We start from the raw sequence: 110,429 nt of genomic DNA on the forward strand, positions 1-110,429 counted from the left end.
CTATGGCGACAACGCTAACGCCCTCCCCTATCTTCCAAGCCCTCACGTCCAGCAAAGTCATGTTGCCCTCCTTTGTTGCTTGCACCGCTATCTGCTTTAGCTTCTCAGAATCCTTGAGTATCTCAGTGTCGCAGTCATAAAGGTTACCAAAGACTTCCTTGCCCACAACTCTTGGTGTACCCCTTAATTCAACCCCCATCATGTTTTGACCCCCCATTTATATACCCCCTATACGTTATTATATTTAAACTTAACCAACTCTACCCGGGGGGTTAATAAACTCTTCACGTTCATTTAGTAATGAAGACTTTTAAACCCTGTTTATCGGTAACATTGAAATAGTCAGAAATTTAACGGGGAGAGCAATAAAGTGAGGTATTGATGTAATTTGACTATAAGAAGAATTGTCCTAGATGTCCTCAAACCCATAAGGGGTTCGTCCATTGTGGATTTGGCCGAGAGACTGGACAACTTGGAGGGAGTAGATGGAGTTAACATAAGCGTTTCGGACATGGACGTTGAAACCATGGGGCTTATGGTAGTGGTCGAGGGCGAGGATGTGGACTTTAAGGAGGTTCAAAACATTCTAGAGGAGGAGGGCTGTGCAATTCACAGTATAGACGAGGTTGCCAGTGGTAAAAGGCTTGTGGAAGGGAGACGTGGTAAATGAAATGCGATAACTGTGGAGTAAGGGAGGCAGAGGTATTCCAGCCCCACACGGGGAAAAGGCTTTGCAGGGATTGTTTCCTGTCTGATGTGCAGGAGAGAGTAGCGAGGGAAGCAAAGAAACTGGGAGTAACCTCGGTCTCAAGGGTTCTCATAGCTGTCTCAGGTGGAAAGGACAGCCTTGTGCTGGCTGATACGCTATCGAAGGTGATGGACCCAAGTAAGTTAATAGCCTTCAACATAGTTGAGGGCATCCAGGGGTATAACAGGGAGGATCAGGTCAAGGAACTTTATCATTACTTGAGGGACCTAGGAATAGAGTTAATATCAACCTCATTCAAGACCTCGGTTGGCTACTCCCTTGATGAGATGGTTAGCTCCTCAAGGGCTAGGGGGTTGAACATAGCTGCCTGCACGTTCTGTGGCGGGTTTAGGAGGAAATTAATAAATCAGGCTGGGAGGGATGTGAAGGCCGACCTTGTGGCTACAGGCCACAACCTAGATGACGAGGCCCAGACTATTATCATTAACCTACTTCGCGGAGATGTTAGGAAACTAATGAGGGTTGGGGAAAGCCCCCTCAAGTTAAGCGATAAATTTGTCATGAGGGTAAAACCCCTCAGGAAAATATACGAATGGGAGACCACGATGTACGCGTTCTTGAAGGGTTTTAAGTTTCAGGAAGTGGAGTGCCCTTACATCTCGGCGAGACCTACCATGAGAGCTAAGGTGAGGGACCTCATGTACGCCTTGGAGGAGAAATCACCGGGTTTCCTCCTCAGGTTGGTGGAGAACTTCGACAGAATTGGAGAAGAGGTAAGAAGGGAGAGCAAACTTACCACCCTTCCCACATGTAAGATGTGCGGTGAACCAACGAGCTTCGGAAGAGAATACTGTAAGAACTGCGAACTTCTCATCTCTGCGGGACTTAGACCAGTTAGCTCATGACTAGAAATACTTTCCAATATCGTAGTATCTCTCCCTTACGCCCTTTCTGAGGTTTGCCACAATGGCCATAGCGAAAAGCATCGAGGATAACCTGTTGAGATACACGATGGTGGTCTTGTTCGCGATCTCGAGCTCCTTCGAGTACTTTACGGCGTTTCTCTCAAGCCTTCTCACTACGGCCCTAGCCACGTGAAGTGATGACGCTTCCTCCGATCCCCCAGGAACCACGAAAAGCTTCACTGGACCGCTCTCCTTTCTATATGCTACGGTTCTCTCCTCAAGCCATTTCACTTTCTCCATGGTGATTTTCTCAGAACCGGTGCTCCAGTCCTCTCCCAGGGCAAACAGGTCAAGCTGAACTTTCTCCAGATCAGCCCTCATGTCATCCCAAGGAAGGCGTGAAATTGCTAACCCAATGAAGGAGTTAGCCTCATCAACATCTCCAAGGAAATTAACTAGTGGAGAATCCTTCCCGATTCTACCCTTGGGTACAGAAGTCTCTCCCTTATCTCCAGTCCTTGTGAACATTTAATAAACTTAAAAAAGTTGTTCTTAAATAGGTTTTGGTGATTACGATTCCATCGCACGAATTCACAGATTTATTGAATGAAATCTCAAAGAAATGGCAAGAGGAGTGGAGCAAGAACAGGATATTTGAGGCTGATCCCAAGGATCAGAAGAAGTTCTTCACCACTGTCGCGTTTCCCTATCCTAACTCTCCATTTCACCTGGGACACGGTAGAACATACGTAACGGGTGACGTTTACGCTAGATTCATGAGGATGAAGGGATATAACGTCCTCTTCCCAATGGGCTTTCACTTTACTGGTACCCCGATCATAACCATGGCAGATGACGTGGCGAAGGGTGATAAGGACCTACTCGACATATTTCAGAACATTTACGAGATACCAGCTGACGTTATACCCAAGTTGTCCGACCCGCTCTTCATGGCGAATTACTTTAAGGAAGATATCAAGGCAGCCATGAGGGAAATAGGTTTATCCATAGATTGGAGGAGGGAGTTCACCACAATAGACCCACAATTCTCAGCTTTCATAGTGTGGCAATTCTCCAAGCTACAGAAGAAAGGTTACGTGGTAAAGGATACCCATCCCGTGGGTTGGTGTCCCGTTCACAACCTCCCCGTTGGAATGCATGATACCAAGGGAGACATGGAACCTGAGATTGGAGAGTACGTTGTGATATTCTTCGAGAGTAAGATGGGAGCACTTGCCGCTGCGACCCTAAGGCCTGAAACCATTTTTGGGGCAGTAGCAGTTTGGGTAAACCCTAAGGCAACGTACACGGTTGCGGAGATTTGGGGTAAGAAGGTAATAGTCTCGGAGAAGGCCGCCGAGAAGTTGAAGTTCCAGACTGACGTGAAGGTGCTCGAAAAGGTCAGCGGATCGGACCTTCTGAAGATCGTGGCGATAAACCCCATTACGGGGAAGGAGATTCCAATCCTTCCTGCAGATTTCGTGGACCCCACAACTGCCACGGGCGTCGTTATGAGTGTTCCAGCACATGCTCCCTTTGACTACTTCTACCTGAAGAAGGCCAAGGTTGGCATAGAACCCATACCCGTGGTCGCAGTTGAGGGACAGGGAGATGCTCCAGCAAAGGATCTAGTTGAGTCGTCCCATCCCAAGAACGACGCTGATCTCAAGAAGCTCACTGAACAGCTGTACAGGTTGGAGTTTAACAAGGGGCTTATGAGGAGCGACATACTCAGGTTAGTGAAAGACGAGCTCAGGGCTGAGCTTTCAGTGGTAGCGGGAAAACAGGTACCTGAGGCCAGGAAGATGGTCACGGATATCTTGATTCAGAGGAAGGCTGGCACGAAGATGCTGGAGATAATGAACAAGCCCGTGTACTGCAGGTGCGGTAACGAAGTGGTTGTTAAGATTCTTCAGGACCAGTGGTTCTTGGATTACGGCAACCCCGAGTGGAAGGCTAAGGCTAAAAAGCTCTTGGACAGCATGAGGGTAATCCCCGAGGAGACCAGGAAGGACTTCGAATACGCCCTCGATTGGTTGCAAAAGAGAGCCTGTGCAAGGACAAGGGGACTAGGTACCCCTCTCCCCTGGGACAAGAAATGGATCATCGAGAGCCTATCCGATTCCACTATCTACATGGCTTACTATACCCTCTCCCACAAGATAAAGGAGTTCGGACTTCATCCCTCTCAACTCACTGAGGAGACCTGGGATTACATAATGCTGGGAGAAGGCGACGTCAAGGCCATATCGGAGAGAAACAAGATAGGAGTAGATGCCTTACAAGAGTTGAGGAGACACTTCACCTACTGGTATCCGCTTGATCTAAGGCATAGCGGTCCTGATCTGATCCCCAACCACCTGAGCTTCTTCATATTCAATCACGCTGGGATATTTCCTGAAAACCTCTGGCCAAGGGGCGTTGCCGTAAACGGCTTCATCCTCTACGAGGGGAAGAAGATGAGCAAGTCCCTGAGGAACATAGTTCCGCTGAGGAAGGCCATAAGAACGTATGGAGCAGACGTGATAAGGATAGCCCTTTCCTCTCTGGTTGATATGAGCTCTGACGCTAACTTCACCGAGGCAGGGGCCAGGGCAATCGCAGACAACCTGAAGAGGTTTTACGAACTGATGCAGATGCAGGATGGCTCCACGATTGATGGAACTCCTGAGAAGTGGCTGAGATCGAAGTTACACAGGCTAGTAAGAGACGTCACTCCGCTCATGGAGTCCATGAGGTTCAGGGAGGTGATAAACGAGCTGCTCTTCAACCTATCATCTTACATCAACGAATACCTAGAAATGGTGAGGTCGGAGTCCAGGGAGTACAATAGGGATGTGATCAGGGAGGTTGTGGAGACCTGGACAAAGTTAATGGCCCCCTTCGCCCCTCACCTTACCGAGGAGATGTGGCATCAACTGGGGCATAACACCTTCCTGTCCTTAGAGAGTTGGCCAACCCCAGACAATAGCAAGATCAATGACCAGATAGAGTTGGAACATGAGTATCATAAGCTGTTAATAGAGGACATAAGGGCAATACTCAACGTGTACAAGGGTAAGCCTTCCTCCGTCCTATTATACGTTCACGACGGGAGTCTGAATCAGGTCGTGAAGAGCGCTCTGGACGTGCTGAACAGTGGAGGGACAATGAAGGACTTCATGCAGAAGAACACGCCAAAGAGCAAGGAGGAGGCAAGGGTACTTCAGAGGATCATGCAATACGTGACGGAGATGCCGGAGACCGTGAAGAAACTAATCTACTCTAACGTCAATGAAATGGAAGTAACGAGAAAGGGAGTGCCACTTCTGAGGTATAAGCTGAACCTAGAGATTGAGGTTTTGGCCTACACTCAGGAAGTGAAGCAGAAATTAAACAAAGACGCTTTGCCCTACAGGCCAGCAATACTCGTGAAGTAATTAATAAAACGATTGCTTAACAATTTCAATCAAATTTCTTCTCGCCCTCAACTTGCCTATCCTGATTAGAAAGGCTATTTCTTCCCTTACCTGTTCCTTGGGCATGTTCAGCTTCCGTGAGGCTGCCTCCACAAGCTCACCCATCAGTGCTGTCCCGCCGAAATCCTCAAGAACCGAGAGGACACTTGATTTCTCGTAGTTCACGTCCTCCACTCCAGTGTTGGTTACCTTGAAGAGAAACTTACTACCTTCACCAACCGCCATGAAGATCCCGTCGTTTATCCTTGTCACCTTTAACTCCCTGGCCCCTGGCAGTCTGAGATGCCTACTCGAGGTAACAAGGAGGTAATTGGGGGGAACTTCAGCCTCAGACATGGCGTCGAATACCAGGTTAACTGACTTGGGAGTGCACCTCAGTTCCACGGAGAAGGGGGCAATATTCCATTTTACCCTATCCTCGTTCACTATACATACTTCCTCCCCCCTCTGTGTAAGGAGCCTTGCTAACGACAGCGTTACCGTAAGGCTAGCGGTGTAATAATATGAGACAAGAAGGTGCTTTCCTGAAGCTAACTCCTCGAGAAACATGTGATGGAAAAAGCTTAAAACAGGTTAAAAACTATTCCTCCCGAGGGATTCTTATTGCACCAACCGATGTAAAGGACATTATATACCCATGGTTAAAGGAGGCAAAGGAGTACGATTTCTCGGATATCAAGGATGGGATCAGGCTACACCTGAATGAGTCCCCCTATCCGCCTCCCGATTTCGTCCTAGATGCGGTAAAGAAGTATTTAATTCAAGGGAACAGGTATCAGCATCCAGATCTAACCAAGAGGTTTAAGGAGCTCGCTGCCGAGTATAATAAGGTTGAACCTGGGGAGATCTTTCCAACACCTGGTGGAGACGGAGCCATAAGGTCAGTGTTCCTTAATCTCTCCATGCCTGGGGACAGGGTCGTGTTGAACTATCCCAGCTACAGCATGTACTCGGTCTACTCTTCCTTTAGGGGGTTGAACCAGGTTAGGGTTCCCCTTAGGGAGGAGGGAGAGTGGTGGAAGGAGGACTGGGAGAAGTTAGTTACTGAGGCCAGAGACGCTAGATTGGTGGCAATAGACGACCCCAATAATCCAACTGGCTCCCCCATGATCATGGGGGACGAGCAAAGATTGAGGGAACTGGTGGAGTCGACCAAGGGGATAGTCCTTCTTGACGAGGCATATTACGAGTTTTCGGGATACACTGCCTCAAGGCTGGTGTCTAAGTATCCGAACCTCATGATTGTGAGGACCATGAGTAAGGCCTTCTCTCTTGCCTCCTTTAGGGTGGGTTATCTCATAGCTAACAGGGATGTGGTAAAGGCCCTCGAGAAGGGATCCACGCCCTTTGACGTTGCTCTTCCTTCTCTCATAGCTGGCATAACCGCATTGGAAAATCCAGGTTACGCACACAGGATTGCTCAGGAGATCTCGGAGAACAGGGAAGGATTATACCAGGGATTAATTTCCCTCGGCGTGAAGGCTTACAGGTCAATTACCAACTTCCTCTTGTTTAAACATTCAGCGGAGCTGGTCGAGCCCTTGATGAGGAAAGGGATAGCCATAAGGAACCCAGTAAAGGGATTTTATAGGGTATCAGTTGGGACAAAAGAGCAGTGTAATTTGTTCCTAAATAAACTGGGTGAAGTACTTGAAAATAGCGATACCAAACAAAGGTAGGTTACAGGGTCCGGCCCTCCAGTTCCTGAACTCCGTGGGAATCAAGCCAATGGCCAATGACGACAGGGCCCTTATGGTACCCACCAGCTGGGAAGGAGTCCAGTTGGTAACCATAAGGACGGAGGATATACCCAACATCGTGGAGACCGGAGCGGTAGACCTTGGAATAACTGGGTTAGATTACGTGATGGAGTCCGGGGCGGACGTTGAGGAACTGGTTAAGCTGGATTTTGGGAAATCTAGACTAGTTTTAGCCGTTCCCATGTCCTGGAACATAGAGGATCCAAGGGATATGCCCAAGAACGTGAGAATAGCCACAAAGTATCACAACATAGCCAGAGCTTACCTGGAGAGAAAGGGAATTGAGGCGAGGTTGGTGAAGATTAGCGGGGCTGCCGAGATAATGCCGTCCCTAGGAGCAGCAGACGCCATCATTGACGTGACCAGCACTGGAACTACCCTGAAGCTTCACGGCCTCAAACCCATTGACGTAGTGAGCGAGAGTTATGCAATGGTTATCGGAAACAAGAACTGGATGAAATCTGAGGAGGCTGACAGAATAAACCTAGTACTAACCATGATGAAAGGTGCCCTCAGTGCTAGGGGGAAGAAAATGATTTTCATGAACGTGGATGACGTTAACCTTGAGGCAGTGGTCTCCTCGCTTCCCGCGATGCTAGCTCCAGCGGTCTCTAAGTTGAGTAACTCGAACGCCTGGGAAGTTGTCACTGTGACTGACGAGGAAATGTTGCCTGAAGTCATAGCCAAGGCCAAGACGGCCGGTGCAAGGGATATTGTAGTGGTTAACATAGAGAAGGTGATAAAATGAAGGTGGTCCCAAGCATCGACATCAGTAAGGGAATGGCAGTGAAGAGGGTAAGGGGAAGGGAGGGAACTGGACTAGTTCTAGGTGATCCCCTTAAGATAGCAGAGGAACTAAGGAACATGGGTTACACCTCTGTCCACCTAGTGGACCTGGACGCAGCGGAGGGAAAGGGTGATAACGTGGAGGTTATAGAGAGAGTTATGAAGGATTTCTCAGAGATCTCCGTTGGTGGAGGTATCAGGGACAGATCTAGATTGGAGAGATTCCTTTCGTCCGGAGCAACCAAGGTTGTCATGTCCACCCTTGCCTTTACTAAACCTGACACTTTCAGGAGGGTCGTGGCAGGGTACGAGAACAGGGTACTGGTGTCTGTGGATTACTGCGAAAGAAAGGTTCTAATCAAGGGCTGGAACGAGTCTGCCATGTCCTTTGAGGAGGCAATCTCTCACGTAAATTCCCTAGGGGTGAGGGGTGTGATCTTCACATACGTTTGCAACGAGGGAACCCGAAACGGAATAGATCCTGAAATAGGGAGGTACGTCAACCTTGTTCAAGGGGAGAAGGGATACGCCGGTGGAATAGGCTCAATTCAGGACCTTCAGGAACTAGATAAGATGGGGTTCCATTTTGCCATAGTGGGTATGTCGCTCTATGCAGGAGTTCTTAGGGGTGTAACCAGTGTCTAGGTATGTTGAGAAAGTCAGGGAAACCAAGGAGACTAAGGTCCAAGTGAAGCTGGAGCTAGACGGAGAGGGAAAGGTGGAGATCAGAACCCCAGTTCCCTTCTTTGACCACATGCTTCACTCCATGCTCTTTTACATGAAGGTCAACGCCACTATCCTAGGAGAGGATAAGCAGGGTTACGACGATCATCACATAGTGGAGGACGTTGGAATAACCCTAGGTCAGGCCATCAAGGATGCGTTGGGAGACAGGAGAGGGATTAAGAGGTTCTCCAGTGCTGTGATTCCCATGGATGAGGCACTGGTTCTGGTGGCAGTGGACGTTTCAGGAAGGGGATACGCATCTACTAACCTGGACTTGAAGAGAGAGAAGATAGGAGATCTATCCACCGAGAACGTGGCTCACTTCTTCTGGTCGCTTGCAACCAACGCTGGGATCACGCTACACGTGAGGAAACTTGATGGGGTAAACGAGCACCACATAGTTGAGGCAGCCTTCAAGGGAGTGGGACTTGCCCTGGGAGAGGCATGCTCCATTCAGGGAGAGGGGATCAGGAGCACGAAGGGATCACTATGACCACAAGGAGAATAATAGCCTGTCTTGACGTTAAGGACGGAAAGGTGGTCAAGGGAGTCAGATTTCTCGACCTGAAGCTGAAGGGTGATCCCGCTGAGCTTGCCTCTAGGTATGAGGAGGAAGGTGCGGACGAAATAGTGTTCCTCGATATATCAGCCACGGTGGAGGGAAGGAAGACCCTTCTAGAGAAGGTGAGGGAGACAGCAAGCGTTCTATCCATTCCCTTGACTGTGGGAGGAGGAGTGAGGACTGTTGAAGATGTGTCCAACCTGTTGTCTAACGGAGCAGATAAGGTTAGTCTCAACACGGTCGCGGCGGAGAACCCCTCAGTGGTTTCAATGGCTTCGCGGGAATTTGGAGCTCAGGCCGTGGTAGTGGCCATAGACGCCAAGAGGGTTGGAAATGGCTGGAGAGTCTTCGTGAGATCTGGGACCAAGGACACAGGCTTAGACGCGGTGGACTGGGCTAAACGCGTTGAGGAAATGGGAGCCGGAGAGATCCTTCTCACTAGCATTGACAGAGATGGAACCAGGGATGGCTACGACCTAGAGCTCACCAAGGCCGTGGTTAGGGCCACCAAGGTTCCTGTAATAGCCAGCGGAGGAGCTGGAAAACCCGATCATTTCCTTTCCGTGTTTAGGCAAGCTGGAGCAGATGCAGCCCTGGCAGCGGGTATATTTCATGATGGGGTAATCAGGATACGTGAATTGAAGGATTATTTAAAAGATGCAGGAATAGAGGTGAGAACGTGATAAAGAGGGAACTTCCAACAAGGAGAGTACAGTCTTTCTCTCAAGTTCTAGATAAGGTAAATGAGATAGTAGAGAAGGTAAGGAAGGAAGGAGATAGGGCATTGAGGGAATTTGCCCTACAGTTTGACAACGTTAAACTTGAGGAGCTCGTCCTAAGCGAGGAGCAAGTGGCCAACGCAGCTTCCAAGATTAAGCCTGAGGTGAAGGGAGCCATAGATGAGATCTGGGACCAACTGGTTTCGTTCCACGAATTGATAAAGCCTCCCAGTCTAGGCGGCGGGAGCAAGAACGTTGAATACGGAGTCCTTTGGAGACCGCTCGAAAGGGTCGGGATTTACGTCCCTGGAGGGAAAAAGTCCTATCCGTCTACCCTTATGATGGCCGGTATACCTGCTAGGATAGCGGGAGTGGAGGAAATTCATGTGGCCACCCCTGTGAAGGGAGAAATAGATCCTGCCATAGCTTACATTGCCTTCAAGTTAAGGGTTAAGAGAGTTTACCCTGTGGGCGGAGCTCAAGCCATAGCCGCTTTGGCCTTTGGAACAGAGAGCGTGACCAAGGTGGATAAGATTGTGGGACCCGGGAACGTGTACGTCCAGGCCGCTAAGTTCATTGTGAGTCAAGAAATTGGAATAGACGGTATTGAGGGACCAACTGAACTCGTGGTAATCGCTGATCAAACCTCAGATCCAAGGAGTATTGCCCTAGATCTTATGGCCCAGGGGGAGCATGGCTCCTCATCTCTTCTAGTGCTCATGTCCAATTCCGAGGAACTCCTAAACAAGGTTGCCGAGCTTCTTAACGACGAAAACGAGTACTACCTTGTGAAGACGGAGAACTTGGAGACAGCGATAGAACTCGCAAACAAAATAGCGCCAGAACATCTATCCCTTTACACTTCAAGGTCTAGGGAGCTTCTTCACCTGGTTAAGAACGCTGGTGCTATTACCCTTGGAAACACGCCTCCTGCACTCATTGATTACTCTGCTGGACCCGACCACATACTCCCGACCAACGGTTGGGCTAGATTCAGGGGAGGGGTTACGGTTTACGACTTCCTAAAGCCCGTTTCCTATGTGAATGCCGAGAAGGTCGACAAAAAACTAGTCAAGGCAGCAGAGATACTCGCAGAGTATGAAGGGTTTAAGCATCACGCCAAAAGTATAGGTGTTAGGTATGACTGACGTTCTCGAGGAGTTATCAGGTATTATAGCTCAAAGGCTTAGGGAGATGCCGGAGGGAAGCTATACGGCCTCCCTTGCTAAGAAGGGAAAGGGGTATGTGGCCAGGAAAGTGGGGGAAGAGGCCGTTGAGGTAGTCGTGGCATCGCTCTCCGAGGGAAGAGAAAGGGTAGTAAGCGAGACGGCAGACCTCATCTATCACCTTCTAGTCCTCCTTGCCATGGAGGGGATATCCTTGGATGAGGTAAGAGATGAGTTGAGGAGGAGAATGAAATGAGGGCTATCGTTCTCAACTACGGTGTGGGAAACCTGTTCAGCATCTCCGCAGGCCTAAGGAGGGCCGACTTTGAGGTGGAGATCTCGCAGGAACCTAAGGAGGCTGATCTCATTGTTCTTCCTGGAGTTGGGGCCTTCTCAGCTGTGGGAAACTTCATGAGAAAATGGGAAGCTACCCTGAACGACCTTCGACGAAGAGGAGTTAGATTTCTGGGGGTTTGTCTGGGCATGCAAATCATGTTTGAGGAGGGAAATGAGGGCGGTAAAACCAGAGGTCTGGGTTGGTTACCTGGCCAAGTTGACCTGATTAGGGAAGCTCCGAAGCTACCCCACATAGGATGGGATAGCCTCAAGGAACGGAGCCCCTGTATACTGTCGGAGGGACTTGATGGGAAATATGCTTACTTCGTTCACAGCTACGTGGCCTATACGCCTCATCCTCCAGCCATGACTAGCCGTTATGGGGTAGAATTTCCAGCGCTAGTGTGCGATGACGGAGTGGCGGGAACTCAGTTCCATCCAGAAAAAAGTGGAGAAACTGGAAAGATCTTTTTCAATAACCTGAGAAGGTGGCTAAAAGCATGAAGATGGATAGGGAAACTGCGGAGGCCATTGCGTCGAAGTTGAACTATAGACATGAAATGAACACCGTGATTGCTGTTCTACAAGACGTGGAATCCAAGGAAGTACTCATGGTGGGCAACATGAATAGGGAGGCAGTGGTTCTAACCCTGACCACTGGCCTAGTTCATTTCTGGTCCCTTTCCAGGAATAGGTTATGGCTAAAGGGGGAGACATCGGGGAACTTCCAGTACCTCCAAGACTTCAAAATAGACTGCGACGGTGACGCTATTGTAGCTATGGTTAAGTCAGGAGGGCCCGTATGCCACACCGGCAACAGGACCTGCTTTTATAGGGATTCCTCCAATTTTCTGAAGGAGTAGGAATTTTATTCTCTTCAAACATTTAGAAATAGATGGTTTTTAGGAAAAAAAGAATAAAACCTTCGCTAACAATGTATTGTGATTGACATGAGTACACAAACAGTTAACAAAGAAGAGTGGACTAAGAAACTGATGGAAGCCTTGAAAGAGGTTTATGACCCAGAAATTCCAGTGGACATAGTAAACCTGGGTCTGATTTATGACCTAAAGATTTCAGATGAGGGAGATGTCTACCTGAAGCTTGGTTTAACTGCGCCTGGTTGCCCGGTGGTTGACGATCTCGTTTACACCGTGCAGGAAGTGGTAAAGGAGACCGTTCCGGCCAGGAATGTGGATGTAGACATAGACATGGAAACCCAATGGAGCCCCTTGAAGATGAGCTCTGAGGGAAGGGAGAAGTTCAAGAAGCTTTACGGTTACGATATAGTGGAAATGTGGATACAGACCTATGGCCTTCCAGAGGAGCAGAACGCGTCGCAGAATCAGGGATCCTGAACTTCTTTTAATTTCCCGTTAGTTTAGGTGGATAACCTTCACCCAACCGCCATAGAAGATAAAACCTCTTACCTTTTTATTGTGTTGTGTCCTGGAGTTTACTTGAGCTAATACGGAACAACCCAGATTCGTTAATGGAAAGCTTGAGAAAGAGGAATGTTAACCCTCAACTGGCAGAAAAGGCTGTGGAGCTTGACAAGAAATGGAGGGCCATACTCCAAGAGGTCGAGAAGCTTAGGCATGAACATAACGTGGTCAGTTCACAGATTCCGAGACTCTCGCCAGAGGAGAGGAAAAAGAAAATTGAGGAGGCGAGAAACCTACTCTCGATAATAGAGGCCAAGGAAAAGGAACTGAAGACGATAGAGGAGGAGAGAGATAACATCCTGAGGACTTTACCCAACGTGGTTCATGAGAGTGTGCCTGTCGGTCCAGATGATTCGTATAACGTTCCTATAAAGGTATGGGGTAAGTTCAGGGTATACGAAAAGGACGTCAACGAGTTCCTATCACAGGTTAAGGGTCTTAACCCGGATTACGAGATAATCAAGTTTAAGCCTGTGGGTCACGCTGATGAACTTGAGGCAGTACTCAAACTGGGTAATACAGCAAAGGCAGGGGAAGTTGCTGGATCCAGGTTCTACTATCTTTTTGAGGACGTTGCGTGGTTAGAACAGGCATTGATAGCTTACGCCTTGGACGTGATAACCTCGAAGGGTTATTCCCTGGTAATTCCTCCATACATGCTAAGGGGAGAGGTAATACAGTCAGTGATTGACCTAGACACTTTCAAGGACGCAATTTACAAGATCGAGGGAGAAGACCTTTACCTAATAGCCACCGCGGAACATCCCATAGCTGCGCTGTATTTTAAGGAGGAAATAGAGGCAGAGAGGCTCCCCCTCAGATATGTCGGCTTAAGTCCCGCTTTCAGGAAAGAGGCTGGGGCTGCTAACAAGGACCTTAAGGGGATATTCAGGGTTCATCAGTTCAATAAGGTGGAACAATTCATTTTCTCCTTACCTGAGGACAGTTGGAAATTCCATGAGGAACTGCTAGGCAACGCTGAACAGATATTTCAAGGTCTTGAGCTACCATATAGGGTGGTGAATATTGCCTCCGGTGATCTAGGAGCATGTGCAGCAAAGAAATATGATTTGGAGGTGTGGATGCCAGCACAGGCCAAGTTTAGGGAAATGGTGAGCTGCAGTAACTGTACGGATTGGCAGGCATTTAGAATGAAAATAAGGTTTGTGGACAGGAAGAAGAATAGAAAGGGATTCGTGCATACCCTGAATAGCACTGCAGTTGCTACAACTAGGGCAATAACTGCAATCCTTGAGAACAACCAGCTCGAAGATGGTTCAGTGGTTATTCCCAAGGTTTTAAGGCCTTATCTTGAGAGGTTCCAGAGAGCTCCTAAAGACTACATAACACCTAGAAAAAAGAGTTAGGCCTTCATCTGGCTCTCTAGCCAGGCCTCGACTTGCTTCATTCTTCTTTTTGCTACTCTCAGGAACAGCTTCAGCACCATTCTGACCGGGAAGTAGACTGGTCCCTTCATGTAGAAGCTATTCAATATATTTTCAGCCCAATATACGTCGTGCCAGAACACTCTCTTATACAGCTCAATGTGAGAGGGACTTAGCTGAATCCTTGTGAACCAGTCCTTGTTCTTGAAGTATCCCATGGGAACGAAGAACATAGGTACCAGAATGCTCCTGAAAGGCTTGAGATTATCCACGAGCTCTATTGTTCTTATGACGTCATCTTCCTTTTCCTCTGGCAAGCCAACTATCATGGTACCGGCTGGAATTATATTGTGCTCATGCATTATCTTGAAAGCTTCTGCTACTGTCTCAGGGTAGCTCTCGGGCTTGTATGGAGCTGACTTTGCTGGCATTATTTCCTTCGCTAGCCTCGGGGATCCAGTCTCAATCCCAACCTCTACTCCCAGGTAGTTCTGGGATCCGTTCTCATAAATTATCTCAGACAACTTCGAAATAAGGCCGTATTTCTCCTCAGAGAACCTTATGGCAGCTAAGCTTGCGTGGCTCCAAGCAATGGTCTTGTAGTACTTCTTAACCATCTTGTGAAGCTTTATCAATGGCTCAGGCCTGGGCAAGATACCCACTGCCCCGTAAAACAGGACATCATCGCTGTGAATAACCCCATGCCTAACCCCAGCCCTAACGTTCACCTGTAACTCCCTTTCTATCTTTTCCAGCGGATAGTACCTGGTGGGTCTTAGTGTCACTGAACAGAATCTACAGGACCTGGCACATCCTCTCATGATCTCTATGAGTCCATTAACGCTAGCCCCCTTAATGTCAGGGATGTCCTCTATCCCTGGGACGTCTTCTCCACTCACATACATGTACCTGGGGAGGTCCTCATTATCTAGGATCATCTGAGCCAGTTTTCCAATGACCCTTTCCGCCTCACCATCAACTAGGGTATCAATGCCTACCTTTTCTATCATGTCTTCCCTCCAAAGCCATTGCCACACTGACGGACCTCCAGCGATCATCTTCACGCCTCTTTTCTTGGCCTCCTGAACTTCGGGCTTGTTAATTAGCTCCTGGAAGCTCTTGTAATTCACCGGCTCTTGCTTGGTTATTCCCCACCATGTGGATGATGGTGGACCAAACGCGAAATAGTCGTGGTGCGAGAACATGAGAGCCTTGGCGTTTTTGAGATGGGGAGCTAGGTGATCTGGATCAATTATTGCTGCCTTAAACCCCTCATCTATGAGTTTCGCCTCAACCTTTCTCATCCCATAGGGGGCTTCCCACGGTCTGCCAATGTCATCTGTTTTCATTTTGGGACAGGCTAGCCACTTCCACGCAGATTCAGGGACACCCACTGCGGGCCCTGTTCCCAGAAATCCCAGGAACTCCTTACCGTGATGGTTCGTCATCAAACAGCGATCTGTGGTTAAGATGAAGTCGAAGTTCTCCATTTCCTCCCCCTCCTTACTCTAGGCTTTGGAGGAGCTTCTTCAGATCTGCGTCAATGTTGTTCCTATCTATCGTCTTGTAACCGCTTTCGTCAAGGGTCCATTCGTCTCCATTTGCTGTTTTACTTCTTCTAATCATAGTTACGGAAAAAAATCTCTCACCCTTCTCGTTCTTCACCTCTTCAATGAAAAGCTCCTTATTGCCCTTCCTCAGCAAATATTTGTTCGTAGTTTCCGAAATTCTCATAAGTCAATGAATAATGAGATTGCTAATATAATGTTTACGGTGTTAAAGTAGGATATCAAGGGTCATCGAAGAAGCTAAATATTTTATAACATTTAATATTACATAATAAAAGTATTATTCCAAAAGCATGGTATAATTCATATCTCCGTAGAGTGGCCTGTGAAGATAACATGTTGATGATGGAAGAAGGTTGGAGACTGCCCCTATTCCTCTTCGTGCTCTTCCGAACCCTCTAATTCATCCCTCAACAAATCCAGGCCAATTTCCTTATAGTACTCCTCCCTCTCCTGCTCCCATTCATCGTCTTCTCTCCTTCTACCTTCCTTCTCGCTTACGATGGACGTAGTTAACACTTTCCCGGACTTGGACTTATCCTCCTTTATCTGATATGCTTTCCTCGTCTTTTTATCCAATGGTTCCTCATATCCGCACTTCTTACATCTCAGGATTTCCTTGTCACCCTTCTTCGCAGGTAGCATTATACCTCCATCCTTTGGACAGAACTTCAATCAAAACACCATATATTAGGTAAGCCCTAGGATTCCTATTTAAGGATTTTGGGGATACGTGATTTTCATAGAATTTAGATTAATATAAAGAAAAGAATAAAATAGTACAACATTAGTCTAAATCTTAACCCTTGGATCCTCCTTAACCGCATTGAGCACAATACTTGTGTAGGTCCTTTCCACTTTGTTGTTCTTTAGAAGCTGTTTCAGGAAGACGTCAAGATCCTCTACGCTTCTGAACTTTGCAATTAATACCACGTCATATTCGCCAACAACATCATAGACTGCGACAATGTTATCTGTGTTAGCGATCTCCTTTTCAAATTCCACGAGATACTTTCCGTTCACCTTCACCATGATAATTGCGGAAAGCGAATACCCAAGCTTTGTGTAGTCCACGAGGGCAGTGAATCCCTTGATTACTCCCTCCTGGACAAGTCTGGTAAGCCTGTTATGGAGTGTAGCGGGGGATACACTCATCTCCTCGGACAGCCTCCTAAGGCTGACTCGAGAATCCCTTAACAGCTCAATAAGAAGCCTCCTGTCAACTGTATCCAGCTCAACTTTCTTTCTTCCACCGTTTGACATGAAACCCTCCGCTCTTTATGATTTCTAATTAAAAAATTTTTATTCTCCGAAGGAATTGTCATGCAACCTTTGCCTGTGATATACCCTGTATAATTAACTGTACTCCAAAGGCAGCTATGATGATAGCAGTAAACCTACCAGCGGCCACGGTTCCAGTCCTTCCAAGGATCTTTATGAGAAGCGGTCCTATCATGAGCACTAGGTACGTTAGAAGCGCAGCTATCAAACTCCCTATGGCCAGTTCAATGATGCTGTTCTGCACAGATAGCGAGACTAATGCAGTCATGGTACCTGGACCTACGATTAGGGGCGTGGCAATGGGCGTAACGACTGCTTCCTCCAATCTCTTGGACAGGAACTTGAGTTGTTGGAATCCACCAAGAGTATCTATTCCCAGGTATACGAGTAGAATACCTCCTCCTATCTCCAGGGAGTAGGGTTGTATTCCCAAGAATTCTAGAATGAATCTACCTATAACGGAAAAGAGCAAAAGTAATACCACAACCGCAACTTCCACCTTGTTGACAAGGTAGGACCACTTCATGTTTTCTCCGCCCTGAGTGGCCTCCTCAAAGATCGAGAGGATGTAGGGTATAATCGAGAAAGGATCCATCACCGCAAAAACTTTGATTGCAATCACGAGGACGTTATCTATTATCATTGTTTAGTACAGAAAGGATCTCACTTAAAGCATTGCGCTTTTCTTTCTCATTGTTAGTGGATAAGGCAATTACCACGTGAGAAAGAATTCTATACAGTGTAGAAATTTCCTTTCTAAGTCTCGCGTTCTCCTCCTCTAGCTCCTTGGCCTTAGAGTCTAAGCTCTGATAATTCATGTATAGTTCTCCCAATATTGACTCCAGGTCCGATTCCTCGTGATGATGCTCATGCTCATGCTCGTGGTGATGGGTGCTTTCAACTTCCCTTTGTATCTCCTCTATATCCTCGTCTGTTTTAGGTAACTTATCAATTCTGAGTTTCATCCTCATCTCCTCCCTCCGTATCCACGTTTCCAGTAATCTCTCCTTCCTTAATTATATAATTTCCCACACCGAGCCTGAGATAATGTTTCATCACGGTTGAGATCTTGCCCGCAGCCCTAATGGGAATGCACTCTGTCTCTACCTCTTCGCTCGTATCCAGGGTGGCTACAACTTTGGCCATGGTTTTGCTATCGTTACAAAACTCTACGTTCACAGTCTTGACCCTGCCCAGGAACACTAGGTTCTCCATATCCCTGCCTTTCATGTTTATCCTTGTCATTTTTTCACTGCAGATCCTATTACTTCGGTTAGATTTATTCCCATCTCTTGAACCAACCTGTGAAAGTCACGCCTCAAGGTCTCGAACGCCTCAAGTCCCTGGTCAATGATCAGCGTTCCAACTCCCACAACCTTAGCTCCTACCTCCATGAGCTCCAATGCGTCCTCTGCAGAGAAAACTCCCCCTATCCCTATTATCTCTGGTGAGTATTCCTTATATACGTCATGGATCACCCTAACTGCAAGGGGGTGTATACACCTCCCAGAGATTCCACCAGTTCCATAACTGAGTATCGGCTTGGCACTTATCACGTCGACCTTCATTCCCTTCAGTGTATTTATGAGGGTAAGACCATCTGCCCCTCCCTCAAGTGCCTTTCCTGCTAAGTCCTGAACGTTATCCCAGGGTCCTAATTTGACGAAAACTGGTTTCGTGGTTACCCCCTTCACGTCTTTCACTATTTCCTTAACCTGCTGAGCCATATCAGCACCGTAGCTCCTTCTGTTTGGGCTACTCACGTTGATTTCGATGATCTCCGCTAGATCGTTGGCCAAGGACGCGGTCTTCACTATCTCGTCCTTAGAGGATCCGCCGACGCTCACGAAGAGTTTACATCCCACCGGTTTGAGCTCACTAATTCCTGGATTTCCAAGACCTATGGCATTCATGTAACATCCGTCTCCGACTCTGATCAGGGTAGGCGGTCCATGGGGCTCGAGGGGGTGAAGGGTGAAGGTCTTTGTGGTAATGGCAGATGGTTTATACTGTTTACACACGCGTGACATGTACTCCGGAACGTCGGGAATTATCCCTGAGGCGATAATGAGCGGGTCCTCTAGTTCAACTCCTGCCAGTCTCGTCGAATACATTGGATCCCCTCACAGGATAGGAATGTCCCTCTAGATAAGCTACCTTTCCTTCTACAATTGTTCCATACACGGTTGCGTCTAGGGCGAAACCGTCCAGCGGAGTGTGTATGGCCTTACTATACCTGGTGGAGTATCTCCACCTATCCTTTCTAAGGATGACGAAGTTGGCCAGGTAACCCTCCCTTATCTCACCGGCCTTGATCCCCAAGATTTTGCTTGGCCCAGTTGCCGTTAACTCCACGGCCCTTGAGATGGGAAGCACTCCCCTAAACGCGAGGGTGTAAATGAAGGGGAGAGTGAAGGACATTGCCGGGATACCAGGCGGACATACCTCAAATGGTAAACCCTTTTCCCAGCTCGAGTGTGGAGCATGATCGCTTGCGACTGCATCTGCTTCGAATAGGGCTGAGAGCAATTTCCTTCTCTCTGTGATATCCCTGATGGGTGGGTTAACCTTCGAAAGGCAATTCCTCTCCCCGTCAACGAGAAGGTGATGCATGGTTAGGTCTGTTGTGTAGCCCAAGCTCCTTGCAATCCTCAGGGTCTCAAGGTTACTCACATGTGTTATGTGAAACTTTCCCCTGATGAGGAAGAGGGAGGCTATCTCTTGCCAAAGACGCCTGTTACCCCTACCTGGACGTAGTGACATTGGGATTTCGGGATGAAGAATCTTGAGCTTGGGTGAAGAGAATACCCTTTCCACCTCTTCCCTCTCGAGATCCTCAGGGAATACCTTGTACCCTGCTATGGGCATGTTATCCACGTTCTCCTTGGTTACCCCCGAGTAAATACCGTAATCGCACCTCGAATGATTCGCCAGTTCAGCGAGCCTTAGCTTGATAGTTTCCTCGCTGTTGATCACCGGAGAGGTGTTGGGCATATCTACCACAACCCCTATGCCACCGTACACTGCCTCAGAGGTGGCAGAGGCCACGGTTTCCTTGTAAGAAAGCTGAAGTCCCCTAAGGTGAACGTGCATGTCAACTCCAGCAGGAAATATGAGGGAGTCCTCAGGTAGCTTCAGGTCAGGCTTACATTCCCTTCTGGTCTCCCTTATCCTCCTATCAAATCCCACGCAACCCTCCACTATCTCTCCTAGGAAAAGCTTTCCCTTAATCCACAATCCTCTCTACCTCCAGAAAGGGTCCCTCAAAGCACGCGAGGTTTCCCCTTATCTGACATACACCGCAAACCCCTCTCATGCAGTTCATCTTCACCCACCTAACGTAAACTAGTGTACCTTGAGGTAGATCCCTTATCCTCTCCTTGGGCACGGAGGCAATCGTGATATCCCATGCTCTCTTTTTAGAGGGGAAGTTGACATTGCACTGATCAATGCACTCTAAGGTAACGTCAAATCCCTTCCTTCTCGCCTCCCTGAGAGGGAAAAGAACATCGTGATAGAGCTCAGCTGTGGATATCGCCCTAATGTTTCCCAGTTTCAGAGGCCTACCGAAGGGTCCATCCACCAGTACCATCCTGCTACCCATTAGCTTCTGGGCCAATGTCTTGGAATCCACATAAACCTCTATCTCCCCCTCCCTGTAGTCCGAAACCCCCAGCGGAATCTCCCTCTCGCCAATGAACACAGTTACGAATTGTCCCGGTTTCGGTGGGATACCGTGATACTCCAGGGTAAACCTAGTGGAATTAGCCTCCACGTGATACTCAAGGACTCTGGAGATCATCCTAAAATCTGCCTCACGACCTCGTCCTCTGTAAGCCTTGTCTCGCAGTACTCACACGCCAGCTGAAGTGGTCTCCTCTTGAGGGTTCTAAATCTAGTTATTGCCTCTACGTCATTGTTAGTAATGCAGGAAGGATTGGTACACCTTAACAGGCCAACTACCTCTTGCGGTATTTCCTGCTTCCTTTTCCCCACTACTTCATAGTCCTTGATGATATTTATTGTGGCCTCGGGAGCTATTAGGGTAATAAGCTCTGCCTCCTTCTCCTCTATCTCCCTATCCTCTATCTTCAGGATATCCTTCCTCCCCATCTTGGAGCTCTCAGCGTTCATGACTAGGGCAATCCTATACCCTTCTATCCCCTTTATTCCGAGAATCTTGAGAACAGCTAAGGCCCTTCCTGCAGGTATGTGGTCTATAACTGTTCCGTTCCTTATCTTGCTCACTAGAAGACCGCTTTTCAACTCAATCACCGGCCATTACCTCGTGAAGTAACACCGATCTTAGGGGAACCGCGTAGGATGCCTCTAAGAAGTACTTGGCTTGAGGCATAGAGTCGATCCTCCTGTCTATTTCTGAAACCCTTGGGAGGGGATGTAGAATTGCCGACTCCTTTCTCATCCTCTCAACAGTTCTATAGTCGAGACGATAACTTTCCTTTACCTTTTCGTACTCATCCTCGTCTAGAAACCTCTCCCTCTGAATTCTCGTCACGTAGAGCACGTCAAGCTCGCCCACGACATCCTTAACGTCAGTGAGCTCCTTTACAGGGTAGTTTAATTCCTCTAGGATCTCGGCTCTAGCCCTGAGTTGTGGGGGAGAGATCAGGTACACAATCTTGGGTTTAAACAGGGTCAGGATTCTCAACATGCTGTTCACTGTCCTAGCGTATCTAAGATCTCCTAAGAAACCAAAGGTTAGGCCTTCCAGAGTCCCAAAGAGTTTCCTCACGGTGTACATGTCTATTAGTGCCTGTGTGGGATGCTCCCTTTTCCCATCCCCAGCGTTTATCACTGGTTTCTTGGCAACCTCAGCAGCAAACTTCGCTGAGCCATCCAACTTGTGGCGCATGACGATACAGTCAGCGTAGTTCTCCAGCATTCTTATGGTATCGGCTAGGTTCTCACCCTTGGACACTGATGTGGCCTCATCCGAGGAGAATCCTAGGACCTTTGCTCCTGCAGATAGAGCAGCACTTGTGAAGCTTAACGCAGTCCTTGTGCTCGGCTCAAAGAACGCAGTAGCTACTATTTTACCCTCAAGGCTTGGCCTAAACCCGCCTGAAAGAAACTTATCCGTGAGTTCGAAAAGTTGGAGAATCTCATCCCTTGAAAAATCGAGGACCGAAATTACATCTCTCACGTAATGCCCTTCAAACTATTGACTCGAACTATATTTAAACTCTTTTCCTAGTATCTAGACTGGGTTACAATGGATATAGGAGAAGTTCTAGTGAAAAGGAAACTTTTGCTTATTGGCAACTTCGTGTTAACGTCCGGGAAAACCAGTCCCTACTACATTGATCTCAGGAGGTTTCCCAGCTATCCCGAATTTCGCCAGGTAGTGGATGAGGCAATCAAGAAGGTTGAGAAAGTGGATTTCGATTTCATCATGGGCGTAGCAACAGGTGGCGTGCCCCTTGCATCCTTTCTGGCGTGTAGGATGGGCATCCCCATGGGTTACGTCAGGGTAGAGAGGAAGGGATATGGGACCGACAAACTGGTGGAGGGAGAGGTCACTGGAAGGAAGGTTCTAGTGGTTGACGACGTGGCGACGACTGGAGGGTCCCTTGAAAGGGCGTCTGCGGAGATAGTCAGGAGCGGAGGCAAAGTAGTGGGAGCGCTGGTTATCGTGGATAGGGAAGAAGGTGCGTCTGAGAAGTTGAGAAGTCTTGGGATAGATTTCATCTCTGTGTTCAAGATAAGCGATATCCTGAGGTCGCTCTCCAGTACCTTGAGCGAGAACGAAAGAAAGCTCATAGAGGAATACTTGGGTGGAACTAAGTGAACAGGGTGATACTCTCCCTCGACTCGCCCATCCCTGAAGAGACGTTAAGGAAACTTAATGGGAAAGTGGCTGGAATTAAGGTGGGATGGCCTCTCCTACTTAACCTGGGTAAGGAGAAAGTTAAGGAACTTGTGGGCCTCGTTGATGGGATCAAAATCCTCGATCTGAAACTTGCAGACATAGATAACACCATGATATTAATAGTGGACGAGCTAAAGGACATCACGAACTCCTTTATAGCGCATGCCTTTGTGGGAGTGGAGGGAAGTCTTGCCTCCCTTAGCCAGAGGGTCGACCTCTTCTTGGTCCTGTCCATGTCCCACCCAGGGTGGAACGACGCCTTCTATCCGTACCTCAGGGAAGTGGCAAGAAGGGTTAATCCAAAGGGGTTTGTGGCACCTGCAACTAGACCTTCCATGATCTCGAGGGTTAAGGGAGATTTCCCGGACAAACTGGTGATATCTCCAGGTGTAGGCACACAGGGGGCGAAACCTGGAATTGCCCTATGCCATGGGGCAGACTACGAGATAGTGGGAAGGAGCGTGTATCAGTCAGCCGATCCCGTTCGGAAGCTGGAGGAGATAGTGAGGTCCCAGGAGGAGGTTCTGAGTTCCTGTGAAGGAGCAAAAGATCGGGGTTCATGAGACGTCAGTAAGGCTCGCCAAGCTTTCTAATCTCGTGAATAAGGCAGAGGAGATTTATGAGGAGAATGATATAACATGTACCACAGATCTGGAGGAGCTTTTTTCCGAGATCCCGCTTGAGGGAGTCAGATCAGGAAAAGGCCCATATCCCTACACTGTGCTCTATCGTGAGATCTTCTTGACGCACTTGAATTTCCTAAAAGAGGTTTTCATGGATTACTCCAAGAGAACAATGGGGAATGGTGTGGAGTTCATCTCCTTCACTCTGGATACAGGGGAGTACGTGATCTTCGAGGGGGAGGAGAACAGGGTGAGTTTGCCCATGCCCCACGGTATCACGTCGGCCCATACCCACCCAGGTATTTGCCTTTTCTCACACCCCGATCTGGAGACTGCCGATAACTTGTTCATAAAGGGGTACTTCAGTATAGGCGTTATGAATCCAGAATGTGCCCTAATTGTGTACAGGAACGGACCTTACACCATTGAAGATAGAGATGCGTTGATTTCACTGGCAAACAAGGTGAAGAAGGCTAAAAGACTCGAGGATCTAACGACTGCCTATAACTCGTTTAGGGCTCCCAACCTGGTCATGTCATTGAATAGGTTCTAGGATTCAATAGTCTTAGTTTTTGCCAGCAGGTTTATGGTAGTCTCAGCAAGGTCCAAAGAATACCTGCTAATCCTCCTGAAGGAGTCCGTGATAAGTAAGAGTGAGGGTTTCATGGCCTCACTTGACCTAAAGATTGTCTCCGTGACCTTCTTATGCTCTATGGCTAGCTCGTAATCTTGATCGATGATCTTGTTAGCTATCTCCCTCTTGCCGTTTAGAAATGCCCTAGTGGATTCCTTGTAAACCTCAAGAACCTTGTTCCCAAATTCCAGTATTGGCTGAGGCGTTTGTGGACCAACTTCTAGTGTCAAACCGGAGATCCTACTTGCGTGATCTGCTATCCTCTCAATGGATTTTACCGCGGAGTAAATGTCCACGATCTGGGTGGCATTGTAACCTTCCTCTTCAAGTATCTCAAATGAACTTATGCTTAGAGTGAGTTGTCTAGCTACGTAAAAGTAGAACCTATCCACCTCGTCGTCTCTCTCCTGGACCTCCTTGGCCATCTCCGCGTCGTTATTCCTCAGGGCGTCAAGAGTATCCTTTAACATGTTCTGGGTGATCACGGCTGCCCTGTTTATGGCCCTCGAGATTGGCAGATCCTTTTCGTTAACCAGGAACTGAACAGTCAGGTTTGAGTTGTCCTCCTCTATAACCTCAGCCCCAAGCAATCTTTTCCTTACGCTGTCCTTTACCATGGCCCTATCCTCAGCCTTCATCTTGGGGCATATCAGTGAGACTATTGTGAAACCAGCCATGTAATACGCGATGAACTCCCTAACTGCGAAGGTTGGCCTCAAATTTTCACATGTAATGGTTGCCCTGTTCTGCTTGGTGTCCTGTGGAATCCCCTTAGGGACTAGGAGAAGCCTAAAGTTGTTGTCCTGAATTACCTCAACTTCATCCCCTGGGTTTAAAGATAGCTGTCTTACCCAGGACTTAGGTAAGGAGATGATATAAGTGGATCCCCCTGTTAATTGGATCCTTCTTGACGATCTGCTCTGCATATCATATATAGAACTATATATATTTAAGCTTGTGCACCGACTTTAGTCTTGTTTCTACTGTTAACTATATTTTCACTTTCCTTAAGGATCGTCTTGGCTTCCTCCCTAGCCCTTATTCTCATGGGTTCGGGCACCTCCACAGAGGCATAGAAGCCGGAATAGAGTTCGTCCAAGAGCATGCTTAGTTCTGTGCTTAGGAGTGGAGTAACTCGTCTGAACTCCCTCAACGCCTCTATTAGGTTGACCATGTCCTGGGATACATAGTCTATATAGACAAGGGTCTCAAGTTTGAGCTCAACCATCTCAAGTAGAACATCCAACCTATCCATGTAGTTCAGTATATTTTCTAGCTGTTCCGATTCCTTAGCGTACTGTTCTGCCAAGGTAGCGAATTTAGTCGCGTTGTTGGCAGAAAGTCTCTTGAACTGTTCTGCCCTAGCACTGAGCCTGTTCTGCCATAGCCTTATCTTCCCCCTGGCAATCTTAACGTCAACTAACAGTCTCTGGAGGTCCCTTTTCATGCCATTAGTATTGTGGCATAACGCTTAAGAGAGTTTAGGGTTGTTTCCTAGTAGTCTTAGGCATCTTTATATCGGAAATTAGCTCGTTGAAGACGTCTATGTACATCATGAACGACTTACTTGGTTTATATAGTGCACCGTAACCTGAACCCTCTCTGGTTATGATCATGTTCTCCATGAGAACGTCCAAGTGATGCTGGACCGTCTTGTAATCTAGAGAGAGGAGATTGCTCAGCTGGTTTGCGTTTAGGGGAGACTTGAGGAGCGCATTGACAATCCTAATCCTAGTATTACCTCCCCTTGACGCTAAAAATAGAAAGATGAAAAGCTTCTTTACCTGTCTCCTCTCTCTATCGTCACCCATTTACATGTTTACTAACGATTCAATACTTAATATATCTCTCCATGAGTTAGTCTCTGTATTGCTTCGCCAATCACTTCGCTCACAGTGGGATGGGAGAAGGTAACCGAGTACAATTGGGTGGTGGTGATCCCAAGTTCCATGGCCAACGCCATAGTGTTGATGACCTCAGTAGCTCCCTCTCCTATCATGTGCGCTCCCTCAATCTTGTTTCCTGCAACTACCAGCTTAAGGAACCCATCGGTCTCATTGAGGGTCCAGGCCCTAGGTATGTCTCTCATCTCGACCATTATTTCCCTGGCCTCTATTCCCGCCTTCTTCAGGTCGTCGAGGGTCTTTCCCACTGTTCCTATTTCCATGTCTGCGAAAATTGAAGACGGGATATACTTCGGCATCTTGCTTTCCTTCCCTCCTATGTTATCCCCCGCAACAATTCCCTGCCTCCAGGCCTTAGTAGCGGATAGGGGAACACCAGCCACGTCACCTGCAGCAAAGACCTTGGGATTGGTGGTCCTTCCCCTTTCATCAACCTTCACGTACCCCCTCTGATCCGTCTCAACGCCAATCTCCTTCAGGTTCAGGTTCTCAGTGCTGGCTTTCCTTCCTATGGTGACAACTGCTAGGTCACCCTCCACCTCCTCAGAGGCATTGGGCAAGTTAACGGAGAACTTCACTGTACCCTCAGAGTTCACAATCTTCGACTTGGCGTTGAGGTATATCCTGATACCCTTTTCCTCTAACCTCTTCTTAGTAGCTGAGGCCAGATCCCTATCAAATCCAGGGAGTAACTGGGGCATCAACTCTAGGATTGTTACCTCCTTGTTCAGGGCCCTGAACAAGGTCGCAAGCTCAACCCCTGCAACCCCTCCACCTACGATCACTATCCTGTTCTTTATCTCCTTCAAGTTCATAGCAGTCCATGGATCCAAAACGTTCCTCCCATTGAGGGGAAAATCGGGTAAGGAAAGAGGAACCGACCCCGTAGACAAAACAAGATGGTCACCTGTTATAGTCCTTCCGTCTACCTCCACCTCTCCCTGGGCCTTTATCTTGGCGTTGCCCTTGATCACCTTCACATTCCTGGCGTTAAGGTTGTGCTCCATTCTATCCTTAATTGCAGTTATTATCCTTGCCTTGTTCTCGTTGAGTTTAGCATAGTCCAAGGTTGCCGAGGACACTATCCACGGAGAGGAGGAGACCCTGTTTACCGTTTTCACTGCGTCGATGAGGGTTTTAGATGGTATGCATGCCCTATTTATGCATTCCCCTCCCACCTGATCCCTCTCAACTAAAGCCACTGACTTGCCGAGTTCTGAAGCCCTTAGAGCAGCAGATACACCTGCCACTCCTCCGCCTATTACTATTACATCAAAGTCCATGGTCACTACTCTTACGAGAGAGTATAAAGGCTTTTAACTTCCTGAGGGCATGTGAGGCATCCTCGTCCTTCACGAGGTGAAGGCAGTGGAGTGCCACGTATTCGAGTTCCGTGTAAACTCCGTGCTTCTCGTATATATCCTCAAGGGAGAGATTAAGATCTAGGTAATCCCTAGCAAAGTCTGGATTACAGTCGTAAGCTAGCTTCAGGAAAGCAAGGAACACAAGTCTCTTCCTTTCTCCTCTCTCCAACACCACCTGAACCTCTAGGGGAATTTCACCTAGCTCAGCCAGGCTATCTGGATCAATGGACTCAACTTTAACCCTGTACTCCTCTCTCTCACGGTAGAGTTCCACAACTTCCCTAGCTTTCATGTGTTACTTAGGGAGGGTGGGAATTTAGCCTTTACAGACTAGATGTAGGGGATGAACCTGCCCCCCAAGAACTCTTATTTTGTTAAACAAGTAAAGTTGCTATGGTTAATGATTCCGAATGGATAAGGTTCAAGGAGGAAGCTAGGGCCAGACTGCTTAGGGATAGGGAGATAGGGTATCTGGACCCTGATATCTGGGATCTTCTAGAGGCCTTCATGGGGAGGGAGAAGACGTTTACCTACAGTAGTTGCAGTGGGAGAATAACCGTCATAGATTCCTTCTACCCATGGAGCAGGAAAGACTCCTCGGTCATATACAAGAACCATCTCATGCTTCCAAGCGACGAGTTGCTTAGGATAATTGAGAGGAAACACATGAGAAGGTTGTGGCTCATTGTCCAAGGTCCTATTCTTCACGCTTACACAAAGGACTACGAGGAGGCATGGACTATTCTGAAAACCGCTAGAGAAGTTGGCTTCAAGCACAGCGGAATCCTAGTGGAGAATCGCAAGGGAGTCCTGGTGGAACTCAGAACTGGGATAAGGATGGTCCACCTCCTAAAGGACAAGGTTCCCCCAACCCTGGAGGAAATGGAGGAAATTGTTAAGGTAGCAAACGAGATCCTTGCCAAGGGGAAGGAGAAGAAGGATCAGTTAAGGGAGGCAATTCTATCTATAGGAAATAATTCTGTGAAGTTGGGGGAGAACCCTGAAGGGGAGTCCCAGCTCCATAACAGCGTCTGACAGTTCCTTGAGAGCTTGAATGTAGTCCTGTCTATTACCGTCTGGTTGAACAATGACCTTCTCGGGATCTATCCTGTGCTCCTCAACGAAGTTCTTCACCTCCCTGAGGTCCCTATTGGGTTCTACTATGACGAACTTATAATATGTGGCCCAATCCTCGGAGAAGTCATACCTTAACTTATGCCCCGAGTTAGATAGTTTGGGGGACACGGAGAACACGTCCACAATCTTCCTCAGCTCCTGTTTTGGCTTTATCGTTCCGTTCGTCTCCACAGCGACGTTGTAACCCAGGTTCTTCAGGGTTGAGGCTAAGGGCAAGATGTCCTGCAGAAGAGGTTCTCCGCCAGTGATTGTGGTCCACTTAACGGACCTGCTCAACTTGCCAGTTATTTCCTCAAGTTCCATGGGTACGCCGTCCTCCCTTATCCACGAGAACTTGGTGTCGCACCAAACGCAACGGAGATTACATCCAGCTAACCTCACGAAGTTTGAGGGCTTTCCTATGACTAGTCCTTCCCCCTGTATCGACGTGAATATCTCAACAATCCAGTACCGCACTTGGATCTTGTGAAATTGACTTAAGCCAGTTAAAAATCTCCCTCTTTAGCTCAGGGATTCCCGTTCCCTGTTCTGAACTAATCTCCAGGACCTTGTCCCCCACCCGCGATAGTATCTCTCTCCTCATGTTTTCGTCAACAGCATCTATCTTGTTCATGGCAAGGATTACAGGTTTGCCCAGTGACTTCACTTCCCTCATGATGTTGAGTTGCTCGTCAGCCCCATAAATTGAGGAAGTTGATACGTCAAAGAGGAAGACGATGAGACCGTTCAGGTTCCTCAGCGCGTTCACTGCCTTCCTCTCTATAACGTTCCTTTCAGCGTCAGGCCTATCCAGAATTCCAGGAGTATCTATCACCTGAACCTTGACACCGCAGTCCATGTGACCAACGTGAATCTCCTTGGTAGTGAAGGGATAGTTAGCTATCTCAGGCCTGGCAGAGGATATCTTAGAAACTAACGTGGATTTCCCAACGTTTGGAGGTCCAGCAACCATTACCGTGGGAAGCTCAGGGTCTATTGCCTTTCCCTTGGATACTACTGTAACGACCCCAGAGATCCACTCAACGCACTCGTTCATCCTCCTCAAGATGGAACTAGCCCTGCCAAATCCAGCCCTCATCAAAGAGTTCGCTTTCTCCTCAGGTTCTCTCTTGATCATTACCATGTATTTCTCAAGCATGCGTTGAGCCATGTTCGCGTGTCTGGATATTGCGGAGAGGCACATCTTCACCCTATCAAGGGATCCAGAGGCTATCTCCAATGACGTTTTATAGAAGGGGTGAAGTTCGTCAACTCTTGGGAAGGCCCTCACGAAATTCACGTAAACCTCTATTCTGTCCCTATAGTCCTTTAACCTCCTTATCTCCCTCTCCTTGACGGTCTTCCCTCCTATGGAGCCGAGCCTCTTTGCCTCAGACTCCACGAAGCTGTCCACGCTGGGTAAGGGTCTAAGCCTCTCAAAGGGATTTAACATATCCTAGTACCTGGGGGCACGTCCCCATCAGGCGCGAGAAGAACTGGCTTCACGCCCTTTTGCTCATCTTCTTTACATCCTGCTGCCAGGATCATTCCCTGACTTTCATATCCCCTTATCACCCTGGGCTTCAGGTTGGTGAGCACTATCACCCTCCTGTTCACCATTTGCTCCGGCGTATAATATTCAGCAATTCCAGATATTATCTGTCTTGTCTCCCCTCCAAGATCTATCTTGAGCTTTAGAAGCCTGGTCCCCTCTATCCTTTCTGCCTCCACAACAACCCCAACTTTCATCTCGACCTTTTGAAAATCCTCTATTGTGATTTCCATGCGTGAACCAGTACTCCTATCGTTTAATAGCTGAGTTTACTTGTTCAAGTAAATGTTCAACAGGGTTAGAGACGAATTTTTAAGCTAACTACGTAAATGTTGTTATGGAGAAAATTTCAGAGGGAAAGACAAAGGAGGTCTTTTCCCTTGATAACGAGCACGTTCTCCTTAGGTTCAAGGATTCTGTAACGGCTGGGGATGGGGCGAAGGCGGATATAATAGATGGAAAGGGCATCCTAAACGCCCAGACCTCAGCTCTACTCTTCAGGTTACTGGAGAGAGATGGGATTGAAACACATTACGTGGGAATGAAGGATGAGAGAACCATGATTGTCAAGAGGCTGGCCATGATACCAGTCGAGGTCGTATTGAGGAACTACGCCACGGGGAGCATCGTAAAGAGGTTACCCATAAAAGAGGGGGAGGCCTTTAACCCTCCCATTGTCGAGTTCTTTCTCAAGGACGACGCGCGTCACGATCCCCTTCTCAACTATCACCACATGAGACACCTGAAGCTCATGAACGAGGAAGAGGCCAGACTTGTGGAGGAGGTCATGGTGAGGGTTAATCAAACGCTGTCGAAGGTGATCTCCAAGATGGGTCTAATCCTATACGACTTCAAGTTGGAGTTCGGGAGAGTCAACGGTAGACTAGTGGTGGGAGACGAAATCTCCCTGGATTCCATGAGGGTGAGGGATCCCACAGGAAGGATCCTGGATAAGGACCTCTACAGAAAGGGGTACCCCCTGGATCAAGTGAAGGCATCCTACGTGGAATTTCTAGATAGGCTGAGGTCTGTAGCATGATGTACAAGGTTGAGTTGATAATACTTAACAAGGATGGAGTGAGGGACCCAGAGGGGGAGACACTTAAGCGCTACGTAATCGACTCCACAATGCCCGGGAAGGTTGCTGATGTAAGGGTGGGTAAAATCGTTGTTGTAACCATGGAAGCCTCATCTAGAGAAGAGGCAGAGGATTTGACGAGGAGACTTGCTGAGAGTAAGAGGTTGTACAATCCCATAGTTCACAAGATTGTGGTGAGGGCTGAGCGCGTTGAGGACGGCAGTAATTAAGTTTCCAGGCACAACGTGCGAGCTTGACGTCGTGAAGGCCCTGAAACAGGTGGGCGCGGAAGCAGAGGTAGTCAAATTCAACTCCCTTGACCCAGATAGGTATGACGGCGTAGTCATCCCTGGGGGTTTCAGTTTCGGCGATTATCTAAGGGCTGGAACCATTGCCGCCAACAGTGAAGCCATGAAGGGAATAAGGGAGATGGCCGATCAAGGAAAGCTTGTCTTGGGTATATGCAACGGATTCCAGATTCTAGTGGAATCGGGACTGCTCAAGGGAGCTCTTCTCCCCAACCTTAACCTTAGGTTCATTACCAAATGGGTTAGGATAAGGGTCAGGAGAAAGGATACCCCATTCACCAAGGATAGCAAGGACGTACTTTTCATGCCCATAGCGCACGCTGAGGGGAGATACTACTTGGACGATGAGGAGCTAGCGTCTAGGCTATCGGTTTTCCAGTACGTTGATGAAAGGGGAATGCCCTCTCCCCAGGCGAACCCCAACGGTTCCATCCTAAACATAGCTGGGGTGACAAATGAGGCAGGGAACGTCCTTGGGTTGATGCCACACCCAGAAAGGGCTTCCTTTCCCTCTATTTCCCCAGACGGGTCAAGGGACGGACTCGAGATACTGAGGGTGTTTGGGAAATGATCCTCACGTTATCCAAGACTGAGATGGAGGTAGTGAGGAGGGTTCTCGGGAGGGAACCCAAGGAAGCTGAGTGGAAGCTTGTGGATGCACTTTGGTCGGAGCATTGTTCCTACAAGAGCTCGAAGGTATTCCTTAGGAGCTTGCCCAGTACAGGTCCCAACGTGATAATGAGCGTTGAGGACTGGCAGGACGCCGGTGCCGTGGACGTGGGTGATGGTCTAGCCCTGGTCCTCAAGGTTGAGAGCCACAACCATCCCTCAGCCATAGATCCCTTCAACGGTGCAGCTACGGGAGTTGGGGGAATCCTAAGGGATATCATAAGTAAGGGAGCGAAACCCATAGCCCTCCTCGACATGATAAGGGTTGGCAAACTGGATGACAAGGGGAAGTGGCTACTCAAGAACATAATCTCAGGGATAGGCTTTTACGGGAACAGCGTCGGGGTACCTGTAGTCGGAGGAGAGCTGTCCTTCGACGAAACGTATAACGATAATCCGCTCGTGGACGTGGCCTGCGCAGGTATAGTGAGCAAAGACTCCATAGTCCCCAGCGTGGTTCGGGAGCCAGGTCTCAGGCTCGTGTTGGCAGGCTTCACTGGACTTGACGGTCTAGGGGGAGCCTCGTTTGCCTCTAGGAAATTGAGCGGAATGGATGAGATAGGGGCAGTTCAGATAGCTGATCCCTTTGCGGGGAAGATAATCATTGACGTAACCCTTGAGATCGCCAAGGAGGTTGAGGCAATAAAGGACCTCGGTGGTGGGGGACTAGCAGTTGCCGTTACTGAGATGGCCAACGGATTGGGGGCAGTGGTTAACCTGGAGAGGGTACCACTGAGGTTTGAGTACCTCTCGCCAGAGGACATCATAATATCCGAGACCCAGGAGAGAATGCTCTTTGCGGTGAAGCCCGAGAAAGTGGAGTCCGTGTGCGCCAAGTTCAGGGAGTACAACTACCCCTGTGAGGACATAGGCGAGATCACGGCCGAACCCAAGGTGAGGTTCCTGTATAATGGTGAGCCTGTGGCGGAGCTACCCTCAGACCTTCTCCTATCTCCCCCACTCAATGTCTGGCCAGCTGAGAGGAAGCCGAGGAAAAGAGAGCCTGAAAGGGAAGTCGCCCTAGGCGAGGCACTGAGGGCAGTCCTCACACATCCTGACCTTGTGAGCAAGGAGTGGGCCTACTCCCAGTTCGATTACGAGGTGGGGACGTCCACCGTGGTGAAGCCTGGACAGGGTGACAGCGCGGTTGTGGAGTTGCCCAATGGGAAATACCTGGCGCTTAAGGGGGATGCAAATCAGGACCTATGTGCCGAGGACGCTTACGAGTGCGGTAAAGCCATAGTAGCAGAGGCCTACAGGAATCTGGCAACAGTTGGGGCGAGAGGAATAGCCCTTGTGGACCATCTGCAGTTTGGCGATCCAAGGAAGCCTCACGTCTATCAGGACTTCATTGACGCTGTGAGGGGAATATCGGAGGCTTCCAAGTTCTTCTCGATACCCGTTGTGGGCGGAAAGGTCTCGTTCCACAACGAGGATAAGAACGGTAATCCCATAAAGCCTACACCCCTGGTGGTGATGGCTGGGCTAGTTGAGGGCAAGCTGGCCAGAAATAGGGTAGAGGAAGGAGATCTAGTGCTAATTGGGGAGACTAGGAACGAGCTGGCTGGAACCCTTTTCTCCAGGATATTTGGAGGAGGAGGCGAGGTGGCCAAAACCAGATTAATGGAGGACCTAATAGCGTCGAACCTGGTAATAAAGGGAATAAACGAGGGTAAGATAACTTGGAACAAGGATGTCTCCAAGGGCGGTCTAGCCGGAGCACTTCTCCCAATCCTAGCTAAGGGATTCTCCGTGAGGATCTCCTCCTCCCAGGTAATCGGTACCTCAAATCTCCTGGGCAAGATGTTCTCGGAGAGCGGTGGAAGGTTTCTAGTCCTCACCAGTGATCCGCAGTGGTTCATGTACCAGGCTGGCAGGATGGGAATACAGGCGTTGGCCATAGGGAAGGTGACCAAGGATGGGAGCAAGCTCGTTCTAGATTACGAGACCTTTCCCATGGACTCTATCGTGGAGAACTACTACTCCTTTCTGGAGGGATCGCTATGAACGCAAGGGAACACTGTGGAGTTTTCGGGGTTGTCGGGCCTGACTCCACGAAGCTTACCTTTGAAGGACTAAAGCTCCTCCAACATAGGGGTCAGGAATCCGCAGGGATTTCCTGGATAGATGGGGACAGGATACAAACTAGGAAGGGCCTTGGTCTTGTGGGTGAGGCCCTAGATCCCAAGGAGATAGGGGAGTCGCTCTTTTCCATAGGCCACGTGAGGTACTCAACCACAGGCTCCACTACCCTACAGGAGGCTCAGCCCCTCGACGACGGCTTCATTGCTGTTTCCTTTAACGGTACCATAACCAACCACTTCCAGAACGGAGACTTTTCCACTGACACCGAGTTTATCTTGTCCTTCCTTAGGAACCAGCTGTCTCAAGGGAGAAGCCTGGAGAGCTCCGCGAGGGCATTCATGGATGTGGCCGATGGAGCCTTCTCCCTCCTGGTTCTCTCCTCCAAGGGCGAAATTTTGGCAATGCGGGATCCGCGTGGCTTCAGACCTCTCGTTATAGGCGAAATAGGGGATAACAAGGTGGTCTCCTCTGAGGACTCAGCAATCAAGCAGTTGGGTGGAAGGGTCATCGGTTTCGTTCACCCAGGGGAGATAATTAAGATAACCAGGGATACAGTGGTCAGGGAGAGGGTCTCCTCCCTTCCGACGACTACGTGCGCCTTTGAATACATTTATTTCTCTAGAGCCGATTCAGAGATAGACGGAATCTCGGTCTATGCATCCAGAATTAAGTTAGGGGAGTTGCTGGCTAGAAATCACCCAGCCAACGGAGATGTGGTAGTGCCTGTGCCAGACTCGTCCAGGCCCATAGCCCTGGGCTTCTCTAGGACCAGCGGTATACCCCTAGAGGAGGCACTGGTAAGGACCATCTCTTCAAAGAGGTCCTTCATCATGCCTTCCGACGAGAAAAGGAACGAGGTGCTTAAGGAGAAGTTCGGCATTGTGGAGTGGGCCGTCAGGGGAAAGAGGGTTGTACTCGTTGACGATTCCATAGTCCGCGGGAATACCATGAAGAGGATAGTGAACTCGCTTAGAAGCGCGGGAGCGAGGGAGGTTCACATTAGAATTGGATCCCCCATGATTAGGTTTCCCTGTTACATGGGAATCGACTTCCCTAGAAGATCTGAGCTTGTGGCAAACATAGGAGATGAGAGGGCCATAGCCCGTGAGCTTAACGCGGATAGCGTCGAGTACCTTTCTGTGGAGGAAATGGTTCAGGCCATAGGCAGAACTACCCTATGTAAGGCCTGTTTCACAGGGGAGTATCCCCTCAAGGGGAAATATGACCTCTCCGCTCTGGAGAGCGTTTTCGCAAGGTGATAAAATGGCAGGAATAGTAGGTCTCCTAGCCTTCGATAAGGTATGGAACGTGTCCAAGTTCCTATACTACTCCATGGTTGGGCTCCAACACAGGGGCTACGCCTCAAGCGGAGTGGTAATGCTAAATCAAGACATGAGATCAGTGGTGAAGGATGTATCCCCAGAGGACCTAGAGTTTCAGCTGGAAGGATGGGCAGGGATAGGATATACGGGGTCAAGGAGGGGTTACCCCATTCACAACGACGAGGTTGCCATCGCAGTGGACGGAGTTCTGAGGGACCCAGAGAGCTTCCTTAAGGCTTTCACGAAGGACAGGGAGAAGGCACTTGAGGAGGCAAGGGGGGCGTTCTCCCTTGTTGCCATGACCAGAGACGGTGAGATCGTGGGATATAGGGATGAGACCGGTGTTAGACCACTGAGCCTGGGAGGTTTCGGGTTCGATATGGGCATAATTGCGTCGGAGCCAGTGGCAATGTCGGTGATAGGGGGCGATTTCAGGCGAGAAATACAGCCTGGTGAGATGGTAACCATTTCGAGCCTCAACGTTAAATCAAGGCAGATCAAGGAACCGAGGAAGGCTTACTGCTCCATTGAATACGTTTACCAAGCGAGGATAGATAGCCAAGTTAACGAGAATAGCGTGTATGAGACAAGGGTGAGAATCGGGGAACAACTGGCAGAGGAGAAACCCATCAAGGCCGACACTGTAATAGGGGTTCCAGACACTGCACTCCCCTTTGCCGTGGGATACTCCAGGAAACTTGGTCTTCAACTAGACCTGGGCTTCACAAGGACTGGTAGCCCCATAAGGACCATGTTGGCCTCGGATAGTTTCCTCAAGATAGTGGGAGTACAACTGAAGCTGAACCCGATCAAGGGGGCGGTCTTTGGGAAGAGGGTCGTCCTCATAGATGACTCTATGGTCACGGGCACCACGCTGAAAAACACCATAATGAGCCTCAGAAGGCTTGGAGCCAAGGAGGTCCACGTTCTCATAGGCAGTCCCAAGCTCATCTCGGCTTGCCCCTACGGTATAGAGGTCCCAGAGGACAAGGAGCTTATAGCAGCAAATCTCTCAGAGGAGGAGATAGCAAAGGTTTTAGGGGCTGACTCGATTCACTGGTTATCCCTTGAGGGGCTATTTAAGGCAATATCTAGATCCACCCTGTGTACTGGGTGCATGACAAAGAAGTATCCGAAGGTGATCTGAATGAAGGTTCTACTTGTGGGAGACGGAGCCAGGGAACACGCGATGGCAGAGGCCCTAGCCAACTCTCCGCAGGGGTATAGGGTGTACGCCCTATCCTCCTACGTGAACCCAGGGATCAGGGAGGCCGTGAACAGGACTGGTGGAAAGTACGTTCAAGGCAACATAAACTCAAGGGAGGACGTAGCTAAGGCCATTCGCGAGTTCAACCCTGACTTTGGAGTGGTCGGGCCAGAGGATCCACTCTTCCACGGAATAGCTGACGAGTTTAGGAGGAATGGAATACCAGTTGTAGGCCCCAACAGGGCAGGGGCTGAGATAGAGCGGTCCAAGGTGTGGATGAGACAACTCATGTGGAAGTACAAGATAGATGGTAGGTTGAGGTTTAGGAGCTTCACCAGTCTCGAGGAGGCCTCACGGTTCATTGTGGAATACGGTGGATCAGTTGCCGTAAAGCCTGCAGAACAGGTTGGAGGAAAGGGAGTTAAAGTAGTTGCGGATATTCAGGCTTATCTCTCTAACGAGAAGAGGAGGGCATTAAGCAAGAGTGTGGATGAGATAGGCTCCCTCGTTAAGAACGAGGTTAAGATTATTATTGAAGAGAAAGTGGACGGACCAGAGTACACCCTCCACGTTCTCACTGACGGACATACCTTTCTACCGCTCCCGCTGGCACAGGATTACAAACACGCGTACCAAGACGGAATAGGCCCCGAGACTGGCGGTATGGGATCAGTGTCAGGTCCAGGGAGACTCCTTCCCTTCATTACCGAGGAAGAGTACGAGAAAACGCTCAAGATAGTTCAGGACACGGCAAGGGCCATTCGCGAGGAGACTGGGGAGCCCTACAGGGGATTCATCTCCGGGCAGATGATGCTCACAGAGTTATGGGGACCAACCGTGATAGAGTTCTACTCCAGGATGGGAGATCCAGAGACCTCTGCGATCATACCCAGGATATCCTCAGACTTCGGTTACTTACTACAGTTAACTGCTGAGGAAAAGCTGTCCCAGGCTAAGCTTGAGGTGAGGGAGGACCCCACGGTGGTGAGAGCTATCGCCCCCCTTGGCTATCCACTGAGAAGGGAAATGGCCACTGGGAAGGAGATTTTCCTCGACGTTAACTCCATGAGGGAGAAGGGATGTCTAGTGTACTTCGGCTCCGTGTCATATGAAGGTGGGAAACTGATCACGAGGGGATCTAGGGCACTGGAGCTCGTGGCCTTCGGGGACTTTGAGGAGGCCTCCAGGAAGCTGGACACATGCACCAAGATGATTTCAGCCAACACCGAGCTGGTGTATAGAACTGATATTGGCAGAACCCTTGGGGAGCAGGCCGAGAAGGCGGAGATCGTGAGATACTCCTACCAGAACAGGATTAGGAGGAACTCCCTGGGCGTATCAGCGGACTGGGCACCAAATGGTGGTTTATGGTGAGTGAGTACAAGGATGCCGGGGTTGACCTAAATAAGTTGAAGGAGATACACAGGGATATAGCTTCCGCGATCTCCTCAACGTACAGGAGAACTGTGCTGGGGGCAGGGCACTACTCTGGTGTTGTGGAGATAAACGGGTTGAAACTCGCAATTCACGTGGATGGGGTTGGCACCAAGGTTATCCTTGCCAAAAGGGCCAGAAAATATCGGAGCGTCGGGATAGATTGTGTTGCCATGAACGTGAACGATCTCATTAGCATAGGTGCTAAGCCCATTGCCCTAGTGGACTACATTGCCATGGACCAGCCATCCGAAGAGGTGATATCAGAGATAGTCCAGGGACTGGTGCAGGGAGCCAAGGAGTCTGACACTGAGATAGTGGGAGGAGAGACGGCAGCGATGAAGGATGTGGTGAACGGCTTCGATCTGTCCTGTACCGCGCTGGGCGTTGTGGATAAACTGAAGACTGGGGAAGAGGTTTCTCCCGGGGACGTGATTATTGGGCTAGCTAGTAACGGAGTTCACGCCAATGGCTACTCCTTGGTCAGGAAGCTCCTTGATGAGGGGAAGCTATCGTGGAAGGATTGGGAGGAGGAGCTCCTGAAACCCACCAGGATCTACGTTAAGCCTGTCCTCGAGGTTCTGGAACTCATCAAGGCAGCTGGACACATCACGGGGGGTTCCTTCAGTAAGCTCAGGAGGATAACCAACTACTCACTGGAGTTGACCCTCCCAGATCCACCCCTGATCTTCAAGACCATTGAACAAGCTGGTATTTCGCACGAGGAAATGCACAGGGTCTTCAACATGGGTATTGGCATGGTAGTCTTTGTGGATAGAACCAACGCCGAGGATGTTCTTAGGAAATTAAACCCCTATGTCCCATCACAGATTATTGGCGAGGTTAAGGACAACGTTGGTCAGATCAAAATTACCACGTATAAGTCCCAGGTTCTTTATTTATAGAATTTTATCAATCCCTTTTAAACTCTGAATGTTAAAGCAGTTTCTAGTGGCTAAGTATGAAGCCAGTTGATATAAAATCTCTCGTAAATTATGTCTCTTTGAAGATACTAGGAGGAGGCGACTATCTACTAAACGCCTTAGAGGAATATCTAGTGAAAGGTGAAGGGCCGGCCATCGTTGCCCACAAGTACAACATCTCAAAGCATCAGCTTAGAGGATACGCTCAACGCATCATTGAGAAGAGCGGTAGTGAGATCAGGGCGAAGAAGGTTATTCCGATCCTCCAGTATCTTGCTGAGGGTATTGAGCCCATTGTGGAAAGAAACGACAATGGGGTCTACACTTGCAAACTCTGCAACACCGTGGTTGCAAGGGAGGACACGGAGGAACACGTCAGGAAGTACCACAAGGACCAGCTTTCATTGGCTATCAAGAAAATGATGGAGAGACTAGAGGAATATAAGGCAAAGAGGGAGAAGGCCCTCGTGGTCACCGCCTCATAAAGTTAATGTTTCTCGAGTTTACTCCACGATTTAGGTAGGCAAAGTTTTTATGTAAAGCCTGCTAGTATTACCTTGCCATGGACAAAAAAACTGTAAGTTTCAGGATCAAGTATGAAATACTAGATGAGATAACTAGACTAATGCCAGAGACCGGTGCTAAAAACATGTCCGAGTTCGTGATCAATGCGCTGATGGAATGCCTCAACGACGAAGAATGCATGAAAAGTTTCGATGAGAAAATGCTGAAACAAGGATTCTCGCAATTCTAATTGAAGGAATCCTTCAACTTTATCTTTATAAAGAATTACGTTATTTTCATTATCCCCATAGCTTATAACTCAGAGATCTTCGTAAGAGTGAAAATGAAAATAGTCCTAGCCTATTCAGGAGGTTTAGATACAACTGTTGCGATAAAGTGGTTAAGTGAGACCTTTCACGCCGAAGTGATAAGCGTAAGCGTCGATGTAGGACAGAAGGACGACTTTAAGAAAATTGAGGAAAGAGCGTACAAGGCTGGAAGTGCTAAGCATTACCTAGTGGATGCCAAGAGGGAGTTTGCTGAAAACTTCGCTCTGAAGGACATTAAGATGAACGGCCTTTATGAGGAGGTGTACCCGCTTGCCACTGCGCTCGCGAGACCACTCATAGCCGAGAAGGTCGCTGAGGTTGCGAAAAAGGAAGGCACAGAATATGTTGCGCACGGGTCTACATCCAAGGGGAATGACCAGGTTAGGTTTGACCTGGCCCTTAAGACAGCGTTAGATAACGTCAAGATAATAGCTCCAGCCAGGATCTGGAAGATGACAAGGGAGGATGAAATAGCCTACGCCAGGGAAAGGGGAATTCCCATAAAGACCGAGAGCAGTAAGTACAGTATTGATGAAAACCTTTGGGGGAGAAGCATAGAGGGGGACATAATCTCGGATCCCGCGTCAGAGGTTCCAGAGGACGCATTTGAGTGGACTGCTGTGAGGAAACAAGACAAACTGAAGTTGAGCGTGGAGTTCGAGAAAGGAGTTCCCGTTAGAGTTAACGGCGAGAAGCTTGATCCGGTTAAGCTCATTTCCCTGTTGAACGAGGAGGTAGGATCCAGGGGATTCGGAAGGGTAGAACACCTTGAGAACAGGGTAGTTGGTTTCAAGTCAAGGGAGGTGTATGAGGCACCCGCAGCTCTAGCCCTCATAGCGGCGCATAAGGATCTGGAAAAAACTGTCCTCACTCCCTTGGAGCTCAGGTTCAAGAGACACCTTGACTCCTTGTGGTCTGATCTAGTGTACCAGGGACTCTGGTATGAACCGCTGAGGAATACCCTTGAGCTCGCAGGAGATGAGATAAACAAGTGGGTCTCCGGAGAGGTTAAGCTAGAAGTGGACCTGAAGAGTCTCAGGGTAGTGGGTAGGACCTCTCCTTACTCGCCATACTCAGAAAAAATATCCTCCTACAACAAGGGATGGTATCCCTCGGATGAGGAGGCCAGAGGGTTCATTGAGATCTGGGGAATGCACTCCCTACTAACAAGGAAGGCGAGGTATGGCTAATGCTATACAGGAAGTGGGGTTCAAAGGAGGACAAGGTAGTTACTTACACTTCCTCATCGAGGGAGGATGTTAGGATACTGGATAAGGTAAAGGAAGTCATGAAGGCACATGTAATAGAGCTTTTCCTTTCAGGTAATCTTTCCAAGGAGGATGCGAGGAAGTTACTCCAAGGTATAAACTCCTTCACCAAGGTGGATCCCTCCTATGAGGACGTACATGAGGCACTCGAGGATCACCTAATTAAGACGGCGGGTGAGGCTGGAGGCTCAATTGGCCTAGGGAGGAGCAGGAACGATCATGTGGCCGCTGCCCTGAGGCTGGAGATCAGGGAAGAACTAATGGACCTTCTGGAACAACTCCTAGACTTCAGGAAGATGATCCTTAAGAGAGCCGAGGAGAACGTCAATACGCCCTTTGTAGTTTACACTCACTTTCAACCTGCTCAGCCAACTACCTTTGGACACTACCTACTTTACGTGGAGGAGGAAGTTGCCTCCAGATGGAGCTCGATCTTCAGAACTCTGGACCTTGTTAATCGGTCTCCCCTTGGGAGCGGGGCCATAGTGGGCACTTCAGTTAAACTCAATAGGGACAGGGAATCCAACCTTCTAGGTTTCAGGGAGGTTCTGGTTAACACGATTTCAGCCACGTCCTCCAGGGCAGACCTGATCTCTGCCGTTATGGAGGTTGTTAACCTTATGCTCGCCCTAAGCAGGGTGGTTGAGGACATGATCCTGTTGTCCTCCAAGTTTGTGGGAATACTGGAATTACCGGACACCCACGTGAGCACGAGCTCGCTTATGCCACAGAAGAGGAACGCAGTAACCATGGAGGTGCTCAGGGCAAGGGTCTCAAGGGTACTGGGTTACTTGACCTCGATTGCCTCGACTTACAAATCACTTCCATCGGGATATAACCTAGATCTTCAGGAGATCAACCCACTCTTCTGGGAGATAATTGACGAGACTAGAACGGGAATAGAGGTACTTCATGACCTCCTCTCCAAGGTGAAGGTGAACGAATTCAAGATAGATAAGGAGGTACTCTCCACCGATGAGGCAGAGATACTTGCCGAGAAGGGAATGAGGTACAGGGATGCCTACTTCGCCGTGGCCAAGGCGGTGAGGGAGGGCAAGTTCTCCCCCACGATTACGCCTGAACAGTCAATTTATAGAAAAGCAGTCAAGGGAAGTCCTAGCCCAGAGAGGGTCAGGGAAAGTATTTCCCTCGCTAGGGAAAGGTTAAATGGTGACGAGAATTTGTTAAGAGAATATAAAAACTGGACTCTCAAAGGAGAAGGGGAATTGAGGTTGATGGAAAATGACATACTGCAAGAGGGGAACTGAAGGGTTAATCTACCTAGAGGACGGAACCCTGTTGAGGGGTTGTGGCTTCGGCGCTAAGGGAGTGAGGTACGGGGAAGTGGTTTTCACTACGGCCATGAACGGGTATCCAGAGTCCATGACCGATCCGTCTTACAGGGGTCAGATACTTATCATAACGCATCCCCTCGTGGGAAATTACGGTGTCCCAAACCCCATTGTGAGAAATGGGATTCTCCAGAACTTTGAGTCAGAGCAGATCCAGATCGAGGGGCTCGTGGTTACGGAGGAGACTGATCCCTCAAAGTGGAACTCTTCCAAGAGCCTTCACCAGTGGATGGCTGAACAGGGTATTCCAGGAGTCTCCTCCGTGGACACTAGACTCCTGGTTAAGAAAGTAAGAACCCTGGGCTCCATGATGGGGGTAATTGCCTCCGGGGAACATGTGGAGGATCCTAGGAAATACATAGAGATGAGGTATGACGAGATAGACTTCACTAAGTTTACCTCCCCCAAGTCCCCTATCATCCACCAGAACAACTCCCCAGATATTATTGTGTTAGTGGACTGCGGAATAAAGCACGGCATACTAGAGGAGCTATACAAGACTGGCTTCACCATAGTGAGGGTTCCGTGCAAGTCCAGTGCCGATGAGATCATGAACTATTCTCCAAAGGGCATAGTCTTTGGAAACGGACCTGGAAATCCTAACATCCTGAAGGATCTAGTGAAGAACTTCTCCGCAGTCATGGAGTATAAATTGCCCACCCTTGGAATATGCCTTGGGCATCAAGTGGCAACTCTAGCCTTGGGTGGCAATGTAAGAAAGATGAAGTTTGGACATAGGGCAATAAATAAGCCCGTGACGGATATCTCAAATAACAAGTGCTACATATCTACACACAATCACGGTTATGGAGTATACAAGGAGGACATTCCGCCTGACACGCAGATCTGGTTCGTGAATCCAGATGACGGGGTAGTCGAGGGGTTAATACACAAGAGACTTCCCCTGATCACAACTCAATTTCACCCGGAAGCTAGGCCGGGACCCAATGATACGACTTGGGTTTTCCAGAAGTTTAAGAAGATGGTGATAAAGGATGAAGGGAATTAAGAAGGTTCTTGTCGTTGGTTCAGGACCCATAAAGATAGCCGAGGCTGCGGAATTCGACTACAGCGGATCCCAATCGCTTAAGGCCTACAAGGAGGAAGGTATCGAGACAGTACTGGTTAACTCCAACGTTGCCACGGTTCAGACCAGTTACGGAATGGCAGATAAGCTCTACATGATTCCTGTAACATGGTGGTCCGTAGAGAAGGTCATTGAGCAGGAGAGACCAGATGCCATTGCCATCGGATTTGGAGGACAGACTGCACTAAACGTGGGAGTTGACCTCTACAAGAGGGGAATTCTCCAGAAGTATGGGATTAAGGTACTCGGAACTCCCATCGAGGGTATAGAGAAGGCATTGAGCAGGGAGAAGTTCAGGGAGACAATGATAGACGTTAAGATCCCAGTTCCTCCCAGCTTTTCCGCTAAGAGCTCTGAGGAAGCCCTAGAGAAGGCAGAGGAGATTGGCTACCCCGTAATGGTCAGGGTAAGCTTTAACTTGGGAGGCAGAGGTTCTACGGTGGCCTGGGATAGGGAATCCCTTAGGAAGAGTATAGACAGGGCATTCTCGCAGAGCTACATTGGAGAAGTCCTAGTGGAAAAGTACCTGCACCATTGGAAGGAGTTAGAGTACGAGGTTGTGAGAGACTCTAAGGGGAACTCCGCAGTTATAGCATGCGTGGAAAACCTGGATCCCATGGGGGTTCACACGGGAGAATCCATAGTTATCACCCCATGCCAGACGCTGGATAACAAGGAATTCCAAGAGATGAGGACTTTGTCCATGAAAGTGGCAGAATCCATCAGTCTAGTGGGTGAGTGTAACGTACAGTTCGCACTGGATCCCAACAGCTACACCTATTACGTTATAGAAACCAACCCTAGGATGTCTAGATCCAGTGCCCTCGCGAGTAAGGCAACAGGTTATCCCCTTGCCTACGTTTCCGCAAAACTTTCCCTAGGCTACACGCTGGAGGAGATCCTGAACAAGGTATCAGGGGCGACGTGCGCCTGTTTCGAGCCCAGCTTAGATTACGTTGTCATGAAAATACCAAGGTGGGACCTGCAGAAGTTTGAGGAAGTAGATACTAGCCTAAGCACGGAGATGAAGAGCGTTGGAGAAATCATGAGCATAGGGAGGTCCTTTGAGGAGGCCCTTCAAAAGGGATTGAGAATGCTAGATATTGGGGAACCAGGGGTGGTTGGAGGAAGATACTACATGTCCACTGCCCCCAAGGAGGATGCACTCAAGAAACTTGGCAAGAGAATTCCCTACTGGCCAATATGGGCAGCTAAGGCATTCAAGGAGGGAGCGTCAGTTGAGGAGGTGTACAAGGCCACAGGGGTAGACAGGTTCTTCCTAAGGAAGATAGAGAACCTTGTGAAAACTTTTGAAGAGATCAAGGGATCTAAACTCGACCTAGAGAAGCTGAAATACCTTAAGACACTTGGTTTCAGCGACGAACAGGTTGCCATGGCCACCAACTCCAGCGAAGATGAGGTGTGGAAGGTCAGGTCCTCCAATCGCATCCTTCCAAACATAAAGCTAATTGATACTCTAGCTGGAGAATGGCCAGCCGTCACCAACTACCTTTACCTAACATACGTTGGCTCTGAGGATGATATTGAGCTGAACTCCACTGGGAACAACCTTCTCATAGTGGGGGCAGGAGGTTTCAGAATTGGAGTTTCAGTCGAGTTTGATTGGGGAGTGGTGGAGTTGATGAAGGCTTCTCTGAAGTACTTTGACCAGGTAGCCGTGCTGAACTATAACCCCGAAACAGTTTCCACGGACTGGGACGTGACCAGGAAGCTCTACTTTGACGAGATATCAGCCGAGAGAGTTCTAGACATAATAAACAAGGAGAAATACACTTACGTTGCCACATTCGCGGGTGGACAATTGGGTAATAACATTGCAAAGAAGCTGGAGGAGAGAGGGGTGAAGCTTTTCGGAACCTCTGGATCCTCGGTAGACATGGCAGAGGACAGGGAGAAGTTTTCCAAGCTCCTAGATATGCTAGGAATTAAGCAACCTGAGTGGATCTCAGCTAAGGATCCCCAAGAGATAAGGAAATTTGTGGAACACGTTGGTTTCCCAGTATTGGTCAGGCCGAGTTATGTGCTGAGTGGATCGTCCATGAGCATTGTCTGGACCGAGCAGGAGCTCGATGAGGTCATTCAGAGGGCCAGATTATCCACAAAGTATCCTGTGGTGATAAGCAAGTTCTTGGATAACGCGTTTGAGGCTGAAGTTGATGCGGTGAGCGATGGTAAGGGCGTCCTTGGAGTCGTGATGGAACATGTGGAAGAGGCTGGAGTCCACAGCGGTGACAGCACCATGTCCATACCCACAAGGAAAATCACTCCCGTTGTCGAAGATCTCAAGAAGATTTCCCTTACCCTTGCCAGGGAGATTGGAGTTAGGGGTCCATTCAACTTGCAGTTCGTGATAAAGGACAACGTGCCCTACGTTATAGAGATGAATCTCAGGGCAAGTAGATCAATGCCTTTCTCCAGCAAGGCCAAGGGAGTCAACCTAATGGAGATGGCTGTTAAGGGCATCTTGCAGGGTCTCAACCTGGATGAGTTCATGGAGCCTGAGAGCAAATCATGGGCAGTAAAGTCAGCCCAATTCTCGTGGACTCAACTTAAGGACTCCTATCCATTCCTAGGCCCCGAGATGAGAAGCACGGGAGAGGCTGCGTCCCTTGGTACAAGCTTCTACGATGCGTTGCTCAAGAGTTGGTTATCATGCTCTCCCAACAGACTGCCAAGGCAAGGCAAGGTTGCCCTAGTTTACGGTAAGGGGAATGGAGAGTACTTAATGGAGGCTGGGAAAAACCTAGAAAGATATGGTCTAGTCGTAAAATCGTTGGATTTCGGTGAGGTACCAGGGTTTGAAACGCTTAAACAGGAGGAGGCACTATCCCTGATTAGAAAGGGACAGGTTGATCTTGTGGTGACTAACGGTTACATGAAAAGCCTAGACTACAGCATCAGGAGAACTGCCGTTGACCTGAACATTCCAATCATCCTCAACGGAAGGTTGGGGAAGGAGGTCTCCCAGGCAATGTTACTCAACGAGATGACCTTTTATGAGATGAGGAGGTATGGAGGTGGAATCTAATGAAGGTAGCCCTGATTGTAGACATAGTTAGGCAAGAGGAAAAGCTTCTAGTTAAGGCGCTCAACGATAAGCAGGTTAGTTACGACGTAATTAACGTGGCTCAAGAGCCATTGCCGTTTAACAGGGCGTTGGGTCGATACGACGTAGCCATAATTAGGGCAGTTAGCATGTATAGGTCACTATACGCCGCTGCCGTCCTGGAGGGAACCGGGGTTCATACGATTAACTCCACAGACGTGATAAGCGTAGCTGGAGACAAGATATTGACATACTCCAAGCTCTTCAGGGCAGGAATACCCGTTCCACAGTCCATCATAGCCATGTCACCGGACTCGGTGATGAAGGCATATGAACAGATTGGATTCCCCCTCATTGACAAACCACCAATTGGTAGCTGGGGAAGGATGGTCTCCCTCATCAGGGATATCATCGAGGGGAAGACCATAATAGAACACAGGGAAATGATGGGGAATTCCGCACTGAAGGTTCACATAGTCCAAGAATACATTACAGGGAAAAACAGGGACATAAGATGTATAGTGATGGGGAATGAGCTCCTAGGATGCTACGCCAGGAACATACCCTCTAACGAATGGAGGGCTAACGTTGCCCTTGGAGGAACTCCAACTCCTCTGGAGGTTGACGACGCGCTTAAGGAAACAGTGTTGAAGGCAGTTAAGGTGATAAATGGCGAGTTTGTCTCAATTGACGTGTTGGAACATCAGTCTAGGGGATACGTTATTAACGAGCTTAATGACGTTCCTGAGTTCAAGGGGTTCATGCTTGCCACAGGGATAGATGTGCCCAACAGGCTGGTAGATTACATAAAGGAAAAGTTTTCCTAATCCTGATCCACCTTTCCCACAACTTCCGCAAGGAACACGTCGTGTCTGGTATCTTCCAGGATTTTTCTCATGGCATCGACTTTCTGCCTGAGCCCGGGAACCAGGGATTTTGGGTACTCCAGTTTCCAGAGTATGTCGTAGAGGTTCTCCATTTCCTCTAGAATTTCTCTTCCCCTTGCCTTATCTCCCTTTCTAAGGCTCTCCAGCGCTGCCCTCCTCATTTCGCCTAGTGCGTCAGCCAACCCGGTGATGTAGTAGATGTCCGGTATTCCAAGGTCCCTGGGCAAGTTCAAAGGTAGGTTGAAATAGAAGGAGAGCACTACGCTCGCTTCGCTGATCTCCTGAAAGGCAACTCCAACGTCCCCAAACAGGAGTTCGGGGAAGTTCTGTACAATGTTCTTAATCTCCTCAACTCTCTTCCTAGCTTGACCATACTTCTCCAGAGCCTCATCTCTCCTGCCCCTATGACTTAGGGATATGGTCTCTCCAGAATACCTGATCACCTCCCTAGATATCTGGAGCAGGCGTTCCCTGTTCTCGAATCTCGACATCAACTTCTCTTCCACAGAGGAAATATACTCGTTTATTTTGTCGGTTATCATGGTGATCATACACTAGGTCTGAATTAAAGGCTTTCTAGACCTTGGCCTGCTTAGAAACTACAAAATTTAAATTACTTATACAATATAAGCACCCATGACTGAAAAGGTATCTGTAGTTGGAGCAGGAGTTATAGGCGTAGGTTGGGCGACCCTTTTTGCGTCTAAGGGATACAGCGTCTCTCTCTACACCGAAAAGAAGGAAACCCTAGACAAGGGAATAGAGAAGCTAAGGAACTACGTTCAGGTGATGAAGAACAACTCCCAGATAACCGAGGACGTCAATACCGTGATCTCGAGGGTTTCTCCCACCACGAATCTGGATGAGGCCGTTAGGGGAGCCAACTTCGTCATTGAGGCAGTTATTGAGGATTATGACGCAAAAAAGAAAATCTTTGGATACTTGGACAGCGTCCTTGACAAGGAGGTTATACTAGCTAGCAGTACTTCAGGTCTCCTCATAACAGAGGTTCAGAAGGCAATGTCCAAGCACCCTGAGAGGGCGGTGATAGCCCATCCCTGGAATCCACCCCACCTTCTACCGCTTGTCGAGATAGTTCCAGGAGAGAAGACCAGTATGGAAGTGGTGGAGAGGACGAAGTCCCTCATGGAGAAGCTGGACAGAATAGTAGTGGTGCTCAAGAAGGAGATTCCGGGTTTCATAGGGAACAGGCTCGCCTTTGCTCTTTTCCGAGAGGCCGTATACCTTGTAGACGAGGGTGTGGCCACTGTGGAGGACATCGACAAGGTAATGACAGCGGCAATTGGACTCAGATGGGCCTTCATGGGTCCGTTCCTCACATACCATCTAGGTGGTGGAGAAGGAGGGCTTGAGTACTTCTTTAATAGGGGTTTTGGGTACGGTGCTAACGAATGGATGCATACCCTGGCAAAATACGACAAGTTCCCCTACACTGGGGTTACGAAAGCGATACAGCAAATGAAGGAATACTCCTTCATAAAGGGTAAGACTTTCCAGGAAATTTCGAAGTGGAGGGACGAAAAGCTCCTGAAGGTATACAAACTAGTTTGGGAAAAATAATCACTCTTTTTCCTTGAACTCGAGGATACCCATGTTCTCTAGGAGGCCTGAGTCCGTAACATCGAAGAGGATGGCCTCTGTCTCCCCTGTGTTTGTGTGGCTGTGAACAGCGTTGGCTGGAACCACGAACACATCTCCCTCATTCCAGTGAAATATTTCTCCGTCTATCTCCGAGTAACCCCTTCCCCTTACTACCAGGTATATCGAGGCCATGTTGTGGGAGTGGGGCTTGGTGCTGACCCCAGGCTTGATGTACTGAAAACCGGCCATCATGTTAGGTGTGAGACCCCTTGACCTCCCGGTGCTGGGCGAGAAAAACATGACCTTAGCAACCCCAGGTTCTACCTGACCCCTTTCTGCCAGCTTCTCTAGAAGGGTAAGGGTGGGACCAAACCTTATGACCTTGGGCTTTACCTTAGGAGCAGGTTCCGTATTCTCCATGAAGACGACTACCTTTAAATCGTCTCCCTCTATCTCCTTAACTATGTCACTCACATCCCTTTTTAGTTCGGATTGTAGATCCTTTCTAACGAGAAGTTTGGACATTGGATTTAAAGAGTATAAACAGTATAAAAAGGTGTCTTACAATGAAGAAGGATTGTATTATAAAATCCGGGTATGAGACCTGTGTGGAGATTTGTGGTAGGTTAATCTGTGATGAAGTCACGGTAAAGGAATACGCCGAGATATGTGAGAAGTGCAATAATGGGGATAAAAGAGCTTGTCTAACGCTTTACTCCAGGTATGGTTGCTGGAGTTCCTCGGGATGGTGGCTATAACCCACGCAGTTCTACCTGCTAAGATAGTAGGAGATAACTAGCATTAAGGCTCCACCCACCGCTATTATGATTCCTGATCTGATCTTTTCCTTCCAGGATCCCTCGTAAGCCAAGCCTAGGAGGAAGAGCTCTCCCAGCGACGTCACAATACCGTAAGCTAAAGCCCTGGTCAATAGGGTGACGTAAAGGGAAATGAGACCTAGGAAGGGGGATAGACCATGGGCCAGAACTGAAAGTACAATGGTGACCTTCATTCCGTAGTCGTATGTTGACCCCTTCAAACTCCTCATCATCTGTCTCTCTAGCCTGTCAAACTCCAGTTTTCTCTCTTTAACCTCAACTATGAGGGAGTTCCACGCCGAGGATATGGAAACGGCAATTATCCCAGACACCACGGTAAGCTCTATTACTCGAGATGGGGCATTTGCTAGAATAGAGGACACAAGTATGCCCAAAGAGAGGAGAACACCATCAAATGCCCCTAGTACTAGGTAACGCCTCAACATGGGCCTCTCATTACGTAGAGAATACCTTAAACCCTCGATGAATCGATCAAACACGTCGATATCTATTGATTCAACTTAAATATTAGTCTTCTCTACACCCATAACCATGAATAAAACAGTACTGTTAGCGTTAGCCTTCGTGGTCCTGATCCTGACGGTCGCTGGGGTAGTCGCTGCGTCCTCCTACAAGACCAGGCTAACCATTACGCCTTTGGGTTCTAGCTCCAACGGCGAGTACACTCTTCAGGTTAAGGTGATCATGAATTACGGCCCGTTTGGAGGCGAGCAACCCCTAAACGACGCGGTAGTTCAGGTAACGGGACAGAACGGAAGCTTTTACAGGAATTTCACGCTCTCTAATGGAATTGCAACCTTCACACTACCTGAGGGAGTATACACGGTCAACGTCGCTAGCCTGCACTACACCTTCAAGGTTGATCTGACCCAGAACGAAATGGCCACCCTCACTTATGCATATCTAGTGAGCTAAATTTTAATACGTTTATTTTCCAAGTTGAATTATGATTAAGCTAGATGTTGTTAAGATAGATATTCCGGAGGGAACGAACGTAATCATTGGACATTCTCATTTCATAAAGACCGTGGAAGACCTTTACGAAACCCTAGCGTCATCCTCTCCAAGTTTGAAGTTCGGAATTGCGTTCAGTGAGGCGAGCGGAAAGAGGCTAATCAGATATGACGGAAACGATGAGGAGCTAACCAAGCTGGCCATAGAGAACTGCAGAAGGATATCGGCAGGACATACCTTCGTGATCTACATTAGGAACGGATACCCAATTAATGTGTTGAATAGAATTAAGGCTGTGGAGGAGGTTGTTAGGATACACGCAGCAACGGCTAACCCGCTTCAGGTCGTAGTCGCAGAGACAGAACAGGGAAGGGGAGTCTTAGGTGTTATTGACGGCATGACCCCATTGGGAGTTGAGTCCGAGTCTGACATAAAGGAGAGGAAGGAGATCCTGAGGAAGTTCGGATATAAGAGATAGTGCCCTTTCCATGAGTTCGTCTGAGACCCCTCTATTCTTTCTATATTTTATCATGGATGCGCACAGGAGAATCAGGGCCTGTAGATATTTCCTTTCTGCACCGTTGGATCCTCTCCAGATACCCTCAAGTAACTCGTGTGCCTCCCAGAAGCGACAATCATTGAGGAGATCCCATAGCTCTGTCTTGGCTTCGCCCACTTTGACGAAGAAGAGAGGCTGGCCCAGATCCCTGATTACCTCGTCAAGGTTACCCAACACATCAACTTCCCTGTATTTACATTCCCTGATCTCGATCACCCTATAGCCTTCCCCCTCTCTCCTCACCATGTGATCAATGGGGTAGAACAAGATGTACCTTTCCATTATGTTTTTATTTTACAGAAAGAACTATTTAGTTTGATGCAGAAGGAAGCTATACTATACACCAAGTTAGATGGCAGGATCAGATGTGACGCCTGTGCCAGGAAATGCCTCATTGGTGAGGGACAGGTTGGGTTCTGCGGAGTCAGGTCTGTCTCCACGGGGAAATTATACTTGAATGTATACGGTAAGGTCGCAGCTGCTCACATAGACCCCATAGAGAAGAAGCCCCTTGTTCACTTCTATCCAGGTTCAAGGGTACTTTCGTTCTCCACATTTGGATGTAATTGGATGTGCATGTACTGTCAGAACTACGACATAAGTCAGAGGAGAGTGGTGGATGGAGCAGATCTAATGCCTGAGGATATAGTGGATATGGCCAGGGCATATGAGGTTGAAGGGATTACCTACACATATAACGAACCGGCAATCTTTGCTGAGTTCGCCCACGACACGGGTGTTCTGGCTAGGAAATTTGGGTTATTAAACACCATGGTTACCAACGGGTACTGGAGCGAAGAACTTGTGGATTACGTTAAGGACTTTCTGGACGCAGTTACTGTGGATTTCAAGGGAAACGGGGAACCTAAGTTCATGAGAAGATACACAGGAGCCTCTGGGCCAGATCCAATCTTTAACACTATCTCAGAACTGATTAAAAGAAAGATTCACGTGGAGATTACGGACCTAATCATTCCAGAAATAGGGGATAACCTGGAATTCGCTAAGGGATTTCTCAAGAGACTATATGACGTGGTTGGACCTGATGTTCCAATACATTTCCTCAGGTTCCACCCAGACTACAAGCTGAACAACCTACCCTTGACTCCAGTGGAGACTCTTGAGGCACATTACAAGATAGCAAAGCAGGTGGGATTCAGATTCGCCTACGTGGGAAATGTTCCAGGTCATCCCCTCGAGAACACTTACTGCCCACAGTGCGGTAACGTAGCCATAAGGAGATACGGCTTCAGAATACTGGAATGGAATCTAACTGAGGATATGAGGTGCACAAGATGCGGTTATAAGCTTCCCATAGAGGGAAGAAGATCCAAACACTACCGTGAGGATAGATTCGAATCAATCTACATCTAGCTATTCATGAAGAGATAAGAGCTCTACTTGAGGCGTTTATCCGCTAGTAAGAAATTGAAAGTTTCATGTCGGCAGTGTCATTATTTGAAATGATAACCTCCACAATTATGTCGCCACATCTCCTCCTCATGGTTATCTTGTTCTCTGATAGAGACACCTTGAGGTTGGAGCAGTTGTTGAGGGATTTCAGCTTGAAATTATAGTAGGGATTCCTCACTCTCCTAACAGCCTTATTTACGACCCTCTCAAAAAGGGAGTTGGGGTCTATAACCTGGTCACTCAGTAGGGGGACCTTCAACTTAACCTCAATGTAGTACTCGTTAACATTAATCTGCATGGAATCAAATTTCTTCGAGAAAGCGTAGGTTAAGAGAAGTGGTGAGACTAGGGAGTAAATTGCTGCGATCAGTAGAAAATGCTTCATGTACTCAAAGGTAAAAAGCACAGTAGAGGCGAAGGAGAGAGGGGTTATATAGAGTAGATAGGGAGCAGAATTCCAAAAGTCCCTCATTCTCCTCGCTACGAGTAAGGTTGAAACCGCAGGCCCTGCCCACGGTATTATTACAGAAAAGGACTGCAGTAAAGTACCCCTCTCGTAACTAACCATATTAGATATTACTTAACTCGGGAATTAAAGCATTAATACTACTCCATTTAATAACTCTACTCGTATCAACCATGGAATTTGAAACAATAGAAACTAAAAAAGAAGGAAACTTGTTCTGGATTACGTTAAATAGACCCGATAAACTAAACGCACTAAACGCTAAATTACTTGAGGAGTTAGATAGGGCAGTCTCTCAGGCAGAGTCTGACCCAGAGATTAGGGTTATCATCATTACAGGGAAAGGAAAGGCCTTCTGCGCAGGGGCTGACATAACCCAGTTTAACCAGTTAACCCCAGCAGAAGCCTGGAAATTCTCTAAGAAAGGAAGAGAGATCATGGACAAGATAGAGGCACTGAGCAAACCCACCATTGCCATGATCAATGGATATGCCCTTGGGGGTGGACTAGAGCTAGCCTTAGCCTGTGATATAAGGATCGCAGCGGAGGAGGCCCAACTAGGCCTTCCAGAGATAAACCTAGGGATATATCCGGGGTATGGGGGGACTCAGAGGTTAACCAGAGTTATAGGAAAGGGAAGAGCCCTGGAGATGATGATGACGGGCGATCGTATTCCTGGTAAGGATGCTGAGAAATATGGTCTCGTGAATAGGGTTGTCCCCCTAGCTAACTTGGAGCAAGAGACAAGGAAGCTGGCAGAAAAGATAGCCAAGAAGTCTCCTATCTCTCTCGCCTTAATCAAGGAAGTTGTAAACAGGGGACTAGACTCTCCCCTACTGTCAGGTCTAGCGTTGGAAAGCGTAGGATGGGGAGTCGTGTTTTCTACGGAGGACAAGAAGGAGGGGGTAAGTGCCTTCCTGGAGAAGAGAGAGCCTACGTTTAAGGGAAAATAGTTTTTAGATTAATCTGGTTAGAATAATAAGAATCAATAGAATAGCTAGATATGGGGAAGAGAACTTAAACGATCTCCACGCCTCTTCTCCAGTTGGATTTCTCATCAACCTAACACTGAAGTACATCTGCACAGCGGAGAGAATTCCTGCCACTATCCCGTAAATTACTCCTGCATAAAGGTAAAGGGCCAAGGCGAAGGGTATCATCAATGCGTTGGATAGAGCTATCATCTTAGCGGAAAAGTTCTCAGGCATTATCACGGGCAACATGGGAATTCCAGCCCTAGAATAGTCCTCCTTAAACTTCAGGGCCAAGGCCCAAAAGTGGCCCGGAGTCCACATGAAAATTAGAAGTCCGAGCAGAATAGAGGGGATAGTAAAGGAGGACGTAGTAGATGCGTAGCCTGCCCAAGCAGCAGCGCTTCCCGCTAGGCCACCTATCACTATGTTCAATGGGCTCCTAGGTTTCAACCACACTGTATAAACTAGAACGTAAACTAAGCCCCCCAGGAGAATGAAGAACGAAGTGAGGGGATTATCCAGCAGACCCACTAGCGTGCCAAGGGTTAGGAGCGCGATTCCCACGTAGATTGCCTCCTTCTGTGAAACGTAACCCATCACCGTTGGTCTCTTTGAGGTCCTCTTCATTACCTTGTCTTTATCTATCTCTATTCCCTCGTTAATTATCATGGAGCCAGCCGAGGCAAAAGTTCCTCCCACTAAAACAGCTAGAATGCTCAAGGGCATCAGCTTACCTGAGAGAAAGGCGCCAGACAGGGCAGCTAAGTCCAGTAACCAGATTATTCTGGGTTTACTCAGCTTTGCGTAATATATCAGCCTAGCTGAAATGGAAGTAGCCAAATTAATCCCGTTTTTTATTGTAGTATTCGTCATTTATAAATGTAAATCTAGAATGGTGGAATCAAATCAAACCATTGCTCATTAGTACTATATCCGAGAACACACCAAAGGCCGCGTTCTGTGGACCAGCCCCAGGTCCTGTAATAACTACTTCCTGTATGTCAGAGTGAATGTCTAGCGTGTTGATTACTCCGTCCACATGATACAGCGGATCCTCAGGAGATACCTCGGTCAGGCTAACCTTACTTGTTTTACCCTCCGAGACAGCAACTAACTTGAGCTTTCTTGATCTACGTTTAGCCTCTTCAATCCTTGAGAGTGTAACGTTAGCTATTCCGGAAAAGTCGACATCCCTGATCGAGATATTTCTACCCATTGCGAAATTGGTTAAGATAGTTAGTTTAGCTGCAGCGTCAAATCCATTCACGTCGTGCTCCGGGTTTGCCTCAGCGTATCCCTTTTCCTGAGCTTCCCTTAAGGCCTGAAAGTACTCAAGTCCCTGATCCATTCTAGTGAGGATATAATTCGTGGTACCGTTCAGGATACCCCTTATCTTCAGGATGGTTGAACCCCTCAACAGGCGAAGAAGGTTTATGGAGGGGGTCCCGCTCATCACTGTTGCCTGAAACCCAAGGAAGGCGCCATGTTTTTTAGCTTGAGCCACGATCTCCGCGTACTTAAGGGCAAGGGGAGCCTTGTTCGCCGTGATCACCGCAATACCCCTTGATAAAGCCTCCATGTAAAGGGAGAAGGAGGGCTCTCCTGTCTCGTAATTGGCGGAACTTACGTCAATCACTAGGTCAGGGCTCACCTCATTTAGGGCGTCAATGGGAGTTCCATCCTTGGTTTTTCTAAACTCCTCCGAGTCTCCTAGCATAATGCCTCTCCTGGTGACAATTCCCTCTATCCTTACGTTCAAACCCAGTGAGGGTGCCCTCTCCCTGACCATCTTCCTGAGGGCCTTACCCACATTACCATATCCTACCAGGAGGACCCGTAAGCTATTGGACTTCATGGACTATCTTACCACCGATCCTACTTAATAGCTTAGCAGTAAGTCTCACTGCCTCCTCGACCAGGGATGGGTCTATCCCAGTAACTCCGGCCCCCACTATTAACACGTTTTTAGTGGATAGACCCACGCTGGTGAGCACCGAGTCCCTGTGAGGAAAGATGTGCATAACCTTACCCTCGCCGTCGACCATGATCGGAATACCAGGTGACAAAACCTCGACCTTGTTCCCAATCCCCTCAAACTTCTCTCCGCCTGAGCTGAGAACTAGATTAGGCTCGCCCTTGATCTTGTCCAAGTCATATATTCCGATGGAGACAAGGGTCTCCGCGCTAACCACGTTTCCAGCATCCACAATATCATTGATTCTGGGAAGCTTACCGGTCCTGACAATTCTCCTTCTAAGAGCTTCACCGCTTGGCCTAGTCTTTGTGGGGTCTATCCCCAGCTTCCAGTAAAAATCTCTATACGCCCTAATAACAGGAATATCCTTGAGCGACTCTGGATTGTCAGATCGAAATTTGCTCTCTACGGCTGAGAGTTCCCCCTCAAATCTTCCCTGACCATTCACGAGATCAAGGACTTCGGTGTGTTTCACGAAGATTCCCATGGATGCGCAATTTTCCTGTATGCTGATCCTCATGGTCACACCTCAAGGGATACTAGAAGTTTAGCCTTTTTCACCTTGTTTATGGCACTTAGTCTCCTAGCTAGCCTCTCTAGCTCACGTCTTTTTCCCTTCACGGCAATGGCCTCCATACACAGCTTCTCGTTAACGTGAACGTGTAGGGTAGAGATTATGCTCGCCTCGTGCTGATGTTCAACGGAGGTTATCTCGTCGCTACCATCCTCCTCATACACCAGGTTAAGTATGCCAAAAACCTCCTCGTCCTCTCCTGTGAACTCAGCTAGGTACTCCGAGACCGCCATCTGAATTAGTCTCGACCTACTCACTCCCTCATCCTCGGCCCTCCTCTGAAGCCTCCTTAAGGTCTCCTTATCTAGGGCCACGCTAATCTTTTCAACGTTCATGGATGAAATTTAGGGAGGAGGTTTATATCTTGCATGAACTTTTGAAGAAGAGCGAGGAGCTTGGGGCTACCTTTTCCGACCTGAGACTTTACGACGTGGATGAGCTGAGCTTGTTCGCCAGCGAAACCACGAGGCAAGTAACCTCGATGGGTAAGGACAAGGGAGGTTCCCTCAGGGTGTTGGTATCGGGCAACTGGGGTTACGCTCACTTCACGAAGATTGACCAAGAAACCGTTAAGACTGCTGTAGAGTCTGCCTACGGAGATGAAAAGGTCAACATAGTCATGCTTCCTCCCCTGCATGACAAGGTTGTGATAAAGCCTAAGAAACCCTTGACCAAGTCGCCTGAGGAAATAATGGGCGACATGATTAAGCTAAGGGATGACATCATGAGAGCTGACCCAAGGATAAGGAGCATCAACGTTAGGTTCACCGCCTCAAGAATACACAAGGAGTACTACAGCTCGGAGGACAGGGAAATCGTCCTGGAATACGAGTTAAGCAACATTTCCGTGAGGGCAATAGCCAGGGAGGGAGACGTTGTGGCTTCTGCCAGCACCTCCATGGCGACTTACCTAGGTTATCCCTTGGAGGTCTTCGACCCCAACGAGATAGTGGAGACCATCAAAAGGAGAATAGGAAATCAGCTCAGGGGTAAGGTTCCGAGGGGAGGCGACGCTGAAGTTGTGCTGGCCCCCGATGTTGTTGGGGTATTCTCCCATGAGGCCCTGGGACATCTCTCGGAGGCAGACCTAGCAATAAACGGTATTCTCGGCAACTTGAGAGGGAAAAAGATAGCGGAGGAATTCGTCACCGTTGTGGACTCGGGCAAGTCAGAGTATCCAATGGCCCATGGCGTGGTGCCCTACGACGACGAGGGTGTGGAATCGAGGGATGTGAAGATCGTGGATAGGGGAATTGTATCGGAGTTTCTGGTGGACAGGTACTACTCCGCATATCTGGGAGAGAGGCCCACTGGCAACGCCAGGGCTGAGGACTTCAGGAGTCCCATGCTAATAAGGATGAGAAACACATACATGATGCCCGGAGATTGGAACAAGGAGGAATTGATACGCGAGATCAAGGATGGGTATCTCCTGGTTTCACCGTTGGGTGGACAAACTAGCCCAGACGGAACTTTCCAGTTCGGAATTCAGGAAGGCTATAGGATAGAGAAAGGAGAGGTCACGGAACCTCTTAGGAATGTTGGGATCTCTGGCTACACACTTGAGACGTTAGGTAGAATAAGTGCAGTCTCAAAGGACTTTGGGATGTGGCCTGGCTACTGTGGTAAAGGTGGACAAAGCGTTCCTGTAGGGACTGGAGGTCCCTACATCAAGGTTAAGGTTAAGGTGGGAGGAAATGAGTGACCCATTCAAGTTAGTTGAAAAGGCTAAGAGCCTAGGTTACGCATGCGAGGTATACTACGTAGAGAGGTGGGAGTACAACCTGGCCAAGGAGAAGCAGTACCACTCCAGTAACGTGAAGGAGAGAGGTTATGGCGTTAGGGTCTTCAAGGATGGAAAAGTTGGTTTCGCGTTCAGCACTGAGTTGAGTGACGAAATCCTTGATAGGGCTGTGTCAGTGCTTAAGGTATCAGAGACGGATCAGAATAATGAAATACCTCCTACCAGCAAACCGTCGTTACTTCAGCTTAATCGCAGGGAGGATCTAGTGGAACCAGCAAAGGAGACTTTGAAGTCGCTGGAGGAATTGCAGGAAAAGGTTAACGTCGTGGGAATCTACGCCTCAGCTACCAGGGTGAAGGTTGGAGTCGTCAACACCGAAGGTTTAGATGTGAGCGAGATTAGGTCATCTGCCTATGCGGGGGTCACCGCAAACTACAAGGATAAGGTTCTAGTCACCCCTGAGATTTACGAGTCTAGGTCAGGGAGATCCTTCAAGGAAATACAACTTGAAGAACTCAAGGACACTGTCGTGGAAAAGGTTAACATCACCAAGTCCAGGGTAAAACTTCAGGAGAAACCCAAGAGGGTTATCCTAGATACTAAGGCCATCTCAGAGTTATTCCACCCGCTCCTGTCCTACTCGGTGAACGGGGAGAACGTGTTCAGGAAAAGATCTCCTCTCGACCTTGGACAGACGTACGGAAAAATAACGGTGGTGGACAACCCAAGGGACGAAAGATCGGAGTTGAGCAGGTCCTTTGATGGGGAGGGTCAAGCAACGTCGCAGAAGGTACTAATGGAGAGGGGTGTCTTCCGAGGGGTACTTACGAACTGGTACTGGTCGAAGAAAATGGGAGTTACCAACTCAGCTTCTGCCGTTAGATCCTACATGTCTGTGCCAAGCATTGGAACTTCCCTAGTTCAAATATTCTGTGACGAGAAACAGGACGTAGAGGACAATGATCTAGTTGTGGATCAGGTACAGGGAGTGCATACTAGCAACTGGGACACAGGGGAATTTGGAGTTGTGGCTCCCGTGGCTTGGATCTCAAGGAAGGGAGAGAAGGTTGGTGTTAGGGAAGTGGTTCTATCTGGAGACTTCAGGACACTACTGAAGGGAATAAGGGGAGAGACGGGCTCTCGTAAGCGAGTCTGGTCAGTTGAGTCCGCGGACCTTGTCATCGAGGGACTAACCGTTGTCACTTAACACTGTTAACAGGTGGACAGGTACCGAAAATCGCGAAGATTTAAAAGATACCTTTCCTATTTTTAGCTGAGAATATGTTTAAACATATTTTAGTTGCATTTGATGGGTCCGAGAACGCCAAGAGGGCCCTAAATGTAGCGGTAGATCTTTCAAAGAAGTACGAAGCAAAACTGGACGTGGTGGAAGTGGTAGATACTTCGGTGCTCCTTGGTGCGGGCATAGGTCCAGTGCCACCTGATGTAATAGAGTCCCTCTATAACAAGGCTAGGGCTGATATAGAGTCGGCAAAGAAGATAGCGGATCAGGCAGGAGTTAAGGCTGAAGGCGTAATAGTTGAGGGAGATCCTGCCACAGCGATCATGGATTATGCCTCCAAGAACGGAGTTGATCTCATAGTTACTGGTAGCAGGGGTTTATCCACGATCAAGAGGATGTTCCTAGGTAGTGTGTCCTCTAGGATAATCCACGAGGCTAAGATGCCTGTACTCGTGGTAAAGTAAACCTTTATTTGCGTTTTTGTTCAATTCTATCATGAAGTTAACCGTAGTTGGTTCTGGTCCCGCTGGACTTTACTCAGCTTTAACTGCCTCAGAGCAAGGGGCTAAGGTCACCCTGGTAGATAGGTCAGAGAAGCTCGGTGGTACATGTGTGCTTTTTGGTTGTATACCTTCTAAGGCAATGATGTCACCACTCTTCCTGAGCTACGCCTCTCAGAAATACGGTAAGTCCGTGGAATTCTCCTACTCAGAACTGGAGGAATTTGCAAGGTCGGTTGTCCAAAGGGTTAGTAAGGGTGTAGAGTACATGTTAGAGTCTGCAGGAGTAGAGGTTGTGAAAGGAGAGGCGAAATTAAACTCAGGGAAAATAGAGGTGAGTGGACAAATCCTAGAGTCAGACTCTGTAATTGTGGCCACAGGGACTGAGAAACCACAGATTCCTGGAACCATAGCCTCTGATGACCTTCACTTCCTGGACAGGGAATTCAACACTGTTCTCTTGGTTGGTGGGGGGGTCGGAGGGGTAGAGTACGGATGGTTGCTCCACCTAGCTAAAAAGAAGGTAACCATAGTTGAGAGGGAGGACCTTCTTCTTCCAGGCCATGACAGGGATCTAAGGGCAAGTGTGACTTCCCATTTCAAGAGACTAGGGATAGACGTCAGGACTAACTCTGTCGCTGAGATCTCAGACAAGGTGAAAATAAATGGAGGCCTTGAAGACTTTGACCTGGTTGTATTCACCTTCGGTCGCAAGCCTGCAGTGAAGGGATTCGAGAACCTGGTTGGGAACAAGTGGATAGGCGTAAACGAGTACATGGAAACCAAGATCAACCACGTTTATGCTGCAGGAGACGTTACGGGAACATTCACAGCACATGAGGCAATACACAAGGGCATAATTGCTGGATTAAATGCTACTGGGACTAGGAGGAGCTACAGGGGTGAGGGTGTACCCAAGGTGCTTTACACCCATCCAGAGATAGCTTACGTTGGAAATACTGACGGAAAATGCGTCAAGCTTTCCATGGCGGAAGTGGTGAGGGCTGTAGCCGAGAGGTCCACAGAGGGTTTTATCAAGGTCTGCGTTAATGAAGACGGAACGTTGAGAGGTGGAGTGGCCTTTGGCGAGAGGGCGGAGGACATAGTTTCGACACTTTCCCTTCTAATACAACTCCACGTGAAGGTTCAGGACGCTAAAGAGTTAATGTTTCCACATCCATCCTATCTGGAGGGCCTATGGGAAGCTTTACGTCGTCTCAAGCCTTAGTACCTCTTCTACCTCAAAAATTCCGCACTCTGTAACAAGTCTTCCAAATTTGTCCACGAAGAGCGCCTTACACCTCTTTTCCCAGTCTCTTCCCTTCAGGTTCACTTCCTTATCCATGATCGATAAATTCTCATTTAGCTCCCTCATAACGTCGTCCTGGGCCTTGCCTAAATACTCCGCTATCTTGTCAAGGATCTCCATGAGAAGAGAGTCGTTATCCACATCCCTGCCCAACTCCAGCTTCAGTGAGGTGGCACTTATTCCCTGGGGAAAGGAGACGACGTTCGTGTTAACCCCAAATCCAATGAAACCTGTACTCCTCTCCCCAACAGTTATGGCTTCAAGCAAAACTCCTGAAACCTTTTTGTGATTAATCACGATATCGTTGGGCCACCTGATCTTGGCGTCAACCATCTTTGAGAGGATGCTCCTTATGGCGAGAGCCACCTTGAGGGTTGAGATTCCTATCTCCTCAACGTTAAAGTTCTTGACAACGTAGGTTACCCAGAGCCCTCCCCTCGGGGAGTACCATTCCCTGCCATATCTCCCCCTTGCCTTGGTCTGCTCCTTTGCAACTACCACAAAGTCACCATCGATCATTTCGCTGACCGCTTCAGCGAAATCCTGTGTCGAGGTAACTCTGTCCAGTTTAACTATCTGCAAGCTTGTCAGCCTCCTCCACGGAATGTATTATCATGTGAGCTGAGGCCTTTTTTGCCCTATTCATGATGGCCAACCCAATCCCCCTTTCAGGAAACGGCTCCATGACACCTAGATCCACGTCTAGGGTATCAAGTTGCCTAAAGGACTTAAACAGGTTCTTTGCAACAGTGTACAGGTTCTCGCTAGTTCCCAGGATTATCTTGGGCTCATCCACGTCAGCGCAAGTTTCCTGGGAGCAGAGAGCAGCTACCTTTTTCTTTTGCCTTAGCCTTTTTACAACTTCCTTGAAGATTGACTTTTTCTCCACTAGGTAGAGGGGTTTACTCGGCGCATAATGCTTGTATTTCATTCCGGGAGCTAAAGCTACGTTGAATTGCCCACCCTCTGCAACCTCCTTTGGAACGACGACCTCACCTAGAAGAGAGTTGAGTTCCTCTACAGTGAAGGGTCCAGGTCTTAGGAGAACAGGAGGGGATACGGTAAGGTTTATGATAGTGGATTCGACCCCGAAAAAGGTCTCTCCCCCGTCAATAACAACATCCACTGAACCGTCAAGGTCCTGGATGACGTGCTCCGCAAGGGTTGGACTAGGTTTTGTGGCCAGGTTGGCGCTTGGGGCGGCAATGGGCACACCGCTCTCTCTGATTAGTTGAAGGGCGATTGGGTGTGCTGGCATCCTAACGGCGACGGTATCGAGGCCCCCCGTAGTTTCTAGAGGTACCCTTGGGTTCCTTTTGAGAATGAAGGTGAGCGGACCCGGCCAGACCCGCTGGGCTAAATCTAAAACCTCTGGAGGAACGTCCACACTAACCTCTTCCAGTTGACTTAGGTCAGCTATATGAACTATGAGAGGATTGTCCATTGGCCTCCTCTTAGCCTTAAACACTTTCTCGGCCGCCTTCGGATCTAGGGCATTACCACCTAGGCCGTACACTGTTTCGGTGGGAAAAGCAACTAGACCCCCAGACCTAATAACTTCAGCGGCCTTCCTTATCAACTCTATTTCTGGATTAAGTGGATCTATCTTCAGCACAATCATTTAGACTTTTATGGATGGGTTTCGTTTTTATGTTTGAGTGATGAGGAACCTCCGAGGCTAATTGATGGCATAGGCGCTCTTTACTGAACCCTTGATCGATGATAGATGAGGTGATCTCTGAAAAGTGATGAGAGAAATATAATCGTATTTCCAAGACATAAGATAGGTCTAAAGAAATTTAAAAACTAAGAATTAAATTTGGTCACTATTTTCAACTTCTAAAATAGAATACTTATTAGGACCCAACACCACATCTATCGTGATCAACAATGAGCGATCAATTACTTCTTACCGGAAACTTAGAGGAATCGGCTCGAAAGGCCGCGCAGTGGTTACTCAACAGAAAGCCAGTTAAGACCCTAAGGGATTGGGGAATAGCATTCTCGCTGTGGCCTCCACACTTCACCACCAGTTGTTGTGGAACCGAATTTGGAGCGTTTGCAGCTGCGAGGTTCGACGCTGAAAGATTTGGAATGCTTCCCTTCGCTTCCTCCCGTCAATCCAATATCCTTACCATAGAGGGAACACTAACCAGAAAGATGGCCAGGGCAGCAAGGATAGTTTACGATCAAATGCCCGAGCCCAAGTACGTAATTGCGCTAGGTGCCTGTATATTGGAAGGAGGAATATTCTGGAACTCCTACAACACGGTCCTTCCCTCTGATGTGGGTATACCCGTTGATCTATACTTACCTGGATGTCCCACAAGGCCCGAGGCAATAGCTAGGGGCCTTCTAATGCTTCAAAAGAAGATTAGGACTCAAGGAGCTATAAGGACATAAACGTTGTTTACGTTAGTCCCCGTGGGGCCCGTTTTAATTACTGCCCCAATTCTCTCAAGCAACTCGTAGGAAGAGTGAGTTTCTAAGGCTTTCCTTATCTCCCTCTTTGGTACGTCCATTCCTCCCGAAACCACACATCCAGCGTATTCGCTGTTACCATCAATACCGTCAGTAGCTACGGCGTACAGGGTAACGTTGGTGACCTTCACCCACTCCAGGAAGGACAGGCAAACCTCACCGTTTCTTCCGCCCTTGCCTGCAGGACCCCTTACCGTAACCTCAGGTTCACCACCAAGAAGAATTGTGAAGGGTCTCCTAAAGCTCAATTCCCTTGTGTTCACGATGGAGGCTAGTAGGCTTCCCAGGGACCTAGCCTCTCCCCTAACCTCACTGGAGAGGATTACCGCCCCTGGCATATCAGTGAGATCCTTGAGAACGTCGCTCACGCTCTGAATGAGAAACACCCAGGAGTTGCTTAGTTGCTTTGGCGTCTCTTCTAGGTACTGCACTAAATCTAGATTTAGCTGTTCCAAGATCTGCCTAGCCTCGTCCACCGTTGAGGGATCTTGAATTGTGGGTCCGCTCCCCACAACGGATAAATCGTTTCCAGGGACATCACTTACCACCAGGGTAACTACTTGAGATCTCGCCAAACTAGCTAGTCTGCCTCCCTTAACCCTGGAAAGATGCTTCCTGACAGTGTTAATCTCATCTATCCCTAGCCCTGAGGTCACCAGTTTCTTCATGGTCTCCACATAGAGTTGAGCAGGAGGTATTGGATCCTCCATCAATGATGAGGCTCCCCCTGACAGGAGAAATATAACTAGGTCGTAGTCCCACGTCATGAGGGCTTCCCTTACCAATTTTCCAGCCCTGAAGCTCTCATCGTCTGGATACGGATGAGACGAATGTATTATCTGGGCGTGGCCCTCAACCGTAAGATTGTCCCCCTTTGGTTTAACAACTATTGCCTCGTAGTTGCTTAGCTTCTCCAGGAAGAAGTTGGCCATCTTTACGGAGGCCTTCCCTACGGAAATAACAAGGGGTTTTGAAAACTGAAACCTTGAGCCCTCCACGACCAGCTCGTTATTTCTTACCTGAACTTTCCTCTCTAACGCCTGCCTCGGATCCGAGAGCCTTAGTATCCTGTCTATTACTTGGTCCACGGTACACCATGAGAATCCCCAAGGTTAAAAGGGATAGTCCCAACACAAGGACAGGGAACCTGGTCCCGGTTACACTGACGATGAACGAATAAGAAAGCGCAACGACAGACGCCACAAAGGAAGATATGGTGGTGATCAATCCCCACGTTCTCCCCATCAGATTATTGGACACCCTAAGCCTGAGATCTGATCTGATTGAAATGGACTGAATAGAGCTCAGGATTCCCCTTAGAACTAGGAGGACATAAACTAAGTATAATGGGGAAAGACTAATCGCCACCAGGACCAACCCAAGTAGCAGGGAACCTGTCCTAGCCCATATTCCGATAGAGTTCTCCCTTATCCTCTCACCAGTTAGGATTGCCCCCATTCCGTTACCCAGCGTAGTGAGCAGGCTCACCAATGCAAGGGAAGGCTCCACAGAGGACACCACAAAAACTAAGCTATTCATCATTACTGGGATTACGTCCAGGAACGAGAAAACTAGGATCGGATAAATTATCAGGCTAACGGGAATCCTCCCCTTAGGTTCGTCTTTCCTGGCCTTTACCCTCACATTCCCTATAAAGAACACAGTGAACAGTCTCATGACTGACGCAATCGAGAGGAAAGCCGTGATGCCCAGAACTGGGTAGGATAGACTGACAAGTCCTCCCACAACGGAGGATATTGAGATCGTGAGTGAATTAAGTGAGGTACCCCCAAGAACTTGCCTTTTCTCCATCACTGACTGCACAAGACCTGCAGAGAGTGGGCCGTTGAGCGACGTAAGCAAGTTGAAACCTACGTAAGAAAAGGGGGTCAGCTTCAAACTGAGAATGGGCAAGAGTATGAGCACAGCCTGGGACAACCTGGTTAGCATTAGGGCCTTCCTTCTGTCAAGCGAGTCGCTCAAGTACCCTGACGGAAGGCGAATTAAGGCCCCAACTAACATGGTCACTCCGACCACGAGAGAATAGAAGGAAGGGGACACAAGCAAAAGGATGTAGGCTGATATTACGTTGAACATTATTCCAGAGATGTGTGAAAGGGAGATTGAGGCCCAATAGAACCTGAAACTTCTGTTCTCACCTAGTATCTTGCCTAGCCTCAACCCTTCTTCAACTCCTTATAGAGCTGAGAAGCTACTCTCCTTCCCTCCTTGCTAAGGTCGTAATATATCCCCTTTGGCTTGGTCCCCATCTCCTTTGCTTTAACCTTCAACCACGGCTTCACTGAGGACGTGACTGACCTCTTTAGAGAACCCTGAAACCTCACCAGATAACCCAGTTTCTCAAGTTCCATGCACTCTTTCTCCAGTACGTCTGGATCATATTTGGGAGCCCATCCGCTCTCTCCCATTAGGCGTCTAGCCATATACCAAGGGTTATCGGGCCCGAACTTGTAAATATGTGCCAGGATAAGCTTCTGAAGCTCACTGAGCTCCACGGACTATCACCTGCTCTGCAAGAGATCGGGGAACCTTATTTTCCTTGTTATTTATCTGGACTTTCACTTCCCCATTGAGGTTATCCAGTACCACGATGTTCCTCCCTGGTAGAAGGCCTAGGGAGTCAGCCATTCTCAATATCCACTCTTTCTCCTTAACTATCATGATCACGGTGTATTCTCCAGGTTTTGTCTCGGTAAGTGGAACGCCCTCCACTCGATCTTCCCTCCCAGGGATAGGGTGCCCGTGGGGACAGGTCTTGGGATGACCCACCACCTCATCTATCTTGTCAAGAACATCCTCAGGCCATATGTGTTCTAGCCTATGTGCCAGTTCGTGCGCCCTAATCCAGTCCAGGCCCACTATATCTGTGAGGAGCCTCTCGGAGAGGCGGTGTGACCTTATTAACCTAATTGCGAGTCTCTTTCCGTCCTCGGTAAGCTTTATCCTCCTTGATTTCCTGTCTATGAAACCAAGGGACTCCAGCCTGTCCAATGCCTTACTAATTGTGCCTGGGGAAATCGAGAATGCGTCGATCAGGTCAACAACCTTAGCGTGACCCTTTGTTTCCTCCAGCTCATAGATCTCCTTTAGGTAATTTTCCAGTGGCTCCGATAATTCAGACATACGATCTATTTTTCACGCCTTAATTTTAGTCTTTATACTTTCGATAAGTCTCGTAACAGACTCTTCCTTTGCGAAGACCTCAATATGGGCATTAAACTTTCCCATAATTCCCTGGTCCTTGAGGTAGGCCTTCACGTTATTTATGACCTCGTCTACCGCAGAAGAAATATGATCGTGGAGGCCCGTCTTGGATACGCCATCAGGAACCTCCACGTTATCAACTTTCACAATAGCATAGAATTTCTTACTATCTCCCGTCAATGGGATCGCCAAAATAAATAGAGTAGTACGTTGGTAAAAAGATTGAGGTACGAAATTCGAATCAACAAAAATATTTAAGCGTGAGGACTAACAATTCTTTGATGTTCAAGGTAATTTTTAGAGTTACAAGCGAGAGAAGGGATACTGCGGGACTAGCCGGAATAAAAAGGGCTGGATTCATACCCTGCATGTCCAAGAGAAACGGAAATGAGGAGATATATGCAACGGTTTATAGAACGAACGACATGGAGGAGTTGAGGGAGGCGATCACTGAGGCTGCCTTTTTCCTGGAGAAAGCGGGAAGGAAGGGAGGACAAAACTTCGCCACCGTTTTCAAGGTTAACGACAGTTACCTGGGCAAGGGTATAGGCGGAGTTCTAGGTGCATCACTGGGACTTAAACTAGGCGGAATTCCCGGTCTCTTTATTGGGGCGCTGGGAGGTCTCCTCCTAGGGGAGGTTTTTGACATAGAGTTAAATGAGACCTACGCAGGTGTATACACATGGCCAATGTCGATAGGACAGTAACCAAGAGAATAGTGAGCATCCTAATAGGTTCAATGATGTTTTTCTCCTCGGTTTACCTTGTGGATAAGGTACCGTTCAACCTCTTTGAAATGATCGCGACCTTCAATCCATACATCCTCTATTATGTAGGTCTGATACTGGGAGCAGAGAGAATAATCTTTGGTATAACTAACAACAAGAGACTATATTACCTGCTCATGGGAGAGGGTGATCTAGCTGCCTACGTGGTGTTTAGCATGTTCTTCTTTGGCATATTCATGGGTCTATACATAGGGATATACGCGCTTTTCCTTCAAGGATTACTTGTAAAAATTGCTGAAGTCGTTAATGGGATATCTTACGTGCTTTTCGCGATCGCACTGTGGTCCTTGCCCTAAACTAGCTTTTTACACAATTTATGAGAGACCAAGGTCCCATCTGTCTAACGCTTGTTGTCTTGAGGTTAAACCTCTCTGAAATAGATACGTAATACGTTTCAGGCCTCAACTCTAGTTTCCACCATCTCGAGAGAACATTAGCTATCATCCCTCTCTTAGTGAGAACGCCCATGGAACATCTTCCGCCCCTTTTGAGGACCCTGGAGATCTCTGAAATTGGCTTCGATGGATCAGGAAACATGTGAACCACAAACATAGATGTAGCCCCATCAAAGGATTCGTCGGCAAAGGGGAGAGACATTGCATCACCTCTCACCGCAGTCACCCTAGATCTTTTCCGCTTGAGTATAGCTAGAAATCTCATGGAAATGTCAAGTCCGTAACACTGCTCACACTTTACGTAATCAAAGATCTTACCAGGACCTGTGCCCACGTCCAAAAATTCCTTTCCAGAGGAGTGGGAGGCCGCATCCTTAAGCACAGACGAGTAACTTGTTCTACCCGTTATCAAGAATCCTAGGGGAGCCCAGATATCTTCATATAGCGGTGCAACTTTCTCTAGAATATCGTTGCTCTTGGGCTCCTCTTGAAGAAAGTCGTAAACGCCATTAATCAACCTATAAATGTGACCCCTGGGGCATCTAAGATCATCTGACAACGGAAGTCTATCCAGTGGGCAAACAAAGGAAACCATGTTAAACCTTCATTGAGTACACATAAATATGCTTGATAAGATCCTTAAGTGTAACAATATATAAACTGTGATCCACGGAAAAGACCAGACTTCCAACTCCCTTTTGCATCATGAGCTCCACACCTTCCCTTAAACTAAGATTAGAGTCACCCTTAACCAGGTAGGGAACCATAACCTGCTTCACCTCTTCCTGTAAGGTCAGCTTATCAGAAAATCTGTAAACCACATCCCTTGCAGATATCATTCCCAATGGCTGATCCTCAACAACTGGCAGATGTCTGATGGAGTTCCTAACCATGATCTCAGCAGCAGTTGAGAGCCTTGTGAATCCCTCTACGGTGATAGCTCTCACTGCTAGGTCGAAAATCTTCTCCTCCTCGCCCCATTCGTAACCTCTGACCAAGTCCTTTTCTGTCACTATCTTACCATCAGTTATTACCGCGTCCACAGAGTTCTGCATCATGGCTCTAGCTATCTCAATGGCGTCCGCATTGTTCACTTGAACTATCCTCTTCAACTTCACATTGCTCAGCTTGTCTTCAACCGATCTCTCCAGTATCTGCCTCATTGCCTCATCCACGGTGAATAATCCAACCATCTTGCCATCGCAGGTAACCACTATCCTTCTGATTCTATTAGTTTTCATGAAGAATATTGTGTCGAGAACAGTCGAAGAACAGTCCAATGAAATTATTTCTGAACCCTCAATCAAGAAGTTTTACCTCTTTGATCCCCCATTTTTTCATTAACTTATATAGCGTCATGTACACCATTTTATCTTTTTGTTTAGGAAATACCTCGACTGAGGCTTCGAGCTTACATTGAGACGCCTCCTCTACAATCTCCTTCACTATCCTATCAGCATCAGAGGGGTCGTTCACAACGATTTTTTTGCCCAAATCCCTATTAGCGAATCCCTCCACGAGTACAACGTCTGCCGGGATAAGATCCAAGTAATCTGGGGTTGAACACCTCCAGAGCAACGCACAGTCATTACTGTGTAGTATAGTCACATCTGATCCAGCATTCATGAAGCGTGCAGTATCCTTTCTACTGGGGTTTATCTCGTGATGGGTATGTTTCACTGTAGCCACAGTTAAGCCCCTTCGCTTCAGAGCCGAGACAGCCCTCTCAATTACCAGCGTTTTCCCACTATCCTTCCTTCCCACTATCTGAAAGATGCAATCCATATTAACTAGGAATATCGATGGATTATGAATGCTCATTCCAATCGACGAAGCCAGATCAATCATCAAGAAGATGCCTGTCCTACCTGCCAAGAAGGTGAGGCTAGATCCCATGTCCGCAGTGAGGAAAATCCTCGCGGAGGACGTGTTTGCAGTTAAGGACACGCCGGATAGGGACGTTTCTGCAATGGACGGATTCGCGTTCAGGTTCAGTGATCTCGAGGAGTTGAAGGAACTTAGGATAGCTGGAAAACTTTTCCCTTCCACAAGGGAATTGCCCAAACTCGGAAGAGGAGAGGCCTACTATATCACCACGGGAGCCCCCTTGCCCCTTGGTGCAGATACTGTCGCGAGAGCTGAGATTACCAGGGTTGTGGGCGATACGATTACAGTGAATGGACCAATATTCAAGGGAAAGGACATCCGCCAACGGGGAGAAGACGTGAGGGTGGGAGACCTTTTAATCCCGCGGGGAACTTACCTAACTCCCTACCATTTGCCTATCCTCCTGCAACAGGGTATAGGCGAGGTTGAAGTCTTGGATATTTCCTTCTGTATTTTCGGCAATGGTGACGAAATAGTTCCATGGGGATCTCAGGGAGAGGGAATACCTGACTCCATTGGGCCAACTTTTATGAAACTGCTCGAAAGGTTCGGGCAAACCCACTATCAAGGTATAGCTAGGGACAACCTCGATGATGTAAAAAAGACGCTGTCCAAATGTGTAGCGGGTTTCGACTTCGTCATATCAATAGGCGGATCCTCGGTTGGTGAGCGTGATTTCGTGAAAAGGGCCATCTCCGAGATGGGAAGACTACTCTTTGAGGGGGTCTCAACTAACGTCATAAAGAGGGGAGCCGTGGGGCTTATCTCGGGGAAACCTGTCCTAGTGTTACCTGGTCAGATAGTGTCAGCCATTACAACATTTCACGAGCATGGTCTCCACATACTTACAAGAATGACAGAGACAGAGCTAAGGGAATTTGTGAAGTGTAAGCTAGGGAGTGAGGTTAAGGTAGATCACAAGATGGATTCAACCTACCTAGTTAGGATTGACGGGGACAGGGCTTTCCCCCTCAGGTGGGGTGTGGGATTATACAGCGAGCTCGGAAGGGCTTCAGGCTTCACAATTCTAAAGAGAGGAGTAACGTACAAGGAGGGCGAGGAAGTAATTGTACAGAGATTCCTTTGACGCTGTAATTCTCGCTGGCGGGAATTCCATCAGGTTTGGTACTGACAAGTGTGAGTTTGAAATCGACGGAAAATCCATGTTGAAGAGGGTAGCCGAACTTTTCGAATTACCCATAATAGTCACGGACAAACCGAGGGACATTAAGGGCAAAATTGTACAAGATAACTGGAAAGATGGTCCCCTGAAGGCACTTAAACTTGCTCTGAAGCTGGTTTCCAAGGAGAAGGTTTTCGTGACTGGATGTGATTTTCCCTTCCTATCCAGAGGACTCGTGGAAATTCTCTGCTCGAAGCAGGAACATGTGGCTACCACTCTCACGTGCGGTAAAATTCAACCTCTACTATCATGCTATTCTCTTGACTACCTTAAGACCCATATTGATAATTTCAAATCCATGACTGATCTACTAATAAACTCCCCGTCCGTCTACATAGCAGGACTCAGGGAAATCACAATGATAGACCCGCATCTTAGGACTCTCCTCAACGTCAACAGAGTAAGTGATCTCTGGAAAACCCAAAGGGGCTTCTGGAACACTAGAATATGGAATAATACCACGAGATTATTTGTTCTATAGCTAAAGAACAAGGTGAGATGATGAAAACCTCCGTAAGATTTGATAATGCTCTAGCTAGAGAAAATTAAAGAGAATTTCATCAAATATGATGATAAATAGTAGAGATGAGCATAGAAATCCCTATCTTGACTAAACATATATCAGAATAATCCTTTCGAGTTTACGTTAGTTTTTAGAATGGCGTATATGAATAATCTTTAAAATACTTTACAAGACACTATTAAATCAGATCCCTAATGGCAAAGGGAAAGGAGAAGAAGGGACAGACCCAAGGCCAGCCACAGCAGTCTGGCGAAAAGAAGAAATAATGACTTAAACCTACGCTTAATAAATTAAAAGTTAACTCTTTTTTGTGATGAAGCTTTGTTCCCTTTTTTCGGGCGGTAAGGATAGCACCTTTGCCCTGCACTGGGCAGTATTGAAGGGATTTGAAGTAGAGTGTCTCGTAACTATAATACCCAGGAGGAAGGACTCCTGGATGTTCCAATATAATAACGTGGAACTCACAAGATATCAAGCGGAAGTCTTGGGACTACCCCTTCTTTCGATTAACTCGTCGGGGGAGAAGGACGTGGAACTCACTGACCTTAGAAAGGCCTTGGAAATGGTGAAGTCGCAAGAGGCCACGGGGATAGTCACCGGTGCCTTATTGTCTGATTATCAAAGAATGAACATTAACATTTTATCAAGTGAGCTGGGCCTGAAGGTGTATTCCCCCCTATGGAGAAAGGACCAAGAGAGGTACATGAGAGAGCTTGTGGAGTACGGATTCGAGTTCATTATCACGTCTGCCACAGCATATGGATTCCCCTTTGACCTCGTAGGAAAGGTAATCAATAGGGAAGATGTTGAAAGGATTCTGGAAAGGGCGAGAAAATTTGGTTTCAACCCGGCATTTGAAGGCGGTGAGGCTGAGACCTTCGTGGTTAACGCGCCATTGTTCAAAAGAAAATTAATTGTGGAAGGCAAGCCTGTTAAACTAGGCGAATTCGAGTGGGAGTATCAAATAGAACGTATACACTGAGGAATTGCGCCTTTGCCGTTGATTACAGTCACGTCGAGGGGCCAACGAACATAGTCGTCGAAGACGGTTTCATTAAGCACGTTGGTAAGGAGGTTGAAGGAGACGAGTTGGAGTGCAGTGAGTACGTGGTAATGCCTGGTTTGGTGAATGCCCATACTCACTCAGCCATGACAGTCCTGAGGGGTGTATTTGACGACGGGGAACTTCACGAGTGGTTAGCTCGAATGTGGGACGAAGAAAGGAAGTTAACCAGGGAGATTATGGCTGTAGGTTCAGAAATCGCAGTGATTGAGATGATCTCCTCTGGGACAACGGCCTTCGTTGATATGTACTTCAACCCTGACCAGATAAGGGATATCTCCACTCAGTATGGGATTAGGGCGAGAGCGGGCCCAACTCTCATGAAAGACAAGAGTGTCGATGAAACCGTAAGGGAACTACGTGCACTGGGGGAAAGTGAGTTCTTTAGGCCCATCGTTAACGTCCACAGTCTCTATGCCACGGACCTTCAGAAGCTTAGGGAGCTAAGAGATAACCTGAACCGAGGGTATCATCTCCACATTCATCTTTCAGAAACAAGGGAAGAGGTCTTCCAGATAAAGAGAAGATATGGGATGTTCCCGGTGGAGCTCATTCACAGGGAAGGTCTAACGGAACGTGTGCATGGTGTACATCTAGGCTGGATAACCTCATGGGAACTCAACTATCTGAGAAGTTCCATTGCGGTCACTCATTGTCCAACGTCTAACATGAAGCTTGCCACCGGAGGGGCTTTTCCCATGAAGGAGGCGTTGACTCAAGGACTTAATGTAACCATTGGGACAGATGGTGCAGCGAGCAATAACTCCCTCAACATGTTTCAAGAGATGAAAATGGCAGTCTTGCTACAGAGACATAATTACTGGTCCACAGGAATAACTGCAGTTGACGTGTTTAGGGCATCATCAGTTAACGGGTATAAGATGCTGGGCATACGCGGAGGGGAGATTAGGCCCGGATACGTGGCTGATCTAGTCCTGCTAAGTAAGTATGAGGTTTATCCATTAACCAAGGAGAGACTTCTATCTCATCTAGTTTACAATCCGCCAAAGGAAGTTGAGAAGGTTATAATCCAAGGAAAGATTGTTTATCAAAAGAATGACTTTAGGGATAGGTTGAAGAAACTTTTAGAGAAGTTAAGCCTTTACCTCTAAGGGCTTGAACTCCTGATTAACAAGCTCAGCCATCTTCTCGGAGCAATCTCTTATATCGCTCAACATTTTTCCCTTAAGATCATTGTACTCCTTCGCCTTGTAAAGATATCTAGGTCTTCCAGCCTTATTTCCTGGCTCCTTTATCCTCATTACCAGGTTCATTTCAAGCAACTTGTTAAGGCTCCTATTAATTGAAGCCTTGGATAGCTTTAGTTCCTTTTCTAGCTCCTCAGTACCTCTAGCTCCTCCCCTCATTAATCCCATCAGAACCTGGACGTCAGTCTCGGATAGACCATAACAAAAGGACAGTATATCTACTAAACCAGCATCTTTCCCTGAAGGTAGTTTTATTCTAGCTCCACTTATCTGACTTTGAGACATTATAACCACAAATAAAGAATGTAATCACGAGCTATATATATTTTTTCCTAACCACTTATGGATATCATTTGAACTACCCCTTGAGGAAAAAGCCTTATACAAAATCAGAGATAATAGGAGTAAATATAATTATGTGAATTCTTCCACTAGAGACCATATTCTCACTTAAAGACCTAGAACATTTAATTACACATTTAGAAAAGATTTATATACCTCTTTCAATAGATAGGTATCATAGTGATCTAAATGGAAGTTGAAGAGATAGTAAAGGTCAGCAGGAATTATCAAGTAACAATTCCTGCAAAGATTAGGCAGAAGTTTCAGATAAAGGAAGGAGATCTAGTTAAGGTAATTTACGACGAGAAGGAAAACGCTGTAAAGATTTCCATAATGGGCGAGCCCTGGAAGTAATTTTTAATCTTCAAAATTTTTAGTCTTTTTTAATGCTTCTCGATGCTCACGCTCACGTTGATGTAAGGGAATTTGATTCCGATAGGGATTTGGTTCTTTCAAGGTGTGATATCCTTGTTGTGAATGCAGGGGTCGACCTTGCAACCGACTTGGCAACACTTGAGTTGGCGAGACGGTATAGAAACGTTGTTCCCGCTATAGGTTTTCACCCCGAATTCATTGAGAAGGTTGATCAGGAACTGGAACAGGTAAGGAAGCTGGTGGAGCTCGCCCCCATAATAAGTGAAGTGGGACTAGACTACTTTTGGATTAAGGATGAAGAGTTAAGGAAAAAGCAGAAACAGGTACTAGAGGTCTTCATGGAACTGGGGCAGGCCCAGGATAAACCCTTGATAATTCACTCCAGGGGTGGGTTAAGGGAGATCCTGGACTTGGTCTCCAGTTATAGGGTAAGGTTTGCCATTCACGGGTACGAGGGTAGCATGAGGGATGCATCTAGGATTGTGGAATTGGGCGGATTCCTCTCATTTCCACCCATCATTGTAAGAGATAAGGGAAGGAGAGAGATAGCTAGAGTTGTGCATGAGGATCACATTCTCACCGAGACGGACTCCCCTTTCATGGGGCCAGATAGGAGCAGAAATGAGCCTTGCAACGTGAGAATCACGGTTGACGCGCTTGTGGAAATAAGGAAAATGAGAAAAGATGAACTTGAGGAAAAAATAATGAATAACTTTAGGAGATTACTAGGTCCTCACTTTTCCTCGCTGGGAGCGAATCTAACGAAGAGATAAAACGCTATGAATCCCAGGAACGCCATGGCTGTGAATAGGCCTGTGTAGGGCGCAGCGGCCGAGTGCAAGGTTATATCCACGAGCTCCCATACGAGGAGGAGTATGGCCAAGACGTAACCTATACCCAATAGTTTGAAGAAGCTAACCATTTAGCTCCCCTCCACAACGATTGTTCCCCAGGCTCCCATCACGTAACCCTTGTCCTGTCCTATGAAATTGTTTGACATTCCCTGTGGGTTATACACATTGTAAACTGGCGTAACAATTCCGTACAAGTAGGCTGGAGCAGTGGCGTTGAAGGTGAAGGTAATTGGAGTGCCGTAGGTTATGGGCTTCTGAGCAACTGGGGTAATCGTGCCATTCCACCACACAGCGTAAATCCCCACAAGTACGTTAGAGACTGGGCTAGCAACTCCGTTGGATGAGTAGTTATACAGGTAGTTATGATCGCTTGCCGGGGTGGTGAATATCAAGTTGAGGGTGACTTGATTGTTAGCCTGCGCCACGAGAGTTGGTCCTGGAACAGAGCTGTTAAATAGACCATACTTGTCCGTAACTAAGGTAGTTGGTCCACTAACCGAGATGATGGGTGAGTTGTAGGGATCTCCGACCAGCCCATTGGTCTGTGCCCTAGTGTCTTGAACCTGGAGTTGTGAAATTGAGGAGGCAGTGAAGTAACCGCTGGTTGGAATTACCAATAGCTCACCCTCCTGGTAGCTGAACCACGGTCCATTATACTCTCCGTTAAGGAAGACAAAGGGCCCTGTAATATTTGGCACCTTGAGTGCGTCGTAAGTTACCAGACCAGGAACTATCTGGTCATCAACGACCTGATCAGCGTAGTCTGGGAAGTAGAAGTTTCCTGTAACGTCAGCAGAGGTAATGGTTAGGTTTAGCCAATCACCTGGATGGGCTACAATGAGATTGTAAAGAACTGGGGATCCCATCTCCTGAGCGTTTACTGCTCCGCTTTCCTGAGTCTTGAAGACGTACTGTTCTGCCACTATCCTAGTATTGATTATGTCCTGAGGCGGATCCTTATTAAGAGCTGAGAGAGTATTGGGAACTCCACCCACTGTGAAGTCCTGGGGAAGAGTCCCAATTATCACAACAGCGAACAAAATGATTACGAATAACGCCCACGCCAATTCATATTTGTCCTTTTTATCCATTTTTATCACCTCAACTAAAAACACGCGAAATTAAAAAATCATAAACTTTTAGCCCCCTTTAATACGGGATACGAGATCAGCACTATCCCTATGGACAGCAGGACTATCCAGATCCATGGCATTGCGTTGTAAGTGTTACCAGAGAAGGCCAGTGGGAACATGCTAATCACTATCACAAGTGCACCCAATATTCCCAGAGTCCACAGGCCACTTAATCCTTTCTTTATCATGTTTTTACTGAATAAACTTGGAATATTAATGTTTTCTCCATTCCACTCTAGTGCAGCTCCCACGGTGCCAATGAGCTGGCCAAGCCCTACTCCCTCTAGGTTCATATTTCTACCCTTAACTAGGGTAAGGACCAGGTTCAGGAACCAAACTAGGGTAGCAAGCTCTGCTATTACTGCACCCACAGTGGAGATAACCTCTGCCGTAATTAGAGTCGGTACTCTAGGATAGATCTCAGCCCTTCTCACCAAGCCCTCGAATCCCTGCAATTCATAGCCCACTATGAAGAGAATGGATCCAAACACGTAACCAATCCAATGAACCCACGCCATCTTGGATGAGAACCACTGCTTCCCAGTCATCATGGGTATCATGAAGTAAAGCACTGCCATTGCTGCTGGAACTATGGACAGCAGTATCATTGCATGGAAGTGGGACACTACCCAATCGGTGTTGTGAATTATTGCGTCGAAGGCTATGGTTGCGTTAGATATACCGGTAACTCCTGCAGCTATGGCCCCAGAGAAGGATGTCACAGTGAAAGCAGTTATCACGTTGAACTTAACCTGTGCGCCCTTTACCGTAGCCCATAGATTGAAGAAGGTCAACATTGAGGGGACCACAACTGCATACGTAAGAACTTCCTGGAGTATCTTGATAGAGACTGGAAGGTTAACCATGTATAGGTGATGAATGGGTACATTGTTGGAAAATATTAAGTAGAGCAGAGCAGAAATTCTACCCATTCTATCGCTGTAAAGCGGTTTGTTAGCTAGTGTTGGAATAAGAAGATAAAGTGCTCCAACTGCAGGCATCCACGCCATATACACGATAGCATGCCCAAAGATCCAGAAGGCTATTTGGTTCGCAATTGCGTTGAGGGGCACCAGGTTATAGAACGCTAGTATGTCCCATACATCAGCTGCGGTTACCCCAGAGTAGCCTATCATGAAAAGCAAGGTATTCATGAGGAAAAATACCAGAGGAACAGGTAGCTTCTCCTTAAGTTGCTTGGACGCTATATAATAATGGTACACGATCCATATTCCCGCTAGATAGGTGAAGGCGTCCAGTAGAAGCCAACCGTAAAAGAATAGCGGAGATACCACGTAATTGGAGTAGTTGGGAATTCCCATGGGAGATATGTAGTACCAGTCGGTAGCACTGAAGTAGTTGTCATTAAAAGTGGGAGCAACGACAATCGGCCCTTCCATAAACATCATTGAAATGTTAATCAGGATGAAGGAGATGTTGAGCAACCACTTAGCCCTAGGTTGCAGGTTAAGAAGCTTAATTGTGAAATAAATGAAAATGGCATATATCACCTGCTGAGCGAATCCGAAGAGGTCCCTCTCAGCATGCAACGTGATGCTGGCGAAGTACTCCTGCGGAGTGAACACTAGGGTTCCACTCAGCCCCCACGCGGTCTCTTGTATCCTCACCATAAGGGAGTCTATCACTCCCAATAGGCCCCAAATCACTCCCATGACTAGCATAGCCATGACAATCCTAGTAGTCCAGTCCTTGTCCAATTGGAACAACGAAACAACAAACTCCTTTAGTCCCATATCAATTCACAATAATAGTTAGCCTATACTTAATTCTTATCCTTATTTTTAGTAGAACAGTCGGTATTGATTTTAACATAGTTTATCTCAGAATTATCTATTAATTAAATTTAGTCAATAGAGTTAGATGGACCTCCAGGGGACTCCGTTGACTTAAAAATCTTCTTAGATCCTGTCGCCAAGGAGGGCTGTTTACTGTATATCCCTCGAATATTTCTGAGAACACTAGTACTCAATTAGCAAAATTCTAGCGACGGTTTATCGTAACTATGATTCAATGAAGACGTAAGTATTAGGCGTGGCTTTTGACTGTAAATCACAATCTTAACGTGAAAAGACGTCGTGAAAGTTTTTTAATCGTGTTTTCTTCTTAGATATTGCCGGGATCGCCTAGCCTGGTTAGGGCGGCGGCCTGCTAATTAGCGTGGGCAGCCGTTGGGGGAAACCCCGCGTGGGTTCAAATCCCACTCCCGGCGCCTCATTACCAACACTTAACAATAATATACCACGGGTCACTCTCTACATGGGTGTAGTTTCATCCCGGTAGACAAGTCCACACTCCTGAAAAGGGCACTAGAGGTGGTAAATACAGGGAACGAACAGGGTCTTGTATTAAGGTTAATAGGAGGTGCGGCAGTAGCTGCCATAGCACCAGAGGGTGCAAAACTTTTCCCAAGAACTTACAAGGATGCTGACTACTTCGGCCTCTCTTCACAAAGGAAAGCCATTATTGAACTTCTTCAGAAACTGGGGATGGAACCAGATAAGAGATTTAATGCCCTACATGGATATAACCGCCTTCTGTTCTTCGACCCTGTTCTTAACACGAATGTGGACGTTTTCTTGGACGAGTTCGTGATGTGTCACAAGCTAATTTTAAGGGACAGGCTTAAACTCTACTCCCCTTCCATACCTCCCTCGGACCTTCTTCTGACCAAGATGCAGATCATTAATTTAACCGAGAACGATAGAAAGGATATAGCTGCCCTTCTCTACGAGTTTAAGATCTCGGATAGGGACTACGATAAGGAGTTGGATTCAAGGTACATTGCGAACCTTCTCTCCGATGACTGGGGTTTCTACAAGACCTTCACTATCAACTTTGATAGAATGAGAGAATTCCTTTCCTCGGTTCCCACAGAGGGAAAGGTAATCCTTGAAAAGTTAGAGACCTTGATGAACCTCATAGAGTCCCACCCAAAGTCCATGAAATGGAAACTCAGGGCAAAGGTGGGTGAAAAGGTAAAGTGGTATGAGGAACCTGAGGAAGTTAAGGCTTCTGGCGGAACCTAAACTCATTATACCTCCCGTTAAGTTGAGGTAGATATCTAAGGCAGAATAATTATTTGATCCCAGAAATATTATCTAGAACCTTTAGCGTTACAACACGCGAGAGGCATGCGGGGGGCGGGATTTGAACCCGCGCAGGACTACTCCAGTAGGGCCTAAGCCTACCCCCTTTGGCCTAGCTCGGGCACCCCCGCACAACATTTACTTAAAACGCACACTTTAAAAAACTAGTCTCTTATGGTCTCAAGAATCGAAACAACATTCCAAATGGAAATCCTAGTCTGAGAAGGCATGTTTGGATCCTGGCTTATCTCATCAAGTATGGCAGTCGCGTTAGCCGCCCTTACTGCTGGGCTCAATGACGGATCCTGAAGGTTTCTTATGGCGTCGCTGGCTGCCCTCCTAATATTTCTTGGAACACTGGTGTCATTAACAACCTTCTGAAGCAGAACTATTGCTTGCTTGATCTTGGCCTCATTGTCATAAAGGGTTGCCAACATTTTCACCCGATATACTTTTTATGTTACCAAATTTAGGTTTATGCTGAATTTAATGTCTTCGGAACAGAGCGTAAAGAAAGCAGCAGAGCTCCTTAGGCAAGGGGCTACCATGTTAAGCGAGGCCTGCCCCGTGTGCAATAGCCCTTTGTACAGATTAAAGAGTGGGGAGATAGTGTGCCCTATTCACGGTAGGGTAATAATAGCGAAGGATGAAGAAGAGGAGAAGAAGCTAAAACGTGGAATTACGCTCGACTACATGGAACAGGTTCTAGTTGACTCTATGTCTATTATTGTGGAAAAGCTGAAGTCTGATCCCATGAACTCCGAGGTGATTGTCCAGGTAATTAGGTACCTTGACTCCCTCGAGAGGTTGAAGAGGATAAGAGACCTTGGACAAGCTCAAGAGAAATAGAGGTCAGTTTCTCCAAGGGGAGAGTTCCATCCAGGATCTTGAAATTATATCTCCTTGCAAGAGATAGGTAGTTTTCCCTTACCTGATGCAGGGATTTTCTCTTCTCCTCGAAATCAAGGGAATCACGTTTATTCCTGAGCCTCTCCAGTGCTACGTTGACCGGCACGTCTAGAAGTATCGTAAGATTGGGTAGAGGAAAGATTGAACTAAGTGACTCAAGCCAGGTCCGATCAACCCCCACCCCCTGATAGGCTAGCGTGGAGAAGAAGTATCTATCACTTATGATGAGATCCACGTTTTGAGATTCCATCCACTTAACATGGATTCTTCTATCTGCAGAGAAAAGCAGGGCTAGGAGTACCTGATCCTTCCATTGATACTTCTCAAGGAGTTGTTTAATATCATCAGTAAAGGGCTCCTGGGTGAGCAAGACCTTGAACCTGGGAGAAAGGGATTCAGCGAGTCTTTTAGCTAAGGTAGTCTTCCCAGATGCGTCGATGCCCTCAATGACCACAAGGTTCATTAAAGACTGTTTGCTTCCTCGAGTTATTAAGGGAGGAGTCTCAATACGTCCGTCTAGAACAATCTACGTTCCGTCCACTCCGCGTCTACAGACACAAAGCCCAAAACGAAATCGTCAAAGCTGGACACAGGTGTTTTAATGGAAGGTCCTTCCTCCATCTTCATGAGGCCCGCACCTACTATCTTACCTCCGGAGATAATCCCAACCATCAGGCCGTTAAGATGATCGTGAAGGTAACAGGAGCTTCCTGTCAACCCTATCCTCCTGCCGAAACTGCTAACGCTTACTTCCTTAGCCCACGCAAAATATCTCTCGTAAAGTGATCTCCTGTTGGCACGTCTATCAGTCCTTGTCTTCTTTCGCCTAATTTGAACTGGCTTGAGTAGGAAGGTCCTCTGTCTGTAATTCCTCGGCATAAGCCTTAGCGCATCTACGCCTAAAGCTACGACGTAATCAGGGTCCAAGAGCTCGATCAGTTTTCTCTTGTGCCACACCCCTGAAGACCTAATCCAGCCGTCGGTGTCCACAACAATGTTCCTGATGTCTTTGACTAGCCTGAGGGAGAGCTCAAGGTGAAGGTTAGGATCTCGAGACGGGGAAATGTCCCCAAAGAACTCAGCCCTAGTGAAGGATAGCGGATTATGAAACCAGAGCTTACTTCCTTGTGTCATGGACATGAATGTTGGAAGAAAGAGACTCGACTGACCCAGATCCAGGTCAGCGTAAGCAAAGTCCTTTGCCATATTGTAGAGAGTCCTAGAAAAATAGCTCTTGCCAGAATCCAAGTCCCCAATCACGATAACCCTTCCGCCCGTCAGGGATATGAGCTCTGCAACTTCTTCCCATCCCGTTGTTGGCAACGTGGCGAGTGACTCGCAATCGGACTCTATCTCCGCCCCCTTTCTGCTGTATACTGTAAACGTGGTATCTGGAATAAGGTAAAGATCTTGGCTTAGCCCCATTATCCTGATCTCTCCACCAGTTACCCTAAGCTCGCACGGGCCCCTCATGATCACGTACTGGTTAGGGTAAACCCTCATGTAGTGGACCTGATTGCAATGACGTAGGCAGCCCTTAGGTCTTTATCCTTTATCGAGACATATGGTGTCCTGTAGTTGGTTTTGGACTCATTCACCTTCTTAGCGTGGGGGAAGAATTTTTTGAGGTATTCATAAGCTTTCCTTCCTCCGCCGTTGCCCACTCCAACACCTATGTAAACTCTCCTGTGCGGATACCTCTCGATAACTCTTGTGATATAGCCTGGGGTCTCCTCAAGTTCTAACTCCTCAGACTCCAAAAGTTGCCCGTCCGCTACCACAGCGAGGGTTAGCCTATCTTGATTAGTATCGATGCCAATGAGTAGTTCGTCAAATCTCTCCTTGTTTAACAGCCTTAAGAAAATGGAAACTGCAGTCTCTGAAGGATCTGCCGTTCTAGATATAGGGATATCGCCCTCTCCGGAATCTGATACCACGAGGCTACCGGAATCGTAGGACACATCCACCCCAAAACTCCTTAGCCTTCTGTACAGGGTGGTGAAAAGCTTAGGATCCTCAAGCTTGAGGACTACCTTTTTATCTTTCACAAATATAACACTTATCAGTGGGATATAAACATTTATCAGTAACTGATTTCCTTTTCAATCGAGGTAATATTATCTCGATATTTGGTTCCTCGGGAACGGGAAAGACTGCACTGGGTCTTCACGTGATTAGGGAAATGAGAAACGGAGTGTTCATATCGACCACAGGTCAGGGTTACAAGGGTAGAATCAAGGGAAGATGGGACAGCATGTTTGTAGATGCTAGCGGTGAATATGAGCTCTTTGTGGCCGTTATGGAGGCGGTGGAGATGGACCCAAGAGTTATCGTGGTTGACGCCATAAACAGATTTTATAGGATAAATAGAAAAATCTCTCAGTTTCTAATGACACTTAACATACTTAAGCTGGCTAGGCGAAGGGTGCTCATGACCTGGGAGATGTCAACTAACAACAGGGTGAGCGGGCATAAGATAATGACCTTCTACTCAGATGATATCTTCAGAACCACAGGAAGGTACATCATAGGTAATGGAAGGAGATGTAAGTTTGCCATAAGAGAAGATGGGGTATTGGGATGTACCTAGTGGAGTTACTGCTAGGGTTGGTGTATTATTTACCAGCCTTTGTGGCCAACGGATCAGGACCCATGGTAAGGAAGGGCAATCCCATAGATTTTGGGAAAAATTTCACGGACGGTAGAAGGATCCTGGGAGACGGTAAGACCTTTGAGGGATTGCTCATGGGACTAACCTATGGTACTACCGTGGGCGTTGTTCTGTCCTTCTTTCTAGGTATACACTGGATCGTTATCTCCTTTATGGAATCGTTGGGCGCAATGCTAGGGGATATGCTAGGCGCCTTTATTAAGAGAAGGATGAATATACCTAGAGGTGGAAGGGCTCCTTTCCTGGATCAGCTGGACTTCATCTTTGGATCTACAGCCTTAGGGTACCTGGTAGGGCTTTCAGTTACAGTGTACCAATTCCTTCTAGTGGTCGCAATAGCTTTCGTGGCTCACGTCCTTACAAACATTGCAGCATATCGATTAAGAATAAAAAGCGTCCCGTGGTAATTGTGTCATGGTAAATCCGCAAAGAACGTTATCGCAAATACTTGAGACCTATGTAACAATAATTCTTGTAATAATCTTAATTGTTGGGATAGCAGGAGTTCTAGCAATTCCCTATTACATTTCCCCAATAACCTATTCCCAAGGAGGCCCAACAAACGGGGGTTATCTGGTCCTTGGAGTGATATTGGTTGGCATGTTACTAGCCGGGACTTTCCTCTTGGAGAGGAAACAGGTAGAACTTGGTGCATTTACCATTATTTTCGCAGTTGTTATTCTTTCGATAATAGTATGGGAATTATATGGCGTATCCAGCGTCAATAACATAATCCATAACATCTAGAAGAGAAAGTTATTTTAGGTAATGCATTATTGAATCGAATCATGGAACCAATTAAGGTAAAACTTTCCACGGGCAAGGAAATCGTCATAGACGAAAACGCGGTGTCAGTTCTTAACAGGTATGCAAGAACTCTTCTCACTTTGGACGGCGTGGCAAAGGAGCTGAATCTAACAGGATGGGAAGAGGCATATGAACTGATTAAGGCTGTGCCGTCATGGGTTCTCTGGACCCCTCTAGAAATATACAAGAGATCTGGTTAGGAAACTTTCTTAAAGCACTCAGTCGCAGCCTCATAAATTAGGCCGCTTTTCTTCATGTCTGATATTATCTTTTCAGCGCTACTTTTCTCTATGCCTTCTCTTTCAGACTCTTTTATTATATCCTTAAGTTTAGCGCAACCCTTATCATTGGATAACTGTTCGATAACCTCCATAATCTTGACCATTTTCTCCCTAGCGCTCTTCGGTTTCCCAGTCATTATTGTATCTATATCGAGCGAGCCAGACTCAACGTCAATCCCCACCTTTTCAAGGAATATTCTCATAATATTTATCGCCCTCTCTGCATCCTCCCTTGTGGCCTCTTGGCGTAAAGCCATCCTCGCGTAGGCCTCTGTAATCCTAATGAGTGCCTCTAACTGTCTTGGAGTAATGAGAATTGGTGAGCTAGGGTTTTCGCTACTTTTCCTTCTCATTTCCACGTAAAAGTCTGCTAGGAGTTGCTTCGCTTCCTCATTCAACTTCGGGTTCACGAACTTCCTCGCAAAGGCTATGTACTTCTTTAGGTCTTCCACCGGAATGAAGTTCCTTATCTCCTTCCCACCATGCATGTCCAGGATGTGGTTTGCCAGGTTCTGGTCCTCCGTTCCGGGCTTATCCACGAGTATGAAGATGAGGTCAAACCTGGAGAGGATAGTGGGCGGAAGCTCTATGTTTTCTGCAACGGCCCTCTCCTGGATATATCTTCCGAACTTGGGGTTTCCAGCTGCTATGATAGTGGCTCTGGCATTAAGCTTCGCTAATATTCCCGCCTTTGCGATGGAGACCGTCTGTTGTTCCATGGCCTCATGTATAGCTACCCTATCCTCTTCTCTCATCTTGTCTATCTCGTCTATCACCGCTATACCTCCATCGGCTAGGACCAGAGCACCGGCCTCCAGATAGTAGTCTCCAGTGTTTTTCTCCCTCACCACCGCCGCAGTGAGACCAGCTGCAGTGGCTCCCTTACCCGTGGTATAAACAGATCTTGGGGACACCCTAGCTGCGAACTGAAGAATCTGCGACTTCGCGGTGCCCGGATCGCCTATAATGAGCACGTGTATGTCCCCCCTTGTCCTCGTTCCATCCTCCATAACTCTTGATACGCCACCGAACAAGGCTAGGGCTATAGCCTCCTTGATTTCCCAATGATCGTAAATTGAGGGGGCGATGGAGGATATTATGGCTTCCCTTATCCAGGGATTTTTGGCCATATTCTCTATCTTTTTCCTATCCTCCTCCGTTATCTCAACCTCATCTAGTACCTTCTGGGATATCTCCACGTTAATTACCTTCAGGTAGATGTCGAAGATAGACCTGCTCCCCTTGCGGAGGAAGGAATCCTGCTTTATCATTAGAATCCCGGTAAACCTGACCCTATCCCCCGGTCTCGCTGAGTCCACAAGGTCATCCTCAAATACTGCCTCCAATTGCCTAGGGATCTGACCTGGAGGAACCTCCTCTGGCCTTTCTTGGATTATGACCCTCTGCCAGTCGGTCAACTCAGCCTTCTGAGGAATAATATCGAATTGGCCAGGTTTACCGCATACTGGACACACAGAGGGCATCTTTATGGTTTCGTCCATTTCCTCGTCCTCTGGCCATCTGAATTCTGCGTTACACTCGGGATGGACATGCTTGAGGACTATCCTGTAGGCCCTCTCCTTAATTGGGGTCTGCTTGGTAAGTATACCTTCAACCACAACTATCTTATTTATCTCAGAACTTCTGATCCTGCGTAGTTCCACCAGTCTTGGAACATTTACAAGTCTCAGATGAACCCTCTGAACCTCAGTTACGAACTGTGGGTCTTGCTCCTCCAATAACTTGAGGATCCTGCCCTCCAGGATGGGCAGAGTTGATAGCGGACTGTTAATTATTTCTGTTGCCAACTTCTCATCAAATTGATAAATCTCATTGAAATCCACTACGAGGCTCCTTTTCCTAAATGCCAGTATCTCATTGATCTGTTGAAGGTATTTCAGGTTCCCGTCTCTATCCCTAGAGGTTCTGATAAATTCCTCCAGCCTTTCACCTAAATCAAACTGCTGAGTCTCCATCACCCTCACCTATCAAGGTAAGTGAAAGTCTCAAATCTTGAAATACCAAATTTTCCTCTGGTGTCATCTTATTTATAAGGGTTTGGTCAAACACGTTGAGGCTGGCCAACTGGACTATCTTTCTAATCCTTAGTCTTTGTAGTTCGTTGACCATGTAGGACAGCCTCCTGTAGTTCTCCAGATCGCTAGGGGAACTACTCCCTGAGAGTTTCTTGAGAGTATATCTCGCTCTCATGTAAAAGTCCCACGGGATTTGGACAAGGGATCCAGGCACAGTGGCGTTCTGCTTCTCTTGGTAAAGATATTTCGATATTTCCTCTATGGTAACTGGAATCTGAGATACATAACCTTCGGGCTCCAGAACCTCTATTAACCATGACGGTAACTCCGATTGACTTCCCTTCGCTAGTTTAACTTCCTCCATTCCAAGATCAATGGTAAAGGTGTCATCTAGAACCTCAACCCTTCTCTTCCAAGTCTTGACAAGTCTTCCTAGAGCCCTGTACTTAGCCTTGATCAAACCCACTACACTAATACATTTTGATGTGTATCCTTTAAAAGGAAGACAATATTTTACAGCGTGGACTTTGAACATAAACCGCTCCGTGGTGTAATTCATGGACAAGTTTGAGCAGGTCAGGCTACTGATCACTACTGCCCCTAATAAGGGGAACAAGTGCAGGACCGATGTCCTAAACAGGCTAATCCCATATGACGTAGAGGTCAGAATTGAAGAACCCATAAAGAACGTGTTGCTGGTTTACTCGAAATTACCAAGCGTACAGTGTTATGGGTTAGTCATGTCTGCTCCTCCAGCATGTGCTAGAAAAGTTTATCCTGTGGATCAAGTAACTAGGGCTGAGTATAGAGAAATTATCACCTCCTCCCTTGCCATGCTACAGGGGAAAGGCGGATCCGTGTATGTGGAATGTATTCTCAGATCTGGTAATCTAGATTGCAGAACCCTTCAGATGGCCTTGGGAGGATACTTAAGGGATAAGTTCAAAATAGATTCTAAAAATTTCAATCTGAAGCTATCCATTAATGTACTTGGGGAAATCTGTACCATATCGCTCCTCAGAAAGGATCAGGAGAAAGTTTCGGTTAAGTCTCTCAGCTAAAATATAAGGTATAACCACTAATTTTAGGAATAGGTGAAAGTTACGACTAATCTCGAGGACATTATAGAGAGTGGCCTATCTGGAAGCACTATCTTCAAGCAACAGAAGGTATTATCGCCAGATCACATACCTAGCCGACTTCCGCATAGGGAAGAGAAAATCAAGGAGTTATCCCTAGCATTTAGGGAACTTACCACTAACATGGGTTCCACGTCAGTTAGAGTTGTAGTATCAGGCCCTACTGGTACCGGAAAAACCGTGACTACCAAATCCTTCGGGGAAGCGCTCAAGAAAAGGTTAAATGAGAGAGGGTTGAGGCTTGAGTACATTCATGCTAACTGTCATAGTCAGAGGACGCTATACCTGTTAACCATGGAAATAGCCTCCCATCTAAAGTTACCAATTCCAGTTAGGGGCCTTTCGTCTCAGGAGGCTTTCAAGATTATTCATGATTACCTGGTAAAGAGGAACATTCATCTAATACTGACCCTCGATGAATTTGATTACTTGATAAATACCTCCTCCTATGAGGATATCTATTTCCTTGTGAGACTTTATGATGAACTTTCCTCTGCATCTAGGCATATTAGCTATATCTTCATCATGAGGGATGAACAAAACCTGTACACGCTGGACAGGAGTATCAGGGATCACATTCTACGAAACGTAATAAGACTTGAACCGTACAAGTCCAACGAACTGAAGGACATACTTATGGACAGAGTTAACGAAGCCTTTTACCCAAACGTGGTTCCAGACGAGACTGTGGAGTATATCTCCAACCTTTATGGTCACGACAAAGGTGGTAGTGGCAACGCTAGGCTAGCAATTGAGGCACTAGAGGTGGCAGGAAAGATAGCAGAGGCGAGGAACTCTCCCCTAGTCCTCATTGAGCACGTTAAGGAGGCTAACTCCAGGATAAATGTGGAGGCAGGTGAGATTCTGGACGAAATTCCCTTACTCGACTTGCACCTCCTTATCATGTTAAAAGCTTTGATAAATTTACATAATAGATTGAAAGTGGATTCAGTCCCAATAGGTAAACTGGAAAAGGAGTACGCAGAGTTGTGTGCGGAACTTGGGGAAGAACCCAGGAGACACACGCAGATATACGAATATGTGAGGAGAATGAAACTAATGGGGATCCTAGAAACCCAGCAGAGTGGGAAGGGAATGAGGGGAAGAACCACGCTAATCTCCCTTTCAGTTCCCATAACCCAGGATTTTGAGGATCTAATAACGAAGAACCTGAGGATGAAACTTGATAACAGAGAGGAGCCTGTATAGATTAAGGATACTCTCGACGCTCCTCAAGGAGGGTGAAATTCCAATTAGTCTCGTGGCTAGGGAATCAAGGCTAAGATTTGACATAGCTAAGAGGGAAATAGCGGAGATGGAGAGGAAAGGGCTAGTGGAGATCCTTGATTCAGGAAGGGTTAAGCTAGTGAGAATAAACATGACCAATCGAAAGGTTATAATATTGAGGAATCTAATTGAAGAGCTTGAGGACCTTTGAAGGAGGCCATAATGGTAGATATCTCCAACAAGGAAGTTGTGTTAAGGGAGGCTTTAGCTGAGGGTTTCATTAAACTTAGGCCAGAGACTATCCAGCTCGTTAGGGAGGGTAAGATAGAGAAGGGAGACGTCATCACGATAGCCAAGACTGCGGGAATTCTAGCAGCCAAGAGGACACCCGATCTACTACCATTATGCCATCCTATACCCCTGGAAAAGGTTGAAATGGAGGTCCTTGTGGAAGATGAGGGAATTAGGGTGAGGAGTAAGGTTATGGCTCACTACAAAACCGGTGTGGAAATGGAGGCTCTAACCTCAGTTTCCGTTGCCCTGCTGACCATCTGGGATATGGTTAAGAAGTACGAGAAGGATGAGAGGGGCCAGTATCCGTCTACCACTATAACTGACGTCAAAGTGATCAATAAAATCAAGGTTTCTTAGACCTGGATTTAGAGGTCGTTCTAGACCTAGAAGTTCTCTCAGAGGGCTGTGCAGTAGATCCAGTTTCCTTCAAGGCCACATCCCTTACCTGTGAGGACTGAATGAACTCAATCTCCTCTGGACTAAGATCTAGGTTCTTCGCCAGCTCATCCAAGTCCTTTGATGTCATGATAAGGAAGAACGGGAACACGTCGTTGTAAATTTTAGTCGAAGAGGAATGTAGGTGGAATCCTATCTTCTTGATTATCTGATCCCTAGTATCCCTAGTCCTCTTAGATTTGTACAATTGCTGTACTAGGGTAGGGAATTGGTACTTCTTCCACTTCGCTTTCCACGAGGGACTCTTCTTCTCCACTTCGGCCATTGCAACACCTGGACCCATAAGGTCAAAGGTGTAACTTAGCATATCCCAGCTGGAAAGCTTGGCCCTTGTGAGGAAGATAGATGCCCTAGCTAGGGCGTCGTAACCTCTCCATATATCATTTAACATTTCATACTGAATCGGTATGTTCTCGGATAACCATCTCATTAGAAGATCATATTCGACCTGGGAGTTAGACACTGCCTGCTTGGCCTGCCAACCATATCTTGCCCAAAACACGCTCCTGACAGTCTCAAAGGGATCTAGCTCCCTCTCCTTTCTTCTTACTAGCTCACTTACCAGCTTTTCCGTGACCTCTCCATATCCCTCAGCAATGGATTGAAGGAAATTTATTGCGTATCTAGAGTCGCCGTCTGAGGCCTCTATGATCTGATCCAACGCGTTATCCTCGCACTTAATTTTCTCGCCAGAGCAGATTTTTTTGAGTAATCTCCTCATAGCGATCTTCCCAAGTTTTTTTACCTCAATCATCTTCACCGCATTTCTAAGATCACGTAGATTCGGATTCCATGGATCGTTAGCAGCCATCAATATGGGATACTTCGTGTTCTTAATTATCTCTAGAATTGCTGATACTGCTCCGTAGTCTTGCTTTGGTTGAATTCCATCCACTTCATCGAGAAAGATTAGCTTTCCCCTAATTCCAAAGAGAGAACCACTAATTGAAGCCCGCTCCACTATTGCCCTAAGTGAGGTCAAGTTTCTGGTATCGCTGGCATTGGTCTCCACGAGCTCAAGTTTGTAGGTATTGGCCAACGCTATAGCCAAGGAGGTTTTCCCGGTCCCAGGAGGACCATATAACATTACTGCCGTGGAGGAGGGAGATCCCTTAAGCCAAGAATCTATCCAAGACCTCAACTCGTCCTTTACGTCCTCCTGATTCTCCACGTCATCTAGGGTCTTTGGTCTGTACTTAACCACCCAGGGAACGGTCATTTCTTCTCGCCTAAATACTTCTGACCTAGAAGGGCCAGTTTTGCCAGCATTGCAGACAGTTGTATTTCGTCATCTGCCCCCTCTATTATCCTGAACTCAACCTCCCCTATGTAATCCGTCAGCAAAACCCTGAGCTCTTCTGGTATTTGATACTCATTTGAGAATATATCTCTGTGAACCTGTTTAACAATATCCTCTCCAGAGAGACCGTAATTGATAATCAAGGAGAGTAACTTCGACCTAGCGTCCATGAATCTACCTTGAAGTGCCAGCTTCACCATGTCCCTAACTTCCTTAGGCTGGGCCAGTCCCAGTACCTTGAAGACTGCCTCCTGCGTCACCTTGCCGTAGGCTGAGGCTGCCTGAAGCACGTTGATTGCCTTTCTCATGTCCCCATTGGTCACATCATATATCACGTCAAGCGCCTTAGGATCGTATTGTACCCCCTCCTGCTTCATGATGAATTCTAGCCTTGATATTACGTCCTCCTTTTTGAGTGGGTAGAACCTAAAGAGAGCGGTACGGGACTGGATCGGATCTATAATCTTACTCAGGTAGTTACAGGCAAGTATGAACCTGGTGGTCTCGGTGTAGAGCTCCATGGTTCTCCTCAATGCCTGTTGCGCATCCGCAGTCATGTTATCAGCCTCGTCCAGTAACACGGTCTTGAAGGGAACGCTACCCGGGGTCACTGTTCTTGCGAACTCCTTTACCTTATTTCTGATCACGTCTATACCCCTCTCATCACTGGCGTTCAGCTCGAGAAGATATTGCTCATAGTTCTCGCCATATAGGTCATGAACCAACGCCAAGGCTGAGGTAGTTTTACCTGTCCCTGGAGGTCCAGCAAACAGCAAGTGAGGCATGTTCTTTTCCTTAACGAAGTGTTTCAGACGCTCCACGATGTCCCTTTGGTTCACGATATCATCTAAACTTCTAGGCCTGTACTTTTCGGCCCATAATATTTCATCCATCATTATCAGTTGTAAAATAGGAAGAGCATTATTAAAAAACCGGTTTCCCGCCTTGTAGCTAGTCCCTCCTGTATTTACCCATTAAATTACCCACAGCTATAACATGTCCCTCCATAGCGTCCCTTAGCTCCTCTGCCGACACCCTCTTCAGTGCCCTAAGCGAGAGTTCCGTATTTAAAGCATAGACGTTGAAGTAATATCTATGATATCCATGTCCCTTAGGGGGACATGGGCCGTTATACCCAATCTTTCCGAAATCATTGAGGCCTTGGAGACCGTATTGAGTTTTCTCTCTCTTCTCTATTCCCTCTGGAAGCTCATTGACCTTCACGTTATAGATTACCCAGTGGACGAAGGTACCACCGGGTGCATCGGGGTCCTCAACTATGATGGCATAGGTAACCGAGCCAGGCACCCTCTCCCACTTAAGAGGCGGAGATACGTCTTTACCCTCGCACGTATACTGAAGCGGAATAACTTCCTCGTTCTTGAAGACTGAACTAACAAGCATGAAATAAAGTAAGCTTCAATGTATAAAATCTTTACATTGCTTCCTTCCTGTTAGGATAAATCTCCCTTTCCACGTGGCCCTCTTTCGTTATCTTCGTCACAATTACCCCTGTCCCTGTGAAGGAATCCCTCTTAATTGCTGACATAACAGCCCTTGCTGCCAGATCCATAGCCTGGTCGCCCGTGAGATCAGGACTATAGCCATCCTCTAATACGCCCATGGCCACTGGAGAACCTGAACCCGTTGCAACATATGTCTCCTCTGTCATGTCCCCTAGGTAGTCGAGATTGAATAGCCTGGGTTGGGTATCATAGCCTCCCATGAGTATCTGGACCAGATATGGGAAGTACTTGTTCTGGGATAGGATGTTTGTGAGATAAGTAGCTAGGGACTTGACGGTCACTGGTCTATTCCCTGAAATAAGGTTATAGTGGTATATATTCTTCATGTAATTATAGATAAATTGTAGATCTGCAACACTACCCGCGGTAGTCATCCCAATGCGGTCATCAATGTACACTATTTTTCTGACCATCTTGTTGGCAACAAAAAACCCTGCACTGGCTCTCCTGTCGGCAGCCAGGATAACGGCATCCTTAACCACTAAACCCACAGTGGTAGTGCCCTTGAGGATCTTGATCTTATCCTTTGAGGGTCTGCTCTCAAATTCTCCAAAACCTTCCATCTTGCTCAGAATCTATTTGATAGGCCCCGTATTTGAAACTTTGTTTAACTCTCACGCGAGTTGCAGTCAGATTCTAGGAAGCTTAGCCCTTACCTCATGACTCCTCGCTGTATTACCTTCCTGATACTTGCGTTTGATCCGGTACATCGTGCCAAATATCACTTAATTGTACAGCCAAAATGAAGAAAAGTTTTATAGTGTAATTGGGATTCACATAGCATATGGAGAGCTTAACAGGGACTAGGCGAAAGATATACTACTATCTTGTGAAGCAGAAGGATCCTGTCCCTCTGAGGAAAATTCAGAGGGAACTTAAATTAAGCTCTCCGTCACTCGCTTTATATCACCTGAAGAAACTGGAGGAGAACGGTCTGGTCAAAGAGACAGATGATGGCTACGTGGTTACTAAGCTAATCCTAGGAGATTTCGTCAAATTAATGAACGTGCTTATTCCCAGGTCGGCGTTTATGGCTTCGTTCCTTATTGCGTCCCTGATACTGCTTTGGGTCATTAACATGATAAACCCGTATTCCGTCACCCTTTTCTCCTCTATTGTTATTGCGATTCCTGCTGGTATTTTTATCATTGATGTTGTAAGAAAATACAATGAAATAAGATAATAGCGATTATTTCCCTTACTTAATATCTAACTAGATAATAATATAGCAGAGACATTGAAAGGGCATCAATGATTGACATAGTTAGCGAAGGATATACGTAAAGAGGATCTTTGTCATGGCTCCACATGAAGAAAGAGAATGAATAAGTTATTCCTTGGGCAGTAAATAACACTGCCAACACGGTTAGTATCACAGATATCTTTCCTCCAAAACTCATCCTAAGTCGGCTGAACTCGACTAGAGTAAGAACGGAGAGTATAGCGGCAAATATTGAAAGTCCAATAGTTATATACCAAACTTCAAACATCTATGAGTCTATTTTTACTGAAATCTTTATGTGATAATAAGCCTTTGCCCAAATCCTCAGTCACACCATTTTAGGATTCGATACTCCTCAAATCTACATAAAAATCTCATATAAAAATAATTGCAGGGCTCTGTTATTGAATTGTTTTAGGGAGGAACTCTTAGATCAATCCTTGGGGGCTTGTCTGAGTATAGTGGTCATGATCATGTTTGATCATTTTGTCGCCCATATCCATTCGTATCAAAACAGCCTCCTAGTGAACATTATTGCTTGCGTGAATATTTAAACTATTTAAACTTGAGAGACATGATACTACTGATGGATAAGAGGATAAAAGTAGTAGTGGCTAAACTTGGGCTGGACGGTCATGATAGGGGAGCAAAGGTTATCGCCAGGGCCCTTAAGGACGCAGGCATGGAGGTAGTTTACACGGGTCTAAGGCAAACGCCCGAACAGATAGTTAGGACCGCTATTCAGGAGGACGCTGATGTAATTGGTATTAGTATACTAAGCGGAGCTCACCTAGAATTGATGCCAAAAATAGTTGAGGCCTTGAAGAAGGCTGGCTTAGATGATGTAGGTCTTGTGTTAGGGGGAGTTATCCCACCGGAGGACATTCCCAAGCTGAAAGCTATGGGGGTTGATGACGTATTTCTGCCTGGAACAAGTTTGAAGGAGATAGCTCAGAGAGTTTCAAAGCTCGCCTCAACCAAGAGAGGTATAAAGGTTGAAGGATGACCTTCTGAATAGGGCGTTAAATGGCGACGAGTTGGCCATATCAAAGGTCTTGACCAATATAGAGTACGCGACTGAGAAGGGACTTAGCTACCTGGGTGAATTGGCTAAATTGTCTGGGAAGGCACATACAGTGGGAATAACGGGTATACCGGGGGCAGGTAAAAGCACACTGATCTCTGATCTAATTGAAAGTTATACGGCTTCCGGACATAGGGTTGGGGTAATAATGATAGATCCGTCGAGCCCCATTTCCATGGGTTCCTTCATGGGCAACAGGATAAGAATGCAGGATAAAACACTTCTCAAAAACGTGTTTATCCGCAGTATAGCCTCTAGAGGTCACCTCGGCGGGTTCTCCTCTGAAGCTATTATGCTAACGGAGGCTTTAGACGGTCTGGGATACGACAGGATAATAGTAGAAACCGTGGGGGCAGGGCAGACTGACACGGACGTCATGTCCATAACTCACTCCGTGGTAGTGCTTGTTATCCCTGGCACGGGCGATGAAATACAGGCATTGAAGGCAGGCATAATGGAGATTGGGGATGTATATGCAATCAACAAGGCTGATAAACCTGAAGCTGAGGCGGTGTATGATGCGGTGAAGTTTGCAATAGATAGCGGAGAGATGATATTCAGGGATGAATGGAAGCCTAGGATTCTAAAGGTAAGTGCACTGAGAAAGACAGGGATAGACGAGCTTGTTAACACCCTTGAAGAGCATGCGGAGTATCTTAGGCAGAGGGGTCTATTTGAACAAAGGATCAAGAATAGAAGGACTAAGATGGTGGAACTCCTGCTTAGGAGAAGACTCTATGATGTGACTTCCAAGATCATAGAGAACAACAGCGAAGAAATTAACGAGCTAGTAAGGGAAGGCTACATTAACGAGTTACTGACTAAATTGTATCATGAAGTAAAGGAGAAGCTTTAAGTAAGTTACGTTGAAGTAGTTTCATTTCTCTTGGGTTGTCTACTTTGGTAATATACCCCTCTTTTTCATCTCCCTTACTGTCAATTCCCCTATCCTCGTCAGGCCATAATACTTATGATGCGTCCTCGTCTCCTTTTTAGGTTTTGATTTTCTATCCCCAAATTTGATAATTTTCGCATTAACTTCCTCCAGCAACCCCATTTTCACCAATTGCTCCAGCTTGGAATTGACCTCCTCTAAGTCCTTCTTGGTGAGCTTGGCGTAAGTTAACGCGTGATCTGCGTTCAATTCTTCAGCGAGTCTAACTATGTTCAGTGCCAGCTCGTCGCCCTGAAGGTACTCTATGTACGCATCTATTAGGTCCTTTTCCTCCAAATATCTAAGAAGATGATCCCCTGCTCTAGTTAATGAGTAGTAGGTATGATGCTTATGTACCTCCGAGCTCAACTTGAATTTGGCTTCAGTGTTTTTCAGTGTGGCTCCCTTCACTCTCTCTATTAAACCAAGGTTTTCCAACTTATCTAGAATGATCACCACTTCCTCGATGGGGATCTTCGTATTCAACATTATTGACTTACCGTAATCCACATTTGCCTTTCTCAGATGCTGTAGAACCATGAGATATCTTTTGTCTTCAATGAGCTTTTTGAGGTAGTTCTTTAGCTCGGGCTCCATTTTAGGTCATTCATGAATTTCACTATGGTATCATTGAACTTCTTTGGTTCATCCAGGTAGCACGCGTGCTGGTTTCCAATAATCTCCAGTTTAGCACTGGACACCCTCTCCATGATCTTCTTGGCGTTGCTTAAAGGGGAGACGGTGTCCTTAGATCCCCAAATAAGAAGTATTGGCTTGCCGTTTAGCTTCCCCAAATCCTTCTCAAACTCGTCTACACCCACGGCCCCAATCAAGATTAACCCAGAGAACTTTCCTCGCTTCACAGCATAACTAAGGACAGCATGACCTCCCATTGACGGACCAAGAAGGACAGCTTCACCAAGGCCCATTTCCTCCAGAAGGTCACCTATGAATTCCCCAAGATCTCCCCATCTTCCCCTTTCAGACTTCCCATATCCTGGGAAATCCACAGCTATTCCCGGTATCCCCGCCTCCTTAAGCCGGGTCAGAGTGCCCACCTGGTTCCACGTCTCGGCATTGAACCTTGCCCCATGGAACATCACAATTCTAGGTTTCTCTGAGAGATCATTATTAAGATAGTGAATTCTCGTACCCTTCACGTTAACCAATAGCTCTGCCATGTAGTAAAATATTAGATTGGAAGCTTTAAAGTTTTTGAACTTTATCTTAAAAAATAATAAGTTTAACTATCTTAAATAGAAATTTTGTTCAGATTTATTGAAATAAAGTTTTTTTAAGTGTCACGACTAGGTAACAAAAGATCTAAAATGACAAAGGTCTTAGTTTTAGGTGGAAGATTCGGCGGACTTACTGCCGCCTATAACGCAAAGAGACTGTTGGGGAGCAAGGCTGAGGTTAAGCTGATGAACCAGGACAGGTTCACGTACTTTAGGCCTGCTCTCCCACACGTGGCCATAGGCGTGAGAGACGTAGAGGAGCTCAGGATAGATTTGGCCAGCGCCATGCCAGAGAGGGGAATATCCTTTGCCCAAGGGAAGGTAGAGAAGATAGATGCCGAGTCTAGGATAGTTTACTACAAGAAACCAGATGGAGGAATGGGAGAAGAGGAATATGATTACCTAATGGTGGGGATAGGCGCACACCTCGGGACTGAACTCATAAAGGGATGGGATCAGTTCGGTTACAGCGTTTGCGAACCGGAGTTTGCGGTCAAACTTAGGGATAGACTGAAGGACTTCAAGGGCGGACATATTACCATCGGATCGGGTCCCTTCTACCAAGGAAAGAATCCTAAACCCAAGGTTCCAGAGAACTTTGTACCTCAAGCAGACTCGGCCTGTGAAGGGCCTGTCTTCGAGATGTCGCTGATGCTACACGGGTACTTCACAAGGAAGGGTATGTGGGATAAGGTGAAAATAACGGTCTACTCTCCCGGCGAATATCTGTCAGATCTTTCTCCCGCATCCAGGAAGGCCGTTGCTGAGATCTATAAAGGATTGGGAATAGAGCTAGTACACAACTTCAGACTAAAGGAATTGAGAGAGAAGGAAATAGTGGATGAAAAAGGTAACAAGCTTGAATCGGATCTGAGCATATTACTCCCGCCTTACACGGGTAACCCGGCACTTAAGGCTTCCACAAAGGACCTAGTGGACGATGGAGGATTCATCCCCACTGACCTGAACATGCAATCCATCAAGTATGACAACATATATGCAGTTGGCGATTCTAACGCCCTAACTGTGCCTAAGCTGGGGTACTTGGCAGTTCAGACTGGCAGGATCGCGGCTCAACATCTGGCGAAGAGATTGGGAGTTAACACGAAGGTGGAATCCTACTATCCCACCATCGTATGCGTAGCCGACAATCCACTTGAGGGATATGCCGTCTCAGTGAAGGACGATACCTGGTATGGAGGTCAGGTCTCGGTAGCTCAACCTGCTGCAGTGAATCACTTAAAGAAGGAACTATTCACCAAGTACTTCATGTGGACCAAGGGTGATATGGTCCTAGAGAAATTCTTGGGAAGCTGGTGAGGTTAGTGGAGACACTCGAGGTTCAGACTATTGACAAACTAATGAGCCCAGATAACCTAATGACCATAAACAGAGTTCTTGACCTGCTGGGAACCCTAGACAGAATGGGAATACTCGACCTAGTAAACGGTGCTCTGCAGGACGAGGAACTAATTGGAAAAATTATGGGATCGATAATCAATGATAACACCCTCTCAATGGTGACCCAACTCAATAACCTAGGTTCACTAATGAAAGTCTTCATGGACAAGGACGTTGCTGATGATCTTCAGTATGTATTCAAGTTACTATCCTCTCTCAGGAACTCAGGATTAATGGATCCGATAATTGGCATGCTCAATGATCCTGAGACGCTAGGTAAAGTTTTAGGATCTCTCGTTAATGATAAAACCCTCCAGCTAATCGAGAACTGGAATAGTACCTTAGATCTGGTAAACGCCGTGGGCAATGCGCTGAAACAGGAGCACAAGCCCGTCAAATCCGTTATAGACATTTACAGAATGATGAAGGATCCAGAAGTGCAAAACGGTTTAGGGCTTCTCTTTGGTATTATAAAGGAACTAGGTAAGATCGCCAAGACTAAATAATTTCCTTTTTTATCAAGAAATCTATGAGTGCAGGACTTCTAGATGTCGCTAATTCCAGGGTATAGGTCTCTGGTTTGAGGAATTTGAATGCCTCCTCTGTCTTAATCAACCAAGGCGGAAGAGAGGATAGACTGAGGAACTTAGAGTACTCCCGTCCGTCGAAGACATAGGCTCTTCCAGGGACAATGGTGATAACGTAGTCTACCCCTGGTGGATAATATGTGGGACAGGAGGCATTATTGTATGACTCGATAAGAACATTCTTGTGACGATTCAATGCACTGATAACGTTGTTATGCACGATCTCCCCCGAATTTTCTATGAGTCTCCACACCTCACGTTCCTCCACTGGAACTGGATCAAACCTTGAAATCAGCCTCTCGAGTACATCCCTCATGGAGGATGAAATCAAGCGAGAGGGGGCTCGAAGGTACATGCTCTTTTGTTCAACGGTCATTCTCATCATGACGGGATAACCCCTGTCCATTAAAGAGAGGTAATAGGGGAAGTTCCGCTCGATGCTTTCAGGATCCACAGGGAAAAACAAAACTGCGAACGGATTAATTTCCTCAATACTCTCCCTCGTACTTTCGTAGTAATTTAGGGCGTCATTGCCCACGAGTACACCAAGTTCCATGCTTCGCGTCAACGTTGAGTAGCTATACCAGCCGTTATGTCCTGCCACAGGTTTCATGGGAAAAAGGTTTATTCCAACCTCCCTGAGGAGGGAGATGAGAGTTAGCCCAAACCTAGTCTTCCCTGAGTCGTGTGGTAAGCCTCCATTGATCAGGAGCCTCATAAATGAACCGTTACTCTCAAGGGAATAAATGCCTTACATCATAAAGAGGGCTAGATTTGGATTAAGTATATAATCCTAGCAAGGAATCAATGATTTGTGAGAACAGGACTTCTGATGCTGGCTGGCATCATAATGGCGGTGGCTCTGGCATATCTTTCCATAATGATAGCCAGCCTACCATTCTATCCCTTTCACGATAGGAGTTTCAGAGATGACATGGAGACAGGGATATACTTTGGGGGAAGCCAGCATCAGGTGATCTTCTCGCCCTCCATGGCGTCTTCTGAAAATAGTTCATATATGAACCTCAACTTTACTTCATCTATTGAGAACACGGTGACATACACTGTGGATAATTATTCGTTTTTCGTATGCCCCAACACTATCCACGTTTATCCAATCAACATGACTTCTTCGCCTAACGGGACAATCACATTCACGGTCATGCTTACTGGTAACGGCTTTGTCCATATGGTTGGCGACAACAAGTTTTACAGGGTTGTGGAATTCCAAGAGGATTTTACACAAAATAACGTCTCAATAACTGTAACATTACAGCTAAACAATGTGCCTCCTGGAGAACTTTGGATCCCAGTTTGGAATAATTGTCACACAGAATATGTAGAAGTGGTTGTTGAATAAATTTTCTCTGTGTGATTAGAGAAAGGTATGCGAGCCAATTTTAAGTGCCAAAAGTAAGCCCACAAAGATTCTTCAATCTCTAATAGACTAGAGACAACAAATTCTGTATTAACTCAGTCTTAACGAGATTTAGAGTAGAGATATCTCACCGGCAGAGAGCCGATCCTGGAATGCTGTATCAGCTTGAACTTATTATGCACCACATTCTAGGTGTTTACATGAAACAGATTATTGTTGCTAACGTTACACCCTTCGATGAGAAAGGGAACCTGGACCTAGAGGGGTTAAGGACCCTTTACAATTTTGACCTGAGCAGAGGCGCAACGGGTTTCTGGGTGATGGGTACCACTGGAGAATGTAAGATGCTCACTTATTCCGAGAAGCTAGCTGTGGCTAAGGCGTCAATAGAGACCCTAGGGAACAAGGCTATCATTGGAATAAACGAGGAGTCCACTGACAACGCAGTGAAGCTGGCTAAGGAGATCGTCGATATGGGTGCCTCAAAGATATTCTCGCTTCCACCCATCTATCACAAGCCATCAGAACTTGGACTTTTCAAGTTCTTTGAATCCATTTCCAAGATAGGTATTCCAGTCTACGTTTATAATATACCCAGTTATGTTGGATATAATATAGACCTCAACCTCACTGGGAAAATGGCAGAGGAGGGCATTATACAGGGAATGAAATACACCACCAACGACTTAGTGTCATTTCACGAGTATACAAGATTAAAACAGGACCATAAGGAATTTGAGATACTCATGGGTACCGAACACCTCATCCTCCCATCTCTGATGTATGGTGGTGACGGGGTAGTAACAGCAGTAGCCAACTTCGCTCCAGAATTTGTGAAGAACATTTTTGATTCCTTCGAAAAGGGTGATATCTTGAAGGCCATGGAGGACCAGTATAAGGTCATAAAGTTGGCATCTGTAGTTTCTGGAGAAGACTACCCTGCAGGAGTTAAGATTGCCCTTAGGTATAGGGGTATATACGTGGGAAGAGTTAGGGAACCACTCCAGGAAGACATAAATCGTGAGGGGGTAATATACGCAACGTTGAAGGAGTTCGGACTCTAAATGATGAAATCGGTGTAGGTTGAGGGATGAAAGGATTATTCCCGGCTGAGGAGAAGCGTGAAATAGTTCAAATGGAGTTAAGAATTCTTAGAAGTTCCCTCTCGTAGATTGTCTGAACGAGTTTGCCTTCCCTGTTAACTACAGCTATCACCGCGGACTCTGTGGATCTAAATTTCCTTAGTGCATCAATGACTTTTTGCGACTCATCCATTATCACTGTTTCGTTCAGCTCCAGATCTCCCGCCCTCAGCACAGAGTACATAGATGGATCTATCTCCAATAACTGCTGTACAGTGATGTGTCCCATAGGCCTCATCTCATCATCCACGACTATTATGGCTCTAGCTCCTCTCTCCGTCATTCTGTCAATTGTCTCTCTCAATGTGGTTTCCGCATTTACGTAGAGGGGAGTTATACCAGGTAGATGCCCAAGTTTCTGGTTGAACCCTGGCCTGTTCTCTATCTCCCTTCCAACTCCCTTAACCTTTGCCTTGAATAGGAGTGGCACGACGAGAGCAATGAGGGTTATTGCCAATGCGGAGTAGGAGTACTGAGTCTGGCCTAGATACCCGGAGACTAGAGCTGAGATCAGAAGAGATGAGTCGACGCCTCCCTTCGTCGTAACGCCCAGTCCATTAATTACCCCCTCTTGCTTTACGAGGTAGGAAGAGATATAACCTGAGACGAACTTTGAGACGAACACCAACAAGGCTAGAGTGAGACCTATGGAGGCGATGTAGACGTTTAAGGGTGCAAAGTAGAGCCCTATGCTCACGAAGAACAAAGGTTCAAAGAAACCATAGGTTAAACCATGCATCTTCTCCCTTAAATCAGGCCTATCCTCAAGGTAATTCCTTAGCAGAAAACCCAGAAAGAGGGCAGCTATGGCTGAGTTGAACCCAAATATCTCGGCCACATATCCTGTGACCATTATAACGGAAAGGAGGAAAGCTAGCTCCACTTCCCTTACCTTTATAAATCCCTCTATTCCCTCCAAGGCCTTTGCTATCCTGGGGCCTATGAAGATAATTATCAGAAATAATATTACTATTTCTAAGGTCTGCCTGACGATTTGAGCTGGTTCACTGGACTTAGATACTATTGCGAAGAGAATGACTGAGATTATCTCAACAAGTGTACCTTGGTAAAATAGTTTACGCCCAACATCCGTTTTTACAAGTCCAGTGTCCATTAGGAGTCTGGTTAGGGGGCCTACGCTCGTCATTATGAGGGGAAAGACTATTACCAGTGGTGACGTAACGTGAACCATGAATAGGTAACCTGCGATCACGATGAAGGGAATTACTAGGAGAACTATGGAGGAGATGAAGACCTTGTAATCAAACTGTATCTCCCCTCCGAACTCCTCCGCACCAGCGAGGAAGAGAAGGAACACTATTCCCAGAGACGTAACAAAGGATATGATACTGTTCAGTTGGATTATCCCTAGAACTCCTCTTCCCAAGATTATCCCGGCCACTATGGCACCAACAAACGGAGTTAATCCTAGTCTAGAGAACCCAGCTTCCATCAACTTTGCTGCAACCAGCATGATACCGATGTAGAGAAGCGAAACTATTACTGGATTCATGTGTAAAGACTTTTTACTTTACTTTACTACTATAAGAGTGATGGACATAAGCGAAAGGGAGATTGTTTACCTTTCGGCAATAAGGGAAATGAATGATAAGGGCCAGCCTGGTAAATTATCCATAATAGCAAAGCAAATCGAAGTTTCCCCTGCAAGTGCCTTTGAGGAACTGAAACATCTAGAGAAAAAGGGTCTTATCTCGAAGGAGAACAACAACATCTATATCACTGAGGAGGGGAGGAGAAGCCTAACTAAGGCCTTGAGGGCCCACAGGGTTATTGAGTCTCTTCTAGTCAGGGTTGGGATTGATCCAGAGACCGCCTGCAGTTACTCGAAACAGTTTGAACTAAAAGTTCCAGACGAGATAATCGAGAAGCTCTATGAATATCTCGGAAAACCTAATAAATGCCCTCATGGGAATGGAATCCCGTGATAAGCGTACAACCGTCTTACATTTACATATTCGCCCTAATGATCTTGGAGGGAATGTCACTTCCAATCCCAAGCGAAATAGTGATGCCCTTAGTGGGTTACTATTCCACAAAGGGATTACTTGACCCATATCTAGGTATCATAGTAGGCACGGTAGGTAGCTTAGTTGGATCGTTAATTGATTATTATATCGCCCTTAAACTAGGAGTTCCCTTCCTCCATAGATACGGCAAGTTATTCAAACTCACTCCTGAAAAATTGGATGCACTATCAAGATGGTTTGCTAAGTACGGTACGCAGTCTGTGTTCTTTTTCAGGTTTATTCCAGCCTTTAGGGCACTCATCTCCTTCCCTGCCGGACTCAGCAAGATGAGACTACCTTTATTCATATTTGCCACATTCGCAGGTCACTTGATATGGGATACGATACTAGTCTATATTGGGATATACTTCTCTAGTACATGGCAGAGTATCATTTCGGTTCTTGATAAGTACCTTTACGGCGTGGCGGCAATAACTGCAATTATTATTGTGGTCTACATTTTGATCAAAGGAAACTTTTTAAAGTTTTAACTAGAATAAGGTTTATGATTGAAGTACTACTTTCTCCTTTACAATACTTCCTTGCGGTCATAGCAGGAGTTCTAGTAGGGTTCAGCTTAGGACTAATAGGAGGAGGCGGATCCATTCTAGCTGTTCCGCTTCTTCTATATTTCGTTGGTCTGGCTAGTATTCCTCCCCAATACTCCACTTCTCCTGCACTTGAAGCACAGTACACAAACTTCGTGGACCACATTGCACTAGGCACTACAGCCCTGGCTGTAGGTCTGAACGCGTACATAAATAGTTACATGCATTTCAGGAGAGGGAACGTAAAGCTTCTTGAGGGTATAACGTTCACTATTCCGGGCGTTGCGGGAGCCACTCTGGGAAGTTACGTGAGTCACATAACGCCTGGAAAATCCTTGCTATTTTTCTTCGGGATCCTTATGATTGGTGTCGCTCTGTTAATGTTGAGGCAGAGGTCTGCAGATAGGGTAAAGACGGCCTCAGAGGGCGGGTTAGCTAGACTTTCGCTGGTAAAGGTTATACCCACGGGACTTCTTGTGGGATTTGCCTCAGGATTTTTCGGCATAGGAGGAGGTTTCCTCATTGTTCCTGGTTTACTATTCAGTACTGGTCTTTGCATGATTAAGGCCGTTGGGACCTCCCTCATTGCTGTTGGGACCTTCGGAATCACTTCAGCGACAGTCTATTCGATGTACGGATACGTTCTACCTGTAATTAGCGTGCTCTATCTGGTAGGGGGAATTCTAGGAGGGTATGGGGGAGCATCGGTTGCCTCTAGATTGCCTAGGGGCACCCTGAGAAAAGCTTTCGCCTTGATCATTATCGCCGTAGCGATATACATCATGGTAGAAAATTACAAGGGGCTATACTTGCTCATACATTAACGTTGGAATCGGCCATTTCCCTATATATTTTTTCTATCTCTTCTTTAAGGAATTTCAAACATGAATCCACATTTATCTTAATTAATTCCCATCTTTCCTCCCTTATACCCCTAATTATCTCATCACCTTGCTCCTTGCAACCTATCTTGTCATATTTCCTCTGAAACTCGGTAAGCTCCTTGTTAACCCATTGATAAACGGTTTTATCCTTCCTCTCATCTACGTGCAATTTTACCTTCTCCAGGGACGTCCTTAGCAGGATGAGATCCTGCAACTGATAAAATTTCTTTGGGATCGACATCTCTCGTATAATGTGGATAGAGGATAAATAACTCATGCTCCCATTATATCCACATTAGAGATGTGCCATGACGTCAGAACCTGGAAAGGAAATTAACGCCAAGACATATATCTTGTATTCAATAGGCGGAGCTATTGCCCTTATTCTGATTACCTTCCCCTTTGGGGGAGTGGCACCACTTGATGAACCTAAGGTGTACGCGTCCGATGGGGCATATTATAATCTTGGGGTACCGGTAGGAATTTCCTTCATTGCATTCATTAACCTTCTCATTTTCATAGTGTCGAGCATTCTCTTCTGGGGGTCTAAGGGTCTTTTCAAAAACTTGATAATAGATTCCTCGGCCCTATCGTTTGTCTTCCTCAATTATTTCAACTATTACGTGCTTTGGCTGGTATGGCACCCACAGATAACCGTGTTGCCCTTCCTCTTCTTGATAAAGTATAATGGAGCCTCAGCGATTCAGGTTGATTTTGGACAAATGGTCCTAATAGCTTATATATACAGGATCATTAAAAGAGCAAGAAGGCCCCGCCCTTTATCAGGGCTTGAGTCGGTGAAGCCGGTTGATGAGAGTCCTCAGCCGGGCGGGGTACAATGATGACGCCGACATAATCAGATTAGTGACGTGAGGGTCGATAAACTGAAGCTAACTCAAGCTTAAAACCTGTTTTAGATATATCTAATCTCCATGGAAATTCCCAAGGACAAGTCCAGTGAAGGCAAGGATTATGATCTGAAATACGCATATAGGGCTTTGGGCATTCTGGCTCCCTTAGCCATAGTTGTGATGTATACAGAAGGAATGTTGATTCCCTCCCTTGTGAAAATCGAAGATGACTTTGGGGTCAACGCTGCCCAAGTTAGCTGGGTTCTAACAGTGTATCTCCTTACAGGATCGGTCATGAATCCCATAGCAGGGAAACTGGGAGATATGTTTGGGAAGAAAAGAGTCCTTACCATGATCATCTGGATTTACGCTGTGGGTGTTACCTTGACAGGATTTGCACCGAGTTTCGGCTTCCTGATATTTGCTAGGGCTATTCAGGGACTAGGTCTTGCCATGTTTCCGTTAGCGTTCAGCCTAATAAGGGAAGAGTTCCCTCCAAAACTAGTTCCTACTGCTCAAGGTATAGTTAGCGCCATGTTTGGGGCAGGATCTGCAATAGCCCTTCCCATAGGTGCATACATTTCACAAAATTTTGGATGGCAGTATACATATCACACTGTTATACCATTCGTGGCCCTGATGGCAATACTGACCTCCACACAGATAAGGGAGTCTAAGTTCAAGAACCCGAATACCAAGATCGACTTCGTTGGAGCAGGAGTACTCTCGATCTCGTTGGCCTCCTTAATCCTAGGTTTCAGCGAGGCTCCTAGCTGGGGTTGGTCATCACCCCTTACCATAGGCACCCTTCTCCTCTCCATGATCACTTTTGCCACGTTCATCTATCTTCAGACTATTACGCCATTTCCATTAATATCCGTGAAGCTATTGAAGAGAAGAAACGTTCTTGTCGCTAACGTGGCCGCAGTGGTTGCAGGATTTGCAATATTTATGGGGTCCCAAACCTTAACTTACTTGTTTGAGGAGCCTAATCCAGTTGGGTTTGGGCTAGATATCCAGGCAACGGGGCTTGCCCTACTACCCACAGCTCTTATCCAGTTAGTGGGAGGCCCCCTCGCAGGAAAGGCAATATCTAGAAGCGGACCAAGAAAAGTGATGATAGTTGGTTCCACTGCACTAATTCCGGTGTATCTAGTTCTTTCAGTGTTAACGTCCGCTGGGGGATCACAGTCAATTAACCTTGTGATTACCTTCGCCACTTTGGCAATGTTAAGTGCCACGCTTCTGAACGTGAGCCTGGTAAACCTACTCACCTTTTCCGTGGAGAGGCAGGTCATGGGGACAGTCACTTCAATTAATACAGTCTTCAGGTTGGTAGGAGGAACCATAGGTCCATCTGTAGCCGGAGCTATTATGGGGACTTATCAAAGCAGTATCGTGGAGATCATACCGGTAGGAGGAACTACGGTCTACTACCCGGTCATCATTCCTTCGGACCAGGCCTTTAGTCTTATTTATCTGATTGCAACTCTTCTGGCTGTAGTTATGACTGGGATTTCCTTCATGACTAAGGACATAAAAATTGGGAATGTAATGAAGGAAAGAAATGAGTTCGTTGCAGGACATTAGCAACCAGGTCATAGCTTGCCATAAATGCTCCCTATCTAGAACTAGGACCCATGCGGTTCCGGGGGAAGGAAATCCAACCAGTGACGTAGTTTTCGTTGGAGAGGCGCCTGGAGCTAAAGAGGATGAAACTGGAAGACCTTTCGTGGGTTCAGCTGGTCAATTATTGACCGAGTTAATCCGAAAGTACTTGAGGAGAGATCGCTCCGAGATTTACATTACCAACATAGTAAAATGCAGACCGCCAAATAACAGGGATCCAGAGAAGGAGGAAATCGAGGCTTGTTCACCTTACCTTCTTACACAGATAAGGCTCATCAAACCAAAGGTGATTGTGACTCTCGGAAGGCATTCCACAGGATTTTTCCAGACGTTAGCGGGACTGCCTCTGACTCCTATATCACGTTGTCACGGAAAACCTTTTCACCTGGACCTGGGGTATGGTACAGTTACCGTTTTTCCGACATATCACCCTGCTGCCGCTCTTTACAATCCTCCTCTCAAGCGAGATTTAGAGGAGGATTTTCAAAGGCTCTCCAAACTCGTTTCAACAGGTTCAAAAGCTACAACTCTTGATAGGTTCCTGGATCTAGATGGATCTGGGAATAAGGGGTAAAAGGGTTCTTGTAACTGCCTCAAGCAAAGGGATAGGTTTCGCCACAGCAAAAAGGTTTCTGGAGGAAGGGGCTGTAGTCACCATTTCGTCCCATAACCTCGAAACGTTGAAATCTGCCTACGAGAAACTGAGAAACTTGGGTCAAGTTTACATGGTCCAGGCAGACTTGACTAAACCAGATGAGGCTAGGGAGCTTGTGAAGATGGCCCACGATACCATGAATGGGTTAGACGTAACGGTATACGTCACTGGAAGCCCAAAGCCAGGTAACCTTCTTGAGCTCACGGATAAGGACTGGATGGACGCATTCAATTTACTATTAATGAGTGCAGTTGTCGTTACGAGGGAATCTGCCAAGTACATGAAACCCGGTGGCAGGATAATTCTTTCGACCTCTATGACCCTAAAACAACCAATCGATAACCTGGACCTTTCCAACGTTGTTAGGCTATCCCTTGCAGGTCTCATTAAGTCTGCCTCCAGAGAACTAGGTCTTAAGGGGATTCTCGTGAATGGGGTCATGCCAGGCTGGACTCTCACAGAGAGAGTTAATCAATTAGCCCGGGACAGGGCAAGAAGAGAGGGGAAGACTGAGGAACAGGTTATATCTGAGATTGTCAAGGAAGTCCCGCTAAATAGGATAGGCCTTCCAGAGGAAGTTGCTAACGTTATCCTCTTCTTGAGCTCTTCCCTATCCACATACGTCACTGGAACCCTCATCCCCGTGGATGGAGGACTGATCAGGACAACCCTTTAAAGACATTTGGCTGATAATACAGCCTTTTTTCTCTTCATTAGGAATTAACGAGTATTAAGGGCCCAATGGTTATATCAATCTAAGGAGTAATACTCTCTAGTGATACTGTTGAGGCTAGCTGAGTTCTACGCTAATAACTTCAGGAGTTTGGAGTCAGTTGAATTAAGGGATGTTGGAGGCTTCAATGTGATTGTGGGGTTTAACGGTTACGGCAAAACTAACCTGCTGACGGCAATCTACCTATACATAAAGAACCTGTCAGCGGGTATTGAGAAGAGGTCAATAGAAGATAAGAACCAGGAATATCTGTTAATGTGGAACAGTTATGATACGAGCAAACCCATTCTTTTAGGAGGCAGGTTACAGTTTAGTGAGAAGGAAGTTGAGAAAGTCGTGGGAAAGAGTATGCCCATGAACATCGACCTAGTGAACAAGTTGAGGTACATTAATGGATACCTTGAGTGGGACCTGGACCTCATCAGAATAAATGGATCTGTCCCATCCAAGGACGAAATAGATCAGGCCAAAAAGCTGTTGGACTACGCCTCAAGTCAAGTTGAGTATGTTCCCATTTTCGATCAGAACTACTTTGATGACGTACTCAACAGAATTATTGGACTGAACAGATCGCCCATCAGCTTGAGAAAGTATTGGTATGACTTTGCGAACCTGGTGAGTAATACTATTCCAGAGGTAAAGGGAATAGAGATCTGGGATTCAAAGAAGCTAGTTCTAAACGTGTATAATTTGCCAATCTACATTGACTTAGCTGCTAGTGGATTTCAGAGAATAATTCTTATCCTTTTCGTAATATGGTTGAGCGGAAACAAGATACTCCTGATCGAGGAACCAGAGGTGAACATGCATCCCATCATGCAGTATAAGATGGCGAAGCTCCTGAAGTCATGGACTGAAAGCGATGTTCTACAGGTTTTCATGACAACACACTCTCCCTTTATTGTATCCTCCGATGTGGATAGCTTCATAGTTCTGAGAAGGGGTCAGACCGCGTCTAAGGCTGTCAACTTCCAGCCCACAGAGGATGTAAAATCGGCCTTCTCCATTCTTAACGTAAATATCAGTGATCTTCTCTTTAACAAGACTATTATAGTAACGAGTGAAATGGCCGAGCCAAACGTAATCCTGAATTGGCTCAGGAAACTGAACGTGAATCCAGAGTACAACGGAATTGTTATATACACGGTGAGGAACGAACTGGAGTTGCAGACCTGGCTTAAGTTAAGGAACATGCTGAAACTTGACATGCTATTCCTGGGCCTTTGTGACAAAATAGACATAGAGTTAAAGGACTCCTGTCTTCCCCTTACCAAGGAGGTAGAGTCATTTTACAGTAAGAGTGGAATGTTAGAGGCACTCAAGAGAATAGGCATTTACCCAGATG

Annotated in this window: 138 protein-coding genes and 2 tRNA genes (2 of these 140 only partly in view); 78 read left to right on the plus strand and 62 right to left on the minus strand. The window is 47.1% G+C overall.

Features of this window, described 5'->3' with window-relative positions; translation table 11 throughout:
* Window positions 1–202 carry the 5' portion of an adenosylmethionine decarboxylase gene (speD, locus tag MSED_RS09925; protein WP_048060360.1) on the minus strand. 173 nt of this gene lie to the left of the window's left edge, so 202 of the gene's 375 nt are visible here — the first part of the coding sequence; the start codon lies at window positions 200–202; its stop codon lies beyond the left edge, outside the window.
* A 186-nt stretch (window positions 203–388) separates the two neighbouring features.
* Here speD and MSED_RS09930 point away from each other — a divergent pair, with 186 nt between their 5' ends.
* Window positions 389–670 carry a DUF211 domain-containing protein gene (locus MSED_RS09930; RefSeq protein WP_012021864.1) on the plus strand — a complete coding sequence of 94 codons (282 nt, stop codon included), beginning with the start codon at window positions 389–391 and terminating at the stop codon, window positions 668–670.
* Window positions 667–1,614, plus strand: coding sequence for a TIGR00269 family protein (locus tag MSED_RS09935; RefSeq protein ID WP_012021865.1), 948 nt, complete (start codon window positions 667–669; stop codon window positions 1,612–1,614). The genes MSED_RS09930 and MSED_RS09935 overlap by 4 nt, the downstream gene beginning before the upstream one ends.
* On the opposite strand, the gene MSED_RS09940 is transcribed toward MSED_RS09935, so the two are convergent.
* Window positions 1,615–2,142 (minus strand): cob(I)yrinic acid a,c-diamide adenosyltransferase, encoded by a 528-nt coding sequence (locus tag MSED_RS09940; RefSeq protein ID WP_012021866.1) that lies wholly within the window; start codon window positions 2,140–2,142, stop codon window positions 1,615–1,617.
* 74 nt (window positions 2,143–2,216) lie between these two features.
* Between MSED_RS09940 and leuS the strand changes: the two genes are divergently transcribed.
* Window positions 2,217–5,033: a leucine--tRNA ligase gene (gene leuS / locus MSED_RS09945; RefSeq protein ID WP_012021867.1), complete on the plus strand. Its 2,817-nt coding sequence runs from the start codon at window positions 2,217–2,219 to the stop codon at window positions 5,031–5,033.
* Here leuS and MSED_RS09950 read toward each other — a convergent pair whose 3' ends face one another.
* Window positions 5,034–5,621, minus strand: coding sequence for a hypothetical protein (locus tag MSED_RS09950; RefSeq protein ID WP_080512778.1), 588 nt, complete (start codon window positions 5,619–5,621; stop codon window positions 5,034–5,036).
* Here MSED_RS09950 and hisC point away from each other — a divergent pair.
* From hisC to serS, 11 genes are all read left to right on the plus strand, one after another.
* The gene (gene hisC, locus MSED_RS09955; protein WP_012021869.1) at window positions 5,576–6,751 is read left to right on the plus strand and encodes a histidinol-phosphate transaminase; all 1,176 of its coding nucleotides are present in this window, start codon (window positions 5,576–5,578) and stop codon (window positions 6,749–6,751) included. The genes MSED_RS09950 and hisC overlap by 46 nt on opposite strands.
* A complete protein-coding gene (hisG, locus tag MSED_RS09960) occupies window positions 6,723–7,580 on the plus strand; it encodes an ATP phosphoribosyltransferase (protein WP_012021870.1) in 858 nt (285 codons plus the stop codon). Before hisC ends, hisG begins: the two co-directional genes overlap by 29 nt.
* Window positions 7,577–8,263 (plus strand): 1-(5-phosphoribosyl)-5-((5-phosphoribosylamino)methylideneamino)imidazole-4-carboxamide isomerase, encoded by a 687-nt coding sequence (gene hisA / locus MSED_RS09965; RefSeq protein WP_012021871.1) that lies wholly within the window; start codon window positions 7,577–7,579, stop codon window positions 8,261–8,263. The genes hisG and hisA overlap by 4 nt, the downstream gene beginning before the upstream one ends.
* Entirely contained in the window at window positions 8,256–8,837 is a 582-nt protein-coding gene (gene hisBd, locus MSED_RS09970) for an imidazoleglycerol-phosphate dehydratase (RefSeq protein ID WP_012021872.1), read from the plus strand. The genes hisA and hisBd overlap by 8 nt, the downstream gene beginning before the upstream one ends.
* On the plus strand, window positions 8,834–9,589 hold the full coding sequence (gene hisF / locus MSED_RS09975) for an imidazole glycerol phosphate synthase subunit HisF (protein ID WP_012021873.1): 756 nt from the start codon (window positions 8,834–8,836) through the stop codon (window positions 9,587–9,589). The genes hisBd and hisF overlap by 4 nt, the downstream gene beginning before the upstream one ends.
* Entirely contained in the window at window positions 9,586–10,773 is a 1,188-nt protein-coding gene (gene hisD / locus MSED_RS09980; protein ID WP_012021874.1) for a histidinol dehydrogenase, read from the plus strand. Before hisF ends, hisD begins: the two co-directional genes overlap by 4 nt.
* The gene (gene hisE / locus MSED_RS09985) at window positions 10,766–11,047 is read left to right on the plus strand and encodes a phosphoribosyl-ATP diphosphatase (protein WP_012021875.1); all 282 of its coding nucleotides are present in this window, start codon (window positions 10,766–10,768) and stop codon (window positions 11,045–11,047) included. The genes hisD and hisE overlap by 8 nt, the downstream gene beginning before the upstream one ends.
* The gene (hisH, locus tag MSED_RS09990; RefSeq protein ID WP_012021876.1) at window positions 11,044–11,631 is read left to right on the plus strand and encodes an imidazole glycerol phosphate synthase subunit HisH; all 588 of its coding nucleotides are present in this window, start codon (window positions 11,044–11,046) and stop codon (window positions 11,629–11,631) included. The genes hisE and hisH overlap by 4 nt, the downstream gene beginning before the upstream one ends.
* Before the next feature lie 2 nt (window positions 11,632–11,633).
* A complete protein-coding gene (gene hisI, locus MSED_RS09995; protein ID WP_048060361.1) occupies window positions 11,634–11,990 on the plus strand; it encodes a phosphoribosyl-AMP cyclohydrolase in 357 nt (118 codons plus the stop codon).
* Between the two features lie 87 nt (window positions 11,991–12,077).
* Complete coding sequence (locus MSED_RS10000; RefSeq protein WP_012021878.1) at window positions 12,078–12,485, plus strand: metal-sulfur cluster assembly factor; 408 nt, start codon at window positions 12,078–12,080, stop codon at window positions 12,483–12,485.
* 86 nt (window positions 12,486–12,571) lie between these two features.
* On the plus strand, window positions 12,572–13,939 hold the full coding sequence (gene serS / locus MSED_RS10005; protein WP_012021879.1) for a serine--tRNA ligase: 1,368 nt from the start codon (window positions 12,572–12,574) through the stop codon (window positions 13,937–13,939).
* Here serS and MSED_RS10010 read toward each other — a convergent pair.
* The 12 genes from MSED_RS10010 to pyrB form a co-directional block, all read right to left on the minus strand.
* Window positions 13,936–15,447 carry a B12-binding domain-containing radical SAM protein gene (locus MSED_RS10010; protein WP_012021880.1) on the minus strand — a complete coding sequence of 504 codons (1,512 nt, stop codon included), beginning with the start codon at window positions 15,445–15,447 and terminating at the stop codon, window positions 13,936–13,938. The two genes, serS and MSED_RS10010, sit on opposite strands and share 4 nt — an antisense overlap.
* Window positions 15,448–15,460: 13 nt before the next feature.
* The gene (locus MSED_RS10015) at window positions 15,461–15,691 is read right to left on the minus strand and encodes a hypothetical protein (RefSeq protein ID WP_012021881.1); all 231 of its coding nucleotides are present in this window, start codon (window positions 15,689–15,691) and stop codon (window positions 15,461–15,463) included.
* Window positions 15,692–15,894: 203 nt separating this feature from the next.
* The gene (locus MSED_RS10020; protein ID WP_012021882.1) at window positions 15,895–16,200 is read right to left on the minus strand and encodes an RPA12/RPB9/RPC11 RNA polymerase family protein; all 306 of its coding nucleotides are present in this window, start codon (window positions 16,198–16,200) and stop codon (window positions 15,895–15,897) included.
* A gap of 117 nt (window positions 16,201–16,317) precedes the next feature.
* Window positions 16,318–16,788, minus strand: coding sequence for an Lrp/AsnC family transcriptional regulator (locus MSED_RS10025; RefSeq protein ID WP_012021883.1), 471 nt, complete (start codon window positions 16,786–16,788; stop codon window positions 16,318–16,320).
* A gap of 58 nt (window positions 16,789–16,846) precedes the next feature.
* Window positions 16,847–17,449, minus strand: coding sequence for a MarC family protein (locus tag MSED_RS10030; protein WP_012021884.1), 603 nt, complete (start codon window positions 17,447–17,449; stop codon window positions 16,847–16,849).
* A complete protein-coding gene (locus tag MSED_RS10035; protein ID WP_012021885.1) occupies window positions 17,436–17,771 on the minus strand; it encodes a hypothetical protein in 336 nt (111 codons plus the stop codon). The genes MSED_RS10030 and MSED_RS10035 overlap by 14 nt, the downstream gene beginning before the upstream one ends.
* Window positions 17,755–18,051: a hypothetical protein gene (locus tag MSED_RS10040; protein WP_012021886.1), complete on the minus strand. Its 297-nt coding sequence runs from the start codon at window positions 18,049–18,051 to the stop codon at window positions 17,755–17,757. Before MSED_RS10040 ends, MSED_RS10035 begins: the two co-directional genes overlap by 17 nt.
* Window positions 18,048–18,920, minus strand: coding sequence for a dihydroorotate dehydrogenase PyrD (pyrD, locus tag MSED_RS10045; protein ID WP_012021887.1), 873 nt, complete (start codon window positions 18,918–18,920; stop codon window positions 18,048–18,050). Before pyrD ends, MSED_RS10040 begins: the two co-directional genes overlap by 4 nt.
* Complete coding sequence (gene pyrC / locus MSED_RS10050; RefSeq protein ID WP_012021888.1) at window positions 18,892–20,043, minus strand: dihydroorotase; 1,152 nt, start codon at window positions 20,041–20,043, stop codon at window positions 18,892–18,894. The genes pyrD and pyrC overlap by 29 nt, the downstream gene beginning before the upstream one ends.
* Complete coding sequence (locus MSED_RS10055) at window positions 20,033–20,608, minus strand: ferredoxin reductase domain-containing protein (protein ID WP_012021889.1); 576 nt, start codon at window positions 20,606–20,608, stop codon at window positions 20,033–20,035. The genes pyrC and MSED_RS10055 overlap by 11 nt, the downstream gene beginning before the upstream one ends.
* Window positions 20,605–21,081 carry an aspartate carbamoyltransferase regulatory subunit gene (gene pyrI / locus MSED_RS10060; RefSeq protein WP_012021890.1) on the minus strand — a complete coding sequence of 159 codons (477 nt, stop codon included), beginning with the start codon at window positions 21,079–21,081 and terminating at the stop codon, window positions 20,605–20,607. Before pyrI ends, MSED_RS10055 begins: the two co-directional genes overlap by 4 nt.
* Window positions 21,074–21,970 carry an aspartate carbamoyltransferase gene (pyrB, locus tag MSED_RS10065; protein WP_012021891.1) on the minus strand — a complete coding sequence of 299 codons (897 nt, stop codon included), beginning with the start codon at window positions 21,968–21,970 and terminating at the stop codon, window positions 21,074–21,076. The genes pyrI and pyrB overlap by 8 nt, the downstream gene beginning before the upstream one ends.
* 69 nt (window positions 21,971–22,039) lie before the next feature.
* On the opposite strand from pyrB, the gene pyrE reads away from it, so the two are divergent.
* Genes pyrE through MSED_RS10080 form a run of 3 tightly spaced genes read left to right on the plus strand, consistent with a single transcriptional unit; the run spans window position 22,040 to window position 23,872 of the window.
* A complete protein-coding gene (gene pyrE / locus MSED_RS10070; RefSeq protein ID WP_012021892.1) occupies window positions 22,040–22,615 on the plus strand; it encodes an orotate phosphoribosyltransferase in 576 nt (191 codons plus the stop codon).
* Window positions 22,612–23,259, plus strand: coding sequence for an orotidine 5'-phosphate decarboxylase (locus MSED_RS10075; protein WP_012021893.1), 648 nt, complete (start codon window positions 22,612–22,614; stop codon window positions 23,257–23,259). Before pyrE ends, MSED_RS10075 begins: the two co-directional genes overlap by 4 nt.
* On the plus strand, window positions 23,231–23,872 hold the full coding sequence (locus MSED_RS10080; RefSeq protein ID WP_012021894.1) for a hypothetical protein: 642 nt from the start codon (window positions 23,231–23,233) through the stop codon (window positions 23,870–23,872). The genes MSED_RS10075 and MSED_RS10080 overlap by 29 nt, the downstream gene beginning before the upstream one ends.
* Here the strand turns inward: MSED_RS10080 and MSED_RS10085 are convergent.
* The 5 genes from MSED_RS10085 to MSED_RS10105 are packed head-to-tail and all read right to left on the minus strand — an operon-like array spanning window position 23,869 to window position 27,513.
* Window positions 23,869–24,879 (minus strand): phosphate uptake regulator PhoU, encoded by a 1,011-nt coding sequence (locus MSED_RS10085; protein ID WP_012021895.1) that lies wholly within the window; start codon window positions 24,877–24,879, stop codon window positions 23,869–23,871. The genes MSED_RS10080 and MSED_RS10085 overlap by 4 nt on opposite strands.
* Window positions 24,880–24,902: 23 nt before the next feature.
* Entirely contained in the window at window positions 24,903–25,400 is a 498-nt protein-coding gene (gene cdvB3 / locus MSED_RS10090; RefSeq protein ID WP_012021896.1) for a cell division protein CdvB3, read from the minus strand.
* A gap of 34 nt (window positions 25,401–25,434) precedes the next feature.
* The gene (locus MSED_RS10095; RefSeq protein WP_012021897.1) at window positions 25,435–25,764 is read right to left on the minus strand and encodes a winged helix-turn-helix domain-containing protein; all 330 of its coding nucleotides are present in this window, start codon (window positions 25,762–25,764) and stop codon (window positions 25,435–25,437) included.
* A gap of 26 nt (window positions 25,765–25,790) precedes the next feature.
* Window positions 25,791–27,140 (minus strand): dihydrolipoyl dehydrogenase family protein, encoded by a 1,350-nt coding sequence (locus MSED_RS10100; RefSeq protein ID WP_012021898.1) that lies wholly within the window; start codon window positions 27,138–27,140, stop codon window positions 25,791–25,793.
* Window positions 27,130–27,513 (minus strand): hypothetical protein, encoded by a 384-nt coding sequence (locus MSED_RS10105; protein ID WP_012021899.1) that lies wholly within the window; start codon window positions 27,511–27,513, stop codon window positions 27,130–27,132. The genes MSED_RS10100 and MSED_RS10105 overlap by 11 nt, the downstream gene beginning before the upstream one ends.
* Before the next feature lie 101 nt (window positions 27,514–27,614).
* On the opposite strand from MSED_RS10105, the gene MSED_RS10110 reads away from it, so the two are divergent.
* On the plus strand, window positions 27,615–28,256 hold the full coding sequence (locus MSED_RS10110; RefSeq protein ID WP_012021900.1) for a tRNA(Phe) 7-((3-amino-3-carboxypropyl)-4-demethylwyosine(37)-N(4))-methyltransferase: 642 nt from the start codon (window positions 27,615–27,617) through the stop codon (window positions 28,254–28,256).
* Here the strand turns inward: MSED_RS10110 and MSED_RS10115 are convergent.
* The 3 genes from MSED_RS10115 to metG are packed head-to-tail and all read right to left on the minus strand — an operon-like array spanning window position 28,182 to window position 30,122.
* The gene (locus tag MSED_RS10115) at window positions 28,182–28,814 is read right to left on the minus strand and encodes a 7-carboxy-7-deazaguanine synthase QueE (protein ID WP_012021901.1); all 633 of its coding nucleotides are present in this window, start codon (window positions 28,812–28,814) and stop codon (window positions 28,182–28,184) included. The genes MSED_RS10110 and MSED_RS10115 overlap by 75 nt on opposite strands.
* Complete coding sequence (locus MSED_RS10120; RefSeq protein ID WP_012021902.1) at window positions 28,795–29,790, minus strand: NOG1 family protein; 996 nt, start codon at window positions 29,788–29,790, stop codon at window positions 28,795–28,797. The genes MSED_RS10115 and MSED_RS10120 overlap by 20 nt, the downstream gene beginning before the upstream one ends.
* Window positions 29,784–30,122 carry a methionine--tRNA ligase subunit beta gene (gene metG, locus MSED_RS10125; protein ID WP_012021903.1) on the minus strand — a complete coding sequence of 113 codons (339 nt, stop codon included), beginning with the start codon at window positions 30,120–30,122 and terminating at the stop codon, window positions 29,784–29,786. Before metG ends, MSED_RS10120 begins: the two co-directional genes overlap by 7 nt.
* 104 nt (window positions 30,123–30,226) lie before the next feature.
* Between metG and purC the strand changes: the two genes are divergently transcribed.
* From purC to lysX, 15 genes are all read left to right on the plus strand, one after another.
* The gene (gene purC, locus MSED_RS10130) at window positions 30,227–30,928 is read left to right on the plus strand and encodes a phosphoribosylaminoimidazolesuccinocarboxamide synthase (protein WP_012021904.1); all 702 of its coding nucleotides are present in this window, start codon (window positions 30,227–30,229) and stop codon (window positions 30,926–30,928) included.
* Complete coding sequence (locus MSED_RS10135) at window positions 30,925–31,197, plus strand: phosphoribosylformylglycinamidine synthase subunit PurS (protein ID WP_012021905.1); 273 nt, start codon at window positions 30,925–30,927, stop codon at window positions 31,195–31,197. The genes purC and MSED_RS10135 overlap by 4 nt, the downstream gene beginning before the upstream one ends.
* Window positions 31,178–31,846: a phosphoribosylformylglycinamidine synthase I gene (gene purQ, locus MSED_RS10140; RefSeq protein WP_012021906.1), complete on the plus strand. Its 669-nt coding sequence runs from the start codon at window positions 31,178–31,180 to the stop codon at window positions 31,844–31,846. The genes MSED_RS10135 and purQ overlap by 20 nt, the downstream gene beginning before the upstream one ends.
* Window positions 31,843–33,951, plus strand: coding sequence for a phosphoribosylformylglycinamidine synthase subunit PurL (gene purL, locus MSED_RS10145; RefSeq protein WP_012021907.1), 2,109 nt, complete (start codon window positions 31,843–31,845; stop codon window positions 33,949–33,951). Before purQ ends, purL begins: the two co-directional genes overlap by 4 nt.
* A complete protein-coding gene (gene purF / locus MSED_RS10150) occupies window positions 33,948–35,288 on the plus strand; it encodes an amidophosphoribosyltransferase (protein WP_012021908.1) in 1,341 nt (446 codons plus the stop codon). Before purL ends, purF begins: the two co-directional genes overlap by 4 nt.
* 4 nt (window positions 35,289–35,292) lie before the next feature.
* Window positions 35,293–36,498, plus strand: coding sequence for an amidophosphoribosyltransferase (locus tag MSED_RS10155; RefSeq protein WP_012021909.1), 1,206 nt, complete (start codon window positions 35,293–35,295; stop codon window positions 36,496–36,498).
* Complete coding sequence (purD, locus tag MSED_RS10160; protein WP_012021910.1) at window positions 36,499–37,932, plus strand: phosphoribosylamine--glycine ligase; 1,434 nt, start codon at window positions 36,499–36,501, stop codon at window positions 37,930–37,932.
* Complete coding sequence (gene purM / locus MSED_RS10165) at window positions 37,926–38,897, plus strand: phosphoribosylformylglycinamidine cyclo-ligase (RefSeq protein ID WP_012021911.1); 972 nt, start codon at window positions 37,926–37,928, stop codon at window positions 38,895–38,897. The genes purD and purM overlap by 7 nt, the downstream gene beginning before the upstream one ends.
* A 56-nt stretch (window positions 38,898–38,953) precedes the next feature.
* Entirely contained in the window at window positions 38,954–39,400 is a 447-nt protein-coding gene (locus MSED_RS10170) for a hypothetical protein (RefSeq protein WP_012021912.1), read from the plus strand.
* 77 nt (window positions 39,401–39,477) lie between these two features.
* Window positions 39,478–39,669 carry a hypothetical protein gene (locus MSED_RS10175; protein WP_012021913.1) on the plus strand — a complete coding sequence of 64 codons (192 nt, stop codon included), beginning with the start codon at window positions 39,478–39,480 and terminating at the stop codon, window positions 39,667–39,669.
* A 93-nt stretch (window positions 39,670–39,762) separates the two neighbouring features.
* Window positions 39,763–40,938, plus strand: coding sequence for an argininosuccinate synthase (locus MSED_RS10180; protein WP_012021914.1), 1,176 nt, complete (start codon window positions 39,763–39,765; stop codon window positions 40,936–40,938).
* Window positions 40,938–42,284, plus strand: coding sequence for an argininosuccinate lyase (gene argH, locus MSED_RS10185; RefSeq protein ID WP_012021915.1), 1,347 nt, complete (start codon window positions 40,938–40,940; stop codon window positions 42,282–42,284). Before MSED_RS10180 ends, argH begins: the two co-directional genes overlap by 1 nt.
* Window positions 42,259–43,377, plus strand: coding sequence for a glutamine-hydrolyzing carbamoyl-phosphate synthase small subunit (gene carA, locus MSED_RS10190; protein WP_012021916.1), 1,119 nt, complete (start codon window positions 42,259–42,261; stop codon window positions 43,375–43,377). The genes argH and carA overlap by 26 nt, the downstream gene beginning before the upstream one ends.
* Window positions 43,364–46,504 carry a carbamoyl-phosphate synthase (glutamine-hydrolyzing) large subunit gene (gene carB, locus MSED_RS10195; protein ID WP_012021917.1) on the plus strand — a complete coding sequence of 1,047 codons (3,141 nt, stop codon included), beginning with the start codon at window positions 43,364–43,366 and terminating at the stop codon, window positions 46,502–46,504. The genes carA and carB overlap by 14 nt, the downstream gene beginning before the upstream one ends.
* Window positions 46,504–47,349, plus strand: a complete 846-nt coding sequence (lysX, locus tag MSED_RS10200; RefSeq protein ID WP_012021918.1) for a lysine biosynthesis protein LysX — start codon at window positions 46,504–46,506, stop codon at window positions 47,347–47,349. The genes carB and lysX overlap by 1 nt, the downstream gene beginning before the upstream one ends.
* Here the strand turns inward: lysX and MSED_RS10205 are convergent.
* The gene (locus tag MSED_RS10205) at window positions 47,346–47,951 is read right to left on the minus strand and encodes a translin family protein (protein ID WP_048060170.1); all 606 of its coding nucleotides are present in this window, start codon (window positions 47,949–47,951) and stop codon (window positions 47,346–47,348) included. The two genes, lysX and MSED_RS10205, sit on opposite strands and share 4 nt — an antisense overlap.
* Before the next feature lie 94 nt (window positions 47,952–48,045).
* Here MSED_RS10205 and MSED_RS10210 point away from each other — a divergent pair, with 94 nt between their 5' ends.
* Window positions 48,046–48,990: a 3-hydroxyacyl-CoA dehydrogenase family protein gene (locus MSED_RS10210; protein ID WP_012021920.1), complete on the plus strand. Its 945-nt coding sequence runs from the start codon at window positions 48,046–48,048 to the stop codon at window positions 48,988–48,990.
* On the opposite strand, the gene MSED_RS10215 is transcribed toward MSED_RS10210, so the two are convergent.
* A complete protein-coding gene (locus tag MSED_RS10215) occupies window positions 48,991–49,536 on the minus strand; it encodes a cupin domain-containing protein (RefSeq protein WP_012021921.1) in 546 nt (181 codons plus the stop codon).
* Window positions 49,537–49,577: 41 nt separating this feature from the next.
* Here MSED_RS10215 and MSED_RS12060 point away from each other — a divergent pair, with 41 nt between their 5' ends.
* On the plus strand, window positions 49,578–49,769 hold the full coding sequence (locus MSED_RS12060) for a hypothetical protein (RefSeq protein ID WP_080512779.1): 192 nt from the start codon (window positions 49,578–49,580) through the stop codon (window positions 49,767–49,769).
* 11 nt (window positions 49,770–49,780) lie between these two features.
* Here the strand turns inward: MSED_RS12060 and MSED_RS10220 are convergent, their stop codons facing one another.
* On the minus strand, window positions 49,781–50,329 hold the full coding sequence (locus MSED_RS10220) for a VIT1/CCC1 transporter family protein (RefSeq protein WP_144418790.1): 549 nt from the start codon (window positions 50,327–50,329) through the stop codon (window positions 49,781–49,783).
* A 52-nt stretch (window positions 50,330–50,381) separates the two neighbouring features.
* Between MSED_RS10220 and MSED_RS10225 the strand changes: the two genes are divergently transcribed.
* Both MSED_RS10225 and MSED_RS10230 read left to right on the plus strand, forming a co-directional pair.
* Window positions 50,382–50,765, plus strand: coding sequence for a hypothetical protein (locus tag MSED_RS10225; protein WP_012021923.1), 384 nt, complete (start codon window positions 50,382–50,384; stop codon window positions 50,763–50,765).
* Window positions 50,766–50,793: 28 nt separating this feature from the next.
* On the plus strand, window positions 50,794–51,282 hold the full coding sequence (locus tag MSED_RS10230) for an adenosine-specific kinase (RefSeq protein ID WP_187146799.1): 489 nt from the start codon (window positions 50,794–50,796) through the stop codon (window positions 51,280–51,282).
* On the opposite strand, the gene MSED_RS12065 is transcribed toward MSED_RS10230, so the two are convergent.
* Window positions 51,184–51,645 (minus strand): DUF309 domain-containing protein, encoded by a 462-nt coding sequence (locus MSED_RS12065; RefSeq protein WP_144418791.1) that lies wholly within the window; start codon window positions 51,643–51,645, stop codon window positions 51,184–51,186. The two genes, MSED_RS10230 and MSED_RS12065, sit on opposite strands and share 99 nt — an antisense overlap.
* Before the next feature lie 36 nt (window positions 51,646–51,681).
* Between MSED_RS12065 and amrS the strand changes: the two genes are divergently transcribed.
* Window positions 51,682–52,737 (plus strand): AmmeMemoRadiSam system radical SAM enzyme, encoded by a 1,056-nt coding sequence (gene amrS, locus MSED_RS10235; protein WP_012021926.1) that lies wholly within the window; start codon window positions 51,682–51,684, stop codon window positions 52,735–52,737.
* Between the two features lie 43 nt (window positions 52,738–52,780).
* Here amrS and MSED_RS10240 read toward each other — a convergent pair whose 3' ends face one another.
* Window positions 52,781–53,344, minus strand: a complete 564-nt coding sequence (locus tag MSED_RS10240) for a hypothetical protein (protein WP_012021927.1) — start codon at window positions 53,342–53,344, stop codon at window positions 52,781–52,783.
* 71 nt (window positions 53,345–53,415) lie between these two features.
* Here MSED_RS10240 and MSED_RS10245 point away from each other — a divergent pair, with 71 nt between their 5' ends.
* On the plus strand, window positions 53,416–54,195 hold the full coding sequence (locus tag MSED_RS10245; RefSeq protein ID WP_012021928.1) for a 3-hydroxypropionyl-CoA dehydratase: 780 nt from the start codon (window positions 53,416–53,418) through the stop codon (window positions 54,193–54,195).
* A gap of 3 nt (window positions 54,196–54,198) precedes the next feature.
* Here MSED_RS10245 and cyoE read toward each other — a convergent pair whose 3' ends face one another.
* The 4 genes from cyoE to MSED_RS10265 all read right to left on the minus strand — a co-directional run bounded on the left by cyoE (window position 54,199) and on the right by MSED_RS10265 (window position 57,100).
* A complete protein-coding gene (gene cyoE, locus MSED_RS10250) occupies window positions 54,199–55,056 on the minus strand; it encodes a heme o synthase (protein WP_187146784.1) in 858 nt (285 codons plus the stop codon).
* Window positions 55,057–55,117: 61 nt separating this feature from the next.
* Complete coding sequence (locus tag MSED_RS10255) at window positions 55,118–56,071, minus strand: homoserine dehydrogenase (protein WP_012021930.1); 954 nt, start codon at window positions 56,069–56,071, stop codon at window positions 55,118–55,120.
* Window positions 56,058–56,711, minus strand: coding sequence for a B3/B4 domain-containing protein (locus MSED_RS10260; RefSeq protein WP_012021931.1), 654 nt, complete (start codon window positions 56,709–56,711; stop codon window positions 56,058–56,060). Before MSED_RS10260 ends, MSED_RS10255 begins: the two co-directional genes overlap by 14 nt.
* A 2-nt stretch (window positions 56,712–56,713) precedes the next feature.
* A complete protein-coding gene (locus MSED_RS10265; RefSeq protein WP_012021932.1) occupies window positions 56,714–57,100 on the minus strand; it encodes a CopG family ribbon-helix-helix protein in 387 nt (128 codons plus the stop codon).
* 26 nt (window positions 57,101–57,126) lie between these two features.
* Between MSED_RS10265 and tldD the strand changes: the two genes are divergently transcribed.
* The 4 genes from tldD to MSED_RS10285 all read left to right on the plus strand — a co-directional run bounded on the left by tldD (window position 57,127) and on the right by MSED_RS10285 (window position 61,480).
* Window positions 57,127–58,470 (plus strand): zinc metalloprotease TldD, encoded by a 1,344-nt coding sequence (tldD, locus tag MSED_RS10270; protein WP_187146800.1) that lies wholly within the window; start codon window positions 57,127–57,129, stop codon window positions 58,468–58,470.
* On the plus strand, window positions 58,463–59,716 hold the full coding sequence (locus tag MSED_RS10275) for a TldD/PmbA family protein (RefSeq protein WP_012021934.1): 1,254 nt from the start codon (window positions 58,463–58,465) through the stop codon (window positions 59,714–59,716). The genes tldD and MSED_RS10275 overlap by 8 nt, the downstream gene beginning before the upstream one ends.
* Before the next feature lie 74 nt (window positions 59,717–59,790).
* Entirely contained in the window at window positions 59,791–60,216 is a 426-nt protein-coding gene (locus tag MSED_RS10280; protein WP_012021935.1) for a universal stress protein, read from the plus strand.
* Between the two features lie 31 nt (window positions 60,217–60,247).
* The gene (locus tag MSED_RS10285) at window positions 60,248–61,480 is read left to right on the plus strand and encodes an FAD-dependent oxidoreductase (RefSeq protein ID WP_012021936.1); all 1,233 of its coding nucleotides are present in this window, start codon (window positions 60,248–60,250) and stop codon (window positions 61,478–61,480) included.
* Here MSED_RS10285 and MSED_RS10290 read toward each other — a convergent pair.
* Both MSED_RS10290 and MSED_RS10295 read right to left on the minus strand, forming a co-directional pair.
* Window positions 61,460–62,143, minus strand: a complete 684-nt coding sequence (locus MSED_RS10290) for a biotin--[acetyl-CoA-carboxylase] ligase (protein ID WP_012021937.1) — start codon at window positions 62,141–62,143, stop codon at window positions 61,460–61,462. The genes MSED_RS10285 and MSED_RS10290 overlap by 21 nt on opposite strands.
* Window positions 62,130–63,182, minus strand: a complete 1,053-nt coding sequence (locus MSED_RS10295; protein ID WP_012021938.1) for an L-threonylcarbamoyladenylate synthase — start codon at window positions 63,180–63,182, stop codon at window positions 62,130–62,132. Before MSED_RS10295 ends, MSED_RS10290 begins: the two co-directional genes overlap by 14 nt.
* Window positions 63,183–63,451: 269 nt before the next feature.
* Between MSED_RS10295 and MSED_RS10300 the strand changes: the two genes are divergently transcribed.
* Entirely contained in the window at window positions 63,452–63,964 is a 513-nt protein-coding gene (locus MSED_RS10300) for an NADH-quinone oxidoreductase subunit B (protein ID WP_012021939.1), read from the plus strand.
* On the opposite strand, the gene MSED_RS10305 is transcribed toward MSED_RS10300, so the two are convergent.
* Genes MSED_RS10305 through MSED_RS10325 form a run of 5 tightly spaced genes read right to left on the minus strand, consistent with a single transcriptional unit; the run spans window position 63,943 to window position 67,459 of the window.
* Complete coding sequence (locus tag MSED_RS10305) at window positions 63,943–65,130, minus strand: glycerate 2-kinase (RefSeq protein ID WP_012021940.1); 1,188 nt, start codon at window positions 65,128–65,130, stop codon at window positions 63,943–63,945. The genes MSED_RS10300 and MSED_RS10305 overlap by 22 nt on opposite strands.
* Entirely contained in the window at window positions 65,051–66,223 is a 1,173-nt protein-coding gene (locus tag MSED_RS10310; protein ID WP_012021941.1) for an MFS transporter, read from the minus strand. Before MSED_RS10310 ends, MSED_RS10305 begins: the two co-directional genes overlap by 80 nt.
* Complete coding sequence (locus MSED_RS10315; RefSeq protein WP_012021942.1) at window positions 66,220–66,558, minus strand: hypothetical protein; 339 nt, start codon at window positions 66,556–66,558, stop codon at window positions 66,220–66,222. Before MSED_RS10315 ends, MSED_RS10310 begins: the two co-directional genes overlap by 4 nt.
* Window positions 66,545–67,186, minus strand: coding sequence for a metal-dependent transcriptional regulator (locus MSED_RS10320; protein ID WP_012021943.1), 642 nt, complete (start codon window positions 67,184–67,186; stop codon window positions 66,545–66,547). The genes MSED_RS10315 and MSED_RS10320 overlap by 14 nt, the downstream gene beginning before the upstream one ends.
* Before the next feature lie 12 nt (window positions 67,187–67,198).
* A complete protein-coding gene (locus MSED_RS10325; RefSeq protein WP_012021944.1) occupies window positions 67,199–67,459 on the minus strand; it encodes a hypothetical protein in 261 nt (86 codons plus the stop codon).
* Between the two features lie 89 nt (window positions 67,460–67,548).
* Here MSED_RS10325 and MSED_RS10330 point away from each other — a divergent pair, with 89 nt between their 5' ends.
* Entirely contained in the window at window positions 67,549–67,974 is a 426-nt protein-coding gene (locus MSED_RS10330; protein WP_012021945.1) for a hypothetical protein, read from the plus strand.
* Window positions 67,950–68,351 carry a hypothetical protein gene (locus MSED_RS10335; protein WP_012021946.1) on the plus strand — a complete coding sequence of 134 codons (402 nt, stop codon included), beginning with the start codon at window positions 67,950–67,952 and terminating at the stop codon, window positions 68,349–68,351. Before MSED_RS10330 ends, MSED_RS10335 begins: the two co-directional genes overlap by 25 nt.
* Window position 68,352: 1 nt before the next feature.
* Here the strand turns inward: MSED_RS10335 and MSED_RS10340 are convergent, their stop codons facing one another.
* Genes MSED_RS10340 through mobB form a run of 3 tightly spaced genes read right to left on the minus strand, consistent with a single transcriptional unit; the run spans window position 68,353 to window position 70,235 of the window.
* Window positions 68,353–69,045 carry a class I SAM-dependent methyltransferase gene (locus tag MSED_RS10340; RefSeq protein ID WP_012021947.1) on the minus strand — a complete coding sequence of 231 codons (693 nt, stop codon included), beginning with the start codon at window positions 69,043–69,045 and terminating at the stop codon, window positions 68,353–68,355.
* Window position 69,046: 1 nt separating this feature from the next.
* Entirely contained in the window at window positions 69,047–69,730 is a 684-nt protein-coding gene (locus MSED_RS10345; protein WP_225938833.1) for a CBS domain-containing protein, read from the minus strand.
* Between the two features lie 19 nt (window positions 69,731–69,749).
* Window positions 69,750–70,235, minus strand: coding sequence for a molybdopterin-guanine dinucleotide biosynthesis protein B (gene mobB / locus MSED_RS10350; RefSeq protein ID WP_012021949.1), 486 nt, complete (start codon window positions 70,233–70,235; stop codon window positions 69,750–69,752).
* 28 nt (window positions 70,236–70,263) lie between these two features.
* Between mobB and MSED_RS10355 the strand changes: the two genes are divergently transcribed.
* The 4 genes from MSED_RS10355 (at window position 70,264) to MSED_RS10370 (ending at window position 74,218) form a co-directional block, all read left to right on the plus strand.
* Window positions 70,264–71,424, plus strand: coding sequence for a molybdopterin molybdotransferase MoeA (locus tag MSED_RS10355; protein ID WP_012021950.1), 1,161 nt, complete (start codon window positions 70,264–70,266; stop codon window positions 71,422–71,424).
* Window positions 71,405–72,001 (plus strand): molybdenum cofactor guanylyltransferase, encoded by a 597-nt coding sequence (gene mobA, locus MSED_RS10360; protein WP_012021951.1) that lies wholly within the window; start codon window positions 71,405–71,407, stop codon window positions 71,999–72,001. The genes MSED_RS10355 and mobA overlap by 20 nt, the downstream gene beginning before the upstream one ends.
* A gap of 355 nt (window positions 72,002–72,356) precedes the next feature.
* Window positions 72,357–73,025, plus strand: a complete 669-nt coding sequence (locus MSED_RS10365; protein WP_012021952.1) for a diphthine--ammonia ligase — start codon at window positions 72,357–72,359, stop codon at window positions 73,023–73,025.
* The gene (locus MSED_RS10370; RefSeq protein WP_012021953.1) at window positions 72,995–74,218 is read left to right on the plus strand and encodes an amidohydrolase; all 1,224 of its coding nucleotides are present in this window, start codon (window positions 72,995–72,997) and stop codon (window positions 74,216–74,218) included. Before MSED_RS10365 ends, MSED_RS10370 begins: the two co-directional genes overlap by 31 nt.
* On the opposite strand, the gene lrs14 is transcribed toward MSED_RS10370, so the two are convergent.
* Complete coding sequence (gene lrs14 / locus MSED_RS10375; protein ID WP_012021954.1) at window positions 74,201–74,599, minus strand: HTH-type transcriptional regulator Lrs14; 399 nt, start codon at window positions 74,597–74,599, stop codon at window positions 74,201–74,203. The two genes, MSED_RS10370 and lrs14, sit on opposite strands and share 18 nt — an antisense overlap.
* A 246-nt stretch (window positions 74,600–74,845) precedes the next feature.
* Here lrs14 and MSED_RS10380 point away from each other — a divergent pair, with 246 nt between their 5' ends.
* Together MSED_RS10380 and MSED_RS10385 are read left to right on the plus strand one after the other, a co-directional pair.
* Window positions 74,846–75,010, plus strand: a complete 165-nt coding sequence (locus MSED_RS10380; RefSeq protein WP_012021955.1) for an AbrB/MazE/SpoVT family DNA-binding domain-containing protein — start codon at window positions 74,846–74,848, stop codon at window positions 75,008–75,010.
* A 32-nt stretch (window positions 75,011–75,042) separates the two neighbouring features.
* Complete coding sequence (locus MSED_RS10385; protein WP_012021956.1) at window positions 75,043–75,804, plus strand: TatD family hydrolase; 762 nt, start codon at window positions 75,043–75,045, stop codon at window positions 75,802–75,804.
* Here the strand turns inward: MSED_RS10385 and MSED_RS12070 are convergent.
* Genes MSED_RS12070 through MSED_RS10395 form a run of 3 tightly spaced genes read right to left on the minus strand, consistent with a single transcriptional unit; the run spans window position 75,765 to window position 78,772 of the window.
* Window positions 75,765–75,953: a hypothetical protein gene (locus MSED_RS12070; RefSeq protein ID WP_012021957.1), complete on the minus strand. Its 189-nt coding sequence runs from the start codon at window positions 75,951–75,953 to the stop codon at window positions 75,765–75,767. The two genes, MSED_RS10385 and MSED_RS12070, sit on opposite strands and share 40 nt — an antisense overlap.
* A complete protein-coding gene (locus tag MSED_RS10390) occupies window positions 75,954–76,976 on the minus strand; it encodes a cytochrome c oxidase subunit II (RefSeq protein ID WP_012021958.1) in 1,023 nt (340 codons plus the stop codon).
* Window positions 76,977–77,014: 38 nt separating this feature from the next.
* A complete protein-coding gene (locus MSED_RS10395) occupies window positions 77,015–78,772 on the minus strand; it encodes a cbb3-type cytochrome c oxidase subunit I (RefSeq protein WP_012021959.1) in 1,758 nt (585 codons plus the stop codon).
* 379 nt (window positions 78,773–79,151) lie between these two features.
* Between MSED_RS10395 and MSED_RS10400 the strand changes: the two genes are divergently transcribed.
* Window positions 79,152–79,248, plus strand: a tRNA-Ser gene (locus tag MSED_RS10400).
* A 61-nt stretch (window positions 79,249–79,309) separates the two neighbouring features.
* Entirely contained in the window at window positions 79,310–80,065 is a 756-nt protein-coding gene (locus MSED_RS10405; protein WP_048060171.1) for a hypothetical protein, read from the plus strand.
* 106 nt (window positions 80,066–80,171) lie between these two features.
* On the opposite strand, the gene MSED_RS10410 is transcribed toward MSED_RS10405, so the two are convergent.
* Both MSED_RS10410 and MSED_RS10415 read right to left on the minus strand, forming a co-directional pair.
* Window positions 80,172–80,256: transfer RNA gene (locus MSED_RS10410), tRNA-Leu, on the minus strand.
* Window positions 80,257–80,289: 33 nt separating this feature from the next.
* On the minus strand, window positions 80,290–80,559 hold the full coding sequence (locus MSED_RS10415) for a UPF0147 family protein (protein WP_012021961.1): 270 nt from the start codon (window positions 80,557–80,559) through the stop codon (window positions 80,290–80,292).
* A gap of 55 nt (window positions 80,560–80,614) precedes the next feature.
* Here MSED_RS10415 and MSED_RS10420 point away from each other — a divergent pair, with 55 nt between their 5' ends.
* Window positions 80,615–80,974, plus strand: a complete 360-nt coding sequence (locus tag MSED_RS10420) for an Sjogren's syndrome/scleroderma autoantigen 1 family protein (RefSeq protein ID WP_012021962.1) — start codon at window positions 80,615–80,617, stop codon at window positions 80,972–80,974.
* Here MSED_RS10420 and tmk read toward each other — a convergent pair.
* Genes tmk through MSED_RS10435 form a run of 3 tightly spaced genes read right to left on the minus strand, consistent with a single transcriptional unit; the run spans window position 80,907 to window position 83,082 of the window.
* Complete coding sequence (gene tmk / locus MSED_RS10425) at window positions 80,907–81,497, minus strand: dTMP kinase (protein ID WP_012021963.1); 591 nt, start codon at window positions 81,495–81,497, stop codon at window positions 80,907–80,909. The genes MSED_RS10420 and tmk overlap by 68 nt on opposite strands.
* A gap of 53 nt (window positions 81,498–81,550) precedes the next feature.
* A complete protein-coding gene (locus tag MSED_RS10430) occupies window positions 81,551–82,537 on the minus strand; it encodes a Clp1/GlmU family protein (protein WP_012021964.1) in 987 nt (328 codons plus the stop codon).
* Window positions 82,534–83,082 (minus strand): hypothetical protein, encoded by a 549-nt coding sequence (locus MSED_RS10435; RefSeq protein WP_012021965.1) that lies wholly within the window; start codon window positions 83,080–83,082, stop codon window positions 82,534–82,536. The genes MSED_RS10430 and MSED_RS10435 overlap by 4 nt, the downstream gene beginning before the upstream one ends.
* A gap of 17 nt (window positions 83,083–83,099) precedes the next feature.
* Here MSED_RS10435 and MSED_RS10440 point away from each other — a divergent pair, with 17 nt between their 5' ends.
* From MSED_RS10440 to MSED_RS10455, 4 genes are read left to right on the plus strand one after another with little or no spacing between them, the layout of a single operon-like run.
* Window positions 83,100–83,624: a RecA family protein gene (locus MSED_RS10440; RefSeq protein WP_012021966.1), complete on the plus strand. Its 525-nt coding sequence runs from the start codon at window positions 83,100–83,102 to the stop codon at window positions 83,622–83,624.
* Window positions 83,615–84,112, plus strand: coding sequence for a CDP-2,3-bis-(O-geranylgeranyl)-sn-glycerol synthase (locus MSED_RS10445; protein ID WP_012021967.1), 498 nt, complete (start codon window positions 83,615–83,617; stop codon window positions 84,110–84,112). Before MSED_RS10440 ends, MSED_RS10445 begins: the two co-directional genes overlap by 10 nt.
* A 7-nt stretch (window positions 84,113–84,119) precedes the next feature.
* Window positions 84,120–84,452, plus strand: a complete 333-nt coding sequence (locus MSED_RS10450) for a hypothetical protein (protein WP_012021968.1) — start codon at window positions 84,120–84,122, stop codon at window positions 84,450–84,452.
* A gap of 41 nt (window positions 84,453–84,493) precedes the next feature.
* Window positions 84,494–84,712: a hypothetical protein gene (locus MSED_RS10455; RefSeq protein ID WP_012021969.1), complete on the plus strand. Its 219-nt coding sequence runs from the start codon at window positions 84,494–84,496 to the stop codon at window positions 84,710–84,712.
* On the opposite strand, the gene mcm is transcribed toward MSED_RS10455, so the two are convergent.
* Window positions 84,709–86,769 carry a minichromosome maintenance protein MCM gene (mcm, locus tag MSED_RS10460; RefSeq protein WP_012021970.1) on the minus strand — a complete coding sequence of 687 codons (2,061 nt, stop codon included), beginning with the start codon at window positions 86,767–86,769 and terminating at the stop codon, window positions 84,709–84,711. The genes MSED_RS10455 and mcm overlap by 4 nt on opposite strands.
* Complete coding sequence (locus tag MSED_RS10465; protein WP_235579884.1) at window positions 86,750–87,295, minus strand: DNA replication complex GINS family protein; 546 nt, start codon at window positions 87,293–87,295, stop codon at window positions 86,750–86,752. Before MSED_RS10465 ends, mcm begins: the two co-directional genes overlap by 20 nt.
* Before the next feature lie 91 nt (window positions 87,296–87,386).
* Between MSED_RS10465 and MSED_RS10470 the strand changes: the two genes are divergently transcribed.
* Genes MSED_RS10470 through moaC form a run of 4 tightly spaced genes read left to right on the plus strand, consistent with a single transcriptional unit; the run spans window position 87,387 to window position 89,846 of the window.
* Window positions 87,387–87,890 carry a THUMP domain-containing protein gene (locus MSED_RS10470; protein WP_012021972.1) on the plus strand — a complete coding sequence of 168 codons (504 nt, stop codon included), beginning with the start codon at window positions 87,387–87,389 and terminating at the stop codon, window positions 87,888–87,890.
* A 33-nt stretch (window positions 87,891–87,923) separates the two neighbouring features.
* Window positions 87,924–89,177 (plus strand): ORC1-type DNA replication protein, encoded by a 1,254-nt coding sequence (locus MSED_RS10475; RefSeq protein ID WP_012021973.1) that lies wholly within the window; start codon window positions 87,924–87,926, stop codon window positions 89,175–89,177.
* Window positions 89,152–89,406: a hypothetical protein gene (locus MSED_RS10480; protein WP_012021974.1), complete on the plus strand. Its 255-nt coding sequence runs from the start codon at window positions 89,152–89,154 to the stop codon at window positions 89,404–89,406. Before MSED_RS10475 ends, MSED_RS10480 begins: the two co-directional genes overlap by 26 nt.
* A gap of 11 nt (window positions 89,407–89,417) precedes the next feature.
* Window positions 89,418–89,846: a cyclic pyranopterin monophosphate synthase MoaC gene (moaC, locus tag MSED_RS10485; protein ID WP_048060365.1), complete on the plus strand. Its 429-nt coding sequence runs from the start codon at window positions 89,418–89,420 to the stop codon at window positions 89,844–89,846.
* Here the strand turns inward: moaC and MSED_RS10490 are convergent.
* From MSED_RS10490 to psmB, 4 genes are read right to left on the minus strand one after another with little or no spacing between them, the layout of a single operon-like run.
* Window positions 89,833–91,164, minus strand: coding sequence for a replication factor C large subunit (locus tag MSED_RS10490; protein ID WP_012021976.1), 1,332 nt, complete (start codon window positions 91,162–91,164; stop codon window positions 89,833–89,835). The genes moaC and MSED_RS10490 overlap by 14 nt on opposite strands.
* The gene (locus MSED_RS10495; protein WP_012021977.1) at window positions 91,161–92,141 is read right to left on the minus strand and encodes a replication factor C small subunit; all 981 of its coding nucleotides are present in this window, start codon (window positions 92,139–92,141) and stop codon (window positions 91,161–91,163) included. The genes MSED_RS10490 and MSED_RS10495 overlap by 4 nt, the downstream gene beginning before the upstream one ends.
* Before the next feature lie 55 nt (window positions 92,142–92,196).
* Window positions 92,197–92,649, minus strand: a complete 453-nt coding sequence (locus tag MSED_RS10500; RefSeq protein ID WP_012021978.1) for a YbhB/YbcL family Raf kinase inhibitor-like protein — start codon at window positions 92,647–92,649, stop codon at window positions 92,197–92,199.
* A gap of 31 nt (window positions 92,650–92,680) precedes the next feature.
* Complete coding sequence (gene psmB / locus MSED_RS10505; RefSeq protein ID WP_012021979.1) at window positions 92,681–93,334, minus strand: archaeal proteasome endopeptidase complex subunit beta; 654 nt, start codon at window positions 93,332–93,334, stop codon at window positions 92,681–92,683.
* A 221-nt stretch (window positions 93,335–93,555) separates the two neighbouring features.
* Here psmB and MSED_RS10510 point away from each other — a divergent pair, with 221 nt between their 5' ends.
* The 3 genes from MSED_RS10510 (at window position 93,556) to meaB (ending at window position 95,933) form a co-directional block, all read left to right on the plus strand.
* A complete protein-coding gene (locus MSED_RS10510) occupies window positions 93,556–93,954 on the plus strand; it encodes a winged helix-turn-helix domain-containing protein (protein ID WP_012021980.1) in 399 nt (132 codons plus the stop codon).
* 625 nt (window positions 93,955–94,579) lie between these two features.
* Window positions 94,580–94,999: a cobalamin B12-binding domain-containing protein gene (locus tag MSED_RS10520; protein WP_374108016.1), complete on the plus strand. Its 420-nt coding sequence runs from the start codon at window positions 94,580–94,582 to the stop codon at window positions 94,997–94,999.
* Window positions 94,989–95,933, plus strand: coding sequence for a methylmalonyl Co-A mutase-associated GTPase MeaB (gene meaB, locus MSED_RS10525; protein ID WP_012021983.1), 945 nt, complete (start codon window positions 94,989–94,991; stop codon window positions 95,931–95,933). The genes MSED_RS10520 and meaB overlap by 11 nt, the downstream gene beginning before the upstream one ends.
* A 39-nt stretch (window positions 95,934–95,972) precedes the next feature.
* Here the strand turns inward: meaB and MSED_RS10530 are convergent, their stop codons facing one another.
* Window positions 95,973–96,608 (minus strand): DUF2250 domain-containing protein, encoded by a 636-nt coding sequence (locus tag MSED_RS10530; protein WP_012021984.1) that lies wholly within the window; start codon window positions 96,606–96,608, stop codon window positions 95,973–95,975.
* On the minus strand, window positions 96,593–97,192 hold the full coding sequence (locus MSED_RS10535) for an alpha/beta fold hydrolase (protein ID WP_012021985.1): 600 nt from the start codon (window positions 97,190–97,192) through the stop codon (window positions 96,593–96,595). The genes MSED_RS10530 and MSED_RS10535 overlap by 16 nt, the downstream gene beginning before the upstream one ends.
* A gap of 147 nt (window positions 97,193–97,339) precedes the next feature.
* On the opposite strand from MSED_RS10535, the gene MSED_RS10540 reads away from it, so the two are divergent.
* On the plus strand, window positions 97,340–98,569 hold the full coding sequence (locus MSED_RS10540; protein ID WP_012021986.1) for an NAD(P)/FAD-dependent oxidoreductase: 1,230 nt from the start codon (window positions 97,340–97,342) through the stop codon (window positions 98,567–98,569).
* A 5-nt stretch (window positions 98,570–98,574) separates the two neighbouring features.
* Window positions 98,575–99,156 (plus strand): DUF1641 domain-containing protein, encoded by a 582-nt coding sequence (locus tag MSED_RS10545; RefSeq protein WP_144418792.1) that lies wholly within the window; start codon window positions 98,575–98,577, stop codon window positions 99,154–99,156.
* On the opposite strand, the gene MSED_RS10550 is transcribed toward MSED_RS10545, so the two are convergent.
* Window positions 99,149–99,955 (minus strand): ATPase, encoded by an 807-nt coding sequence (locus MSED_RS10550; RefSeq protein WP_012021988.1) that lies wholly within the window; start codon window positions 99,953–99,955, stop codon window positions 99,149–99,151. The genes MSED_RS10545 and MSED_RS10550 overlap by 8 nt on opposite strands.
* Window positions 99,956–100,051: 96 nt before the next feature.
* Here MSED_RS10550 and MSED_RS10555 point away from each other — a divergent pair, with 96 nt between their 5' ends.
* Entirely contained in the window at window positions 100,052–100,597 is a 546-nt protein-coding gene (locus MSED_RS10555) for a hypothetical protein (RefSeq protein ID WP_048060172.1), read from the plus strand.
* 218 nt (window positions 100,598–100,815) lie between these two features.
* Window positions 100,816–101,679, plus strand: coding sequence for a dihydrodipicolinate synthase family protein (locus tag MSED_RS10560; protein WP_048060173.1), 864 nt, complete (start codon window positions 100,816–100,818; stop codon window positions 101,677–101,679).
* 67 nt (window positions 101,680–101,746) lie between these two features.
* Here MSED_RS10560 and MSED_RS10565 read toward each other — a convergent pair whose 3' ends face one another.
* Window positions 101,747–103,270, minus strand: coding sequence for a cation:proton antiporter domain-containing protein (locus tag MSED_RS10565; RefSeq protein WP_012021991.1), 1,524 nt, complete (start codon window positions 103,268–103,270; stop codon window positions 101,747–101,749).
* Window positions 103,271–103,310: 40 nt separating this feature from the next.
* Between MSED_RS10565 and MSED_RS10570 the strand changes: the two genes are divergently transcribed.
* From MSED_RS10570 to MSED_RS10580, 3 genes are read left to right on the plus strand one after another with little or no spacing between them, the layout of a single operon-like run.
* A complete protein-coding gene (locus MSED_RS10570) occupies window positions 103,311–103,703 on the plus strand; it encodes a metal-dependent transcriptional regulator (protein ID WP_012021992.1) in 393 nt (130 codons plus the stop codon).
* Window positions 103,676–104,275 carry a DedA family protein gene (locus MSED_RS10575; RefSeq protein WP_012021993.1) on the plus strand — a complete coding sequence of 200 codons (600 nt, stop codon included), beginning with the start codon at window positions 103,676–103,678 and terminating at the stop codon, window positions 104,273–104,275. Before MSED_RS10570 ends, MSED_RS10575 begins: the two co-directional genes overlap by 28 nt.
* A gap of 14 nt (window positions 104,276–104,289) precedes the next feature.
* Window positions 104,290–105,156 carry a sulfite exporter TauE/SafE family protein gene (locus tag MSED_RS10580; RefSeq protein ID WP_012021994.1) on the plus strand — a complete coding sequence of 289 codons (867 nt, stop codon included), beginning with the start codon at window positions 104,290–104,292 and terminating at the stop codon, window positions 105,154–105,156.
* Here MSED_RS10580 and MSED_RS10585 read toward each other — a convergent pair.
* Complete coding sequence (locus tag MSED_RS10585) at window positions 105,146–105,457, minus strand: hypothetical protein (protein ID WP_048060174.1); 312 nt, start codon at window positions 105,455–105,457, stop codon at window positions 105,146–105,148. The genes MSED_RS10580 and MSED_RS10585 overlap by 11 nt on opposite strands.
* A 67-nt stretch (window positions 105,458–105,524) precedes the next feature.
* Here MSED_RS10585 and MSED_RS10590 point away from each other — a divergent pair, with 67 nt between their 5' ends.
* The 5 genes from MSED_RS10590 to MSED_RS10610 form a co-directional block, all read left to right on the plus strand.
* Entirely contained in the window at window positions 105,525–106,058 is a 534-nt protein-coding gene (locus MSED_RS10590; protein ID WP_012021996.1) for a hypothetical protein, read from the plus strand.
* A gap of 90 nt (window positions 106,059–106,148) precedes the next feature.
* Window positions 106,149–107,657, plus strand: a complete 1,509-nt coding sequence (locus MSED_RS10595; protein WP_012021997.1) for an MFS transporter — start codon at window positions 106,149–106,151, stop codon at window positions 107,655–107,657.
* Window positions 107,635–108,270 (plus strand): type-4 uracil-DNA glycosylase, encoded by a 636-nt coding sequence (gene udg, locus MSED_RS10600; protein WP_012021998.1) that lies wholly within the window; start codon window positions 107,635–107,637, stop codon window positions 108,268–108,270. The genes MSED_RS10595 and udg overlap by 23 nt, the downstream gene beginning before the upstream one ends.
* A complete protein-coding gene (locus MSED_RS10605; protein ID WP_012021999.1) occupies window positions 108,248–109,027 on the plus strand; it encodes an SDR family oxidoreductase in 780 nt (259 codons plus the stop codon). Before udg ends, MSED_RS10605 begins: the two co-directional genes overlap by 23 nt.
* Before the next feature lie 108 nt (window positions 109,028–109,135).
* A protein-coding gene (locus tag MSED_RS10610) for an ATP-dependent nuclease (RefSeq protein WP_048060368.1) crosses the window boundary here: on the plus strand, window positions 109,136–110,429 show its 5' portion. It continues 191 nt past the right edge of the window; only the first 1,294 of its 1,485 coding nucleotides appear in the window; the start codon lies at window positions 109,136–109,138; its stop codon lies beyond the right edge, outside the window.

Origin of the sequence: Metallosphaera sedula DSM 5348 (genome assembly GCF_000016605.1) — an archaeon.
Classification (GTDB): Archaea; Thermoproteota; Thermoprotei_A; order Sulfolobales; family Sulfolobaceae; genus Metallosphaera; species Metallosphaera sedula.

Coding starts and splice junctions, on each gene's coding strand:
- MSED_RS09935 (WP_012021865.1), top strand. CDS start 667: ATGAAATGCGATAACTGTGGAGTAAGGGAGGCAGAGGTATTCCAGCCC.
- MSED_RS09940 (WP_012021866.1), bottom strand. CDS start 2,142: ATGTTCACAAGGACTGGAGATAAGGGAGAGACTTCTGTACCCAAGGGT.
- hisC (WP_012021869.1), top strand. CDS start 5,576: ATGAGACAAGAAGGTGCTTTCCTGAAGCTAACTCCTCGAGAAACATGT.
- MSED_RS09950 (WP_080512778.1), bottom strand. CDS start 5,621: ATGTTTCTCGAGGAGTTAGCTTCAGGAAAGCACCTTCTTGTCTCATAT.
- hisA (WP_012021871.1), top strand. CDS start 7,577: ATGAAGGTGGTCCCAAGCATCGACATCAGTAAGGGAATGGCAGTGAAG.
- hisF (WP_012021873.1), top strand. CDS start 8,834: ATGACCACAAGGAGAATAATAGCCTGTCTTGACGTTAAGGACGGAAAG.
- hisE (WP_012021875.1), top strand. CDS start 10,766: ATGACTGACGTTCTCGAGGAGTTATCAGGTATTATAGCTCAAAGGCTT.
- hisH (WP_012021876.1), top strand. CDS start 11,044: ATGAGGGCTATCGTTCTCAACTACGGTGTGGGAAACCTGTTCAGCATC.
- hisI (WP_048060361.1), top strand. CDS start 11,634: ATGGATAGGGAAACTGCGGAGGCCATTGCGTCGAAGTTGAACTATAGA.
- MSED_RS10000 (WP_012021878.1), top strand. CDS start 12,078: ATGAGTACACAAACAGTTAACAAAGAAGAGTGGACTAAGAAACTGATG.
- MSED_RS10010 (WP_012021880.1), bottom strand. CDS start 15,447: ATGGAGAACTTCGACTTCATCTTAACCACAGATCGCTGTTTGATGACG.
- MSED_RS10015 (WP_012021881.1), bottom strand. CDS start 15,691: ATGAGAATTTCGGAAACTACGAACAAATATTTGCTGAGGAAGGGCAAT.
- MSED_RS10025 (WP_012021883.1), bottom strand. CDS start 16,788: ATGTCAAACGGTGGAAGAAAGAAAGTTGAGCTGGATACAGTTGACAGG.
- MSED_RS10030 (WP_012021884.1), bottom strand. CDS start 17,449: ATGATAATAGATAACGTCCTCGTGATTGCAATCAAAGTTTTTGCGGTG.
- MSED_RS10035 (WP_012021885.1), bottom strand. CDS start 17,771: ATGAAACTCAGAATTGATAAGTTACCTAAAACAGACGAGGATATAGAG.
- MSED_RS10040 (WP_012021886.1), bottom strand. CDS start 18,051: ATGACAAGGATAAACATGAAAGGCAGGGATATGGAGAACCTAGTGTTC.
- pyrD (WP_012021887.1), bottom strand. CDS start 18,920: ATGTATTCGACGAGACTGGCAGGAGTTGAACTAGAGGACCCGCTCATT.
- MSED_RS10055 (WP_012021889.1), bottom strand. CDS start 20,608: ATGATCTCCAGAGTCCTTGAGTATCACGTGGAGGCTAATTCCACTAGG.
- pyrE (WP_012021892.1), top strand. CDS start 22,040: ATGGATATAGGAGAAGTTCTAGTGAAAAGGAAACTTTTGCTTATTGGC.
- MSED_RS10085 (WP_012021895.1), bottom strand. CDS start 24,879: ATGCAGAGCAGATCGTCAAGAAGGATCCAATTAACAGGGGGATCCACT.
- cdvB3 (WP_012021896.1), bottom strand. CDS start 25,400: ATGAAAAGGGACCTCCAGAGACTGTTAGTTGACGTTAAGATTGCCAGG.
- MSED_RS10095 (WP_012021897.1), bottom strand. CDS start 25,764: ATGGGTGACGATAGAGAGAGGAGACAGGTAAAGAAGCTTTTCATCTTT.
- MSED_RS10100 (WP_012021898.1), bottom strand. CDS start 27,140: ATGGACTTTGATGTAATAGTAATAGGCGGAGGAGTGGCAGGTGTATCT.
- MSED_RS10105 (WP_012021899.1), bottom strand. CDS start 27,513: ATGAAAGCTAGGGAAGTTGTGGAACTCTACCGTGAGAGAGAGGAGTAC.
- MSED_RS10110 (WP_012021900.1), top strand. CDS start 27,615: ATGGTTAATGATTCCGAATGGATAAGGTTCAAGGAGGAAGCTAGGGCC.
- MSED_RS10120 (WP_012021902.1), bottom strand. CDS start 29,790: ATGTTAAATCCCTTTGAGAGGCTTAGACCCTTACCCAGCGTGGACAGC.
- metG (WP_012021903.1), bottom strand. CDS start 30,122: ATGGAAATCACAATAGAGGATTTTCAAAAGGTCGAGATGAAAGTTGGG.
- purC (WP_012021904.1), top strand. CDS start 30,227: ATGGAGAAAATTTCAGAGGGAAAGACAAAGGAGGTCTTTTCCCTTGAT.
- MSED_RS10135 (WP_012021905.1), top strand. CDS start 30,925: ATGATGTACAAGGTTGAGTTGATAATACTTAACAAGGATGGAGTGAGG.
- purL (WP_012021907.1), top strand. CDS start 31,843: ATGATCCTCACGTTATCCAAGACTGAGATGGAGGTAGTGAGGAGGGTT.
- purF (WP_012021908.1), top strand. CDS start 33,948: ATGAACGCAAGGGAACACTGTGGAGTTTTCGGGGTTGTCGGGCCTGAC.
- MSED_RS10155 (WP_012021909.1), top strand. CDS start 35,293: ATGGCAGGAATAGTAGGTCTCCTAGCCTTCGATAAGGTATGGAACGTG.
- purD (WP_012021910.1), top strand. CDS start 36,499: ATGAAGGTTCTACTTGTGGGAGACGGAGCCAGGGAACACGCGATGGCA.
- purM (WP_012021911.1), top strand. CDS start 37,926: ATGGTGAGTGAGTACAAGGATGCCGGGGTTGACCTAAATAAGTTGAAG.
- MSED_RS10170 (WP_012021912.1), top strand. CDS start 38,954: ATGAAGCCAGTTGATATAAAATCTCTCGTAAATTATGTCTCTTTGAAG.
- MSED_RS10175 (WP_012021913.1), top strand. CDS start 39,478: ATGGACAAAAAAACTGTAAGTTTCAGGATCAAGTATGAAATACTAGAT.
- MSED_RS10180 (WP_012021914.1), top strand. CDS start 39,763: ATGAAAATAGTCCTAGCCTATTCAGGAGGTTTAGATACAACTGTTGCG.
- argH (WP_012021915.1), top strand. CDS start 40,938: ATGCTATACAGGAAGTGGGGTTCAAAGGAGGACAAGGTAGTTACTTAC.
- carA (WP_012021916.1), top strand. CDS start 42,259: ATGACATACTGCAAGAGGGGAACTGAAGGGTTAATCTACCTAGAGGAC.
- carB (WP_012021917.1), top strand. CDS start 43,364: ATGAAGGGAATTAAGAAGGTTCTTGTCGTTGGTTCAGGACCCATAAAG.
- lysX (WP_012021918.1), top strand. CDS start 46,504: ATGAAGGTAGCCCTGATTGTAGACATAGTTAGGCAAGAGGAAAAGCTT.
- MSED_RS10205 (WP_048060170.1), bottom strand. CDS start 47,951: ATGATAACCGACAAAATAAACGAGTATATTTCCTCTGTGGAAGAGAAG.
- MSED_RS10210 (WP_012021920.1), top strand. CDS start 48,046: ATGACTGAAAAGGTATCTGTAGTTGGAGCAGGAGTTATAGGCGTAGGT.
- MSED_RS10215 (WP_012021921.1), bottom strand. CDS start 49,536: ATGTCCAAACTTCTCGTTAGAAAGGATCTACAATCCGAACTAAAAAGG.
- MSED_RS12060 (WP_080512779.1), top strand. CDS start 49,578: ATGAAGAAGGATTGTATTATAAAATCCGGGTATGAGACCTGTGTGGAG.
- MSED_RS10225 (WP_012021923.1), top strand. CDS start 50,382: ATGAATAAAACAGTACTGTTAGCGTTAGCCTTCGTGGTCCTGATCCTG.
- MSED_RS12065 (WP_144418791.1), bottom strand. CDS start 51,645: ATGGAAAGGTACATCTTGTTCTACCCCATTGATCACATGGTGAGGAGA.
- amrS (WP_012021926.1), top strand. CDS start 51,682: ATGCAGAAGGAAGCTATACTATACACCAAGTTAGATGGCAGGATCAGA.
- MSED_RS10240 (WP_012021927.1), bottom strand. CDS start 53,344: ATGGTTAGTTACGAGAGGGGTACTTTACTGCAGTCCTTTTCTGTAATA.
- MSED_RS10245 (WP_012021928.1), top strand. CDS start 53,416: ATGGAATTTGAAACAATAGAAACTAAAAAAGAAGGAAACTTGTTCTGG.
- MSED_RS10255 (WP_012021930.1), bottom strand. CDS start 56,071: ATGAAGTCCAATAGCTTACGGGTCCTCCTGGTAGGATATGGTAATGTG.
- MSED_RS10260 (WP_012021931.1), bottom strand. CDS start 56,711: ATGAGGATCAGCATACAGGAAAATTGCGCATCCATGGGAATCTTCGTG.
- MSED_RS10265 (WP_012021932.1), bottom strand. CDS start 57,100: ATGAACGTTGAAAAGATTAGCGTGGCCCTAGATAAGGAGACCTTAAGG.
- MSED_RS10275 (WP_012021934.1), top strand. CDS start 58,463: ATGAGTGACCCATTCAAGTTAGTTGAAAAGGCTAAGAGCCTAGGTTAC.
- MSED_RS10280 (WP_012021935.1), top strand. CDS start 59,791: ATGTTTAAACATATTTTAGTTGCATTTGATGGGTCCGAGAACGCCAAG.
- MSED_RS10285 (WP_012021936.1), top strand. CDS start 60,248: ATGAAGTTAACCGTAGTTGGTTCTGGTCCCGCTGGACTTTACTCAGCT.
- MSED_RS10295 (WP_012021938.1), bottom strand. CDS start 63,182: ATGATTGTGCTGAAGATAGATCCACTTAATCCAGAAATAGAGTTGATA.
- MSED_RS10300 (WP_012021939.1), top strand. CDS start 63,452: ATGAGCGATCAATTACTTCTTACCGGAAACTTAGAGGAATCGGCTCGA.
- MSED_RS10320 (WP_012021943.1), bottom strand. CDS start 67,186: ATGTCTGAATTATCGGAGCCACTGGAAAATTACCTAAAGGAGATCTAT.
- MSED_RS10330 (WP_012021945.1), top strand. CDS start 67,549: ATGTTCAAGGTAATTTTTAGAGTTACAAGCGAGAGAAGGGATACTGCG.
- MSED_RS10335 (WP_012021946.1), top strand. CDS start 67,950: ATGGCCAATGTCGATAGGACAGTAACCAAGAGAATAGTGAGCATCCTA.
- MSED_RS10340 (WP_012021947.1), bottom strand. CDS start 69,045: ATGGTTTCCTTTGTTTGCCCACTGGATAGACTTCCGTTGTCAGATGAT.
- mobB (WP_012021949.1), bottom strand. CDS start 70,235: ATGGATTGCATCTTTCAGATAGTGGGAAGGAAGGATAGTGGGAAAACG.
- MSED_RS10355 (WP_012021950.1), top strand. CDS start 70,264: ATGCTCATTCCAATCGACGAAGCCAGATCAATCATCAAGAAGATGCCT.
- MSED_RS10365 (WP_012021952.1), top strand. CDS start 72,357: ATGAAGCTTTGTTCCCTTTTTTCGGGCGGTAAGGATAGCACCTTTGCC.
- lrs14 (WP_012021954.1), bottom strand. CDS start 74,599: ATGTCTCAAAGTCAGATAAGTGGAGCTAGAATAAAACTACCTTCAGGG.
- MSED_RS10380 (WP_012021955.1), top strand. CDS start 74,846: ATGGAAGTTGAAGAGATAGTAAAGGTCAGCAGGAATTATCAAGTAACA.
- MSED_RS10385 (WP_012021956.1), top strand. CDS start 75,043: ATGCTTCTCGATGCTCACGCTCACGTTGATGTAAGGGAATTTGATTCC.
- MSED_RS12070 (WP_012021957.1), bottom strand. CDS start 75,953: ATGGTTAGCTTCTTCAAACTATTGGGTATAGGTTACGTCTTGGCCATA.
- MSED_RS10390 (WP_012021958.1), bottom strand. CDS start 76,976: ATGGATAAAAAGGACAAATATGAATTGGCGTGGGCGTTATTCGTAATC.
- MSED_RS10395 (WP_012021959.1), bottom strand. CDS start 78,772: ATGGGACTAAAGGAGTTTGTTGTTTCGTTGTTCCAATTGGACAAGGAC.
- MSED_RS10420 (WP_012021962.1), top strand. CDS start 80,615: ATGTCTTCGGAACAGAGCGTAAAGAAAGCAGCAGAGCTCCTTAGGCAA.
- tmk (WP_012021963.1), bottom strand. CDS start 81,497: ATGAACCTTGTGGTCATTGAGGGCATCGACGCATCTGGGAAGACTACC.
- MSED_RS10430 (WP_012021964.1), bottom strand. CDS start 82,537: ATGAGGGTTTACCCTAACCAGTACGTGATCATGAGGGGCCCGTGCGAG.
- MSED_RS10445 (WP_012021967.1), top strand. CDS start 83,615: ATGTACCTAGTGGAGTTACTGCTAGGGTTGGTGTATTATTTACCAGCC.
- MSED_RS10450 (WP_012021968.1), top strand. CDS start 84,120: ATGGTAAATCCGCAAAGAACGTTATCGCAAATACTTGAGACCTATGTA.
- MSED_RS10455 (WP_012021969.1), top strand. CDS start 84,494: ATGGAACCAATTAAGGTAAAACTTTCCACGGGCAAGGAAATCGTCATA.
- mcm (WP_012021970.1), bottom strand. CDS start 86,769: ATGGAGACTCAGCAGTTTGATTTAGGTGAAAGGCTGGAGGAATTTATC.
- MSED_RS10470 (WP_012021972.1), top strand. CDS start 87,387: ATGGACAAGTTTGAGCAGGTCAGGCTACTGATCACTACTGCCCCTAAT.
- moaC (WP_048060365.1), top strand. CDS start 89,418: ATGGTAGATATCTCCAACAAGGAAGTTGTGTTAAGGGAGGCTTTAGCT.
- MSED_RS10490 (WP_012021976.1), bottom strand. CDS start 91,164: ATGACCGTTCCCTGGGTGGTTAAGTACAGACCAAAGACCCTAGATGAC.
- MSED_RS10495 (WP_012021977.1), bottom strand. CDS start 92,141: ATGATGGATGAAATATTATGGGCCGAAAAGTACAGGCCTAGAAGTTTA.
- MSED_RS10500 (WP_012021978.1), bottom strand. CDS start 92,649: ATGCTTGTTAGTTCAGTCTTCAAGAACGAGGAAGTTATTCCGCTTCAG.
- psmB (WP_012021979.1), bottom strand. CDS start 93,334: ATGGAAGGTTTTGGAGAATTTGAGAGCAGACCCTCAAAGGATAAGATC.
- MSED_RS10510 (WP_012021980.1), top strand. CDS start 93,556: ATGGAGAGCTTAACAGGGACTAGGCGAAAGATATACTACTATCTTGTG.
- MSED_RS10520 (WP_374108016.1), top strand. CDS start 94,580: ATGGATAAGAGGATAAAAGTAGTAGTGGCTAAACTTGGGCTGGACGGT.
- MSED_RS10530 (WP_012021984.1), bottom strand. CDS start 96,608: ATGGAGCCCGAGCTAAAGAACTACCTCAAAAAGCTCATTGAAGACAAA.
- MSED_RS10535 (WP_012021985.1), bottom strand. CDS start 97,192: ATGGCAGAGCTATTGGTTAACGTGAAGGGTACGAGAATTCACTATCTT.
- MSED_RS10540 (WP_012021986.1), top strand. CDS start 97,340: ATGACAAAGGTCTTAGTTTTAGGTGGAAGATTCGGCGGACTTACTGCC.
- MSED_RS10550 (WP_012021988.1), bottom strand. CDS start 99,955: ATGAGGCTCCTGATCAATGGAGGCTTACCACACGACTCAGGGAAGACT.
- MSED_RS10560 (WP_048060173.1), top strand. CDS start 100,816: ATGAAACAGATTATTGTTGCTAACGTTACACCCTTCGATGAGAAAGGG.
- MSED_RS10565 (WP_012021991.1), bottom strand. CDS start 103,270: ATGAATCCAGTAATAGTTTCGCTTCTCTACATCGGTATCATGCTGGTT.
- MSED_RS10570 (WP_012021992.1), top strand. CDS start 103,311: ATGGACATAAGCGAAAGGGAGATTGTTTACCTTTCGGCAATAAGGGAA.
- MSED_RS10575 (WP_012021993.1), top strand. CDS start 103,676: ATGCCCTCATGGGAATGGAATCCCGTGATAAGCGTACAACCGTCTTAC.
- MSED_RS10580 (WP_012021994.1), top strand. CDS start 104,290: ATGATTGAAGTACTACTTTCTCCTTTACAATACTTCCTTGCGGTCATA.
- MSED_RS10585 (WP_048060174.1), bottom strand. CDS start 105,457: ATGTCGATCCCAAAGAAATTTTATCAGTTGCAGGATCTCATCCTGCTA.
- MSED_RS10590 (WP_012021996.1), top strand. CDS start 105,525: ATGACGTCAGAACCTGGAAAGGAAATTAACGCCAAGACATATATCTTG.
- MSED_RS10595 (WP_012021997.1), top strand. CDS start 106,149: ATGGAAATTCCCAAGGACAAGTCCAGTGAAGGCAAGGATTATGATCTG.
- udg (WP_012021998.1), top strand. CDS start 107,635: ATGAGTTCGTTGCAGGACATTAGCAACCAGGTCATAGCTTGCCATAAA.
- MSED_RS10605 (WP_012021999.1), top strand. CDS start 108,248: ATGGATCTGGGAATAAGGGGTAAAAGGGTTCTTGTAACTGCCTCAAGC.